The organism is Chelatococcus sp. KU-N122 (assembly GCF_055391085.1).
This window is the reverse complement of the sequence record NZ_AP043981.1, coordinates 6463784-6578018: the sequence shown is the minus strand read 5'-3', so window position 1 is coordinate 6578018 and position 114235 is coordinate 6463784. Positions and strand designations below refer to the sequence as shown.

Annotated in this window: 94 protein-coding genes and 2 tRNA genes (2 of these 96 cut by a window edge); 53 read left to right on the top strand and 43 right to left on the bottom strand. The window is 68.3% G+C overall.

Features of this window, described 5'->3' with window-relative positions:
* Positions 1–1752, top strand: the 3' portion of a protein-coding gene (locus ACZ5PO_RS29835) for an alpha/beta hydrolase fold domain-containing protein (protein ID WP_464185943.1). The gene continues 405 nt to the left of window position 1, outside the view; only the last 1752 of its 2157 coding nucleotides appear in the window; its start codon lies beyond the left edge, outside the window; it ends in the stop codon at positions 1750–1752.
* Between the two features lie 148 nt (positions 1753–1900).
* Here the strand turns inward: ACZ5PO_RS29835 and ACZ5PO_RS29830 are convergent, their stop codons facing one another.
* The 8 genes from ACZ5PO_RS29830 to ACZ5PO_RS29795 all read right to left on the bottom strand — a co-directional run bounded on the left by ACZ5PO_RS29830 (position 1901) and on the right by ACZ5PO_RS29795 (position 13906).
* Entirely contained in the window at positions 1901–3076 is a 1176-nt protein-coding gene (locus ACZ5PO_RS29830) for an ABC transporter permease (protein WP_464197110.1), read from the bottom strand.
* 15 nt (positions 3077–3091) lie between these two features.
* On the bottom strand, positions 3092–4108 hold the full coding sequence (locus tag ACZ5PO_RS29825) for an ABC transporter permease (protein WP_464185942.1): 1017 nt from the start codon (positions 4106–4108) through the stop codon (positions 3092–3094).
* The gene (locus tag ACZ5PO_RS29820) at positions 4105–6051 is read right to left on the bottom strand and encodes an ABC transporter substrate-binding protein (protein ID WP_464185941.1); all 1947 of its coding nucleotides are present in this window, start codon (positions 6049–6051) and stop codon (positions 4105–4107) included. Before ACZ5PO_RS29820 ends, ACZ5PO_RS29825 begins: the two co-directional genes overlap by 4 nt.
* Entirely contained in the window at positions 6048–7922 is a 1875-nt protein-coding gene (locus ACZ5PO_RS29815; RefSeq protein WP_464185939.1) for an ABC transporter ATP-binding protein, read from the bottom strand. The genes ACZ5PO_RS29820 and ACZ5PO_RS29815 overlap by 4 nt, the downstream gene beginning before the upstream one ends.
* 202 nt (positions 7923–8124) lie before the next feature.
* Positions 8125–10113, bottom strand: coding sequence for a glycosyltransferase (locus ACZ5PO_RS29810; RefSeq protein ID WP_464185937.1), 1989 nt, complete (start codon positions 10111–10113; stop codon positions 8125–8127).
* On the bottom strand, positions 10110–11237 hold the full coding sequence (locus tag ACZ5PO_RS29805; protein WP_464185936.1) for a glycosyltransferase family 4 protein: 1128 nt from the start codon (positions 11235–11237) through the stop codon (positions 10110–10112). The genes ACZ5PO_RS29810 and ACZ5PO_RS29805 overlap by 4 nt, the downstream gene beginning before the upstream one ends.
* The gene (locus ACZ5PO_RS29800; RefSeq protein WP_464185934.1) at positions 11234–12532 is read right to left on the bottom strand and encodes a glycosyltransferase; all 1299 of its coding nucleotides are present in this window, start codon (positions 12530–12532) and stop codon (positions 11234–11236) included. Before ACZ5PO_RS29800 ends, ACZ5PO_RS29805 begins: the two co-directional genes overlap by 4 nt.
* 153 nt (positions 12533–12685) lie before the next feature.
* A complete protein-coding gene (locus tag ACZ5PO_RS29795; protein ID WP_464185932.1) occupies positions 12686–13906 on the bottom strand; it encodes a glycosyltransferase family protein in 1221 nt (406 codons plus the stop codon).
* Positions 13907–14312: 406 nt separating this feature from the next.
* On the opposite strand from ACZ5PO_RS29795, the gene ACZ5PO_RS29790 reads away from it, so the two are divergent.
* Both ACZ5PO_RS29790 and ACZ5PO_RS29785 read left to right on the top strand, forming a co-directional pair.
* The gene (locus tag ACZ5PO_RS29790; protein WP_464185931.1) at positions 14313–17081 is read left to right on the top strand and encodes an ABC transporter transmembrane domain-containing protein; all 2769 of its coding nucleotides are present in this window, start codon (positions 14313–14315) and stop codon (positions 17079–17081) included.
* Positions 17078–17515: a Crp/Fnr family transcriptional regulator gene (locus ACZ5PO_RS29785; RefSeq protein WP_464185930.1), complete on the top strand. Its 438-nt coding sequence runs from the start codon at positions 17078–17080 to the stop codon at positions 17513–17515. Before ACZ5PO_RS29790 ends, ACZ5PO_RS29785 begins: the two co-directional genes overlap by 4 nt.
* A gap of 96 nt (positions 17516–17611) precedes the next feature.
* Here the strand turns inward: ACZ5PO_RS29785 and ACZ5PO_RS29780 are convergent, their stop codons facing one another.
* Together ACZ5PO_RS29780 and ACZ5PO_RS29775 are read right to left on the bottom strand one after the other, a co-directional pair.
* Positions 17612–18409 (bottom strand): hypothetical protein, encoded by a 798-nt coding sequence (locus ACZ5PO_RS29780; RefSeq protein WP_464185928.1) that lies wholly within the window; start codon positions 18407–18409, stop codon positions 17612–17614.
* 227 nt (positions 18410–18636) lie between these two features.
* Positions 18637–18849 (bottom strand): DUF2842 domain-containing protein, encoded by a 213-nt coding sequence (locus tag ACZ5PO_RS29775; protein ID WP_464185927.1) that lies wholly within the window; start codon positions 18847–18849, stop codon positions 18637–18639.
* Between the two features lie 104 nt (positions 18850–18953).
* Here ACZ5PO_RS29775 and ACZ5PO_RS29770 point away from each other — a divergent pair, with 104 nt between their 5' ends.
* Positions 18954–20072 (top strand): COX15/CtaA family protein, encoded by a 1119-nt coding sequence (locus ACZ5PO_RS29770; RefSeq protein WP_464185925.1) that lies wholly within the window; start codon positions 18954–18956, stop codon positions 20070–20072.
* 8 nt (positions 20073–20080) lie between these two features.
* Here ACZ5PO_RS29770 and ACZ5PO_RS29765 read toward each other — a convergent pair whose 3' ends face one another.
* Positions 20081–20302, bottom strand: coding sequence for a hypothetical protein (locus ACZ5PO_RS29765; RefSeq protein ID WP_464185923.1), 222 nt, complete (start codon positions 20300–20302; stop codon positions 20081–20083).
* Positions 20303–20638: 336 nt separating this feature from the next.
* Between ACZ5PO_RS29765 and ACZ5PO_RS29760 the strand changes: the two genes are divergently transcribed.
* Positions 20639–20806 (top strand): hypothetical protein, encoded by a 168-nt coding sequence (locus tag ACZ5PO_RS29760; RefSeq protein WP_464185921.1) that lies wholly within the window; start codon positions 20639–20641, stop codon positions 20804–20806.
* A gap of 83 nt (positions 20807–20889) precedes the next feature.
* On the opposite strand, the gene ACZ5PO_RS29755 is transcribed toward ACZ5PO_RS29760, so the two are convergent.
* The 4 genes from ACZ5PO_RS29755 to ACZ5PO_RS29740 form a co-directional block, all read right to left on the bottom strand.
* A complete protein-coding gene (locus ACZ5PO_RS29755; RefSeq protein ID WP_464185919.1) occupies positions 20890–22173 on the bottom strand; it encodes an O-acetylhomoserine aminocarboxypropyltransferase in 1284 nt (427 codons plus the stop codon).
* A 192-nt stretch (positions 22174–22365) separates the two neighbouring features.
* Positions 22366–22632 carry a DUF2277 domain-containing protein gene (locus ACZ5PO_RS29750; protein WP_464185918.1) on the bottom strand — a complete coding sequence of 89 codons (267 nt, stop codon included), beginning with the start codon at positions 22630–22632 and terminating at the stop codon, positions 22366–22368.
* Between the two features lie 49 nt (positions 22633–22681).
* Positions 22682–27442 carry a DUF3320 domain-containing protein gene (locus tag ACZ5PO_RS29745; RefSeq protein WP_464185915.1) on the bottom strand — a complete coding sequence of 1587 codons (4761 nt, stop codon included), beginning with the start codon at positions 27440–27442 and terminating at the stop codon, positions 22682–22684.
* A gap of 83 nt (positions 27443–27525) precedes the next feature.
* Positions 27526–28305, bottom strand: coding sequence for an SDR family NAD(P)-dependent oxidoreductase (locus tag ACZ5PO_RS29740; RefSeq protein ID WP_464185913.1), 780 nt, complete (start codon positions 28303–28305; stop codon positions 27526–27528).
* A gap of 172 nt (positions 28306–28477) precedes the next feature.
* Between ACZ5PO_RS29740 and ACZ5PO_RS29735 the strand changes: the two genes are divergently transcribed.
* On the top strand, positions 28478–29371 hold the full coding sequence (locus ACZ5PO_RS29735; RefSeq protein WP_464185912.1) for an AraC family transcriptional regulator: 894 nt from the start codon (positions 28478–28480) through the stop codon (positions 29369–29371).
* Between the two features lie 35 nt (positions 29372–29406).
* The gene (locus ACZ5PO_RS29730) at positions 29407–29967 is read left to right on the top strand and encodes an NADPH-dependent FMN reductase (RefSeq protein ID WP_464185911.1); all 561 of its coding nucleotides are present in this window, start codon (positions 29407–29409) and stop codon (positions 29965–29967) included.
* 21 nt (positions 29968–29988) lie between these two features.
* Here the strand turns inward: ACZ5PO_RS29730 and ACZ5PO_RS29725 are convergent, their stop codons facing one another.
* Positions 29989–30600 (bottom strand): TetR/AcrR family transcriptional regulator, encoded by a 612-nt coding sequence (locus tag ACZ5PO_RS29725; protein WP_464185909.1) that lies wholly within the window; start codon positions 30598–30600, stop codon positions 29989–29991.
* A 224-nt stretch (positions 30601–30824) separates the two neighbouring features.
* On the opposite strand from ACZ5PO_RS29725, the gene ACZ5PO_RS29720 reads away from it, so the two are divergent.
* From ACZ5PO_RS29720 to ACZ5PO_RS29685, 8 genes are read left to right on the top strand one after another with little or no spacing between them, the layout of a single operon-like run.
* The gene (locus ACZ5PO_RS29720; protein WP_464185907.1) at positions 30825–32075 is read left to right on the top strand and encodes an NAD(P)/FAD-dependent oxidoreductase; all 1251 of its coding nucleotides are present in this window, start codon (positions 30825–30827) and stop codon (positions 32073–32075) included.
* 45 nt (positions 32076–32120) lie between these two features.
* A complete protein-coding gene (locus ACZ5PO_RS29715; RefSeq protein ID WP_464185905.1) occupies positions 32121–33200 on the top strand; it encodes an ABC transporter substrate-binding protein in 1080 nt (359 codons plus the stop codon).
* Positions 33200–34408 (top strand): oxamate carbamoyltransferase subunit AllG family protein, encoded by a 1209-nt coding sequence (locus ACZ5PO_RS29710; protein ID WP_464185902.1) that lies wholly within the window; start codon positions 33200–33202, stop codon positions 34406–34408. The genes ACZ5PO_RS29715 and ACZ5PO_RS29710 overlap by 1 nt, the downstream gene beginning before the upstream one ends.
* Positions 34395–35183 (top strand): ABC transporter permease, encoded by a 789-nt coding sequence (locus ACZ5PO_RS29705; RefSeq protein WP_464185900.1) that lies wholly within the window; start codon positions 34395–34397, stop codon positions 35181–35183. The genes ACZ5PO_RS29710 and ACZ5PO_RS29705 overlap by 14 nt, the downstream gene beginning before the upstream one ends.
* Before the next feature lie 26 nt (positions 35184–35209).
* A complete protein-coding gene (locus ACZ5PO_RS29700) occupies positions 35210–35341 on the top strand; it encodes a hypothetical protein (protein WP_464185898.1) in 132 nt (43 codons plus the stop codon).
* Entirely contained in the window at positions 35338–36126 is a 789-nt protein-coding gene (locus ACZ5PO_RS29695; RefSeq protein ID WP_464185896.1) for an ABC transporter ATP-binding protein, read from the top strand. Before ACZ5PO_RS29700 ends, ACZ5PO_RS29695 begins: the two co-directional genes overlap by 4 nt.
* Before the next feature lie 6 nt (positions 36127–36132).
* Positions 36133–36735 (top strand): DUF1989 domain-containing protein, encoded by a 603-nt coding sequence (locus ACZ5PO_RS29690; protein WP_464185894.1) that lies wholly within the window; start codon positions 36133–36135, stop codon positions 36733–36735.
* Positions 36735–37307 carry a DUF1989 domain-containing protein gene (locus ACZ5PO_RS29685; RefSeq protein ID WP_464185892.1) on the top strand — a complete coding sequence of 191 codons (573 nt, stop codon included), beginning with the start codon at positions 36735–36737 and terminating at the stop codon, positions 37305–37307. Before ACZ5PO_RS29690 ends, ACZ5PO_RS29685 begins: the two co-directional genes overlap by 1 nt.
* Positions 37308–37322: 15 nt before the next feature.
* Here the strand turns inward: ACZ5PO_RS29685 and ACZ5PO_RS29680 are convergent, their stop codons facing one another.
* Positions 37323–38363 carry a zinc-dependent alcohol dehydrogenase family protein gene (locus ACZ5PO_RS29680; RefSeq protein WP_464185890.1) on the bottom strand — a complete coding sequence of 347 codons (1041 nt, stop codon included), beginning with the start codon at positions 38361–38363 and terminating at the stop codon, positions 37323–37325.
* 49 nt (positions 38364–38412) lie between these two features.
* Positions 38413–39135 (bottom strand): acetoacetyl-CoA reductase, encoded by a 723-nt coding sequence (gene phbB / locus ACZ5PO_RS29675; RefSeq protein WP_464185888.1) that lies wholly within the window; start codon positions 39133–39135, stop codon positions 38413–38415.
* Between the two features lie 224 nt (positions 39136–39359).
* On the opposite strand from phbB, the gene atpD reads away from it, so the two are divergent.
* From atpD to ACZ5PO_RS29620, 11 genes are all read left to right on the top strand, one after another.
* On the top strand, positions 39360–40820 hold the full coding sequence (atpD, locus tag ACZ5PO_RS29670) for a F0F1 ATP synthase subunit beta (RefSeq protein ID WP_464185886.1): 1461 nt from the start codon (positions 39360–39362) through the stop codon (positions 40818–40820).
* Entirely contained in the window at positions 40817–41260 is a 444-nt protein-coding gene (locus ACZ5PO_RS29665) for a F0F1 ATP synthase subunit epsilon (RefSeq protein WP_464185884.1), read from the top strand. Before atpD ends, ACZ5PO_RS29665 begins: the two co-directional genes overlap by 4 nt.
* A complete protein-coding gene (locus tag ACZ5PO_RS29660; RefSeq protein WP_464185882.1) occupies positions 41257–41547 on the top strand; it encodes an AtpZ/AtpI family protein in 291 nt (96 codons plus the stop codon). Before ACZ5PO_RS29665 ends, ACZ5PO_RS29660 begins: the two co-directional genes overlap by 4 nt.
* Positions 41544–41849 carry an N-ATPase subunit AtpR gene (locus ACZ5PO_RS29655; protein WP_464185880.1) on the top strand — a complete coding sequence of 102 codons (306 nt, stop codon included), beginning with the start codon at positions 41544–41546 and terminating at the stop codon, positions 41847–41849. The genes ACZ5PO_RS29660 and ACZ5PO_RS29655 overlap by 4 nt, the downstream gene beginning before the upstream one ends.
* Positions 41846–42553, top strand: coding sequence for a F0F1 ATP synthase subunit A (locus ACZ5PO_RS29650; RefSeq protein WP_464185878.1), 708 nt, complete (start codon positions 41846–41848; stop codon positions 42551–42553). The genes ACZ5PO_RS29655 and ACZ5PO_RS29650 overlap by 4 nt, the downstream gene beginning before the upstream one ends.
* Positions 42550–42795: a F0F1 ATP synthase subunit C gene (locus tag ACZ5PO_RS29645; RefSeq protein ID WP_464185876.1), complete on the top strand. Its 246-nt coding sequence runs from the start codon at positions 42550–42552 to the stop codon at positions 42793–42795. Before ACZ5PO_RS29650 ends, ACZ5PO_RS29645 begins: the two co-directional genes overlap by 4 nt.
* A gap of 12 nt (positions 42796–42807) precedes the next feature.
* Positions 42808–43557: a F0F1 ATP synthase subunit B family protein gene (locus ACZ5PO_RS29640; protein WP_464185875.1), complete on the top strand. Its 750-nt coding sequence runs from the start codon at positions 42808–42810 to the stop codon at positions 43555–43557.
* The gene (locus ACZ5PO_RS29635) at positions 43538–45076 is read left to right on the top strand and encodes a F0F1 ATP synthase subunit alpha (RefSeq protein ID WP_464185873.1); all 1539 of its coding nucleotides are present in this window, start codon (positions 43538–43540) and stop codon (positions 45074–45076) included. The genes ACZ5PO_RS29640 and ACZ5PO_RS29635 overlap by 20 nt, the downstream gene beginning before the upstream one ends.
* Entirely contained in the window at positions 45073–45927 is an 855-nt protein-coding gene (locus ACZ5PO_RS29630; protein ID WP_464185871.1) for a F0F1 ATP synthase subunit gamma, read from the top strand. The genes ACZ5PO_RS29635 and ACZ5PO_RS29630 overlap by 4 nt, the downstream gene beginning before the upstream one ends.
* A gap of 255 nt (positions 45928–46182) precedes the next feature.
* Positions 46183–47238 (top strand): hypothetical protein, encoded by a 1056-nt coding sequence (locus ACZ5PO_RS29625; RefSeq protein WP_464185869.1) that lies wholly within the window; start codon positions 46183–46185, stop codon positions 47236–47238.
* 76 nt (positions 47239–47314) lie between these two features.
* Positions 47315–48508, top strand: coding sequence for a hypothetical protein (locus ACZ5PO_RS29620; protein WP_464185867.1), 1194 nt, complete (start codon positions 47315–47317; stop codon positions 48506–48508).
* Positions 48509–48592: 84 nt separating this feature from the next.
* Here the strand turns inward: ACZ5PO_RS29620 and ACZ5PO_RS29615 are convergent, their stop codons facing one another.
* Positions 48593–52918 carry an Lhr family helicase gene (locus ACZ5PO_RS29615; protein ID WP_464185865.1) on the bottom strand — a complete coding sequence of 1442 codons (4326 nt, stop codon included), beginning with the start codon at positions 52916–52918 and terminating at the stop codon, positions 48593–48595.
* Positions 52919–53343: 425 nt separating this feature from the next.
* On the opposite strand from ACZ5PO_RS29615, the gene ACZ5PO_RS29610 reads away from it, so the two are divergent.
* The 4 genes from ACZ5PO_RS29610 to ACZ5PO_RS29595 all read left to right on the top strand — a co-directional run bounded on the left by ACZ5PO_RS29610 (position 53344) and on the right by ACZ5PO_RS29595 (position 55886).
* Positions 53344–53766 (top strand): ester cyclase, encoded by a 423-nt coding sequence (locus ACZ5PO_RS29610; RefSeq protein WP_464185864.1) that lies wholly within the window; start codon positions 53344–53346, stop codon positions 53764–53766.
* Between the two features lies 1 nt (position 53767).
* Positions 53768–54388: a TetR/AcrR family transcriptional regulator gene (locus ACZ5PO_RS29605; protein WP_464185863.1), complete on the top strand. Its 621-nt coding sequence runs from the start codon at positions 53768–53770 to the stop codon at positions 54386–54388.
* A gap of 132 nt (positions 54389–54520) precedes the next feature.
* Positions 54521–55267: an oxygen-binding di-iron domain-containing protein gene (locus ACZ5PO_RS29600; protein ID WP_464185861.1), complete on the top strand. Its 747-nt coding sequence runs from the start codon at positions 54521–54523 to the stop codon at positions 55265–55267.
* A gap of 127 nt (positions 55268–55394) precedes the next feature.
* Complete coding sequence (locus ACZ5PO_RS29595) at positions 55395–55886, top strand: c-type cytochrome (RefSeq protein WP_464197108.1); 492 nt, start codon at positions 55395–55397, stop codon at positions 55884–55886.
* A 33-nt stretch (positions 55887–55919) separates the two neighbouring features.
* Here ACZ5PO_RS29595 and ACZ5PO_RS29590 read toward each other — a convergent pair whose 3' ends face one another.
* On the bottom strand, positions 55920–57146 hold the full coding sequence (locus tag ACZ5PO_RS29590) for an adenylate/guanylate cyclase domain-containing protein (protein ID WP_464185859.1): 1227 nt from the start codon (positions 57144–57146) through the stop codon (positions 55920–55922).
* A gap of 338 nt (positions 57147–57484) precedes the next feature.
* Here ACZ5PO_RS29590 and ACZ5PO_RS29585 point away from each other — a divergent pair, with 338 nt between their 5' ends.
* Complete coding sequence (locus ACZ5PO_RS29585) at positions 57485–58462, top strand: ankyrin repeat domain-containing protein (RefSeq protein WP_464185856.1); 978 nt, start codon at positions 57485–57487, stop codon at positions 58460–58462.
* A 24-nt stretch (positions 58463–58486) separates the two neighbouring features.
* Here ACZ5PO_RS29585 and ACZ5PO_RS29580 read toward each other — a convergent pair whose 3' ends face one another.
* Positions 58487–59425 (bottom strand): GlxA family transcriptional regulator, encoded by a 939-nt coding sequence (locus ACZ5PO_RS29580; protein WP_464185854.1) that lies wholly within the window; start codon positions 59423–59425, stop codon positions 58487–58489.
* A 152-nt stretch (positions 59426–59577) separates the two neighbouring features.
* Between ACZ5PO_RS29580 and ACZ5PO_RS29575 the strand changes: the two genes are divergently transcribed.
* Both ACZ5PO_RS29575 and ACZ5PO_RS29570 read left to right on the top strand, forming a co-directional pair.
* On the top strand, positions 59578–59973 hold the full coding sequence (locus ACZ5PO_RS29575; protein WP_464185852.1) for a DUF3817 domain-containing protein: 396 nt from the start codon (positions 59578–59580) through the stop codon (positions 59971–59973).
* Positions 59970–60383: a CopD family protein gene (locus tag ACZ5PO_RS29570; protein WP_464185850.1), complete on the top strand. Its 414-nt coding sequence runs from the start codon at positions 59970–59972 to the stop codon at positions 60381–60383. Before ACZ5PO_RS29575 ends, ACZ5PO_RS29570 begins: the two co-directional genes overlap by 4 nt.
* A gap of 109 nt (positions 60384–60492) precedes the next feature.
* On the opposite strand, the gene ACZ5PO_RS29565 is transcribed toward ACZ5PO_RS29570, so the two are convergent.
* The 5 genes from ACZ5PO_RS29565 to ACZ5PO_RS29545 form a co-directional block, all read right to left on the bottom strand.
* Positions 60493–60774: a type II toxin-antitoxin system RelE family toxin gene (locus ACZ5PO_RS29565; protein ID WP_464185848.1), complete on the bottom strand. Its 282-nt coding sequence runs from the start codon at positions 60772–60774 to the stop codon at positions 60493–60495.
* Positions 60764–61009 (bottom strand): type II toxin-antitoxin system Phd/YefM family antitoxin, encoded by a 246-nt coding sequence (locus ACZ5PO_RS29560; protein WP_464185846.1) that lies wholly within the window; start codon positions 61007–61009, stop codon positions 60764–60766. The genes ACZ5PO_RS29565 and ACZ5PO_RS29560 overlap by 11 nt, the downstream gene beginning before the upstream one ends.
* Before the next feature lie 309 nt (positions 61010–61318).
* Entirely contained in the window at positions 61319–63481 is a 2163-nt protein-coding gene (katG, locus tag ACZ5PO_RS29555) for a catalase/peroxidase HPI (RefSeq protein ID WP_464185844.1), read from the bottom strand.
* Positions 63471–63947: a Fur family transcriptional regulator gene (locus ACZ5PO_RS29550; RefSeq protein WP_464185843.1), complete on the bottom strand. Its 477-nt coding sequence runs from the start codon at positions 63945–63947 to the stop codon at positions 63471–63473. Before ACZ5PO_RS29550 ends, katG begins: the two co-directional genes overlap by 11 nt.
* A gap of 263 nt (positions 63948–64210) precedes the next feature.
* Positions 64211–65104 carry a LysR family transcriptional regulator gene (locus ACZ5PO_RS29545; protein ID WP_464185841.1) on the bottom strand — a complete coding sequence of 298 codons (894 nt, stop codon included), beginning with the start codon at positions 65102–65104 and terminating at the stop codon, positions 64211–64213.
* A 150-nt stretch (positions 65105–65254) separates the two neighbouring features.
* Between ACZ5PO_RS29545 and ACZ5PO_RS29540 the strand changes: the two genes are divergently transcribed.
* The 4 genes from ACZ5PO_RS29540 (at position 65255) to ACZ5PO_RS29525 (ending at position 69882) form a co-directional block, all read left to right on the top strand.
* Positions 65255–66301 carry an NAD(P)-dependent alcohol dehydrogenase gene (locus ACZ5PO_RS29540; RefSeq protein WP_464185839.1) on the top strand — a complete coding sequence of 349 codons (1047 nt, stop codon included), beginning with the start codon at positions 65255–65257 and terminating at the stop codon, positions 66299–66301.
* 108 nt (positions 66302–66409) lie between these two features.
* Positions 66410–67399 (top strand): aldo/keto reductase, encoded by a 990-nt coding sequence (locus tag ACZ5PO_RS29535; protein WP_464185838.1) that lies wholly within the window; start codon positions 66410–66412, stop codon positions 67397–67399.
* 35 nt (positions 67400–67434) lie between these two features.
* Positions 67435–68637 carry a (R)-mandelonitrile lyase gene (locus ACZ5PO_RS29530; RefSeq protein ID WP_464185836.1) on the top strand — a complete coding sequence of 401 codons (1203 nt, stop codon included), beginning with the start codon at positions 67435–67437 and terminating at the stop codon, positions 68635–68637.
* A 192-nt stretch (positions 68638–68829) separates the two neighbouring features.
* On the top strand, positions 68830–69882 hold the full coding sequence (locus ACZ5PO_RS29525; RefSeq protein WP_464185834.1) for an AI-2E family transporter: 1053 nt from the start codon (positions 68830–68832) through the stop codon (positions 69880–69882).
* A 263-nt stretch (positions 69883–70145) separates the two neighbouring features.
* Here ACZ5PO_RS29525 and ACZ5PO_RS29520 read toward each other — a convergent pair whose 3' ends face one another.
* Complete coding sequence (locus tag ACZ5PO_RS29520; RefSeq protein ID WP_464185832.1) at positions 70146–70895, bottom strand: SDR family NAD(P)-dependent oxidoreductase; 750 nt, start codon at positions 70893–70895, stop codon at positions 70146–70148.
* Between the two features lie 240 nt (positions 70896–71135).
* On the opposite strand from ACZ5PO_RS29520, the gene ACZ5PO_RS29515 reads away from it, so the two are divergent.
* On the top strand, positions 71136–71813 hold the full coding sequence (locus ACZ5PO_RS29515) for a glutathione S-transferase N-terminal domain-containing protein (RefSeq protein WP_464185830.1): 678 nt from the start codon (positions 71136–71138) through the stop codon (positions 71811–71813).
* Positions 71814–71970: 157 nt separating this feature from the next.
* Here ACZ5PO_RS29515 and ACZ5PO_RS29510 read toward each other — a convergent pair whose 3' ends face one another.
* Complete coding sequence (locus ACZ5PO_RS29510) at positions 71971–72192, bottom strand: hypothetical protein (protein ID WP_464185828.1); 222 nt, start codon at positions 72190–72192, stop codon at positions 71971–71973.
* Between the two features lie 114 nt (positions 72193–72306).
* Between ACZ5PO_RS29510 and ACZ5PO_RS29505 the strand changes: the two genes are divergently transcribed.
* Positions 72307–73227, top strand: a complete 921-nt coding sequence (locus tag ACZ5PO_RS29505) for a LysR family transcriptional regulator (protein WP_464185826.1) — start codon at positions 72307–72309, stop codon at positions 73225–73227.
* Between the two features lie 156 nt (positions 73228–73383).
* On the opposite strand, the gene ACZ5PO_RS29500 is transcribed toward ACZ5PO_RS29505, so the two are convergent.
* A complete protein-coding gene (locus ACZ5PO_RS29500) occupies positions 73384–74928 on the bottom strand; it encodes an MFS transporter (RefSeq protein WP_464185824.1) in 1545 nt (514 codons plus the stop codon).
* A 314-nt stretch (positions 74929–75242) separates the two neighbouring features.
* On the opposite strand from ACZ5PO_RS29500, the gene ACZ5PO_RS29495 reads away from it, so the two are divergent.
* Complete coding sequence (locus ACZ5PO_RS29495; protein ID WP_464185822.1) at positions 75243–76376, top strand: epoxide hydrolase family protein; 1134 nt, start codon at positions 75243–75245, stop codon at positions 76374–76376.
* A 59-nt stretch (positions 76377–76435) separates the two neighbouring features.
* A complete protein-coding gene (locus ACZ5PO_RS29490) occupies positions 76436–76588 on the top strand; it encodes a hypothetical protein (RefSeq protein ID WP_464185820.1) in 153 nt (50 codons plus the stop codon).
* Positions 76589–76602: 14 nt separating this feature from the next.
* On the opposite strand, the gene ACZ5PO_RS29485 is transcribed toward ACZ5PO_RS29490, so the two are convergent.
* Positions 76603–76677: transfer RNA gene (locus ACZ5PO_RS29485), tRNA-Asn, on the bottom strand.
* 574 nt (positions 76678–77251) lie between these two features.
* Here ACZ5PO_RS29485 and ACZ5PO_RS29480 point away from each other — a divergent pair.
* From ACZ5PO_RS29480 to ACZ5PO_RS29455, 6 genes are all read left to right on the top strand, one after another.
* A tRNA-Cys gene (locus ACZ5PO_RS29480) sits at positions 77252–77325 on the top strand.
* A 50-nt stretch (positions 77326–77375) separates the two neighbouring features.
* Positions 77376–78044, top strand: a complete 669-nt coding sequence (locus tag ACZ5PO_RS29475) for a protein-L-isoaspartate O-methyltransferase family protein (protein WP_464185818.1) — start codon at positions 77376–77378, stop codon at positions 78042–78044.
* A 403-nt stretch (positions 78045–78447) separates the two neighbouring features.
* Entirely contained in the window at positions 78448–79782 is a 1335-nt protein-coding gene (locus ACZ5PO_RS29470) for a TolC family outer membrane protein (RefSeq protein WP_464185815.1), read from the top strand.
* Positions 79783–80017: 235 nt separating this feature from the next.
* On the top strand, positions 80018–80749 hold the full coding sequence (locus ACZ5PO_RS29465; RefSeq protein WP_464185814.1) for a PopZ family protein: 732 nt from the start codon (positions 80018–80020) through the stop codon (positions 80747–80749).
* A gap of 457 nt (positions 80750–81206) precedes the next feature.
* A complete protein-coding gene (locus tag ACZ5PO_RS29460) occupies positions 81207–83969 on the top strand; it encodes a valine--tRNA ligase (RefSeq protein WP_464185812.1) in 2763 nt (920 codons plus the stop codon).
* Positions 83970–83995: 26 nt separating this feature from the next.
* Positions 83996–84697 (top strand): DUF2459 domain-containing protein, encoded by a 702-nt coding sequence (locus ACZ5PO_RS29455; RefSeq protein WP_464185810.1) that lies wholly within the window; start codon positions 83996–83998, stop codon positions 84695–84697.
* Positions 84698–84793: 96 nt separating this feature from the next.
* Here ACZ5PO_RS29455 and ACZ5PO_RS29450 read toward each other — a convergent pair whose 3' ends face one another.
* Positions 84794–86140 (bottom strand): Nramp family divalent metal transporter, encoded by a 1347-nt coding sequence (locus ACZ5PO_RS29450; protein WP_464185807.1) that lies wholly within the window; start codon positions 86138–86140, stop codon positions 84794–84796.
* 664 nt (positions 86141–86804) lie between these two features.
* Here ACZ5PO_RS29450 and ACZ5PO_RS29445 point away from each other — a divergent pair.
* The gene (locus ACZ5PO_RS29445; protein ID WP_464185805.1) at positions 86805–87650 is read left to right on the top strand and encodes a tetratricopeptide repeat protein; all 846 of its coding nucleotides are present in this window, start codon (positions 86805–86807) and stop codon (positions 87648–87650) included.
* A 91-nt stretch (positions 87651–87741) separates the two neighbouring features.
* Here the strand turns inward: ACZ5PO_RS29445 and ACZ5PO_RS29440 are convergent, their stop codons facing one another.
* Entirely contained in the window at positions 87742–89892 is a 2151-nt protein-coding gene (locus tag ACZ5PO_RS29440; protein ID WP_464185804.1) for a CHASE2 domain-containing protein, read from the bottom strand.
* A 155-nt stretch (positions 89893–90047) separates the two neighbouring features.
* The gene (gene xth, locus ACZ5PO_RS29435) at positions 90048–90830 is read right to left on the bottom strand and encodes an exodeoxyribonuclease III (RefSeq protein ID WP_464197106.1); all 783 of its coding nucleotides are present in this window, start codon (positions 90828–90830) and stop codon (positions 90048–90050) included.
* Between the two features lie 96 nt (positions 90831–90926).
* Here xth and ACZ5PO_RS29430 point away from each other — a divergent pair, with 96 nt between their 5' ends.
* The gene (locus tag ACZ5PO_RS29430; RefSeq protein ID WP_464185802.1) at positions 90927–91406 is read left to right on the top strand and encodes a ceramidase domain-containing protein; all 480 of its coding nucleotides are present in this window, start codon (positions 90927–90929) and stop codon (positions 91404–91406) included.
* A complete protein-coding gene (locus ACZ5PO_RS29425; RefSeq protein WP_464185800.1) occupies positions 91382–91681 on the top strand; it encodes a hypothetical protein in 300 nt (99 codons plus the stop codon). Before ACZ5PO_RS29430 ends, ACZ5PO_RS29425 begins: the two co-directional genes overlap by 25 nt.
* A 39-nt stretch (positions 91682–91720) precedes the next feature.
* Here ACZ5PO_RS29425 and ACZ5PO_RS29420 read toward each other — a convergent pair whose 3' ends face one another.
* Positions 91721–92818: an alkene reductase gene (locus tag ACZ5PO_RS29420; protein WP_464185798.1), complete on the bottom strand. Its 1098-nt coding sequence runs from the start codon at positions 92816–92818 to the stop codon at positions 91721–91723.
* A 418-nt stretch (positions 92819–93236) separates the two neighbouring features.
* Here ACZ5PO_RS29420 and ACZ5PO_RS29415 point away from each other — a divergent pair, with 418 nt between their 5' ends.
* Both ACZ5PO_RS29415 and ACZ5PO_RS29410 read left to right on the top strand, forming a co-directional pair.
* Positions 93237–94133: a transglycosylase SLT domain-containing protein gene (locus ACZ5PO_RS29415; protein WP_464185796.1), complete on the top strand. Its 897-nt coding sequence runs from the start codon at positions 93237–93239 to the stop codon at positions 94131–94133.
* A 273-nt stretch (positions 94134–94406) separates the two neighbouring features.
* Positions 94407–105680: an Ig-like domain-containing protein gene (locus ACZ5PO_RS29410; protein ID WP_464185794.1), complete on the top strand. Its 11274-nt coding sequence runs from the start codon at positions 94407–94409 to the stop codon at positions 105678–105680.
* A gap of 101 nt (positions 105681–105781) precedes the next feature.
* Here ACZ5PO_RS29410 and ACZ5PO_RS29405 read toward each other — a convergent pair whose 3' ends face one another.
* The 3 genes from ACZ5PO_RS29405 to ACZ5PO_RS29395 all read right to left on the bottom strand — a co-directional run bounded on the left by ACZ5PO_RS29405 (position 105782) and on the right by ACZ5PO_RS29395 (position 107274).
* Complete coding sequence (locus tag ACZ5PO_RS29405) at positions 105782–106180, bottom strand: hypothetical protein (protein WP_464185792.1); 399 nt, start codon at positions 106178–106180, stop codon at positions 105782–105784.
* Positions 106181–106347: 167 nt separating this feature from the next.
* Positions 106348–106911: an NUDIX domain-containing protein gene (locus tag ACZ5PO_RS29400; protein ID WP_464185790.1), complete on the bottom strand. Its 564-nt coding sequence runs from the start codon at positions 106909–106911 to the stop codon at positions 106348–106350.
* A 114-nt stretch (positions 106912–107025) separates the two neighbouring features.
* The gene (locus ACZ5PO_RS29395; RefSeq protein ID WP_464185788.1) at positions 107026–107274 is read right to left on the bottom strand and encodes a hypothetical protein; all 249 of its coding nucleotides are present in this window, start codon (positions 107272–107274) and stop codon (positions 107026–107028) included.
* A 171-nt stretch (positions 107275–107445) separates the two neighbouring features.
* Here ACZ5PO_RS29395 and ACZ5PO_RS29390 point away from each other — a divergent pair, with 171 nt between their 5' ends.
* Positions 107446–107850 (top strand): hypothetical protein, encoded by a 405-nt coding sequence (locus tag ACZ5PO_RS29390; RefSeq protein ID WP_464185787.1) that lies wholly within the window; start codon positions 107446–107448, stop codon positions 107848–107850.
* Positions 107851–107911: 61 nt separating this feature from the next.
* Here ACZ5PO_RS29390 and ACZ5PO_RS29385 read toward each other — a convergent pair whose 3' ends face one another.
* From ACZ5PO_RS29385 to ACZ5PO_RS29360, 6 genes are all read right to left on the bottom strand, one after another.
* The gene (locus ACZ5PO_RS29385; protein ID WP_464185786.1) at positions 107912–109651 is read right to left on the bottom strand and encodes a cache domain-containing protein; all 1740 of its coding nucleotides are present in this window, start codon (positions 109649–109651) and stop codon (positions 107912–107914) included.
* A gap of 57 nt (positions 109652–109708) precedes the next feature.
* Entirely contained in the window at positions 109709–110689 is a 981-nt protein-coding gene (locus ACZ5PO_RS29380) for an ABC transporter substrate-binding protein (RefSeq protein WP_464197104.1), read from the bottom strand.
* 224 nt (positions 110690–110913) lie between these two features.
* A complete protein-coding gene (locus ACZ5PO_RS29375) occupies positions 110914–112353 on the bottom strand; it encodes an NAD-dependent succinate-semialdehyde dehydrogenase (protein ID WP_464185785.1) in 1440 nt (479 codons plus the stop codon).
* A 17-nt stretch (positions 112354–112370) separates the two neighbouring features.
* Positions 112371–113234: an alpha/beta fold hydrolase gene (locus tag ACZ5PO_RS29370; RefSeq protein ID WP_464197102.1), complete on the bottom strand. Its 864-nt coding sequence runs from the start codon at positions 113232–113234 to the stop codon at positions 112371–112373.
* A gap of 14 nt (positions 113235–113248) precedes the next feature.
* Positions 113249–113617 carry a hypothetical protein gene (locus tag ACZ5PO_RS29365; RefSeq protein WP_464185783.1) on the bottom strand — a complete coding sequence of 123 codons (369 nt, stop codon included), beginning with the start codon at positions 113615–113617 and terminating at the stop codon, positions 113249–113251.
* Positions 113614–114235 carry the 3' end of an acetate--CoA ligase family protein gene (locus tag ACZ5PO_RS29360; protein WP_464185782.1) on the bottom strand. It continues 1529 nt past the right edge of the window, so 622 of the gene's 2151 nt are visible here — the last part of the coding sequence; the start codon falls outside the window, past its right edge; its stop codon occupies positions 113614–113616. Before ACZ5PO_RS29360 ends, ACZ5PO_RS29365 begins: the two co-directional genes overlap by 4 nt.

The following is a 114235-nucleotide window of genomic DNA, read 5'->3' as shown; positions in this document are numbered from 1 at the left end:
GTCGAGGCTCGCCTGCAAACTGGGGAGACGCTGCAGGCGGACGCGCTCGTCGGCTGCGACGGCATTCACTCCGTCGTTCGCGAGCATCTGCGTGGGCCCGAGGAGAAGCATTTTGCCAACATCCTGATGTGGCGCTCGCTGATCCCGGCGGCGCAACTCGACGGTCTCGGGCTCGAGGAGCGGGGCAACTACTGGTTCGGCCCCGGGCGAACCCTGATCACCTATTGGGTGCGCCCGGGGAACCTCTACAGCATCCTGGCGTCCGTTCCCGCCCACGAGGTTCATCGCGAGTCGTGGAGCGAGAGCGGCGATATCGACGAGATGCTGCGCTCCTTCGAGGACGCCGAGCCGCGGGCCCGGGCCATGCTCGAGCAGGCGAAGACCGCGTTCGTCACCGGCATGTACTACCGCGACCCGATCGACGGCTGGACGTCGGGCCGGATCACCTTGCTCGGCGATGCCGCGCATCCGATGGTGCCTTTCTTGGCCGCGGGCGCAGGCCAGAGCATCGAGGACGCCTGGACGCTGGCGCGCGTGCTGGCGCGACGGCAGGGCGACGTGCCGGGCGCGCTGCTGGAGTACGAGCATCGGCGCCTGCCGCGCACCACGCGCATCCAGGCCGGCGCGCGCGCCGTGGTCAAGCTCGTGCATGAGACCGAGCCGCGGCGGCTGCGCGATCGCAACGCCCGATGGAAGGGCATGGCCCGCATCGATCCGCTGGCCGAGACGAGCTGGGGGCTGGCCTGGGCCTACGATGTCGTCCGGGCGACGGAGGGGCCGCCTGGCGAGGTGCTCAACGTCACCGGCCTGCGCGAGGGCAAGCGGTTGCGTCGCCCCGAGAGCCAGCGGGCCTTCGACCTGTGGAAGTATGCGTTCCGGCCGGAGGACGTCGCCCGCGGCCACGACGGCTTGCGCGAGGCCTACGACCGGTTCCTGACCACCAACTTCCCGCTGCCGGAGGGCGTGGCCGCGGTGGAGCAGGAGCTCGGCGACGTGAGGGCCTGGCGGGTGGCTGCACCGGGCGCGGACCCTGCGCACGTGGTGCTCCATTTTCACGGCGGCGGCTATCTGATCGGATCGGCGAAGGGCTCGCTCGAGTATGCAAGTCGCCTGGCGGCGGCGGTCGGCGGCACCTGCTACACGGTCGACTACCGGCTGGCCCCCGAGCATCCCTATCCCGCGGCGATCGACGACGCGGTCAGCGCTTATCGCGCGCTGCTGCGGCAGGGGATTCCGGCCGGATCGATCCTGCTATCTGGAGAGTCGGCCGGTGGCGGTCTCGCGCTGGCGTTGGCGCTCGCGCTCCGCACCGCCGGCGATCCGCTGCCCGCAGGCATCGTCGCCGCAGCCCCGTTCACCGATCTCACACTGTCGGGTGCGAGCGTGCGCGCCTTCAGCGGCGATGATCCGGCCGCCAACCGCGACCTGCTCACCTTCATGGGCGCCTCATACTTCCAGGGGCACGAGCCGACGGATCCCCTGGTCTCGCCGCTGTTCGGCGATCTCGGCGGCCTGCCGCCGCTGTTCCTCACGGCGGCGCAGGGCGAAGTGCTGTTGGACGACACGACGCGGCTGGCGGAGAAGGCGAGCCGGGCTGGCGTCGACGTGACGTTGCGGCTCGTCGAGGATTCCGTCCACGTCTACACGGTCTTCCCGTTCCTGCCGGAGACGCAGAGCACGATGGAGGAGATGGCCGCGTGGGCGAAGCGCCGGTTGGGACGCGACGACGCCGGGTCGCGGGCGGCTGAATAGTTACGCCGCGTTTGATGGCCGGGCCCTGACCCGGCCATCAGCGTTCTCTACAGCGGGATGATTTATCTTCGAATCATCAGCCCGCTCTAAGTCTTTGTTTTGAGCATGATCTTATCCAAAAACCGGGTCCAGTTTTTGGGATCATGCTCTAGTGATACGGGTCCGCCGCGTCGCGCAGGCCGTCACCCATGAAGTTGAAGGCCAGCACCACGATGACCACCGGGGCGATCGGCGCCAATAGCCACGGGTAGAGGTTCACCGACGCCAGGTTCTGCGCCTCGTTGAGCAGCACGCCCCAGCTGGTGATCGGCGGCCGCAGGCCGAGGCCGAGGAACGACAGCGCCGTCTCGCCCAGGATCATCGACGGAATCGACAGGGTCGCCGAGGCGATGAGGTGGCTCATGAAGTTCGGGATCAGGTGCTTGCCGATGATGCGGGCGCGCGAGGCGCCCATCAGCTCCGCTGCCTTGACGAAATCCTCCTCGCGTAGCGCCAGCAGCTTGCTGCGGACGGCGCGCGCCAGCCCGGGCCAGTCGAGCAGCCCCAGGATGATGGTGATGCCGAAGAAGACGAGCAGCGGGCTCCAGTTCGCCGGCAGCGCCGCCGACAACGCGAGCCACAGCGGCAGCTCCGGCAGGGAGCGCAGGATCTCGATGACCCGCTGGATGAGGTTGTCGACCCAGCCGCCCAGGTAGCCGGCGAGGCCGCCGAAGAACAGGCCGAGCGCGAACGAGACGGCGATGCCGAAGAGGCCGACGGTGAGCGAGATGCGCGCGCCGTAGATGATGCGCGACAGCACGTCCCGGCCCAGCCGGTCGGTGCCGAGCAGGAACATGGTACCGCCCTCCGGCGGGCAGATCACGTGGAAGCTGGCGTCGAACATCCCCCAGAAGCTGTAGGTGTCACCCTTGCAGAAGAAGCGGATCGGCTGCGGCTTGGTGCGGTCGACCTCGTAGTCGCGCGTGAAGGTGTCGAGGTTGAACTTGAAGCTGTAGGGATAGACGAAGGGCCCGACGAAGCGGCCTTCGTGCATCAGGTGCACCGGTTGCGGCGGCGCGTACAGGAAGTCGCCGTGGCGCTTGGTGAGCGGGTAGGGCGCGATCACCTCGACGAACGGCAGCATGGCGTAGAAGGCCAGCAGGACGATGGCCGAGGCGAGCGCGATGCGGTGGCGCTTGAACTTCCACCAGATCAGCGTGAGCGCCGAGGCACGCCAATAGCGCTCGTCCTCGTTGGCCATCGGCTCGCTGGCGCCGGGATCGAACGGCCTGGCGTCGACGAAGTGCGGCGTGCCGGGACCGCTCGGAGCCTTGGTTTGGGTGATGAGGTTCATGGCGGTCTACCGTGCCCCGAGCCGGATGCGTGGATCGAGCCAGGCCAGCAGCAGATCGGAGATCAGCATGCCGACCACCGTCAGGATCGCCACGAACATGAGGATGAAGGCGGCCAGGAACTGGTCCTGGCTGCGGAGCGCGCCCAGCAGGATCGGCCCCACGGTGGGCAGGCTCAGCACCAGCGACACCAGGATCGAGCCGGATACGAGATGAGGCAGGATGTTGCCGATGTCGGCGACGAACGGGTTCAGCGCCATCCTGAATGGATATTTGAGCAGCGCCTTGGTCGGCGGCACGCCCTTCGCCTTGGCCGTCACGTAGTACTGTTTGCTGAGCTCGTCCAGCAGGTTGGCGCGCATGCGGCGGATCATGGCCGCGGTGCCGGAGAGCCCGATCACCAGGGTCGGCACGATGAGGTGCTGGCCCAGCGACACCACCTTGCCCCATGACCATGGCGCGTTGGCGTATTGTGGATCGTACAGCCCGCCGATGGAGATGCCGAACCAGCGGTTGGTGTAGTAGAGCAGGATCAGCGCCAGCAGGAAGTTCGGCACGGCAAGGCCGATATAGCCGATGAAGGTCGCCAGATAGTCACCCCACGAGTACTGCCGGACCGCCGAGAAGATGGCGATCGGGATCGACACCACGTGGACGAAGATGAGCACGGCGATGTTGACCAAGAGGGTCAGCCACACCGCATCGCCGACCACCTGATCGACGGGCCGGTCGTATTCGAACGACCAGCCCCAGTCCCCCTGCAGCAGGCCGGAAAAGCCGTTGGGGCCGGGCCAGATGCCGAGCCATACGAGGTATTGCTTCCAGACCGGCAGATCGAGGCCGTACTGCTTGATGAGGAAGGCCGCCTTGGTGGCCGCAGCCTCACCCCCCTGGGCGCGCAGCTCCGCGATCTGGTTGGTCAGGAAGTCGCCCGGCGGCAACTTGATGATGGCGAAGACGAGCGCGCTGATGATCAGCAGCGTGCCGACCATGGTGAGCAACCGGCGAGCGATGTAAGCGATCATGGGGCTTTGGCGATCCGGCGGTCTTGACGGTCCCAGAAGACTTCGTCGATGCGGTAAATGCCGAGCAGCGATGTCGGCGCCCAGCTGTAGAGCGCCTCGGCCGGCAGGTTGGTGAGGCCGTCGCGCAGCACCACCGGCTGGATGGCGCCGGCAACGGTGCCGATGATCCACTGGTTGTCGGCATGCAGCGCCAGCATGGCGTGCCAGGCAGCCGTCTTCTGGGCGGTGTCGGTGGAGCCGAGCCAGGTCCTGTAGTGGTCGAGCAGCTTCTGCGCTTCGGGCAGATCCACCGCTTCGCCGCTGGCGCCCTTCGTCTCGATGTACTGGCCCCACCGCGGCCAGGCGAAATTGTCCTGGTGGACGGGGGCGAGCTCGTCCGGCACCATCTCGGCGGTGGGAATGGCGTTGTCGAGGCCCTGGCTCGCCACCATCACCGTCTGCCCGTCGTAGGCGCGGTTGCGCAGGATGGTGCGATCCTGCGGCTTGATGAACAGCTTGACGCCGACCTCCCGCCAGAACTCGGTGATCAGCTCCAGCGTGTCGACGGCCAAGCCGGTGTCGCTGTCGACCTCGACGACGATCTCCACCGGCCGGCCGTCGGGCAGGTTGCGGATGCCGCCGCGGCCCTTGGCGAGTCCGATGCTGTCGAGCAGCCCGGCCGCGGCAGCGTCGTCGTACTGGGCCCAGCTGCTGCGGTAGTCGGGCTTGAACAGGGCCGAGCCCTCACGCACCGTATTGTTGCCTTCCTGGCCGAGGCCGAAGAGCAGCGCGTTGTTGATGGTGTGGCGGTCGATGGCCAGCGACAGGGCACGGCGGAAGCGCACGTCGCGGTTCAGCTGGCGCCAGAGCGGATCGGTCGCCGTGAGGTTGGGATAGAGCGCCACCTCGGAGCCGCGCGCCAGCCGCCAGAGCAGGGTCTTGTAGCCCTGCGCCTTCTCGCCCTGCTTCAGCACCGGAATGTCGTTCATGGCGAGGCCGCGGGCGAGGAAGTCCACCTCGCCGGCGTTCGATTTGGCTGCGAACAGGCTGGCCGAAGCCACGTCGGCGAACACTTGGTCGACGTAGGGCAGCTGTTGGCCGGCCGTGTCGATGCGATGGAAGTAGGGGTTGCGCTCGAAGACGATCCGCGCGCCCGAGCTCGACGGCATGGCCCGCCACGGGAACAGCGTCGGCAGCTCCGGGTTGGAGTTCTCCAGCATGCTGTCCATGCGGTTATGCAGCGGCGCCCACGAGCGCACCTTGGCCTTGGCAACCGCCTGGTCGAGCTTGTCCTTGTCGGCGTATTTGGCGTGGTAATTCTTGAGGAAGTGGGCCGGCCGATAGATGAACGGGTCCTGCGGGGCCGCCAGCGTCGGCAGGAACAGCGGGTTCGGCGTCGCCCAGGTGTAGCGCACCGTATGGTCGTCGAGCACCTCGAACTTCGGCGGCTTGCCGTCGGCGAGCATGTAGGTCGGCACGCCCGCCGGGCTGAGCTGCTTGTTGTTGACGATGTCTTCCCAGTAGTAGCGAAAATCCTCCGCCGTGAACGGCTGTCCGTCCGACCAGCGATGGCCCTCGCGCAGACGCAGGGTGAACGCCCGGCCGCCCTCGTTGTCGAGGGCGGCGAGAATGTCCGGGCGCAGCACGAGCTTGTCGGTGTACCCCACCAGCCGGGTATAGGCGTTGGCCGAGAGGTAGCGGACATCGCGCAGCCTGGCGATCAGGGTGGTCATCGCGCCGCCCGGCTTGCCGACCGTGCGGCCGTTGGCCGCGAGGTCGGAAATGAAGGGCTGCTTGGGCACGCGCTGGGCGATCGGCGGCAGCTTGCCGCTGGCCACGCGGTCGGCGAAGACCGGCGCCTCCTGCAACCCGATGTCGGCGAGCGCGCGGGTCGCCAGCGGCAGCACCGCCAGGGCGGCGCCCGCCTGGAGCAGCAGGTCGCGCCGGTTGAGCACGTGGGTCATGCGGCGGCCTTTTTGCTGGCGGTGGTGCGGACCCAGTGGCCGGGCTCGATCTCCTCCATCTGGCTGGGGCGGTCGTTCCCGAGCCCGAACGGGTGCGGCCACGCGGTAGGGTCGGAAAAGCGGCCGGTGCGCAGCGTGTCGAAGTCGAGGGGATGGTCGAGGTCCGGATCGGGCACCGCCGCCAGCAGGGCCTGCGTGTACGGGTGCACCGGGTTGCGGAACAGCGCCACCTTCGGCGCCTGCTCGACGATATGGCCGCGGCACATGACGGCAATGGTGTCGGCGATATAGTCGACGACCGCCAAGTTGTGCGAGACGAACAGGTAGGAGAGCCCCAGCGCCGATTGCAGATCCTTGAGCAGATTGAGGATCTGCGCCTGCACCGAGACGTCGAGGGCCGACACCGGCTCGTCGCAGAGCAGCACCTTGGGTGACAGCGCCAGCGCCCGGGCGATGCCGAGGCGTTGGCGCTGGCCGCCGGAGAACGAGTGCGGGTAGCGACGCAGGTGGCGCTTGTCGAGGCCCACCATCTCGATCAGCATCTTGGCCTTGGCGAATTTCTCCGCCTCGCTGCTCTGATCGTGAATGCGCAGCGGCTCGGTCAGCAGCTGATAGACGGTCATGCGCGGATTGAGCGACGAGAACGGGTCCTGGAAGATGAACTGGACGGCGCGCCGGTAGCGCAGCAGGTCGTCGCCGTCGAGGGATTGGATATCGCGCAGGCCGGTGCCGTCGTCGAAGCGGATGCAGCCCGAGTCCGGCTTGAGCGCCCGCATGATCATCTTCGAGACAGTGGTCTTGCCGCAGCCCGATTCGCCGACCAGCCCCAGCGTCGTGCCCGGCATGAGAGTCAGGTTCACGTCGGAGACGGCGCGCACCTGGCGCAGGTTGCCGGAGAACCAGCCGGCGCGCAGCGTGAACACCTTGGAGATGCCGGCCACGTCGAGCACCGCCCCCTTGGGAGGGGGGCCGGCCGCGACGGGGGCGGCGGCGATCATCTCGGCGGTGGCGATCTCGCGCAGCGGCGTCAGCCGTTCTCCCGGCTGCATGTCGAAGCGCGGCACGGCCGCCATCAGCGCCCGCAGATAGGCATGCTGTGGGTCCCGGAAGATGGCCTCCCGATCCCCCGATTCGACGATGCGGCCCCGGTACATCACCACGACCTCGTCGGCCACGTTGGCGACGACGCCCAGGTCGTGGGTGATGAGGAGGACCGACATGCCGGTCTCGACCTGCAGGTTCTTGATCAGCTCGAGGATCTGCGCCTGCGTGGTCACGTCCAGCGCCGTCGTCGGCTCGTCGGCGATGAGCAGCGCCGGCTGGCAGATCAGCGCCATGGCGATCATGGCGCGCTGGCGCATGCCGCCGGAGAGCTCGAACGGATAGGTCACGAAGACGCGCGCCGGGTCGGGCAGGCCGACCCGGGCGAACACAGCCTCGGCCGCCTTGCGCGCTTCGGCCCGCGAGCCGCCTTTGTGCAGCAGGTACGCTTCCGTGACCTGATCGCCCACGGTGTGCAGGGGCGAGAGCGAGCTCATCGGCTCCTGGAAGATCATGGCGATGCGGCCACCGCGCAGGCCCAGCATCTCGCGCCCGGACGCATCGAGGCGCGTGATGTCGACCGCCTCGCCGCCGCGCGGATCCTGGAAGACGATCGAGCCGCCGGCGATGCTGGCGGCCTTGGGCAGGATGCGCAGGATGGCCTGGGCGGTGACCGATTTGCCCGAGCCGGACTCACCCACCAGCGCGACGGTCTTGCCCCTGGGAATGGTGAAGGACACGCCATCGAGGGCACGTGTCGTCGAACCGTGACTCGCGAAATTGACCGCAAGATCGCTGACGGCAAGCAGCACCGGGCCGCTCACACCCATGGGCCTCTCCCTGACCGACCATGCTGCGGACCCGCGCGGCCCACCGCATTTCTTCTCGTTGCCTGTTCATGCAGCCGCGACGGCGGCAGCATCATGGCGACGTTTGGCGATAGCACCGGTCGCGCAGGCCGGCTGTGCTCGGTAGCACCCATCCACGGGGTGCTCGGCCTCATATTACATCGGCTATGCGCAAGATGGGTCATTAAAAAGGTTCACTCCGCCCGTTATCGACGACACCAGTATCGAAGGGAGCCGGTCCGGAAACGGACGCGGCCGCCACAAACACGGACCGCGTCCTAGCAATCCGCGCGCCAGCATGGCCGGCGAGCGTGGCCAGCAGTTGCTCGACGAAGGACCAGATCACATCATCGTGCACCAGATGGTGGGTGAGCAGGCCGATCGGCTCAGGCATGGTGGCGCCGCCGCGGCGCTCCACCGCACGGGTCAGGTCCGCGACGATCCGGTCGGGATCGGCGAGGCTGCGCGTGCCGTGCCAATCGATCGGATCGACGTGGGTGTTGACCTGGCGAAGCCCCGGCACCGGCTCGACGGCGCCGCGATCGTTGGCGGTCGACAGGCCGATGTAGCCGAGGCCTGGCAGACGGTCGACGAGGGCGGGCGCGACGCGGTTCCACGGCGGCACGAACACCGGCAGCAGCGCCGCGCCGAAGCGCCGCCGGGCGAGGGCGAGTGCCTCGGCGGCATCGGCGACCAGCTCGCCGATCGGGCGGTGAGCCCCGAACTCCATCTTCTTTTCGCTCGCTGGGGCGTGATTGGCGTGGGTCAGGCCGTGCACGAGCACGTCGACGAGGGGGGCGCCGGCCAACGCCTCGGCCAGCTCCGCCTGGGCCCGGCCGGGGATCGAGGCGATGGCCAGCGGCGCGTCGAAGCGGCGGGCGATGGCGAGCAGGCGCGTCAGCGCGCGGGTGGTCACGATGGCGTCGTCGTCGCGCCACCAGAACGGCAGCGGGCTCGCGCCGGCATGCCGGTCGAGCGCCGCGGTGAGTGGCGTGAAGTCGAAACGACGCATGGGCGCCGGCGATCCGGGCGCACGGGCGGCGGCCCACTCTTCGACGATCTCGGCAGTGCGCGTCGCGCCCTCGATGGCGATACCGGCTGCGTCGGGGGAGGGGCGCCGCAGCGCTCCATCGATGGCCGCGAGCAGCGTGTCCGGGGTGAGCGCCTCGGCGTCGAGCGTGGTCACCAGCCCGCGCGCGGCGAACAGCAGGGCGCGATCGCTCTGTTCCGTCTCGCCGCCGTCGGCGAAGGGCACGACGACGGCCCGAGCGCGTGTGGCGATCAAGTCCAGGGCGGTGTTGTAGCCCAGCTGGCTCACCGAGACGGCGCAGCGCCCGAGCAGCGCGCGAAAGTCCGGCCGGGCCCGCTCGACGGCGACGTGGGGAGCCTGTGCCTGCCAGGCGGCGAAGAGGTCCGCACCGACGCCCTGGCCCACGAGCAGGCGCCAACGGCGGGCGGTGTCGCGGGCCGCGGCCGCCAGGGCCGTGGCATAGAGCGCCTGTCCCGCAGCGCTGCCGCCGCCCGAGACGATGATCTCGCCGCTCGGCAACGCCTCCGCGGCGATGGCGTCCGGCGGCGGGTCGTCGACATAGCCGGTATAGCGCAGGCGATCGGTCAGGTCGGCGGCGATCGGCCAGGACGCGGTGAGCGGCACCACCGCCGGATCGGCATGGACGAGGACGCCGTCGTAGAAGGTGCGCAGGATCTCGTGTGTCTGCGCCAGCCGAGCGGGCTTGCTCGGTGCCGCCAGGATGTCGCGGACCGAGGCCAGCACCAGCGGCCGCTCCGAGGCGGCACGGGCGGCCTCCAGCAGTACCGTGAACTCGTCGGCGAGCGCGCGGCGACCGAACGGGAACAGCTCGGTGATGACCACGTCCGGCTGCGTCGCCTCGTAGGCCGCCCGCAGCGCTGCCTGCCGACGCTGCGTGGCGTCGGCCGTCAGCGGCTCGCCGGCCTCGTCGAGCAGGGCGGAGAAGGCGGTGCCGCGTACCTGCACCGGCTCGAGCTGCACCAGCCGCAGGCCGTCCATGCGGACGAGCGGCGCCCGGCGGCCGCCGGAGACCAGTGTCACTGCATGGCCGCGACGGGCAAGACCGCGCCCGACGGCGGCAGCCCGGGTCAGGTGCCCGACCCCGAGCAGGTGCGTGACGGCGATCAGGATACGCAGGCTCATGATGGGCTCCTGCCGATGAGACCGAGCAGGCTCTCGCGCAGTATGCGGGCCGAGGCCTCGAGGCTGCGCTCGCGCGCCACGAAGCTGCGGGCGGCTCGGCCCATGGCCCGGCGCTCGTTGGGATCGGCGATGAGCGCCGCCACGGCAGCGGCGAAGGCCGACGTGTCCCCGGGCGGGGTCAACCGGCCGGTGACGCCGTCGCGGACCACGCCGGCGACGCCGCCATAGCCGCCGGCGACGACCGGGCATCCCGCCGCCTGGGCCTCGAGCAGCACCATGCCGAAGGCTTCGTTGACCGCGGGCCAGACCAGCAGGTCGTGGCTCGCGTAGGCCGCGTCGAGCGCCGGCCCCGCCATGGCCCCGAGTAAGGCGACACGGTCGCCGAAGGCCGCGAACAGGCGCTCGACCGTGGGCCGGGCCGGACCGTCGCCGACGATGTCGAGGCTCCAGCTCTCGGGCGCCAGGCGGCCGAGCGCATCGGCCAGCAGCCGATACGAAGCGAGCTTGTCGCCCTCGCGCATCATGGCGACGGCGAGCAGCCGCACCGGCCCTGCCGCGCCCGTCCGGTCCGCGGGCTCGGGGGGCAGGAGGGCGGTGACGAACGGCGGCAGCGCGACGAGCCGCTGCCCCGGCGGCTGCGCCTGCACCAGGCTGTCGCGGTCGGCCTCGTTCAGCACCAGGACCAGTGCGGCCTGGTCGAGTGCCGCCTCCGCGCCGGCGTGGCCCAGTCGCCAGGGACCGTCGGCGCGCTTGCCGGCCCGCGACCCCTCGGCGACGACGTAGGGCAGGGCCATGGCGCGCGCCACGGCCGGACCGATCCAGTCCGGCGCTTTGTAGTAGACGTGGTAGGTGAACCAGAGCCGCGGCCGGCGGTGCGCCGGCGCCGTCCGGCAGCGGGCGACGATGCCGTGCGCCTCGGCCTGGGCCTCGGCCTGGATGGCGTGCTGCCGCCGGCTGTCGCCGACCGGGTCGTGCGACCGGAGGCGCGAAAAGATCTCCGGCGCGAAGCCTGCGGCCTCGAGCCCGCGCAGCAGGTTGCGCGCCACGGTGCGGTCTCCCGACGGCACCGGATGGTCCGGCGCCTTGAGCGGCGCGTAGAAGGCGATCGGGATCGGCGCCGTCACGGCGCGGCGTCCGCGGTGCGGGGCGGGGCCGGCACCGTCGCCGCGGCGGGCTCGCCCAGCGCTGCCCTGAGCTTCGCCTCGATGACGTCGATGCCCTCGGCCATGCCGAATCGGCTTTGCAGGCGGCCGAAGGCCGACCGGCCCAGGGCCTCGCGCCGCTCGGGCTCGCGTGCGAGCAGATTGACGGCGTTGGCGAGCGCTTCCCAGTCTCCGGGCGGCACGAGAACGCCGTCCTCGCCGTCGCGGACGAACTCGGGAATGCCGGCAAAGGTGGTGGCGACGATGGCAAGCCCCTGGCTCGCCGCCTCCATCAGCACGTTGGGCAGGCCGTCCTGGTCGCCGGACCGGGCTCGCTTGGCCGGCAGCACGAAGATGTCGGCCTCACGCAGCAGGCTGATCACGTCCGGCTGGGGGCGCGCGCCGAGGAACACGACCCGGCTTGCGATGCCGAGCTCGGCGGCCTGCGCCTTGAGGTCGTCGAGCAATTCGCCGCCGCCTACGTGGGCGAACTGCCAGTTGAGGTCGGGCGGCAACGCCGCCAGGGCTCGCAGCAGGTCGGCGAAGCCTTTCTTGGCGACGGCCCGGCCCACCGACACGAGCCGCACCGGATCGGCCGGATCCGCGCCGGTGCGGGGCGGGCGCGCCACGGGCGGCTCGGGAAAGCGGGTGAGATCAAGGCCGTGATAGGCGAGGACCACCCGCTCCGGCTGCGGCGCCAGCGCCGCCAGCACGCGATGGCCGGTGGCGGTGCAAGTCACGCCGAAGGCGCAGGCGGCGATCTTCTCCCGCTTCTCCCAGTCCGGCGTGGTCCAGATGTCCTTGGCGTGGGCGGAAAAGCTCCAGCTGAAGCCGCGCAGCAGGGCTGCGTAGCGCACCACGGATGCGGGCGTGTGCAGGTAGTGGACGTGCACGTGGAGTGCCGTCGCCGGCAGCTCACGGGCGAGGACGAAGGCCTGGCCGAGCCGTCGCACCCGGTTGACGGTGAGATCGCGCCTGAGATCGGCGAGAAAGGTGCGCAGCAGCGTGCCGAAGCCGGGGCGGCGCGCGGACCAGGCGGCGCCGCGCAGCACGCGCAGGGGCGCCCGGTGCAGATACTCGGGCAGGTAGGTCACGGGGGCCGATATCTGCCGGTGCATGGGGTGCACGGCCTTGTCGGTCGGTTGCCGCAGAGACCAGATCGCCAGTGTCAGCCCGCGCCGCTCCAGCTCGAGAAGCTCCTGGGCGATGAAGGTCTCGGACAGGCGGGGATAGCCCTTGACGACGACGGCGACGTGCGCCTCAGGCGGTGCGCGCATGCTAGAGCACGATCCCAAAAAGTGGACGCCGGTTTTTGGATAAGACCATGCTCACACCGATAACCTGGAGCGCGATGATTCGAAGACAAATCATCGCGCTCTAGTACGCGGCCCGCACGTGACGCGAATGTCGACTCCACCGCATGGACCCGGTTACTCCGCCGCGTGGCTACGGGCGAGCGGCGGCTGGCGATGGGCGAGCCACCGGGCGAAGTCTCGCTGCACCGCGTCGGTGCCGTCGAGCAGTCCCGGCACGATGGCATCGCCGGGGCGACGCTGGTCCGGCAGGCGCAGCAGCGCCTCCGCCATGCGCAATGGATCGCGGCGGCCGCTTTCCTCGACGATCATGCTGACCAGGCCGAGCCGCTCGGCGGCCACGGCGCGGATGTATTGCTCCAGCCGCGGTTTGCAGCGCGGCACGATCAGGGCCGGCTTGTTGAACGACAGGACCTCGCAGAACGTGTTGTAGCCGCCCATGGCGACCACGGCGGTCGCCTTGTTCATGAGGGTCTCGAGCTTGCTGTCGAACGACAGCGCCTCCAGCTTGGGGTGCCTGGCGACGCGTTCCAGGAACGCTTTGCAGCGCTCGCGCGCCATGAACGGGCCGAAGACGATGAGCGCCGGCACGGTGAGTCGCGGATCGGCTTCGTAGGCGCTGATCACCCAATCCAGCATGTCCTCGCCGTCCCCGCCGCCGCCGCCGGTGACGAGGATGAACGGTCGCCTGGTGATCTTCGGGTGCGGGTTGAGCTCGGGATCGCGCGGCAGGGCGCGGCGCAGGTAGCCCGTATAGGTGATGCGGTCGAGGACGTGCCTGGGCAGATTGAAGGCGGCGAGCGGCTCGTAGATATCCTTGAGGCCGTAGACCCAGATATCGTCGTAGTAGGTCTGCAAGGCCTCGACCGCGCCTTTGCGCTCCCACTCGGGCACCAGCCGCGATGGCTCGTCCATGATGTCGCGAATGCCCAGCACGATGCGGGCGCCGCGGGCCTTGGCCCGGTCCAGCGCGTCCATGACCTCGCCGCGAAAGCCGGTCGGCTCCTTGTCGATGATCACCATGTCGGGCCGGAAGCTCTCGACCGTCTGCCGGATGATGTCGCCGCGGAGCATGGCGGCTTCGTCGATCCCCATGCCGAGATTGAGGGTGCGGTAATCGCCGTTGGCGAGCTTCACCACGCCGGGGATGCGGACATAGTCGACGCCGGAGCGAAACTCGAAATTGCCGATGACCGGCGAGCCGGAAATGATGATGACGGAGACGCTGGGCTGGCTCGCGACCAGCGCGTTGGCGATGGCGCGGGAGCGCCGGAGGTGGCCGAGCCCGAACGTGTCGTGGCTGTAGATCAGAACGCGGGCAAGACTCGTTGCATCCACGGGAAACTCTTCGGGCAAGACGACTCTTCGGGCAAGACGAACGGAGCTCTCCGGTTACGGCGTGCGGTACGGACCAGGCTGGACGCATGGACGCGCGCCGGCCGCCGCACGGCCGCTCGAGGCCGGGCCACGCCTCGTCCCTCCGACGATATCAGCGTTTGCATGGCAGGATAGACGCCATGCCCGATGGCTCGGACACGTCCATCCGAGCGCACGCGCCCCTCGTCCGTCGTCCGTCATCGCGCCCCCCGCGTGCTGTTCGGATCGCGGAAGCATTCGGCTCCCGTAGCTGGCGCTACGTTAGCACGTCTCCCGACCGACGCATCCCCCCTGAAGGGGGCCCTTTGCATTCGTCGATTTTGCCATTAACTCAGCCTGTCGGCTGTCGAAACCCGCGGAGAGGGCTTTGGAGCGAAGCCTGTTCCGGTACATCTGGCGCCACTCTCGCCGCGATCAGCTCGTCATCTTCGCGGTCGTGCTGGCGTCGTTGCCGTTCTATTACTGGTCGCTCGATCTGCCCAAGCGCATCGTCAACGAGGCGATCCAGGGCGGCGCGTTCAAGAGCGGCAAGACCTCCACCACCTTCTTCGAGATCAGCTTCAACCTCCCGGGCTTTCTCGGCGGCCGTCATGTGGAGCTGTTCCACGGCTTCGATGTCGGCCAGCTCGCTCTGCTGTTCGGCTTGTCGAGCCTGTTCTTGTTCTTCGTGCTGATCAACGGTGCGTTCAAGTACTGGATCAACGTCGCCAAGGGCGCCCTGGGCGAGCGCATGCTGCGCCGCCTGCGGTTCGACCTGTTCTCCATCACCCTGCGCTTCCAGCCGGAGACGCTGCGCACCGTCAAGTCGTCGGAAACGGCGACGATGATCAAGGACGAGGTCGAGCCCATCGGCGGCTTCATCGGCGATGCGCTGGTCGCGCCCATGCTGCTGGGCTCGCAGGCGCTGACCGCCATGGCCTTCATCCTGATGCAGAGCTTCTGGCTCGGCGTCATCGCCGGCGGCATGGTCGCCATACAGTTCACGGTCATTCCCAGGATGCGCCGCATCCAGCTGCGCCTTGGCAAGCAGCGTCAGATTCTGTCGCGCCGACTCGCCGGCAGGGTGGGTGAGGTGGTGGACGGGCTGGAGGCCGTCCACGTGCACGACGCCACCGCCTGGGAAAAGGCGGAGATGGGGCAACGCCTCTACGAGCTCTTCGACCTGCGCTTCCGCATCTACAAGTGGAAGTTCATGGTCAAGTTCCTGAACAACCTCCTGGCGCAGATCACGCCGTTCTTCTTCTACGCCGTCGGCGGCTACTTCGCGCTCAAGGGGACGCTCGACATCGGCCAGCTCGTCGCCGTCATCGCCGCCTATCGCGACCTGCCGCCGCCGCTGAAGGAGCTGATTGACTGGGACCAGCAGCGTCTCGACGTGCAGATCAAGTACGATCAGGTGGTCCAGCAATTCTCGCCGGACCGGCTGTTCCCGCCCGAGATGTTCGAGCCGGTCGAGGAGCCGCCGCATCTCGTCGGCCCGGTCAAGGCCGAGGACCTCCGGATCACCGATCCGCACGGTTCGCCCATTCTCGATCATCTGAGCTTCGAGCAGCCGCTGCCGGTGCATCTGGCCCTGGTCGGCGACGCCAGCCAGGCCCCCAGCGCCGTGGCCCGCGTGCTGGCGCGCCGCATCACCGACTACGGCGGCCGCATCCTCTACGGCGGGCAGGACCTGTCCCGCGTATCCGAATCGGTGATCGGGCGGCGCCTCGCCTACGCCGGCCCGGACCCGGTCCTGTTTCCGGGCTCGCTGCGCGACAATCTGATCTACGGGCTGCGCCGGCAGCCGAGGCTCGGGGACGATGTCGAGAGCAATGCGGAGCGCATCCGCCGCAGCGAGGCGCTGCGGACCGGCAATCCGCTGCCGACGCCGAGCGGGAACTGGATCGATTTCGCTGCGCTCGGCGTCGCCAACGAGGGAGAGCTCGACCAGTATCTCATCAAGATCCTGGACATGGTCGGGCTGCACGACACGCTGTTCCGCTTCGGGCTGCTCGGCCGGGTCGATCCGCAGCGCTACCCGGAACTGGCCGAGCGCCTTGTCGAGGCCCGCCATCAGCTGCGCGAGCGCATGGCCGCTGCGGACGTCGCCCATCTGGTCGAGACATTCGACATCGACCGCTACAACACGCAGGCGACGATCGGCGAGAACCTGCTGTTCGGCGTGCCGCTCGGGCAGCCGTTCAAGGGGCGGGGCCTTGCGGCCAATCCGGTGGTCCGCAAGGTGCTCGATGCCGGCCGGCTGACGCCCGACCTGCTGCGCATCGGCGCACGCATCGCCACGACCATGTCGGAAATCTTCCGCGACCTGCCCTCGGGCCATCCGCTGTTCGAGCAGTTCTCCTTCATCGCCGCCGATGAGCTCGACGAATACGACGAGATCGTGCGCCGCTGGACGGCACGGGGCGAGGCGGGCCTCGTCGGCGACGACCGCAGCCGGCTGATCGCCCTGCCGCTCGACTATATCGAGCCGCGCCACCGTCTCGGCATGCTGGACGACGGCTTGCGTGAACGCGTGCTCAAGGCCCGGCATGCCTTCCACAAGGCGCTCGAGGACAGCATCTGGAAGGGCATGGTCGAGTTTTACGACGACGCGGCCGTCTGCGGGGCGGCGCCGCTGCGCGACAACCTGCTGTTCGGCCGCGTCGCCTACAACGTCGCCGACGCGCAGCCGCGGATGACGGCGATGATGACGGCGCTGATCGACGAGCTCGGGCTCAGGCTCGACGTCGAGCGCGTCGGCCTCGACTATCAGATCGGGCCGGCCGGCCGGCTGCTGTCGCAGCAGCAGCGTGCCGCGGTCTACCTCGGCCGCTGTCTCGCCAAGCAGCCCGACGTGCTCATCCTCGACGGCGTCTTCTCGGCCTTCGGCGACACGCAGATCAAGCCGATGCTCGAGGCGATCGTGGAGCGGCTCCGCGACAAGTCGATCGTCGCTGTGCTGCAGCGGGAGGACCTTGCCGATCCACGGCATTTCGAGATGCTCGTGCGCTTCGAAGGAACGCAGCCGCACATCGTTCGCGGAGGCCGCGCCTCCCAGGGCGAGCAGAGCGGACAGGACGAGCCGAGACGGCAGGACGAGCAGGACCGGGGGAGCGCCCCGCGCGAGCCCGCCATTGTGGGGAATGGGACATGACCCTCGAAACGGAAGTGCAGACACTGCGTCTGGTGCCGATGTTCAAGGACATCGATGCCTCGCGCCTCAAGCTGCTCGCCTTCACCAGCGAACGGGTGAATTTCGCGCCCGGCCAGCGGTTCTTTTCGCAGGGGGACGCCGGCGACGCGGCTTACGTGATTCTCGACGGCGTCGCGCACGTGCTCCTCGAGACGCCGAACGGCCAGCTCAAGGTGGCCGAGTTCGGCCGCAACGATCTCGTCGGCGAGATGGCCGTGTTGGCCGAAACGCCGCGCTCGGCGACGGTCACCGCCCAGGGCGAGGTCATCGCGCTGCGCATCGACAAGCACGTCTTCATCGAGCTGCTCAGCCAGTTCCCGCAGATGGCCATCGCCGTGATGCGCGAGCTCGCCAAGCGCCTGGAACGCACCAACGCGCGGCTGGCACGGCAATAGCGTTCGCCCCGCCAGGTCCTCTTCGCGGCCGAGCGGGGTCGGCGAGGCGTTTTAGACCTCACGGGTGCGCAGATAAGACCGAGGTTCTTGTTTCGCTCAGTTGAGCAGCCGGCCGATCAGCCGATCGGACGTCGTGCCGACCTCGCGCAGGGTGGCGATGCCGGAATCGACGAGCGCGCGCGGCGACACCGCGTCGAGGTTCAGCCGGAAACCGCCGTCGCGGCGACGCTCACGATCGGCGAGGGCGACCGGTCCGGGGATCGGGCGCGGCGGCCTGAGGGCGGTGCTCGACCCCTCGAGCGTGAGCCGCGCCGGCGCGGCCGGCTGGCGCGGCGATGGCTTGCCCGGACGGACCTGGTCCTCGATCATGGCCAGGATCCGATCGGTGAAGTCGGTCAGGGTATCGGGCTCGGCAGGCTTGGGCTCGAACATCCGCTGCGGCGGCAGCGGCGCCAAGGTCAACGACGCGGTGGTCAACGACGCAGTGGTCAGCGGCATTGCGGCCGGCGTCCGCGGCGCGGTCGGCGTGGCCTTGGCGCGTGGCGTCGTGGCGGCAACGGGGGCGTCGGCGATCGGCCGCGCCGATGCGATCCGCACAACTTGGACGGGGAAGTCGCGGCCGCCGAGATCGGCTGCGAAGCTGAACGTGCTCGGCGGCTGTGGGATCAGGTTGAGGCCCCGCCCCACGTCGAAGGCCAACGTGCCGTTGGACCGGGCTTCGAACTTGCCGTCGGCCGCCATGGAGGTGAACGACGGCAGCGTCCGCGGCGGCTTGGCGGCGCGCGTGAGATTGTGCTGCACCATCGCAGCCACGAACAGCGCCGACGCTCCGACGAACAGGTGCACGGCAAACCGCGGTGTCTCAACCTGAATACGATGTGCCAGTTCGAGCACGGGAACCTCGCCAGCGGTACCACGTCGGGTTGGGCGCTACTCTGCCGAGCTTTCGGGCAGAAATCAGGCCCGCGCGAGGCGGCAACAGGCCGTGGCGCGGGCCGATTCAGGCGCCGGAGCCGAATTGTTGCTGCAGGCGTGTCAACTCGCAACGCCAGGGCATCCGCAACCGGCACCGCCTCGGGCCCCGTCCAAGGGCGGTGGCTGGCCTTGGGGTGGCGGCCGCATCAGCCGTCGCGGTCGACGCGCTCCATCCAGCGGATCAGGGGCAGCAGCGGGATGATCCAGGCGAGGCCGGCGACGAAGAAGAACGCCGTCTGTGCCAGCTTGGGCGCGTCCTGGATGCGGCCCTGGGCGACCACCATTACGACCAGGGCGTAGACCACCACGAAGATGATCATTCCGATCGAGCCGATGAGTTTGCGCTGGCTGCGGGGCATGGTCTCTCCTGCTTGCGCTCCGGCCGCCGGTACGGACGACTCCTGATCCGGCTGCGGCGGTAGCACGCGTTGCCCTGGATGCGCCACAGACCTAATTCCGGTCCATGACCATGTCCGTCCTGTCCCAGTCGTCCGCGGCGCCGGAGGCCGCAACTCCCGCCGCGGATCGGATGGGAGCCGTGCGGGCGTGGCTCGTCGTCGTGGCGCTGCTCGTCGTTGCGATGGTCGTCCTGGGCGGCGCGACGCGGCTCACCGGCTCGGGCCTCTCGATCACCGAATGGAAGCCGGTGACGGGTGCCATTCCGCCCCTGTCGGACATGGCCTGGGCCGAGGAGTTCGCCAAGTACCAGGCGACGCCGCAGTACAAGCTGCTCAATGCCGGCATGGCGCTCTCGGAGTTCAAGTTCATTTTCCTGTGGGAATGGACGCATCGCCTGCTCGGCCGGCTGATCGGGCTGGTCTACCTCCTGCCGCTCGTCGTCTTCGCCATGCGCGGCACGGTGCGCGGCCGCCTGCTGTGGATCCTGGCCGGCATCGGCGCGCTCGGCGGGCTGCAGGGCGCCATCGGCTGGATCATGGTCCATTCGGGCTTGCAGCCGGGCATGACCGCCGTTGCGCCGGTGAAGCTGATGCTGCATCTGCTCGCCGCCTGCCTGGTGCTCGCCGCCGTGCTGGCTGTCTGGGTCGGGCTCAGGCCGCGGGCCGAGCCGGCGGCTTCCCCGCGCCTGCGCGCCACCGCCTGGCTGCTCGTCGGGCTCGCGTTCGTGCAGATCGGCCTCGGAGCGCTCGTCGCCGGGCTGCATGCTGGCCTGATCTACAATACGTGGCCGTTGATGGATGGCCGCTTGATGCCGGGCCCCGAGGTGCTGCTGCCGCTCACGCCGTGGTGGCTGAACCTCGTCGGCACCGTGGCCACCGTGCAGTTCGACCATCGCGTCGGCGCCTATGTTCTACTCGCGCTCGCGCTGCTGCATGCCGTCGATGCGTGGCGCCAGGCGGCCGGCGGGCCGGCAGCCCACCGGGCAGCGATGCTTGCGCTGATCGTCGGCCTGCAGGCCGGGCTCGGCATCGCCACGCTGCTGCTGCAGGTGCCGCTGTGGGCCGGCCTGCTGCACCAGCTGGGCGCCGTAGCGGTGCTGGCCGCGGCGGTAATCCATGCGCGGCGCACCGGCCTTGCCGGAGCCGGGCTCGCACCACGCACGTCAGTCCTGCCGGCGCACTGATTCGCGCGTCAGCGGTTGTCCGGGCCGGGTTGGCTCAGATTGCCGTTGGCATAGCTGTCGGGGCACACCGTCGTCGGCTCGCCGTAGCCCGCGTACACGACACGCACCGGCTTGGTCGGGCAGGCGCCACCGGCCGCCGTGCGCTGTGCCGTGGCCGGGCCGACGTAGAGCTCGTGCACCGAGGCGACGCGATCGGCCGGCCGGATCGGCTGGCCCAACGCCGGCGTCATCGCGAGTGTCAGCGCTGCGGCCGCAATTGCTCCTCGCGGCCCGGCTCGCCGGCGCCACCCCTGCTCGTTCGTCACGCGATCATCCCCGACCATATTTGCCCGGCGGTGATCCGCTGAGCTTTTCGACCTAATTCTATCAGCACGAGGAACAAAGAGGAACGCCACGGTCTTTCGCGTGCGGTCGGACACCGCGGCGGGCGGTGGCCCGGGGCAATCTTCACGTCGCGCCGGCAGCGGCGTCGGCAAGGTGGGGCAGGCTTCGTCAAGCCGACTGCACCGAGCTGTAACGGCGTGCGGGCGAGCGTTTCGCCCGGGCGCATGTGCTTGGAGCACGTCATGGTAACGATCATCCAGCCGGCTGGCGTTCCGATCGGGGTAGTGGCGACCGCTATCGTGTCCACGACCGTCGCCCAGAAGGCCTCCCCGGCGGTGGTGCTTCGGCGCCTGTTCAAAGCTCCGGCGCAGGAACAGCGTCTGGTTCGACGGAACCCCCGGCGCATCTGATTTGCGTACGATCGCGGGGGGCGGCCAGGCCAGGGCGTGGCCGGGCGGGAGGGACGGGCAAGCTCCGCCCCTCCCTGTCCGTGTCAGCCCTCGCTTAACGCCCGGTCCAAGTCGGCGATGAGATCGGCCGGATCCTCCAGGCCGATCGACAGCCTGACCACGTCCGGGCCTGCGCCCGCCGCGATCTTCTGGGCATCCGCCAGCTGCCGGTGCGTCGTCGACGCCGGGTGGATGACCAGCGAGCGCGTGTCGCCGATGTTGGCGAGGTGGGAGAACAGCTCCAGCGCGCCGACCAGCTTGACGCCTGCCTCGTAACCGCCCTTGAGGCCGAAGGTGAACACGGCGCCGGCGCCCTTGGGCACGTATTTGCGGGCCAGCGCATGATAGGCGTCGCCGGCCAGGCCGGGATAGCTGACCCAGGACACCGCGGGGTGCCGGGCGAGGTGCTCGGCGACGACGAGGGCGGAGTCCGACTGGCGCTGCATGCGCAGCGGCAGGGTCTCGATGCCGGTGAGGATCTGGAAGGCGTTGAACGGTGACAGCGCCGGGCCGAGGTCCCGTAGCGACAGCACGCGCGTGGCGATGGCAAAGGCGAAGTTGCCGAAGGTCTCGCCCAGCACCATGCCGCCGTACTCGGGCCGCGGCTTGGAGAGCATGGGGTAGCGCTCGTCGCCGGCCCAGTCGAAGGTGCCGCCGTCGACGATGACGCCGCCGATCGAATTGCCGTGGCCGCCCAGGAACTTGGTCGCCGAATGGACGATGATGTCGGCGCCGTGCTCGAACGGCCGCCACAGGTAGGGCGTCGCCATCGTATTGTCGACGATGAGCGGCACCTTGGCCTTCTTGGCGATGGCGGCAATCGCCTCGATGTCGACGATGACGCCGCCGGGGTTGGCGATCGACTCGACGAAGATCGCCTTGGTGCGCGGGCTGAGCGCGCGCTCGAAGGCAGCGGGATCGTCGGGATCGGCCCAGACCACGTTCCAGCCGAAATTCTTGTAGGAGTGATTGAACTGGTTGATCGAGCCGCCATAGAGCTTGGTGGCCGAGATGAACTCGTCGCCGGGCTGCATCAGCGCATGCATGGTGAGGAACTCGGCGGCATGGCCGGACGCGACGGCGAGCGCGGCGGTGCCGCCCTCCAGCGCCGCCACGCGCTCCTCGAGCACGGCGTTGGTCGGGTTACCGATGCGCGTGTAGATGTTGCCGAACGCCTGCAGGCCGAAGAGCGAAGCGGCATGGTCCACGTCGTCGAAGACGAACGAGGTGGTCTGGTAGATCGGCGTGGCCCGCGCTCCGGTGGTCGGATCTGGCTGCGCGCCGGCGTGAACGGCGAGCGTGGCGAAGCCCGGGCCTTGTTGCGTCATCGTGTGATCCTCCCCTGATCAGCCGCGGCAGCCGCGTGCCGGAGGCGCCCTCTTAGAGCATCCCACGTGAAGCGGGAACCGGCTTTCGCCTCGCCGTGGCCGGTGCCGGACGCCGGGACGGCGCAGTCGAACGAACGATACCCGGCCGCGTCGAGCGCCATGGGGATGGGCAGCGCAATCGGGGCAGGCGCCTCAGGCGTAGCGCGCTCTGGCTCTGGCGCGCGCTTTGGCCGCTTCCGTCTCACGGTCGCGGGCCGGCTGCCCGGTCTCCAACGACGTCAGCAGGCGGCGAGCCGCCTCCGAGACCTCGTCGACGGCACGATCGAAGGCGGCCTCGTTGACCTTCGAGGGGTGCGCAAAGCCGCTCAGCTTGCGGACGAACTGCAACGCCGAGGCGCGGATCTCGTCCTCCGTCGCGGGCGGCTCGAAGTTGAAGAGCGTGCGGATGTTGCGGCACATGGTGAGCTCCAGAGAGGGGACTGCCGACGTGGTTCCGGCCGAGGCGTCCTCATGCGGCGATCCTGCTGCGCACGAGCAGGTCGCCCTTGCTGGTCAGGACGCCTGTCTCCGTCAGATGTTCCAGTCTCTCCACCAGGACCGTCCGGAGTTGGGCGCTGGTGGCCGAGAAGCCGAACAGGCGCGAGACGGCCTGGACGAGCTCGTCCCGCCGCGCGCCGAAATTCTCGTCGACGACGCGTCCGATCGCGGCATCGATCTCGGCGGGCGGCAGCATGTCCGGCTTCCGCAACGTCTGCGAGGCGACCTGTGAGCGATCGCGAGCGGTAATCTCCTGCCCTGGCGCTTGGTAGAAGGGGCCGCCTTCGATCAGCCGCTGCGCCACGGCCGCGTTCACCGCCTTCTCGACGGCCGCCCGGATGCGTGAGCCGGCGCGGGCAAGGCCCCACAGGATACGGATGCGGGCGACGATCTCGTCCAGGTGGATCGGGCCCTCCGTCTCGACCACCACGACCACATGGGCCGTCATGTCCGCCAGCGATGCCTGATGGGGCTCGATGCTGCGGTCCACGGCAAAGTCGGCTTCGACATAGCCGCGGCGCTCCGCGACGAAGGCCGTCCGCGCGTCGATGACGGCGGTCATGGCCTCGGGCTCATCGGCGGGCTCGATCGCGAACAGCGGCGTCGCGGCGGGGAGGCGCTCGACGCCGGCTTCGTCCCTGGCCGCCCACTCGGCCCGGGCTGCGGCAATGGCATTCTCGAGCTTCGTGAGCTCGGCGCGCGGCCGCAGGTACCAGTCGGCGCTCCACACCCGGTGGATGATCCAGCCATGCGCTTCCAGCACCTGCTGACGCAGCCGATCGCGGTCGCGGGCCGAGCGTGAGGCGTGGAACTGCGCCCCGTCGCATTCGATGCCGAGAACGAACCGGCCGGGCTTGTCCGGATCGCAGATCGCCAGGTCGACACGGAAGCCGGCGGCGCCGATCTGGCGCCGGACGTGGTAGCCCCGTGCCTGGAGGCGCTCGCAGACCTGGATCTCGAACTCGCTGTCGAAGTCCTCGCCCGTCGCCTCGCCCAGACCGAACTGGCCGGTCTCGGCGAAGGTGAGGAACAGCTTGAGCGCGGCGACGCCGCGCGCCCGCGAGCGCTCCAGGTCGATGTCGGCGCCGGTGAAGTTGCAGAACACCTCGCAGCGCAGCTTGGCGCGCGAGATCAGCACGTTCAGGCGTCGCTCGCCGCCTTCGCCGCTGAGCGGGCCAAAGGCGTGGGCGAGGTAGCCGGTCTCGGTCTTGCCGTAGCCGACCGAGATGAAGATCACGTCGCGCTCGTCGCCCTGGATGTTCTCCAGGTTCTTGACGAAGAAGGGCTCGTGGGAGGCGGTGCCGAAGAACTCCTCCACGTCGGGGTGGGCTCGCCGCAGCAGCTCCAGCTCCTTCAGAATCGCCTGGCGCTGGGCGACCGAAAAGGTGGCGACGCCGAGGGTTTGATCGGGATGGGCGCCGGCGTGGCGGATGACGGCCTCCGCGACGGCGCGCGCCTCCTTGGGGTTGGTCCGCGTGCCGCCCCGATCGTAGGCCGTGTCCGTCAGCAGATTGAACTTCAGCCCCAGGCCGGACACGGCATCGAAGGGGCTCGGCACGATGAACAGCTTGTTCTCGTAGAACTCGCGGTTGGAGACGGCGATGAGCGACTGGTGCTTGGAGCGGTAGTGCCAGTTCAGCATCCGATATGGCACGCCCTTGGCTAGGCAGAGCTCGAGGATGCTCTCCGCGTCCTTGGCCTGGATGGTGATGCCCTCATCGGTTTCCTCCGGATCCTCCTCGCCGGTCAGTTTCCTGAAGAAAGTGGTCGGCGGCAGCTGCCGCTCGTCACCCACCACCACGATCTGGTCGGCGCGGGCGATGGCGCCCAGGGAGTCGACGGGCTCGATCTGGCTGGCCTCGTCCATCACCAGGAGATCGAAATGGACGCCGCCCGGCTTCAGGAACTGCGCCACCGACAGTGGGCTCATCATGAAGACCGGCTTCAATTGCTGGACAGCCGGACCGGCCCTGTCCAGCAGCGCGCGGATCGGCAGGTGCCCACGCTTCTTGGCGATCTCGCCGTTGAGGACGCCGAGCGGCCCGATGCCCGCCGCGCCGTGCGGGCGGCTGTCGGCGTGGGCGGCGACGATCTGTTCGCGAGCGAGGCCGATGCGGCTCACGTCGAGCTCGCGGAACGCGGCCACGAGGGTGTTGTGACGGTCGCCGTCGAAGCTGCGAAGCTCAGGCCACGCCTTGAACAAAGCCTGGCGCAGCACCTCGGCGTAGGCGCGCTCGAACGCCGGCGCCAGGGTCTCATGGTCCAGGAGTCCGTCATGCACGCCATCGGCCAGCGCCGCCGCGCCGAGGCTGGCCAGCTCCCGCGTCCGAGCGGCGAAGCCGATGAAGTGGCTGAGCCCTTCGAGGTCGCTCCGCCAGGCCCGCAGCCGCTCCGACAGGGCGGCCAGCGGCACGCCGGCGATGTCGGCGCAGCGGAAGGCGCGGCCGAGATCCAGATCGAGCTCGGAGGCTAGCGCGGTCAGCAACTGGGCGAGCTCCGCCAGGGATCGGGACAAGCCGTCGCGGGCGGTCTCGATCGTGGCAAGCGCGCCGGTGCGCGCCAGTACCGGCCAGACCTCCGCGGGTAGGGCGGCGTGCGCGATACGCCAGGTGGCGACGGCGTCGAGCTGGTCCCAGTCCGAGCGCGCCCCCTTCCAGAGTGCGCCGAAGGCCGCGCCGTCGGGCTCGGCCGCGGCAAAGGCCGCCTTGGCGGCCTGGGCCGCGATCATGCCGTCGATGAGCGCGAGGCGCTCGGCCTGCTGGTTCGGCAATGGCTGGGTGAGGTAGGATCGCAGGAGAGCGATCTGTGCCCGATAGTTGCCGTCCAGGAAGCGAAACAGGCTCCGGCCCTTGGTGACGACGGCGGTGCGGATCGCGGCATAGTCGGCCGTGCGGCCGACCCCGTTGAAGGCGCGCTGGGCGTCGGCGTCGCGCAGCGCATGGGTCCGGCCTGCGTCCACGAGCCTCTTGAGCGCGTCGAGGTCCGCCCAGCCGGGGTGCGTCAGCGCCGTGCGATCGACTCCAGCGGGCAGCGGGACGGTGAGCAGAAAGGCGAGCGCCGTCGCCAGATCACCGACCGTGCGGGCGGGCGGCGCGCCCAGGATCTCGGATGCGATCTGCGCATGAGCCTCCGCCGTCGTTTGGACTTCGCCGAGCTGGGCCATCCGCACGCCGAGCGCGCTTCGCTCGGCCGGATCGAGGGCATCGCAGCGCACGCCGCGCCAGATGTTGTCGGGCACCGAGCCGAGAGCGCGGCGTCGGGCAGACACGTCCGCGACGACGGCGCGCCGCTCGGCAACGGCGATTCGGTCCCAGTTCTCGGCGCCGACCAGCGCGAAGCCGTCCGGGGCGCCGGCGTCCTCGGCCTGCACCAGCTGGCCCAGCACCGCCCGCGGCGTCAGCCCGCTCGGCGTCAGCGGCGTGTTGAGCCGCCGTGCCAGGTCATTGAGCGCAGCGCCGGTGTCGCCCAGTTTCTCGATCACCGCGGGGTCGCCCCGCGGGGCACGCGGCTGCATGTCGCGCGTCCGCCTCAGGTCGTCCAGCACCGCGCGCTTGTTCGCCTTGTTGGAGTGCAGCTCGAGCGTCAGCGGCCCGAGGCCGACCTGGTGCAGACGCCGGTGGACGACGTCGAGCGCCGCGAGCTTTTCCGCGACGAACAGCACCTTCTTGCCGCGCGCCACGGCGGCGGCGATGATGTTGGTGATGGTCTGCGACTTGCCCGTGCCCGGCGGGCCCTTGACCACCAGCGAGCGGCCACCCGCCGCTTCGGCGATGACGACCGTCTGCGAGCTGTCGGCATCGACGACATGGGTGAGATCGATGGGCTTGATGACGTCGTCGATGGCTGCGTCATCGGCGATCAAGGGGGCGCTCTCGGGGAAGCCGTCGCGCAGGAGCGCCGTGACCGTCGCCTGCGTATCGATGCCGGCCCCCGGGGGCCAGTTGTCCGGATCGAGATCGCGGTACATCAGGAATTTCGAGAACGAGAAGAAGCCCAGCACCATGGCGTCGGGCAGCACCTCCCACCGCTTCTGCGTCGCGACCGTCTCGGCCATCTGGGCGCAGTAGGCCGCCAGATCGATTTCGTCCTCGTCCTTGAAACCTTCGATCGTGAGGCCGAACTCGGCCTTCATCTTGGCCTGGAGCGTCAGGTTGGGCGAGGGCGGCTCCTCGCGCCAGCGCAACCTGAACTGGTCGGCGGCGCTCGCCCGCTCCAGCTTGACCGGCAGGAGCACCAGGGGCGCGTGGCGCGCGACGTCGGAGTTGTTGCTGTCGAACCAGCGCAACAGGCCGAGTGCCAGATACAGGATGTTGACGCCCTGTTCCTGCTCCAGCGTCTGGGCATCGTACCAGACATCGAACAGCCGCTTCTGCAGACCCTCCGAGGTGAGCCTGGTCTGCAGGCGCGTGTCGGCATGCCGGGAGGCCACGCCCCGCTCGTCGAGCGCCTCGTCGTCAGGCTGCGGGATGCCGCCGGTGACGTCGTCGTCCGGGTCGAGCTCGGCGCGCTCCTGCTCTGTGAGGGGCACGCCGGGCAGGAAGCTCAAGGCCTTGTTGGCCGTCAGCAGCCGGAAGACCTCCTCGGCCTTCTCGTCGACAATCTCGACGGCGCGATTATTCCTGGTCCGCAGCGGCGTGTTCAACAGGCGGTTGCGCGTCGACAGATCGAGCAGCGCATGACGTTCCTTCAACAGCCGCTCGCGAATCGAGACGACCGCTTCCCCATCGACCATTCCGGCCCCCAAGGGTTGTGCCGGAAGACCCTATCATCCCTCGAGGCCGCGGCGCCAACGCGTCGTTGTCGCCGAGATCGGCCTCAGAGGAACATGCCGCCCGAGGCCTCGATGCGCTGTCCGGTGACCCAGCGGGTTTCGTCGCCGAGCAATGCGGCGATCATCGGGCCGATGTCATCGGGCACGCCGGCGCGGCCCATCGCCGTCACCGAGGCGACGAAGCGATTGGCTTCGGGGTTGTCGCGCACGCCGCCGCCGCCGAAATCGGTCTCGATGGCGCCCGGCGCCACCGTGTTGACGGCGATGCCGCGCGGCCCGAGCTCCTTGGCCAGGTAACGGGTCAGCACCGCGATGGCGCCCTTCATGGAAGCGTAGGCGGAGAAGCCGGGCAGGCTGAAGCGGGCCAGGCCGCTGGAGATGTTGACGATGCGGCCGCCGTCGGCGATCAGCGGCAGCAGCTTCTGCGTGAGGAAGAACACGCCGCGGAAATGAACGTTGAGCAGCCGGTCGAATTCCGCCTCGGTGGTCTCGGCGAACGGCGCCATCACACCGATGCCGGCGTTGTTGACCAGATGGTCGAACCGGTCGCGGCCCCAGGTCGCCAGGATGCCCCTGACGTCGCCCACGAAGCCGTCGAAGCCGCCCACGTCACCGGCGTCGAGCTGAAAGGGCGCGGCCTTGCGGCCGAGTGCCTGGATCTCCGCCACGACCGCATCGGCCTCCGTCCGATTTGCATGATAGGTGATGATGAGATCGACGCCGCGCCGCGCCAGCGCGATGGCGGTGTTGCGCCCCAGCCCGCGGCTGGCGCCGGTGACGATGGCAGTCTTGGTCTTTGATTCGTCTGCGGATTGATGGGCCACGGCGGATCTCCTGGACGGCGTTGGCGTGCGCCCGGTATGCGCGCCGTCCGGCCCGGGCTGAATGCCAAAACTCTCGAATTTCTTGCCTGATTCTCCAGCCGCCTTTTGCGCGATGGGGAGGCGGCCCCTATAATCAGCGTGAGGGGCAGGGCGGCCTGCGGGGAGACCGGCGATGTCGAAGGCGTTGAGGCATGCGGTCCTTCGCTACATGGATGCGAACGGCGGCAAGGACGGCCTCTACACGACGGCCATCGACGGCGTCGGGCTCATGCGCTCGACGAGCGAGACGCTGCCGCATCCGCTGATCTATCGGCCGGCGCTGTGCGTGGTGGCGCAGGGCGCCAAGCAGCTGGTGCTCGGCGACCAGGCGTTCGACTACCGTGAAGGCCAGGCGCTCGTCGTCAGCGTCGAGCTGCCGGCGTTCGGGCGGGTAACGCAGGCCAGCGCGGCCGCGCCGTTCCTCGGCATCACCGTGGAGCTCGACGCCGGCATGATGCGCGAGGTCCTCGAGCAGATCGAGGCTCCGCCCAGGCCGAGCGGCGACCTGGGCGTCGGCGTCTTCGTGGAAGATCTCGCCAGCCCGCTCGTCGACTGCCTGTTGCGGCTGATCCGCCTGCTCCATACCCCGGGGGCCATCGCCGTCCTCTCGCCGGCGGTCCTGCGTGAGATCTGCTTCTGGCTGCTGAGCGGCGCCAACGGCGGCAAGGTGTGCAAATTCGTCCTGCCGAGCGGCCATGCTCAGCGGATCGCCGAGGCGATCTACGTCCTGCGCGACGATTTCAAACGGCCGGTGCGGATCGAGGAGCTGGCGGCCACGGCGCGCATGAGCCCGTCCTCCTTCCACCAGCACTTCAAGTCGCTGACCTCGATGACGCCGCTCCAGTACCAGAAGCAGCTGCGCCTGCTGGAAGCCCGGCGCCTGATGGTGGCGGACGCGGCCAACGTGGAGAACGCCGCCTATCAGGTCGGCTACGAAAGCCCGTCCCAGTTCAGCCGCGAATATGCCCGCATGTTCGGCGCGCCGCCCAAGCGCGACGTGGCGGGGCTGAAGGCGTTATCCGTCTGAGGAGGCCGTAGGCCTCACATCGCGAAGGAACGACCATGGTCCAGATACTCGGCCTGTCCGGCAGCCTCCGGCGCCATTCGTTCAACACCGGCCTGCTGCGGGCCGCCGTGCCGCTGATGCCGGCCGACGCAAGCCTCACGGTCGTCACGCCCGAGGGCATTCCGCTCTACAATGCCGACATCGAGGCGGCCGAGGGCCTGCCGCCGGCGGTCGTGGCGTTGAAAGACGCGATCGTCGCCGCGGACGGCCTGCTGCTGGCGACGCCGGAATACAACAATGGCCTGCCCGGCGTCTTCAAGAACATGATCGACTGGGCTTCGCGCCCCGCCGACGACATCGGCCACATCTTCGGTGGCAAGCCCGTGGCGCTCATCGGCGCCTCGCCGGGCGGTTTCGGCACCATATTGGCCCAGGACGCCTGGCTCGGGGTGCTCAGGACGCTCGGCACCCGGCCGTGGTTCGAGGGCCGGCTCCTGGCCTCGCGGGCCGGCGGCTTGTTCGACCACGACGGGCAACTGACGGACGAGCCGACACGGGAACGGCTGCGCGCCTTCCTGGCGGGCTTCGTGCGCTTCATCGAAAGTGCGCCGGCCTGAGCGACCAGCGGCCGCGCGCGGTCAGCAAGGCCGCCGATCGGCCGCGTCCATGAGGGTGAGCGCTGCGGCAGCGGCGGTGTCGGCCATGGCCTGATCGCCGGTGACCATCGCCGTCACCGTCGCGCCGTCCGCGAGAACGGCGATCTGGTTGGCCAGCGTGTCGGGATCGGCCACGCTGCTCCCCTGCAGCAGCCGCCTGATGTAGTCGACGTTGGCTTGACGGTGAGCCTTGGCGATCGGCCGCACGCAATTGTCGAGCGGGTGCTCGCCGACGGCGTTGATGAACGAGCAGCCTTTGAAGTCGCTGCGGGAAAACCAGGTGCCCAGCAGCGCGAAGAAGGCGACGAGGCGCTGGCGCGGCTCGCGGTCCTCGACCCTGGCGAGCTCACAGTCCAGCCACTCGAACCACGCCTTGCTCTCGCGCTCCATGACGGCGCGCACCAGCCCTTCCTTCGAGCCGAAGTGCTTGTAGAGGGTCATGCGCGCCACGCCGGCTTCGGCAATGACCCGATCGATGCCGGTGGCGTGAATGCCGTTCTCGTTGAACAGCCGCGTCGCGGCCAGCACCAGGCGCATGGCCGGGCTCTCCGCATCGCGCGGAAGGCCCGCGGGCGTCGCGCTGCCACTGCGCATCGAGGCGCTCGTGCGGCGCGCCTGCACCTTTCCGTTCATCGCATGACCCGCAGCTGCATAGACCGGTATGTATCGTCCGGAACGCCAGCCCAATCAAGACGATAGGGCGCGAAGTGGGGCGCCGGCCGTGGTCGATATTCAGGCAGCGCCTGCGCCAAGTTTAATCTTGTATAGACCGATCTGTCTATCTAGCGTCGTTGCTGCGGGTGCGAGATGGAGTGGTCATGCGCACGAAGTACGACGTGGTGGTGGTCGGCGGCCGTGTGGCGGGGCTCAGCCTGGCCATCCAGCTGGTCCGCCGGGGGATGTCGGTTGCGGTCTTCGATCGCGCCGAGCTTCCGAGCGACACGATGTCGACCCACGTCATCTACCCGAACACGATCGCGCGGCTCGATCGTCTCGGCGCGCTCGATCGGATCATGGCGCACCGGCCGCCGCCGCTCTACACGGCCTGGTATCACCAGAACCGGATGTTCGTGGCGCCACACACGCCCGAGGAGGGGCGCGACTGGGCGCTCTGCATCCGCCGCTCCACGCTCGACCGCCATCTGCTCGAGGTCGCGCGCGAAGCGGGCATCGACGTCTTCGACCGCACGCCGGTGAAAGCCCTGCTGGGCGTCGGCCGCGAAGGCGATCCCGTCAACGGGATCGTGGCGACGGCGGACGGCCAGGACGTCTTGATCGAAGCGGGCCTCGTCGTCGGCGCCGATGGCGTGGCCTCGACGGTCGCCAACCTGGTCGGGGCTGGGCGCGAGCGGGTGATGCCGACCCGCACCATGCTCTACTATGCCTATTGGGTCGACGCGGACTCCCGCAACACGCAGGATTTCTTCTTCGAGCCGCCGTGGATCTGCGCGCACTTTCCCGCTGACGACGGTCACCACGTGGTGACCATGAACGGGCCCGTGGAGGCGCGGCAGGGGATCGCCGACCTCGAGGCCTTCTATCTCGATCGGGTCCGCGCGATCCCCCAATTGTGGGGCCGCCTGTCGAAGGCGCGCAAGGTCTCGAGGGTCCGCGGCACGCCGCGGCTCGAGGGCTTCTATCGGCGCCAGGCCGGGCCGGGCTGGCTGCTGTCGGGGGACGCCGCCCACTTCAAGCATCCAGCCTCGGCGCAAGGGATCGGCGATGCCCTTCACGCAGCCGAGGCGCTGGCGCCGATGATCGCCGACGGCACGTACGGGGAGGCGTACCCGCGGTGGCGCGAGGACGCGTCGCGCGATCTCTACGCCTTCTGCGAGTTTCTGGCTGACGTGCCCACGGACGACGGCATGAGGCAGGCCATGGACGTGCTGATCCACGATCCCGCGGCGGCGCGGGCGGTGGTCGACATCTGGAGCCGCAGCATACGTCCCTGGGATGCCCTGCGCCTGGTGCCGCCGATGCTGGCGGCGGCGGGCGGCTCGCCCGAGGCCGTGCTCGCCAAATATGAGGAGCGGCCGCAGGCCCTCGTCCACAGCAGTTCAGCGGCCTGACGTGCGGCCGAGCGCGGCCCCTCGCGTCAAATAAGGAGCAATGCGATGCAAGCCGATTTGGTGCAAGCCGATCTGGTGAACGACAAGCCCGGCCGCGGCGCAGCGTCGTCGCCGACAGCTCCCGCGCCGTCCCGGCGCAGCTTCATGAGGTCGTTCTGCGCCTGCTGCGCCGGCCTCGCCATTGCCCCCGGCGGCCTGTCGCTGCTCGCTGCGGCGGATCGGGCCGAGGCGGCGACGGCGCAGGGCACCATCCGCGTCGGCCATCTGCCCGCCGGCTGCGTCTCCCATCTCCTGCTCGCCAAGGCGCGGGGCATGTTCGAGAAGGCCGGCATCAATGCGCAGCTGATGCAGTTCAACGGCCCGGACAAGAACATTCTGGCGCTTCAGTCCGGCAACGTCGACGTCGCCCACAATCCCTGGACGACGACCATTGCGGCCTATGCCGACAATTCGAAGAACCTGCGCATCGTCGGCGGCTCCGGGCTCGCCGGCATCGAGCTGGTGGCCCGCGCCGGCTCGGTCAAGAACGTCAACGAATTCATCGCCGGTGCCGGCAAGGGCTTGCGCGTCGGCACGCTGCGGCTCGATACGCTCGAGCTCGTCACCTACGGCACCATGGCGATGCGCGGCAAGAAATACGACGACTATTCCATGCAATTCTTCCCGAGCATGGTCGGCATGGGAGAGGCGATCGCCAGCGGCGCCGTCGACGTCTGCTCGCTGGCCCAGCCCTACGCCGAATCCGTCGTTGCCCAGAACAACGCGGTCTATATCGCCAACTCGAACGACGTGTGGGGACCGGCGGCACCGGACTGCGTCATCAACTCGACCGATGACTATATCGGCAAGAACGCCGAATTACTGACCGCGTATCAGAAGGTGCTTGTGGCTTCCGCCAGGGATTTTTACAACGACTTCGACGCGGCCATCAAGGATCTGCAGCCGATCTACGGCGCGCCCAAGGAGATCCTGGCGGTGGCGCTGCGCCGGCAGGCGCCCAATCCGGTCATCGGCGACGCCGGTGCCGCTGGCATTCGCAACGGCGTGAAATACCTCATCGATCTCGGCTATCTGAAGACCAATGTCGCCGATGAGGTTCTCGACCTGACGTATCAGCCCGCCTGATGATGCTGGAACGAGCTGCATCGTGCGAGCCCATCGTCACGGGCCTGGTCAGGGCTCGCGATTGCGGGCTTGCGGACCACACCCTGTCCCATGCCGGGGCGCCGTTCGCCGATCGGGCGTCAATTCCCAAGCCGGTGCTGCATGCGCTCGCCGGCGCTGCGATGATCGAGGGCTGGGTGAGGCGCTTCGACGACGGTGTCGCTGCCGTCCAGGCAGGTGATATCGCGCTCGTCGCCAACCACTCGCTGGCGATCGTGTCGCCGATGGCTGGCGTGGTGCGGCCGTCGCAGCCGCTGTTCGCCGTTCGCGATAGAGGCGGCTCGGGGCGCGTGGCCTATGCGACCCTGGCCGAGAAGGGGCGCCGAACGTTGCGGTTCGGCTGCTGCGACGACCAGGCGCTTCGCAGCCTGGCCGCCTTGGAGAACGACGTCGCCCCGGCGGTCGCGGAGGCGCTGCCGTCCGGCGGCCTGCCGATCCTGCCCATCCTGGCCGAGGCGGTTGCGCTCGGCGACGATGTGCACCAGCGCAATGTCGGCGGCCACCTGGTGCTCCTGCGGTCGCTGCCGCAACTGGACGTCGCGACGAGGCTCTTCCTCGCCGATCATCCGCAGTTCTTCCTGAACTTCGCCATGGCGTCCGCCAAGCTGACGCTCGACGGCTGGCGGGGCATCGCCGGCTCGTCGCTGGTGACCGCGATCAGCCGCAATGGCTTCACCTGCGCGATCCAGCTGGCGGGAACCGGTGATACCTGGTTCGAGGCGCCCAGCGTGGTGCCGGTGGGCGGCATTTTCGCGCCTTACACGCAGGAGGACGCGCAGGCCGATCTCGGCGACAGCGCCATCATGGAGGCGTTCGGCCTGGGCGGCTGCATCGCGCATCTGGCGCCGGAGCTCACCCGCGCTTTGGCGGTCGATCCGGCGGAGGCGGTCGCGGCCGGGCGTCGGCAGCGCCGGTTCTTCGCTTTCCGCAACGACCGCCTCAGCCCGGTCGCGTCGGGTGAAGCCGGAATAGGTCTCGGGCTCGACGCGCGGCGCGCGCTCGCGTCGGACGACGAGGTCCGCATCCACACCGGCATCGCGCACAAGGATGGCCACTCCGGCTGGATTGGCATCGGAGTTGCGAAGGTTCCGCGCAGCTGCTTCGAGCAGGCCGTTGCGGCCCTCGAAGCTGAGGCAAGTGCGACGGAGACCGCAGTTGAGCGCGCCTAGATGGCCGGCTGCCGCACCTCTTCCATTCACCACCGCGCCGGGCCGCGGTGACGACGTCCGCATCGCCAGCGTGCCTCCGGACGTCACGCCGGCAGGCGCTGCGCCCATGGCGGCCGCGCGCCCGCGCGGCGGCTCGGCGCGGCTCGCCGCCATCGTGTCCTTTCTCATGGCATGGCTCGCCGTCGGCCTGCTGTGGGAGCTGCTCGCCGCGCGAGGCATCCTCAACGGCCGCGTCCTGGTGCCGCCGTCGAGCTTCATGCCGTACCTGATCGAAGGGCAGGGGGCGGCCGGCATCGGCTACAACAAGGTCACCTTCGACGCCGCCATCCTGGCGACGCTCACGCGGGTGACCGCCGGCTTCGTCTTGGCGCTCGCCGCTTCGCTCATCGGCGCCATCCTGATCTGCGCCGTCCGTCCGCTCAGGCTGGCGCTGCTGCCGCTGGCGCAGACCATCGCCCCCATCGCGCCGGTCGCCTGGATTCCGCTGGCCATCACCGTGGTCGGCCTCGGCTCGGGCGCAGCCGTCTTCGTCGTCTTCATGGGGATCATCGGATCGGTGACGGTGGCTGCCGTCGCCGCGCTCGACGACGTGCCCGACGAGTACCGCAAGGTTGCCCGGCTGCTCGGCGCCCGCGGCGCCAGCTACTGGCTGCGGGTGATCGTGCCGGCCGCGGCGCCCGCCCTGGTCACCACCATGCGCATGAGCTTCTTCGGCGCCTGGATGGCCGTGCTCGCCGGCGAGATGGCGGGCATCAGCTCCGGCCTGGGGCATTGATCATCCTTGGCCAGCAGCAGTTCAACATGAAGCTGGTGATGGCTGGCATCGTGGTGATCGGCGTTCTCGGCTTCGCCGTCGATCAGCTGCTCGCTTGGCTGGGGCGGAGGCTGGTGTGGTGGGAGGGCCGTCAGCGACGGTGGAGCGTGCCGCGATGACGGACCTGCAGTTCCAGCATGTCAGCAAGGCCTTCGGCCCGACGCTGGCGGCTCGCGACGTCTGCTTCCGGATCCCGTCGCAGTCCTTCGGTGTCGTGATCGGACCATCCGGGTGCGGAAAGTCGTCGCTGCTGTCGCTGGCCGCTGGCCTCGATGAGCCGTCGAGTGGCTACGTCTTCCTCGGCGGACGCGAGGTCCGCGGCATCCGCGACGACGTCGCGCTGCTGTTTCAGAACTACAATCTGTTTCCCTGGATGACGGCGCAAGCCAATGTCGCTTTCGGCCTGATGATGCGCGGCATGGAGCGGAGCAGGGCGAAGGCATTGGCGCTTGCCTACCTCGACGATGTCGGGCTCGGTGCCTGCGCCGGCAAGATACCGGTGGAGCTGTCCGGCGGCATGAAGCAGCGGGTGGCGCTGGCGCGCGCCCTGGCGTTGAAGCCGGGCCTGCTGTTGATGGACGAGCCGTTCGCGGCGCTCGACTACCAGACGCGGAAGATCATGCAGCGCTATGTGCTGTCCACGCGGGAGCGGACCGGCGCGACGGTGCTGCTGGTGACCCATGATCTGGCCGAGGCGCTGACCCTGGCGGATCGGCTGGTACTCATGTCCGGGGCGCCCGGCACGGTGCAGGAGGTGATCGACATCGTTGCCCCCCATCCGCGCGATCTCGCGCACCCGACGCTCGCCGCCCTGATGCGAAAGCTCGAAGCACACCTGGAGGCCGAAGCCGCGGCGAGCGAGCTCACCGCCGACGAGCGCAGCCGGACATGGGCCCACGGGTAGCCGCGCATGGGCATGCTCCACATCCGCGTTCCCGCCCGGGAGGGCGTCGCCGTCGACCTCCGCCAGGGCGACCGTGTCAGTGTCATCGACCTGGCCGGGCACCAGGGCGCAGATTGCGTCGCGGTTGCCCGGCAAGGCGCGATCTCGTGCACCCGCACCACGCGTGCCGCCAACCGGCGGCTCTTTCCCGCCGTCGGCCAGTGCATCTACGGCGACGACGAGGCGGCCATGCTGACGCTCGTGGACGACACCAGCCCTGGCCCGCACGGGCTGCTGGTGCCGCCGTGCGACCCGACGATGTATCGCCTGCGCGGCGCCGGCTGCGCCCATCCCTCGTGTCACGACAATATCCACCGGGCGCTCGCCCAGAAGGGCATCCGCCTCGGCCGCACGCCGCCGTCGATCTGCCTGTTCCAGAACCTCGCGGTCGACGACGCGGGCGCCATCGCCATCGCGATCAACCGCAGCCGGCCCGGCGACCGGGTCACCTTTCGGGCCGAGCGCGACCTGGTTTTCGTGGTCTCGGCCTGTCCGAACGACATCTTCAAGCAGCCGCCGCTGCAGCCGACCGATCTCGAAGTGATGCTCGACGCAGCGGAGGCAACCTGATGCCCTCCGCTCCCCCGTCGCCCGTCCGCACGCTGTTGTTCCCGGCCCAGACCTGGCTGGACGCGGTGCCGGCCGGCGCGCGCCTCGGCTTCACCGCCGGCGGCCTCGGGGCAGGGGCCGCGCTCTTCGCCTGGTCGCTGGCCGACCCCTACGAGCAGCTCAGCGATGCCTACACGTTCATGGAGCTCAGGCGCATCCAGCCTGGCGTCGGCGACGACCTCTACTCGACGCTGCGCCGGCCGATGCTTCTGGTCGTGAGGGACGATCCAGGCCGCAGCGTCGATCTGTTGCGGCACGACTGCTGGCTGGCGCGGGCGCGCTGCCTGGACGGGCTGGTGGACCTGACCCGGGCCAGGTCCGTGCGCGCGCCGCTGCGGCCGGACTGGCCTTATGCGGTGAACGTCTTTGCCCGCACGCGCGTGACCGGCTACGGCGATCTGCTCGATGAGCCGGTCGCCGTCGAGGCGGGCCAGCGCATCGAGCTCGTCGCCCGGTTCGACATGGTCGTCGCGGTCATGGCCGCCGCGACGTCAGCGTCGGTCGAGGTCTGCGTCGACCCGCGCATCGGATAGCGCTGCGCTGCGGGCTCACGCGGCGGAGATGATGACCTTGAGCGCTTGCGTGTCCGCCGCACGGCCGAAGGTGTCGTAGGCGTCGAGGATCCGATCGAGGCTGAAGCGATGCGTGATCAGGCGGCTCGGATCGAGCTTCCTGGACTGTACGGTCTTCAGCAGCATGGGCGTGGAGACGGTGTCGACGAGCCGCGTGGTGATCGCGACGTTCTGGGACCACAGCCGTTCGAGGTGAAGGTCGGCCTTATGGCCATGCACGCCGACGTTGGCGATGATGCCGCCCGGCGCCACGATGTCCTGGCAGAGCTCGAACGTCGCCGGAATGCCCACGGCTTCGATGGCCGCGTCGACGCCGCGCCCCTCGGTCAGGGCCTTCACCGCCTCCGCTGCTCCGCCGTCGGCGCTGTTGATCGTCTGCGTCGCGCCGAACTGCCGGGCCATGGCGAGGCGGCTGTCGTCGAGATCGATCATGATGAGCTCGGCCGGCGAATAGAATTGCGCGGTGAGCAGGGCGGCGAGGCCGATCGGCCCCGAGCCGACGATCGCCACCGTGGACCCCGGGGCGACCTTGCCGTTGAGCACGCCGCATTCGAAGCCCGTGGGCAGGATGTCGCTCAGCATCACCAGCGCCTCCTCGTCGGCGCCGGCCGGAATGGGATAGAGGCTGGTATCGGCATGGGGCGTGCGGACGTACTCGGCCTGGGTGCCGTCGATCTCGTTGCCGAGGATCCAGCCGCCGGTGGTGCAGTGCGAATACATGCCTCGCCTGCAGTATTCGCACTTGCCGCACGACGATATGCACGAGATCAACACGTGGTCGCCCGGCCGGAAGGCGGTCACGCCGGCGCCCACCGCGTCGACGACGCCGACGCCCTCGTGGCCGAGGATGCGCCCGGGGGTGCAGGTCGGCACGTCGCCCTTGAGGATGTGGAGGTCGGTGCCGCAGATGGTGGTCTTCAGAATCCTGACAATGGCATCGCCCGGCGCCTGGATTTCGGGCTTGGGACGGTCCTCGACGGCCTTCAGGCCGGGCCCGCGATAGACAAGAGCTTTCATGGTATCGCTTCCTGATGGATGGTGTTCCGAGCGTCGGTCTCCCGTGCGCTCAGGCCATGTACTTGCCGCCGTTGATGGACAGCGTTTCGCCGGTGATGAAGCCCGCGTCGTCGGAGGCGAAGAAGACCACGCCCCGCGCGATCTCCTGGGGCGTGGCGAGCCGCTTGGCCGGAATACCGTCGACGATCTTCGCCAGGATGTCGGGCCGGACCGCGGCGACCATGGCGGTATCGGTGTAGCCCGGCGCGATCACGTTGACGGTGATGCCGCGCGAGGCCCCCTCCAGCGCCAGGGCCTTGCTGAACCCGATCATGCCCGCCTTGGCCGCAGCGTAGTTGGTCTGGCCCGCCTGGCCCGAGAGGCCGTTGACCGAGCTGATGTTGACGATGCGGCCGAAGCGCCGTTCGCGCATGCTGTCGATGACGGCCCGGCACATGTTGAAGCAGCCGCCGAGGTCCACGTCGATGACCGAGCGCCACTGGTCGGCGGTCATCTTGTGCAGCATCGCATCCTGGGTGATGCCGGCGTTGTTCACGAGGATGTCGACCGGGCCGTGCGTGGCCGTGATCTCGGCCACCGCGCGCATGCAGGCGTCGAGATCGGCCACGTTCCAACTGTAGACGGGCAGCCCGCTCGAGCTGCGGAAGGCCTCCGCTTCGGCGTCGTTGCCGAAGTAGTTCGCGACGGCACGATAACCCGCCGCCTTGAGGGCGAGGCACGTGGCCGCGCCGATGCCCGTGGCGCCGCCGGTGACGAGCGCGATCCGTTCCATGTGAAGCTCCGAATCCTGCAATCGATGTCCTGCAATCGATGGCGGCGCCATATTGCACTGCGAAAGCACGGCCGATTTGGCCTGGATCAATCCGGCGGCGTCGATACGCCAGCGCCTGTCGGTGGGGACGTGATCGAGATCAATGAAGGTCGAGGCGATCGGGGCTTGGCTCCCACGCCGCGGGTGCGCCTCCGATCTCGGGACGCCGACGGAGCTGCTGGTTGATGGATGCCGGAACAGACGGCGACGGGCGGGTGATCGCAGTCCGCGGAGCAGTTCTCGATATCGCCTTCGCGACCGGCGGTGCGTTGCCGCCGCTCGACGATGCGCTCGCGATCGAGGACGTGCAGGGCGGCACGGTGATCGCCGAAGTGCAGGCGCATGTCGACGAGCAGACGGTTCGCGCCATCGCGCTCGCGGCGACCACGGGCCTGCGGCGCGGCGCCCGCGCCAGCCGGGTCGGCGGACCGATCAGCATGCCGGTCGGCGACCAGGTGCTCGGTCGCCTCCTCGATGTCACCGGGCAAATCGGCGACCATGGCGAGGCGCTGGCGGCCGACGTGCCCCGGCGACCGATCCACCGTCGGCCACCGCCGCTGGCGCTGCAGACCGGCGCGTCGAGCCTGTTTGCAACCGGCATCAAGGCTATCGATCTCCTGGCGCCCCTGGCGCAGGGCGGCAAGGCCGCCATGTTCGGCGGCGCCGGCGTCGGCAAGACCGTCCTGGTGATGGAGCTCATCCACGCCATGGTCGCCACCTATGAGGGCATCTCGGTCTTTGCCGGCGTCGGCGAGCGCTCGCGCGAGGGCCACGAGATGCTGCTGGACATGGCGAGCTCGGGCGTGCTCGACCGCACGGTCCTGGTCTACGGGCAGATGAGCGAGCCGCCCGGCGCCCGCTGGCGCGTGCCCATGTCGGCGCTCACCATCGCCGAGTACTTCCGCGACGAGCGCCATCAGAACGTGTTGCTGCTCATGGACAACATCTTCCGTTTCGTTCAGGCCGGCGCGGAGGTGTCGGGGCTGCTCGGGCGGCTGCCGTCGCGGGTCGGCTACCAGCCCACGCTGGCAAGCGAAGTCGCCGCCTTGCAGGAGCGGATCGCCTCGGTCGGTTCCGCCTCGGTGACCGCGATCGAAGCCGTCTACGTGCCGGCGGACGACTTCACCGATCCGGCGGTCACCACCATCGCGACCCACGTGGACAGCATGGTGGTGCTGTCCCGCGCCATGGCGGCCGAGGGCATGTACCCGGCCGTCGATCCCATCGCCTCGTCCTCCATTCTGCTCGACCCCCTGATCGTCGGCGACCGGCATGCCCAGGTCGCCATCGAGGTCCGCGCCGCCATCGAGCACTATCGCGAATTGCAGGACGTGATCTCGCTGCTGGGCATGGAGGAGCTGAGCACGGAGGACCGCCGCCTGGTCGAGCGGGCCCGCCGGCTGCAGCGCTTCCTGACCCAGCCGTTCACCGTGACCGACGCCTTCACCGGGGTGCCGGGCCGCTCGGTCGCCATCGCCGATACCATCGCCGGCTGCCGCGCCATCCTCGACGGCGCCTGCGACCAGTGGAGCGAGAGCTCGCTCTACATGGTGGGCACGCTCGACGAAGCGCGCCAGAAGGAAGAGGCTGCCCGCAGCGGCGCTGGCGGTTCGCAGGCAGCGACCGCAGGAGCGCCGCGTCCATGAGCCGGATGCTGCATCTCACCATCACCACGCCGGACGCGATCCTGGTCGATGCGGACGACGTGCTTTCGGTGCGCGCCGAGGACGAGAGCGGCGGCTTCGGGATCCTGCCGGGCCACACCGACCTCCTGACCGTGCTGCCCGCGTCGGTGGTGCGCTGGCGCGGTGCCGGGCACACCCGGTATTGCGCCTTGAGCGGCGGCGTCATGACGGTGACCGGGGGGTCGACGGTCGCCATCGCCTGCCGTCAGGGCACGGTGGGCGACGATCTGTCGGCCCTGGAAGCCGCCGTGCGCGCGCTGCGCGCCGCCGAGGTCGACGCCGGGCGCAAGGCGCGGGTGGAGCAGACGCAGCTCCATGCGCGTGCCGTCCGCCAGCTGATGCGCTATCTGCGGTCCGACTTGGCCAGCGCGCCGCGGCGCGCCGAGGGCGAGCCGCCGTGACCGCGCCCGGCGCCGACGAGGAGGGCAACGGGCTCGCCGCCGCGGCCCGGCGCGCCGCCGAGCGGGCTCGGGAGGGCGAAGCGACGCCCGAGCCGTCGCTCGGAGCGCGGTTGGGCCAGATCGGCGCGCTCGGCTGGGCGATCGTGGTTCCGATCCTGCTCGGCATCGTCGTCGGGCGCTGGTTGGACCGGACCTTCGGCACCGGCATCTTCTTCTCTGCGCCGCTGATCATGATCGGCGCCGCCTTCGGCTTCTGGTCCGCCTGGAAATGGATGCACCGCGCATGACAGGCCTGCCCTTCACCGAGACGATCATGGCCGTCGGCGGCTTGGCGGGGCGCGTCGTCCCCAGCTTCGTGGCCGGGGTGCTGCTCGGCTTCGCGCATTTCGGCTCGCTGTGGTGGAATGCCAGGCTCTATGCCCGTGGCGGCAGCGTGGGCGCGCTGGCCTTGCAGGCCCTGCGCTTTGTCCTGTTGCTGGTCGTCTTCGGCGTGCTGGCGCGGATCGGCGCCGTGGCCTTGCTTGCCGGCGCGGTCGGCCTGCTGGTGGCCCGCGCCGTGACGCTCCGGCTGGCGGCGAGGATGTCATGAACGCCTCTCCGCTGACCCTGGCGCCGCTCTTCTTCGTCGGGCCGGTTCCCATCACCGCGCCGGTGCTCGTGACGTGGGCGATCGTGATCCTCGTCGCGGGCGTCTCGATCGTGGCAAGCCGGCGCCTCTCGCTCACCCCATCGAAGCTGCAGGCCGTCCTGGAGCTCGTGGTCGGCAGCATCGACGATCAGGTGCGCGACACCATGCAGGTCGAGCCCGCACCCTACCGGGCGTTGATCGGCACCATCTTCATCTACGTGCTGATCGCCAACTGGTCGTCTTTGGTGCCGGGCGTCGAGCCGCCCACGGCGCATCTCGAGACCGACGCGGCGCTGGCGCTCATCGTGCTTGCCGCCACCGTCTACTACGGCGTCGTGTCGCGTGGGGTCGGCGGCTACCTGAAGACCTTCGCCGAGCCCACCTGGGTGATGATCCCGCTCAACATCGTGGAGCAGGTGACGCGCACTTTCTCGCTGATCGTGCGGTTGTTCGGCAACGTCATGAGCGGCGTGTTCGTCGTCGGCATCGTGCTGTCGCTGGCGGGCCTGCTGGTGCCCATCCCGCTGATGGCGCTCGATCTGCTGACCGGCACCGTGCAGGCCTACATCTTCGCCGTGCTGGCGACCGTGTTCATCGGCGCGGCCGTCGGCGAGGGCAGCAAAGCGTCCGTGCCGTCAGCGCTCAAGGAGCAGAGAAAACAATGAACTGGATCGAGATCGTCAGCATTGCGGCGGCGGCGCTCGCCGTGTCCTTCGGAGCCATCGGCCCGGCCCTTGCCGAAGGGCGCGCCGTCGCCGCAGCCATGGATGCCATCGCCCGCCAGCCGGAGGCGGCGGGGACCCTGTCGCGGACGCTCTTCGTCGGCCTCGCCATGATCGAGACCATGGCCATCTACTGCCTGGTGATCGCGCTGCTGGTGCTGTTTGCCAACCCATTCATCAAGTGAGCGCGACCGGCGATGCGGATCGACTGGTGGACCCTGGGGCTGCAGGCGATCAACGTCCTCGTCCTCATCTGGATCCTGGCACGCTTCCTGTTCAGGCCGGTGGCGGCCATGGTCGCCGCGCGCCAGGCGCAGGCGGCCCAGCTGCTGAGCGATGCGGCGTCCGCCAAGGCGGATGCCGCGGCGGAGCGGCAGCAGACCGCCGACGAGGCCGCCCGCCAGGCCGCCGAACGGGGCAAGGTGCTGGAGGCGGCGGCCCAGGACGCGGCAGGACAAAAGGCGTCGCTGCTCGCTGCCGCCCGCACCGAGGCGGACCAGTTGCGCGCCGCCGCCCAGGCCGACATCGCCCGCCTCAGGGCCGGCGAGGCGGAGGAGCTGAACGATCGGGCCGGGCGGCTCGCCGTCGATATCGCGGCCAGGGTTCTCGCCGGCCTGCCGGATGAGGTGCGCATCGCCCCGTTCGTCGACGGCCTCGCCGCGGCCGTCGCGTCGCTGCCGGAGACGACGCGGGCCGAGGTCGGCGCCGACGGCGCGCCGCTCCGGCTGAAGGTCGCCCGTGCGCTGAGCCCGGCGGAAGCCGACAGCTGCCGCACCAGGCTCGCCGGCGCCCTCGGCCGGCCGGTGTCCATCGATCCCGAGCCGGACCCGGGCCTGATCGCTGGCCTGGAGCTGGAGACCCCCCATGCGGTGGTGCGCAACAGCCTTCGCGCCAACCTGGACCGCATCACAGCGGAGCTGACGCGCCATGACCCCGCCGGACGATGAGCGGGCCGTCTGGCTCGCGCGCAGCCGGGCGGCAGTCGCCCGGGCCGATCTTGCGCCGGAGGCGCAGGCCGTGGGGCGGGTCGAGCAGATTGCCGACGGCATCGCCCGCGTCTCCGGATTGCCGGACGTGCGGCTCAACGAGCTGCTGCGCTTCGAGGGCGGTCGCCTGGGCTTCGCCCTCGCCCTCGACGCGGCGGACATCAGCGTCGTGCTTCTCGACGAGGCGACGACGATCGAGGCAGGATCGCGCGTCCTGGGGACCGGCGAGGTGGTGCAGGTGCCGGTCGGCCCCGGGTTGCTCGGCCGCGTCGTCGATCCCCTCGGCCGGCCGCTGGACGGCGGGCCGATCGTGGCGGCGGCGAGCCATCCCGTGGAGCGCCCGGCCCCGGCCATCATCGAGCGCGATCTGGTGTCCGAGCCGGTTCAGACGGGCATTCTCGTCGTCGACGCGCTGTTCGCTCTGGGGCGCGGCCAGCGCGAGCTGATCATCGGCGACCGGGCGACGGGCAAGACCGCCGTCGCCGTCGACGCGATCATCAATCAGAAGCACTCGGACGTGGTCTGCGTCTATGTGGCCGTGGGGCAGCGGGCCAGCGCGGTGGAGCGGGTGATCGAGGCCGTGCGCCAGCGCGGCGCGCCGGAGCGGTGCATCTTCGTCGTCGCTTCGGCAGCCTTCGCGCCCGGCCTGCAATGGATCGCGCCCTTCGCCGGCTTCACCATGGCGGAGTACTTTCGCGATACGGGCGGAAACGCGCTCATCGTCATCGATGATCTGAGCAAGCATGCGGCGACCCACCGCGAGCTGGCGCTGCTGACGCGCGAGCCGCCGGGCCGGGAGGCCTATCCCGGGGACATCTTCTATCTCCACGCCCGCATGCTGGAGCGGGCCGCCAAGCTCTCGGCGGAGCGCGGCGGCGGCTCGCTGACCGCGCTGCCGGTGGCGGAGACCGATGCCGGCAACCTCTCCGCCTACATTCCCACCAACCTGATCTCGATCACCGACGGCCAGATCGTGCTCGACTCGCGCCTGTTCGCCGCAAACCAGCGCCCGGCCGTGGACGTCGGCCTCAGTGTCAGCCGCGTCGGCGGCAAGGCGCAGAAGCCGGCGCTGCGCCAGGTCTCGGGCCGCGTCAGGCTCGACTACGCGCAATTCCTGGAGCTCGAGATGTTCACCCGCTTCGGCGGCATGTCCGATACGCGCGTCAGGGGGCAGATCACGCGCGGCGAGCGCATCCGCGCGCTGCTGACGCAGCCCCGCTATGCCACGCTTCGGCTCGTCGACCAGGTCGCGCTGCTGGCGGCGCTGGGGGAGGGGGTCTTCGACCAGGTGCCGGTCGATCTGCTTGCGGCCCTGCGGGCCCGCCTGCCGGCGTTTCTCGACGCCCAGGAGCGCGAGACGGTGGATGCCGTCGAGGCGAGCGGTGCGCTCGACGCCACGGCGCGCACGCGCCTCATCGCCGCGGTGCGCGCCCTCGTCGCCGACCTTGCCGCCGATGCGCCGACGGAGCCGGCCGGATGACGGAGCGGCTCAGCGACGTCGAGGCGCGCATCGGCACCGTCCGCCAGCTCTCGGCCGTCATCACCGCCATGCGCGGCATCGCCGCATCCCGCTCGCGCGAGGCCCGCGCCAAGGTGGACGGCATTCGCGCCTACGCCGGCACGATCGCCAACGCCATCGGCGAGGCCCTCGTCGTCCTGCCGGAAGGCGGCCGTCCCGGTGAGGGCAGGGAGCCCGGCGGCACCCATGCCGTCATCGCGCTCTGTGCCGAGCAGGGCTTTGCGGGTGCCTTCAGCGCGCGAATCCTGGACGCCGCGCGGCGCCACGCCGATGCCGCTGCAAGCGGCACGATGCTGCTTCTGGTCGGCGACCGCGGGCTCGCGACTGCGGCGGAGCGCGGCGACCGGGTGGCATGGTCGGCCCCGATGGCGGCCCATGCCGGCGAGGTTGCGGCGCTCGCCGACCGGCTCGCCGACGCGCTCTATCAGCGGATCGACAGCGGGCACGTCGCGCAGGTCAGCATCGTTCATGCCCTACCCGGCCCTTCGGCGACGCTCCAGATCGCCGAGAGGCAGCTCATTCCGTTCGATTTCGACCGCTTTCCGCCGCTCCGCGGCGCCGCCCCGTTGCTCACCCTGCCGCCACAGGTGCTGTTGCGGCGTCTGGCGGAAGAATACGTGTTCGCCGAGCTGTGCGAGGCGCTGATGCTCTCCTTCGCCGCCGAGAACGAAGCGCGCATGCGGGCCATGATCGCGGCACACGCCAACGTGACCGACACCTTCGACCGGTTGGTGGCCCGCTCGCGGCAGCTGCGGCAGGAGGAGATCACCAGCGAGATCCTGGAGCTCGCCGGCGGCGCCGGCGCCCGGTAGAGCAGCAGACTCAAAAGCGCGTCTTTTTGAAAAAAATGTGCAAAAACAAATAGATATATTGATATCTCGGATTCCGTCGGAGCGTCTGCTGTTCCAGAGGTCCCGCGAAGAAGGATTGACATTCTGGTTTGTTCATGTTTTGTTCTTTTCGCTGCTCCTGCCATCGGGGGTATCAAAGATTGCAATTTCCAGCACTGCCTCTTTAGATGTGGCACGGCTCGGCTCTAGCCTTGCGTCGCACCCAGGGAGGGGGGAATGGGGTTTCTGACAGATGAGGAGTCCGCTGCGCTGCGGCTGGCGCGGTTAAGCTTACATATCGTGGGAGGCGAGGACGAATTTGAGCCACAGCCAGAGCTACCGTTAGAGCACGACGACTTTCTGCTGCAGATCATCCGAGATATCGCCTCGGACAGCGTCTATCGATTTATGGAGATATCCACCGCCCGGAGCACGATCGAGTCCATGGCCGCCCGAAGCGTCGGCTTTCAAGAAGGTGCACAAGCCCTGGCTGCTGACTTTTGCAGGTTGCACCGTGGCGGCACGAAGGACGGCGCATTCTTTGTCTTTGAACTTGCCGTGGCCGAAGACGATATCAATATTTATGCACTCGTGAAGTATGACTACAGTCAGGCCTTGGAGATCGTGCACCAGCATGGCGCGACCGGTCTTCGGCGGATCGTGGAGGCCTTCGTTGGCAACAAATCCGCCATACAGAAGTCGGCTATTATCCGCACTCGCAACGGTGTCGCCGACTCGGCCTTGTCGACGCGTGATCGGATGGGGCGGCCTGCGCCGACGGTCACAGACTTTTTCCGAGACTATCTACAGATCACGCGCGAGCGGGGCGATCAAGAGCTGACTAGCGACGCTAAGGAGGTTGTTCGCGCTGCGTTGATCGACAATAGGGAGTTCCTTCCTAAGGGCGGAGTCGCGACGTGCGTGTCCCGGGCGAATGGCGTTCTGCGTAATGCTGCGGAGATTAGCGAAGCAGTAATCCAGCAGGCCGTCTGGGTTGGAGCGGGCCAACCCACAGATGAGGGGATCAAGAGTCGGTTCGCCAATTCTGTGAGCCGGCTCGTGCGCAAAAGGAAGTTAACGGGACTGACATTCGCTCCCGCCGCCTCGGTATTGCCGCGCTCGGTGAGACGGACCATTACGACCGAGGAAGGCGTGAAGCTCGAGTACAACACCGCCCTCGAAGGCCAGACCGTTGTCGAGGAAAAGCTCTCGGACGGACAAATCAGGTTCTTGGTCACCACTAGGGGCTATACGGATGCCGTTGACTCCGATCGAACTAGGCGCACTTCTTGATGGTTGGGCGACATCCGGCCGCGTCGGCATAGTCGAGACGGCTCCAGCTGTCACCGTGAGTCGTCTAGATGCTGCAATGGCGCGCGAACTCATCGAGGCCGTCATGCAGCTAGCATGGACCGTTGACGTGCAAGACCACGCTGGGGAGCCGACGGGGGCCGATGAGGTCCATGAAGATCTTGGGCCCTTCGTGGCTACAATTACGAAGGTTACCAACGGAGCGGACCGCCGTGTATTGACCCGGGTTGGCTTCAGTCAGGCCCTCGGGGAAACCAGCGGCGGTGGCGTTTGGCAAATTGCTTGTGCTCACGTGACGTTTGCCACGGGAGCGGCGTCGTTCAATCCCTGGGGCAGGGGAGATGTATTTTCGCCAGCAGCTCCCACGAAGAGTCCGCTTGATATCGTCAGGGAGGCGAGCGAAGCGCGGCTGGTACCTATCGATATCAGAAAGTGGCTGCTACGCGTCGATGTGACGGAGACGCTTTGGCGCGACGCGGCTTTTCAAACATTCGCGATTGTGAGCGCGCCAGCCCTCATCCGCAGCATTGCGTCGGAGGTGGTGGGCCGAGAAGTGGTTGTTTTCAGCGGCCCTCCCAGGCTGAACGTCCCTTTGTCTGACGAATTGGTCCGGGAGCTCGAGCTCGAGGGTTACCGAAATCTCCGATCTGCGGCGGCTTGGGTCTACGAGGACACCCGCTCAACAGAGCAGCGTCATGCTCTCTTCGCAGCCGAGTTCGCACGTTCCGTCATCCGGGACGAGCCGATTGGGCGGGCGTTCCGGGCGGCGGGGCGCGACATACTTGAGGGTTCCAGGTTGGCATTTCAGTTAAGCCAATCGGATCTGAGTCGCGAAGCAATTAAGGCGCAGGGTGACCTTCGCAAAGCCATTGCGGAGGACACATCGAAGGCGGCTGAAGGGACGCGAGCCCTGTCGGGAGCGATCGCCGTTGCAATCGCGACAGGAATTACGCTGGTCGCAGCCAAGTCAACAGGCACGGCGGAGCCATGGGTATTGTCTCTCGTTGCATGCGTCGCTGCTGCCTACCTCGTCGCGGTGGCGGTGAGCGGCTGGGCGCATCTGTCGCTTCAGAGACAGCTGCGCGATCAATGGCGGCGTCGATTCTACCGCTTTATCCCAGCTGATGACTACGAGGCAATGGTCACGAAACCTGCACGATCCGCAGAGAGACCTTATCACATCGTTGGCGCAATTGCGATTATTGTGGCCATCGTTCTTGCCTGCACAGCGTACGCCATCTGGCGGTCGTAGCCGTTACCGAAGTTGATGTTCAGTGCGCTTCGTTCCGGGCCGTGGTGGCCTCGGAATCATTTGGCCGTCGCGGCGCCGGCAGGGTCAGACGAGGTCCGCCATCGCACCCCGCGCGGCGGAGCGCAGCAGCCGCTTCTCGGCCTCCCACCGGTCCGCGCCGTCGAGCGGGGTGAGGAACTCCACCTTGTCGCCCGCGACGGTGGCGACCGGCAGGCCGTCCCGGTAGACCAAGCGGTTCGCGGCCAGCGCCGGCAACCTCGCGCCCGGCGTCAGGATGCCGACGAGGTTGAGCGGGTCGGCGGCGGACAGCGACACCCACTCGTCGGCGCCGGCCCGGCGCCGCGTCTCGCGCAGCAGGCCGACGGCGTCGGGGAGCGCATATTGCTCGCCTGAGAAGCCGGCCACGAAGCGGCCGCCGCGGATCTCGCCGCGCGCCTCCAGCCGGCGATAGACGCGCAGCAGCTCGCGCCATGGCGGCAGCCAGGCGGCCTCACGGGCGAGGAGGCGCCAGAAGACCACCCCGTAGCGGCGCAGCAGGGCGCGGGCCACGTGCTCGACGGCCGCGGCCCTGGCTTGCTCGTCGTCCTGCGGGGTGCCGCGCCGCAACAGCGCCCAGCGGCCGCCGCTCGCGATGTCGAAGGCGATGATGCGTCCGCGCCGCTTCACCCCGGCGATGGGCGTGCGCTGGCTCGACGGCACCAGCAGCGCGCGCAGGCCCGCGAAGCTGTCCGCGGTCACGAGGCCGAGTGCTGCGAGCTCGGCCAGTGCCTCTTCGGCCTGCGGCCGCAGCAGGCGGGTGGCCTCGGCCAGCTCGTCGAAGAACAGGGCGCCCTGTGCTGCGAGGACCTCGAGCACCGCCTGGGCCCGCGAGCTCGGCGACGCCGCCTGTCCCGGCGGCTGAAGCGAGGTCCAGAGCGGAAGGTGCCGGCGCTCGACGAGGGCGATCGGCGTCGAGCGCACCGGCGCCGCGACGCGGCTGCGGCCGTTGGCGGGCGAGGCCGGCGTCAGCCGCGCCCAGGCGGACCGCCCGGCGAGGCATTGGGCGTCGAGCCAGGCGGGCTCGTAATCAGCAAGCCGGGCCGGCAGGATCTCCGTTTCCCATGCCTTGGCCGGCGCCTCGAAGCCCTCTAGCGCGGCAAGGACGGCGGCAAGCGCATCCGGCCCCTGCGGGCACGTTGCCTCCGTGAGGCCCTGCCATGCGAACAGGAAGCGCAGAAAGTCGCGCGCCGCGACCGGCTCGATCTCCGAGCGCAGGCGCCGGAGCGTGTAGCCGTGGACGCGCGCCAGAAGCCTGCGGTCGCACCATTGCTCGTCGTTGGCGCCGGGGACGAACTGGCCGCGCAGGATCGTGCCTTCCGCCTCCAGCGCCACGAGCGCTGCACCGATCGCCTCCGGCTCGAGCCCCAGCGAGGCCGCCAGCGCGGTCCGCGTCACCGGGCCGAGGCCCTCCAGCCGGCCGCGCAGGATCTCGACCAGCGCCTGGTCTTCGGGCCACGTTGCCGGGCCGCGGCCGGCGGGCTGTGCTATCTCGGGCCGAAGGCGCGCCTGCGGCCAGATGGCCAGGAACTGGTTCAGCCTTTCGGCCGGCACCCACAGCACGGCGTCGGGCGCCGCCAGGCGCGTCACGCGCCCGTGGCGGGCCAGCCCGTCAAGCCAAGCGCTCCAGGCCGGCGCCGCTTCGGCCTCGCGGTCGGTCAGGCAGCCGAGCCAGAGCAGCGCATCGTGCAGCTCTTCCGCGTCTGTCGGATCGGGCCACGCCTCGGCGCGCACCCGGGCGATCGCCTGGGGATCGAGGCGGCCGAGGTCGGAGGCGCTCTGCGGATCGTGCCAGCGTCGGGCCATGACGGCCTGAGTCCGCCGTTCCTCCAGGGGGGCGTCGTCGAGGAAGGCATAGGGGCGCGCCGCCAGTACCTCCAGGGCGAGCGGCGAGGGCTGGGTCAGGTCGCAGGCGACGACGCGGATGTCGCCGGCCTCGATGCGGGTGAGCAGGTGCTCCAGCCCGTCGATGTCCATGGCCTCGTGCAGGCAATCGGCGATGGCCTGCTCGGTCAGCGGGTGGTCGGGGATCTCCCGCTCGCCCGCAAGGTTCTCGGCGCAGGCGATCTGGTCGGGGAACACGGCCGCGATCAGGTCCTCCGCCTGCATGCGCATGAACTGCGGCGGCACCTTGCGGCCGCCGCGGAAGCGCGGCAGGGCGAGCGAGGTTCCCGCCACCCAGCGCCAGCGCGTGATGAACATGGGTGAGTCGAGGAGAGCCTGGACGAGGACGGGCCGCACGCTCGCGGCGTTGAGATAGCGCACCACCTCGGCGAGCTCGAAGCTGTGCGCCGTCGTCAGCGACAGCACGATGTTGTCTTCCGTCGCCGCCGCCTGCAGCTCGAAATTGAACTTGCGGCAGAAGCGCTTGCGCAGCGCCAGCCCCCAGGCGCGATTGATGCGGCTGCCGAACGGGGCATGGATCACGAGCTGCATGCCGCCCGCTTCGTCGAAGAAGCGCTCCAGCACGACCGTGTCCTGCGTTGGCATGGCGCCGAACGCGGCGGCGGCGGCGGCGAGATAGGCGACGAGCTGGTCGGCCGCCGCGGCATCGATGCCGACGTCCTGCGTCAGCCAGCGTCGGGTGCCGGCGCCGGTCGGGTCGAGGCGCAGCCGCCGGGCGATCTCGCCGCGCAGGCGCGACACCGATGCCGACAGCTCGTCGGTGCGGCCGGGCGCCTCGCCCAGCCAGAAGGGAATGTTGGGCGGCTGTCCGTGGGCATCCTCGACGCGGACGGTGCCGCGTTCGACCCGCTGGATGCGATAGGAGGCGTTGCCGAGCTGGAAGATGTCGCCCGACATGCTCTCGACGGCGAAGTCCTCGTTGACGCTGCCGATGATGTGGTTCTCGGGCTCGAGCACCACCTGGTAGTCGGCGGTATCCGGGATCGTGCCGCCGGAGGTCAGCGCCGTGGTCCGCGCTCCGCGGCGGCCGCGGAGCATGCCGTGCACCGCGTCGTGGTGGATGAGCGTGCCGCGGCGGCCGTGGCGGCCGGCGAAGCCTTCGGCCAGCATCTGCACCACCGCATCGAACGCCTCGCGCGGCAGGTCCCGAAACGGCCACGCCCGGCGCAGCCGCTCATAGAGGGCGGCCTCCGGCCAGTCCTGCGCCGCCACCTCCGCCGCAATCTGCTGCGCCAGCACGTCGAGTGGCTTGTCCGGAATGCTGAGACGGTCGAGCTCGCTGCGGCGGACGCTGTCGAGCAGGGCCGTGCACTCCACGAGATCGTCGCGCGACAGCGGGAAGAGGCGCCCCTTTGGGGTGCCGCCGACCGCGTGGCCGGAGCGGCCGACCCGCTGCAGGAAGCTCGCGATCGACCGTGGCGAGCCCAGCTGGCAGACCAGATCGACATCGCCAATGTCGATGCCGAGCTCGAGCGAAGCGGTCGCGACCAGCGCCTTGAGCTCGCCCCGCTTCAGCTGTTGCTCGGCGGACAGGCGCTGCTCCTTCGCCATGCTGCCGTGGTGCGCCGTGACGGCGCCTTCGGGCAGGCGGTCCGACAATGCGCGCGCAACGCGCTCGGCCATGCGGCGCGTGTTGACGAAGACCAGGGTGGTGCGGTGCGCCTCCACGAGCGCGGCGAGCCGGTCGTAGACCTGCTGCCACACCTCGCCCGACATCACCGGCTCGAGCGGAGCATCGCTGAGCCCCAGCGCGAGATCGCGCGGGCGCCGATGGCCCGTGTCGATGATCGCCACCTCGCTGTCGCGCGCGGCATCGGGCGCCGCGCCGACCAGGAAGCGGGCCACGGTGCCGATCGGGTTCTGCGTGGCCGAGAGGCCGATGCGCAGCAGGCGGTCGCCGCACAGGGCCGCGAGCCGCTCCAGGGACAGCGCGAGGTGGGCGCCGCGCTTGTTGGGCGCCACCGCATGGATCTCGTCGACGATGACGGTGCGCGTGGTCGCGAGCATGCGGCGGCCGGACTCCGAGCCGAGCAGGACGTAGAGGGACTCGGGTGTCGTCACCAGGATATGCGGCGGCCGGCGCCGCATCTGCGCCCGTTCCGTGGGCGGCGTATCGCCGGTGCGGACCCAGGTGCGGATGTCGACGTCGGGAAGGCCGCTGCGCCGGAGCTCGTCGCGAATGCCGGCGAGCGGCGCCTCCAGGTTGCGGTGGATGTCGTTCGAGAGCGCCTTGAGCGGCGACACGTAGACGATCTGGGTCTCGTTCGCGAGCCGGCCGTCGAGCCCCTGGCGCACCAGATCGTCAATCGCCGCGAGGAAGGCGGCAAGCGTCTTGCCGGAGCCCGTGGGGGCGGCGATCAGGGTGTGGCGCCCCGCCTTGATCGCCGGCCAGGCCTCGGCCTGCGCGGGGGTCGGCGCCGCGAAGCGGTCCCGGAACCACGCCGCGACCGCGGGATGGAATAGATCCACGGGCGTGGCCGCAGCAGGGGACCGCTCCGAGCCCGCAGGAGACACCAGCCTCGCCCGGCGCGACGCCCCAGGCGACCGCCGCTCCGGCGGCGCGTCCGCGGACGATGAGCTCGAATGGCGCACGGTCGTTTTAATCCCCTGTCGTCGGCACCGAACCGCCGGCCTGTTGTCAGAACGCCGAGATGGGCCGGCGCATCGGCTGCTTGCGTGGCGCATCGGCTGGCCGCCCCGCCGGCATATGGGGATCGGGCGGCCTCGTTGCGAATGGCGAGGTGCGGCCGCTGCTGCCCGCCGCACCCCGCCATACGTGGACGTCGGCCGCGGGAGCCGAGGGACGACACCTCGGATTTTGGACGCGAGCATTGACATGAGACATGCGTCTCATTAAAAGATCATTATCTAATATGGCATCGCGAGGATGCGTGATGGCGCTGACCCGGGAGCAGATGGACAGGAAGATGGATGAGCACTTCGCCTTCGAGCGTCGCGATGACGTCGAAGGCGTGCTCGCCACCCTCACGGATCATGTGGAGCACGATATCGTCGGCTGGCCGCTCGGCCTTTCGCGGGGCCGCGAGGGCGCCCGCGCGTTCTATGAGACGTTGTTCGCGGATCTGACGGACAGCCAGGTGCGATGCGTGAAGCGCCTCTACGGCCACGATTTCATGGTTGACGAGTCGATCTGGACGGGGCGCGCGCCGGGCACACCGTTCGGACTGGACGGCCGCAACCGTCCCCTCGCGTTCCGGCTGCTGCATGTCGTGGAGTTTGCAGACAGCGGCGACATCAAGCGCGAGAACGTATGGATCGATCTCGCTGCCATCATGCGACAGCTGCCACAGGACTGACGTGACGGGACAAGCACGGATCGGGCGCTCGAACCAGAAGACGCGGACCCGGAAGGACCTGCTCCAGGCCGCGTCCCGGCTCATCGAGCAAGGGCGCACCCCGACTTTGGAGCAGGTCGCCGAGGAAGCGCTGGTGTCGCGGGCAACGGCGTATCGGTACTTTCCGAGCATCGAAGCCCTCGTGGTCGAAGCGGCGGTGGATGTGGCCGTGCCCGAGGCGAGCGAGTTCTTCCGCGATGACGCTTCGCGCGATCCCGTGGCGCGTCTGCAGCGCGTCGAGACCGCGCTCCACGACATGGTCCTCGCCAACGAGGCCCTGCTGCGCACCATGCTCGCCTATACCATCCAGCAGGGCATCCAGGCCGACGAGCGGGGCGGGCTGCCCAGGCGCCAGAACCGGCGCACGCCGCTCATCGAAGCCGCCCTCGAGCCGGCCCGCGATCAGTTCAAGCCCGGTGCCTTGAAGATGCTGACGGGCGCCCTCGCATTGATGATGGGGCCGGAAGCTGCCATCGTCGTGAAGGACGTCCTGCGGCTCGGTGATGCCGACGCGCGAAAAGTGAAGCGCTGGGCGATCCGCGCGCTGGTCGAGGCAGCGAGAGCGTCCGCGATACACGACTGACGACGCCGACAAGTGGCCGCGCGGCAGCATTTGGGATGTGCGCGTGCGTGTATTCATAAGACGAGGTGCACGTTGCTTCACTAGATACGTATGTGCCGCCACGTTGGCTCGCAAACCGTGCGGGAGGCAGTGATGGAGACCAGTATCGACGAAATCGCCGACGGCATCTTCCGGCTATCGACCTTCGTGCCGAATATTGCGCCGCCGGCCGGCTTTACCTTCAATCAGTTCCTCGTTCTCGGGGACGAGCCGCTCCTGTTCCACACCGGCTTGCGCAAGATGTTTCCGCTCACCCGCGATGCGGTGGCCCGGCTCGTCCCGGTCGAACGCCTGCGCTGGATCGCCTTCGGCCACTTCGAGGCGGACGAGTGCGGCGCGCTGAACGAGTGGCTCGCGGTTGCCCCGCAGGCCGAGCCTGCGCACGGCCACACCGGCTGCATGGTGTCGCTGAACGATGCGGCCGACCGCGAACCCCGCATGCTCGATGACGGCGAGATCATCGAGCTCGGCCGGGGCAGGAGGGTCCGCTACGTCGACACGCCGCACACCCCCCACGGCTGGGACGCTGGCGTGATGTATGAGGAATCGACCGGGACGCTGCTGTGCGGCGACCTCTTCACCCAGCTCGGCAATGGCCCGGCGCTGACCGCAAGCGACGTTGTCGGGCCCGCGATCGAGGCCGAGGACCTGTTCGCCTACTCCTGCCTGAGCCCGAACATGGGATCGACGATCCGCGCGCTGGCCAAGCTCTCGCCGCGCACGCTGGCTTTGATGCATGGCCCATCCTTCTCGGGCGACTGCGGAGCCGCCTTGCGCGCGCTAGGCGATGACTACGACCGGCGCGCGGCCAGGCGCAGGCTCGAGGCGGCATCGGCTTAGCAGGAGCAGCGCCCCGGCGAGAATTGCCTGCGCAGCGGAGGGGGATATGAGCGTCCGGTCCAGGGCCTGCGCCGGGAAGCGGCGCGCATCGTCGGCGGTCCGGCGGGCTTCTCGGACTGCCGTCGTGATGGCGGTCCTGTCGGCGGCGTCGACGCCGATCGACTTGCGCGCCGCTGAAGCGGCCGACCGGCGGCTGCTGGAGCGTGGACGCTATCTGGTGGCGATCGGCGGGTGCGGCGATTGCCATACGCCGGGGTACTTCTTCGGCAAGCCCGACACGACGCGTACGCTCGGTGGCTCGGAGGTCGGGTTCGAGATCCCGGGTCTCGGCGTGTTCCACGGACCCAACCTCACACCGGATCACGCGACCGGGCTCGGGAGCTGGAACGAGGCCGAGATCGTCACGGCGCTTCGAACCGGCACGCGTCCCGACGGGCGCGAGCTCGCGCCGATCATGCCGTGGCGGGCGTTCGCGAGCCTTACCGATGCGGATGCCCGTGCGATCGCGGCCTATCTGAAAAGTCTGCCACCGGTCAGCAACAGGGTGCCGGGTCCGTTCGGGCCAAGCGAGACGCCGACCTCGTTCGTGATGAGGATCGTGGCGCCGCAAGCGCAGTGAGCGCAGAGCCCCGACGACGCGTCCATGGGCATCTCAGCTTCGCAGAGCATAGGCTTCGAGCCCGTCGTCGAAGCCCGCGACCGGATGCATGCCAACGAAGTCGAAGCGGTTGGGAACGGGCGCTGCGAACGACGCCGAAGCCAGCACGGGGCGCCCCAGTTGCTTGGTCAGCCCCTGCAGCCGCGCCGCCTCGTTGACGGCGCGGCCGATGACCGTGAAGTCCAGCCGCTCGTCGGTTCCGACGTTGCCGTACATGACTTCCCCCACATTCAGCGCGATGCCCACCTCCAGGGGCCGGCCGAGCGCATCGAGGGTGCGCACGTCGCGCAACGTCCTGACCGAGGCCGCCAGAGCGCGCTCTCGCAGGTCGACGTCGCTGTCCGGGCGGTCCGACCGGAAGATGCCCATGACGGCGTCGCCGATGAACTTCAAGACTTCGCCACCCGCGTCCATGACAGCGCCGACGGTCACGTCGAAGTATCGGTTGAGAAGAGCGATGTAGTCGTCCAGGGGCAGATGCGAGACCAGCTGTGACGAGCGCCGCAGGTCGCAGAGCCATATGCCGCAGGAAATGCGGTCGGAATCGCCGCGCGTGATGTGCCCGTTGATGACTTGGGAGCCGCATGAACGGCCCAGATAGATGTCGAGGAGGCGGGCGCCGGTCTCGAAATTCGTTCGCGCCTTCGCTGCCAGGGCCAATGTCGGGGAGATCGACCTGAAGCAATCGATGTCCGCGTCGGCAAAGCCGCCTGCCCGGCACGTCGCGAACGAGCCGACGACGCAGGGAACGAGACCGATGCGGCGGGCGAACGGCGAGATCGCCCCCGCCCCGTCGGTGGCATGGAAGAAGGCGAAGTACTCGGTGTAGCCCTCGGCGGCGAGCCGCGCGAGCAGCGGCCTGTCCGTCTCGACCGCCGGGTCGCCAAGAGGGAAACGCTTGTACGGGAGCCTGCTCAGAGCGAGCTCGGTATAGGGACCGCGCCGATTGTCCGGATCTTCCATGAGCTGCGGCGTGTAGTAGGTGCTGGTGATGCCGTCGTCGTCCGCGCGCCAGGTGACCTCCCGGGAAACGATCTGCGGATGCAACGTCAGAATTGCGCATCCCGCCCGGTCCACCGCGACACCGCCGGCTTTGAGGCGGCGGCACAGGCCTGCGACGAGCTCCGGCACGTCGCTGCCGCCGAGCCCGCTCTCGACCAGCCAGTCGATCGCCGCGGCGGCCGACGCCGGCGCCTCAGAAGCCGAAAGCGCGTCCTTCAAGCCCGGCTCCTCCTTCGCAGTCCCCTGGAGCATTTCACAAGTCGATGACATCATCCAATTGCGAAGACAGGTCGTTGCTCCTTGAATCGGGAGCGCAGCTCTCTCGGCGATCCGGTGTGCCTCGCCGATCGCAAAGCTCTCGCTGGCAACCATGCCGTGGAAGCTTCGTGCGGGGAGGGGAATGATGGCGAATGCGGGCGATGGCACAAGGAAGGACGAGAGGCCTGCCCTGCCGACGAAGCGGCTTCCATCGGACACCCAGCTGGACCATCTGAAACAGCAGGCGCGGGACCCTCTTGGCTGGTTGCGGCGCCGGCGAGCCCGCGGCCTGCCAACGGGTGCGCACCTTCCATCCACGGTTCGCGAGCGACGCGGGCAGCGCTATTGCCGGCGCCCGTCTGATGTGGAGCGACGCACAGTTTGTCATTGCACGCGAGTACGGCTTCGCGAGCTGGGCACGCCTGAGGGCCAATGTCGGACCGGATAATCCGGGCCCTGCCGAGCCTCCGCTCCGGGACCGGATCGAGGATCCGATTCTCCGAGAGGCGGTAACGGCCGTGGACGACGGCGACGTCGAGGCGCTGCGGCGGCTTGTGACGGCCCACCCCGATCTCGCGACCCGCAGGGCACTGTTCGAGGGCGAGAGCTATTTCCGGACACCGAGCCTCCTGGCCTTCGTGGCGGAGAACCCCGTTCGCAACGATTGCCTGCCGCCGAACGTCACCGATATTGCGGCACTGATCCTCGATTGCGGACCAAGCCGCGCCGATGTCGAGGAGACCCTCACGCTGGTGGCCTCCGGCCGGGTCGCCCGCGAAGCCGGGCTGCAGCCCGATCTGATCGCGTTGCTCGTCACCTCTGGCGCCGAGCCGCGCCAAGCCCTGCTGGCAGCGCTGGCGCATGGTGAGATCGCCGCCGCTGACGTGCTGTTGCGGCTGGGCGCACCCGTCACGCTTCCGGTCGCCGCGGCCCTCGGCGATATGCCGGGCGCCGCCCGCCTGTTGGCTGGATCGGACGCAGACGATCGTCACCTGGCGCTCGCCTTCGCCGCGCAGCACGGCCACGCGAGCGTCCTGCGTCTCCTGCTCGGCGCCGGCGAGAACCCGAACCGGTTCAATCCGCACGGCGCCCACGCCCATTCGACGCCGCTGCACCAGGCGGCCTTGCAGGGCCACGACGAGGCGGTCCGCGCCCTTCTCGCCCATGGCGCGCGATGCGATCTCCACGACAAGGTGTGGAACGGAACCGCCATCGACTGGGCACGCCATGCGGGCAGGGCATCGGTGCTCGCGCTGCTGACGGAGCACCGGGACTGACGCGCCTGCCGGCAACGCCTACTCTCAGGCAGCTTGGAAGCGCCGCCGGTAGGCGCTCGGGCTCACGCCGACGAACCGGTGAAACCGGGCGCGGAAGGTGACGGCGGCCTCGAAGCCCGCGGTCACGGCGATCTCGTCGATGGAGCTCGAGGTCGTCTCCAGCAACTCCTGCGCCAGCAGCACGCGCGTGCGCAGCAGCCATTGCAGGGGCGTCGTGCCGGTTTGCTGCCGGAAGCGGCGCGCGAATGTCCGGGGGCTGAGGCCGGCGCGCGCGGCGAGCGTGGTCACGTCGAGGGACCGATGCGCATTCTCGCGCATCCAGTCGAGCAGGGGTGCAAGGCTCGCGCTCGAGCCCGGCGGCTCGCGACGGATGTACTGCGCCTGGCCGCCCTCGCGGTCGAGGGGCGCGACCGCCAGGCGCGCCGCATGCGCAGCGGCCGCCTGGCCGTGATCGAGGCGGACGAGGTGCAGGCACATGTCGAGGCCGGCCGACGCGCCGGCGGACGTGATGATGCGGCCCTCGTCCACGAACAGCACGTCGGGATCGACCTCCACGAGCGGAAAACGTTGGGCGAGTGCCGCGGCGCCCAGCCAGTGCGTCGTGGCGCGGTGGCCGTCGAGCAGCCCCGTCGCGGCCAGGATGAACGCGCCAGAGCAGATGGATGCGACCCGTGCCCCGTTCGCCCAGGCGGCCCGGATCGCCGCCAGCACGGCCGGCGGCACCGGCTGCGACGCATCTTCGATGCCGGGAATGATCACGGTCTCCGCCCGGACCAGCCGGTCGAGCCCGGCCGCGGCGCGCAGGGTGAAGGCGCTGGCGCGCACGTCCTCGGCTTCGCCGCAGACGCTCACCCGGTAGGCGGCCGCCCCTTCAGGCGTCTGAACGCGGCCGAACACCTCGCAGGGAATCGCGAGGTCGAACGGCACGAAGCCGTGCATGGCCAGAACGGCGACGTGATGCATCGCGCACCTCAGGACGTGTGCCGGCAGATGCGGCGCCGATGCCTTCTACCTTGCCGCGGGGTGGCGGTAAACGAGCGCTGATTGTCATTTCTGCCACTCACGGCTTCGCAGCCGTCTCGATAGACGGGGCGCGCCGGACATGGAGAGCAGGAATGATCGAACCACGGGGCCGCGATGCGCGAGGCGGTCTGCCTCGAGCAGAGGGCCGGCCGGTTGCCGACGCGGCCGCCGAGCGCGCGCAGCTGCGGCGTCTGGAGATTGCCTCCGTCGCCGAGGCCATGACGCTGCTCGTCCTGGTCGTCCTCGCCGTCCCGCTCAAGCATCTCGGTGGCTGGGAGCTCGGCGTCAAGGTGATGGGGCCGGTCCACGGCCTGGCTTTTGTCGCCTATGCGTGGACCGCGGCGCAGACCGTGGCGGGCGGCGGCTGGAGCCGCGGCGAGATCGTCCGTCTGTTCGGGCTCGCCTTCGTGCCGCTCGGTGGCTTCCTCAATCTCGGGCTGCTGTCGCGCCGGGCCGCGGACCTGGGGCGCGAGGGCGCCGGACGATGAGCCTCGCCGAGCTCTACCCGTGGCTGAAGGGGCTGCACGTGGCGTCTGCCATCACCTTCACCGGCGGTCTCCTGGCCCTGTCCGTGTTCCTCGCGGCCGCCTCTCCCGCCCGCGAGGGTCCCTCTGCCATGGCGCAGGCGATGCGCCGCTGGGATCGGGTGGTGACCACGCCGGCGATGCTGCTGGTGTGGGCTCTGGGCCTCTGGCTGGCCACGACCGGGCATTGGCTGGCCGACCTCTGGCTTCAGATCAAGCTCGCGATCGTCGTCGCCTTGTCCGGCATTCACGGCATGCAGTCCGGCCGGCTGCGGCGGCTTGCCGGCGGAGCGACGGTGTCGACGTGGCGCGTGGCTCCCGTCATCGTGCTTGGCATCCTGGCGATTGCCGTACTGGCCGTCGTCAAGCCCTGAAGACAACGCCTCGCCGTCAGCCGCGAGGAGCTGCCGCCTGCCTCAGCCAGTCGTCGAGGTGCGTGGGGCCGCTCTCGGGAGCGTCCGCCGCTCCAGCGAACGGCATCGATCAGCGCTTCTTCGCGATCTCGTAGACCCGCGAACGCTCGCGCTTCCCAACGGCCACGACGACGACAGTTATTCTCTCGTCCTCGACCCGATAGACCAACCGGTAGCCAGCGGAACGCAGCTTGATCTTGTAATGGTCGGGCAAGCCGCGCAACGCATCCGCCCGCACGTGCGGATGTGATAATCTCTCGGCCAGTTTCTTCTTGAACTGCTCGCGTAGCGTTGCGCCGAGCCTGTCCCACTCCTTCCGAGCCGAAGGCAGGAACTCGAGCCTATAGATCATCGAGGTTGACCGGCACGCCCTTTTCGGTGGCGCGCGACCTTGCGATCTCGATGAGCACCTCGTCATCGAGGGCATCGATCATTGCTTCATAGGTCGCCGCCGGCACCACGTACGCCATGACCCGGTTGTGATTCAGGATCGCAACCGCACCGCCGTGCGCTCCGTCGACAATGGCAGTCGGGTTCTTCTTCAGGTCGGACACGCTGACCGCGATCTCGGCTTCAACGCGCTGCATGGCTTGTCCCTTCGAACGGCGGCACTCAAATCGGAGCCGATTTCAGTACGAAATTTCGAGCTATATAGCGCGTTGTCTCGACGCATGCGAGCGTTGCTTTCGCCCCGGCGGCGACGGGCGGCCTCGACATCACCTCACCGGCTGCTGCCGCGGTTCTCCGGGATGCCTCGACCAGGCGTTCGGCGCAGCCGATGGTTTCCCGACAAAGAAAAGCCCCCGTGCGGGGGCTTTTCTCCGAAGCGCTTCCTGACGGCTTCTGTCGCCGCAGGATGGACGACGTTCTGTGTGCTGCTCGACCTGCCAGGCCGATCAGGCCTGCAGATCGAAGCGATCGAGGTTGGTCACCTTGGTCCAGGCGGCGACGAAGTCGTTGATGAACTTCTCCTTCGCATCCGAGCTGGCGTAGACCTCGGCCAAGGCGCGCAGCACCGAGTTCGAGCCGAACACGAGATCGACGCGGGTGCCGGTCCACTTGGGCTCGCCGGTCTTGCGGTCGCGGCCCTCGAACACGTCGTTCGCCTCGGAGACCGGCTTCCACTCCGTGCTCATGTCGAGCAGGTTGACGAAGAAGTCGTTGGTCAGCGTGCCGGGGCGATCGGTGAGCACGCCGTGGCTGGACCCGTCGGCGTTGATGTTGATCGCGCGCAGGCCGCCGATCAGCACGGTCAGCTCCGGCGCGGTCAGCGTCAGCAGTTGCGCCTTGTCGATCAGGAACACCTCGGCGGGCGCCGTAAGCCCGGCCTTCTGGTAGTTGCGGAAGCCGTCCGAGACCGGCTCCATCCCGGCAAAGGATGCGACATCGGTCTGATCCTGCGAGGCGTCCGTGCGGCCGGGCGTGAAGGGCACCGTCACGTCGTAGCTGGCAGCCTTCGCCGCCTGCTCGATGCCGGCGTTGCCGGCCAGCACGATCAGGTCGGCCAGCGAGACCTTCTTGCCGCCGCTTGCCTTGTAGTTGAAGTCCCGCTGGATGCGCTCCAGCTCCGCGAGCACCTTGCCCAGCTGCTCCGGCTGGTTGGCTTCCCAGTCCTTCTGCGGGGCAAGACGGATGCGCGCCCCGTTGGCGCCACCGCGCTTGTCGCCGCCGCGGAAGGTGGAGGCGGAGGCCCAGGCGGTGCCGACCAGTTCGGACACGCTGAGACCCGTGGCCAGGATCGTGGCCTTGAGGGCGGCGGTGTCCGCGGCGTCGATCAGCGGATGATCGACGGCCGGCACCGGATCCTGCCAGATCAGCACTTCCTTGGGCACTTCCGGGCCCAGATAGCGCGAGCGCGGGCCCACGTCCCGATGGGTCAGCTTGAACCAGGCACGGGCGAACGCCTCGGCGAAGGCCTGCGGGTTCTCCAGGAAGCGGCGCGAGATCTTCTCGTAGATCGGGTCGAAGCGCAGCGACAGGTCGGTCGTCAGCATGGTCGGCTTGCGCTTCTTCGACGGGTCGTGCGCGTCAGGGATGACGGCCTCGGCGTCCTTGGCCTCCCACTGGATGGCGCCGGCCGGGCTGCGGGTCTGCACCCATTCGTACTTGAACAGGTTCTCGAAGAAGAAGTTGCTCCACTGCGCCGGCGTCTGCGTCCAGGTCACCTCCAGGCCGCTGCCGATGGCGTCGGCGCCACTGCCGGTGCCGTAGTTGCTGACCCAGCCCAGGCCCTGCGCTTCCAGGCCGGCGGCTTCGGGGTCCGGCCCCTTGTGGGACTCGGCCGAGGCGCCGTGGGTCTTGCCGAAGGTGTGGCCGCCGCCGATCAGCGCGACGGTTTCCTCGTCGTTCATCGCCATGCGGGCGAAGGTTTCACGGATGAACTTGGCGGCGGACAGCGGGTCGCCGTTGGCGCCGGGGCCTTCCGGATTGACGTAGATCAGGCCCATCTCGGTGGCGCTCAGCGGAGCGTCGAAATTCTCGAGCGTGCGGTGGGTCAGCCAGGCGGTCTCTGAACCCCAGTTGACGTCCTGATCCGGCTCCCAGGTGTCCTCGCGGCCGGCGGCGAAGCCGAAGGTGCGGAAGCCCATGGTCTCCAGCGCCACGTTGCCGGTGAGGATCAGCAGGTCCGCCCAGGAGATCTTCTGGCCATACTTCTGCTTGATCGGCCACAGCAGGCGGCGTGACTTGTCGATGTTGACGTTGTCCGGCCAGCTGTTGAGCGGAGCGAAACGCTGCTGGCCGCGACCGCCGCCGCCACGACCATCGGCCAGGCGGTAGGTGCCCGCGGCGTGCCAGGACATGCGGATGAACTGCGGCCCGTAATGGCCGAAGTCGGCAGGCCACCAGTCCTGCGAGTCGGTCATCAGCTTGCGCAGGTCGTTCTTCAGCGCCTCGTAGTCGAGCTTCTTGAACTCTTCACGGTAGTCGAAGGCCTTGTCCAGCGGATCGGACTTGGACGAGTGCTGGTTCAGCAGGTCGACACGCAGCTGCTTGGGCCACCAGCCGCTGTTCTGAGTGCCTCCGGCGATAGAAAATGGGCATTTGGCTTCAGTCGTCATGGCTTTTCATCCCTTGTTCGGATTGAGTGTCGCATTCTTGGCAAATGCCGCGAAAGACAATGCTGGCTTCGACAATGCGCATGCCATGCGTATCGCCGGGATCAAGGCAGGGGGCGTGACCGACGATACAATCCACATCTTCGATGCGCCCGCATTGAATGCATTGGATGTGGTGGTGATTATCTTCGATACGCGTTTCGTACCGTGCGCTGGCCGAATCCGGCAGGCTGATCCGTCGGATCAGGCCTTTGCCCGACAGATCCTGGACGATCAGGTGGACGGCTTGCAGGGAGATCGTCGGCAGAAAGCACCGCACCGCCTGAAAGATGGCCTCGGCATCGGTATGCGGATGATGGTGCAGAAAATCCAGAAGCGTGACGCGCTGTGCGGTGGCGCGAAGCCCTCTGCCCCTCAGGGTTTGAGCCCAGTCATGGGGAGATGACGGACGGACAGGCGGCTGATGCATGGCCGCAGCATAGCTTCTGTTTTGACTAATTCAAGATAGCTAGCGACTAAAATTTCCGGGCTCGGAGGCTGTAGAACGGCTGGCGCGGCTGGCGTGATTCACGTGCGTGGAGGTGGACGGCGAGCCATCCCGGCAGCCCGCTGAACGGCCTGTTCGTCGGTGCCATAGCCGAGAGTCTGACACTGACCAACGACGCCTTCATGAACCCGCGCAGGACAGGAGCATGACCGGGGGCGGGCGAGGGCGGCTATGCGAGAGCCCGCTCATGCCCGATAGCGCAGGGCGTCGACCAGGAGCCTGAACGCCGCGGAGGCCTGCCGGCGACTTGGATAGTAGAGGTGGTATCCGGGAAAGGGCGGGCACCAGCCTTCGAGGACGCGGACGAGCCGGCCGTCGGAGACCAGCGAGCCGAGCTGATCCTCTGGCAGGCAGGTCAGACCCAGGCCGTTCAACGCCGCATCGATGATCATCGGGACGTCGTTGCAGATGAACTGGCCTTCGACGCGGACGTTCACCGGACGGCCCTTCTTCTCGAATTCCCAGGCATAGAGCCCGCCGAGCGTGGGCAGGCGCAGATTGATGCAGACATGGTCGGTGAGGTCATGGGGCGTCATCGGCTTGGGATGGCGCGCGAAATAGTCGGGCGCACCCGCCACGGCCATGCGCAGGTCGGGGCCGATCCTGACCGCGACCATGTCTTTTTCGACCTGTTCGCCGAGGCGAATGCCCGCATCGTAGCGCTCCGCGACGATGTCCGTCAGCCTGTGATCGACGGAGATCTCGACCTTGATGTCGGGGTAGTCCGCCATCAGCCGGGTGACGGCCGGCATCAGGATGGTGACGGCGGGCTGGCGGCTCGAGGTCAGCCGGATGGTGCCCGCCGGCTTCTGGCGAAGCGCGCGGATCGCGTCGAGCCTCGCTTCGATGTCGTTGAACGCTGGACGGAGCGTGCCGAGCAGCTGATCGCCCGCCTCGGTCGGCGCGACGTTGCGGGTGGTGCGCGTCAGCAGACGCACGCCCATGCGTTCTTCCAGCCGCCGGATCGTGTGGCTGAGGGACGACTGCGATGTCCCGAGCCGCGCGGCGGCGCGCGTGAAGCTGCGCTCGTCGGCAACGGCCAGGAAGGCAGTCAGATCACCGAGCTCGTCGCGCCTCATTTATGAACTCGGAATATAGGTTCATGCCGAACTGGCACCATAAATCACGGGAAACGCGAGGGGTAGAGTGACGTCAACGGCGCGATCCGGCCCCCGCCGCCTCGCCCGTGCATGACCCTGAAAAATAAGATCACGACGGACACCAAACTCATGAAGACCACTGGCTTTGCCTGCACGTCGGCCGACGTGCCGCTCGAACCGTATCGGTTCGAACGCCGCGCGCCGCGGCGGAACGACATCGTGATGGAGATCCTTTATTGCGGCGTCTGCCACTCGGATCTGCACTGGGCGCGCAACGACTGGGGCTGGACCGTCTTCCCGGCCATTCCGGGCCATGAGATCGTCGGCCGCGTCATCGACATCGGCAGTGCGGTCACCCGCTACAAGGTCGGCGATCATGTCGCCGTCGGATGCATGGTCGACAGCTGCCAGCAGTGCGACCAGTGCCGGAAGGGCGAGGAGCAGCTCTGCCGCGAGGGCAACACCGGCACCTATGGCGGCTTCGACCGCTTCACCAAGGAGCACACGCTCGGCGGCTATTCCAAGCACCTCGTGGTCCGAGAGGAATTCGCCCTTCGCATGCCGGACGGGCTCGATCTGGCCCGCGCCGCACCGCTGCTCTGCGCGGGCATCACCACCTATTCGCCGCTGCGCACCTGGAACGTCGGCCCCGGCAGCCGCGTCGGCGTGATCGGGCTCGGCGGCCTCGGCCACATGGCCGTCAAGCTCGCCGCGGGCATGGGGGCGCATGTGACCGTGCTCAGCCGGACGCCCGACAAGGCCGCGGATGCCCGCGCGCTCGGCGCCGATGCGCTGCTCGTCTCGACCGACGAGGATGCGATGGCCAGGGCTGCCAGCAGCTTCGACCTCATCATCGACACGGTTCCGGTCAAGCACGATCTCAATCCCTACATGCCGCTCCTGGATGTCGACGGCACGCTGGTGATCGTGGGGCAGATCGGACCCGTGGCCGAGCCGAGCACCGTGCCCATGGTGCTCGGGCGCCGCAGGATTGCGGGCTCGCCCATCGGAGGCATTCGGCAGACCCAGGAAATGCTGGATTTCTGCGCCGCCAAGACCATCCTGCCGGACGTCGAGATGATCCGGATGGACGAGATCAACCGTGCCTTCGAGCGCATGGAGAGGTCCGACGTACGCTACCGCTTCGTTATCGACATGGCTTCGCTTGCGGCGTGAGCGGACGCTGCGCCACCGGGCCTGTCCACGCGCCCCGTTATTGAGGCACCCCTGCGCACCGGCATCGGCTGTGCGCCCGGCGCGCGCCGCTCATCAAGGAGAGAACACATGCAAAAGCGCAAGCTTGGAAACAGCGGCCTCGAGGTGTCCGCCCTCGGCTTCGGCTGCATGGGATTGAACTTCAGCTATGGCCATTCGCTCAGCAAGGACGACGGCATCAGGCTGATCCGCCAGGCGGTGGAGCTCGGCGTCACCTTTTTCGACACGGCCGAGGTCTACGGCCCCTTCACCAACGAGGAGATCGTCGGCGAGGCGCTTCGTCCGGTGCGCGATCACGTCGTGATCGCCACCAAGTTCGGCTTCTCCATCGAAGGCGGCAAGATGGCCGGGCTGAACAGCCGGCCCGCCCATATCCGGGAGGTCTGCGACGCCTCCCTGAAGCGTCTCGGCGTGGATGCGATCGATCTTCTCTATCAGCATCGGGTCGATCCGGATGTACCGATCGAGGATGTCGCGGGCACGGTCAAGGACCTCATCGCGGACGGCAAGGTGAAGCACTTCGGGCTGTCCGAGCCCGGCGCGCAGACCGTTCGCCGCGCCCATGCGGTGCAGCCGGTCGCCGCGCTGCAAAACGAATATTCGCTGTGGACGCGCGGCCCGGAGACCAACGGCATCCTGGCGGCGTGCGAGGAGCTGGGCATCGGCCTCGTGCCTTACAGCCCGCTCGGCAAGGGCTTCCTGACCGGAGCGATCAACAAGGACACGAAGCTCGGCGACAACGACTTCCGCCGGATCCTGCCGCGCTTCACCTCGGAGGCGATCGAGAAGAACCAGGCGCTGGTCGATCTTCTGAAGCGCATCGCCGACGGCAAGAAGGCGACGCCGGCTCAGATCGCGCTGGCGTGGCTGCTGGCGCAGAAGCCTTGGATCGTGCCGATTCCCGGCACCACGAAGCCGCATCGGCTGGCAGAGAATCTCGGAGCCGCCGATGTCGAGCTGACGGCCGGTGATCTCGCCGACATCCAGCGTGCCGCCGCCGAGATCCGGATCGAGGGCGAACGCTATCCCGAGCAGCTCCTCGCCACCACCGGCCGCTGACGCGGCCGCATCGCGATCGAAGCAGGAGACACCCCGTGAAGACCATAGCAGCCGGTCTCGCGATCTCGGCGCTTGCCGCGGCGGGCGCCGACGCCCAGGAGAGCAGGCGCGGGCGTGTGGCGCCGCCCGCGGTCTACGACGTAGCGCCCGGGCTCGGTCATTTCACCGATGATGTGCTCTTCGGCGAGGTGTGGGAACGCAAGGAGCTCGTCCCGCGCGATCGCAGCCTCGTCACCGTCGCGGCGCTCGTGTCCACCGGAAGGACGGCACAGATCGGCGCGCATGTCGGCAGGGCGCTCGACAATGGCGTGAAGCCCGGCGAGCTCGGTGAGCTGATCACCCAGCTCGCCTTCTACTCCGGCTGGCCGAACGCGATTTCGGCCGTAGTCGAGACGAAGAAGGTCTTCGACGCACGTGGCATCGGCCCGGTGACGCAGAGCGAGGCCCCACGCGTCGAGCTGGAGGCGGCCGCCGAAGCTGCGCGCACCGCCACCGTCGATACCACCGTGGCGCCGACATCCCCTGCGCTCGCCGAGCTCACCAACCGCGTCCTGTTCGGGGAGCTCTGGCGACGGCCGGACCTCGCGCCGCGCGATCGCAGCCTCATCACCATGGCCGCGCTGATCGCCATCGGCCAGCCGGAGCAACTGCCCTTCCATGCCAATCGGGCGATGGACAATGGGCTGACCCCGGTCGAGGCGGCCGAGGTGCCGGCGCATCTGGGCTTCTACGCCGGATGGCCGCGGGCCATGTCTGCCGTTCCCGTCCTCGAGCGCGTTCTTGCATCGCGGCGCGAGGCGGCGGCATCGGAAGAGCGGCAGGGCAGCGCCGGCCTTCGGATCATCCGCGCCAGCCCGGGCGCTGATACGCGAGGGCCCGAGGCGACCTTTACCGGCGAGGTGCGCATCTCCACCCGTTACCAGGGAGACGCCCCGGCGCGGATCGGCGGCGCAACGGTTTCCTTTGCGGCCGGCGCCCGCACCGCCTGGCACACGCATCCGCTCGGCCAGACGCTCTTCATCGTCTCCGGCCGGGGATGGGTTCGCAAGGAGGGCAGCCCGATCGAGCAAGTCGGCCCCGGCGACGTCGTCTGGATCCCGCCGCACGTGCGCCACTGGCACGGCGCGGCGGCGGACACGCCGATGGTGCATTTCGCTGTCGCCGAGGCGCTCGACGGCCGCGCCGTGACGTGGATGGAAAAGGTCTCCGACCAGGAGTACCGCGCCGGCGGGCCATGACCTCGGCGGCACGGCACACCGCTTCGGCCGAGGCGCGGTAGGCGCTTCGGGCCCGGGCGACCGCAAGATCTCGCGAGGTCGTCCGGGCACCGAATGCCTATGTGATGTTGGACGAGGCATTGTCGTCGGCACCGACGCTGCTATTCCTGCCGGGGCGCCCCATGGCGCCTCGTTCGGGGGATGGGCGGCCTGATGCAGACAACGACCATTCAGAAGGCGAGCTTCGTCGCGCTGATCGTCCTGGTGACGGCGGCCTTCGTCTGGCTGCTGCTGCCCTTCTACGGCGCCATCCTGTGGGCGGTCATTCTTGCGATCCTGTTCAACCCGCTGCAGTGCAGGCTCGAAAAAATCCTCGGCGGCCGCGGCAACTTCGCGGCCGCGCTCAGCGTGCTGGCCTGCATCTGCATCGTGGTCATTCCCGGCGCGCTGGTGCTCGGCTCGCTTGCCCAGGAGGCGACCAGCCTCTACGGGCGTATCAGCTCGAGAGAGTTCGACCCCGCCGCGATGGTGGGACAGATCCGTGGCGCCATGCCGTCGTTCGTGATCGACGCGCTATCCGCCCTCGATCTGGGCAGCTTCGAGGAGATTCAGCGCCGGCTGACGTCGTTTCTCGGGCAGGCCGCCCAGGCGATCGCCACGCGGGCCGTGACCATCGGACAGAACACGGCCCAGTTCGTCGTCAGCCTCGGCGTGATGCTCTACGTGCTGTTCTTCCTGTTCCGCGACGGAGCAGGGCTGGCCACGACGATCCGCAATGCCAGCCCGCTCAGCGGGGACCATACGGACCACATATTGAGCAAGTTTGCGGACGTGGTGAAGGCGACGGTCAAGGGCAACGTCATCATTGCGGTGATCCAGGGCGCCATCGGCGGGGTGACGTTCTGGCTGCTCGGCATCGACGCCGCACTGCTTTGGGGGGTGCTCATGGCGCTGCTGTCGTTGCTGCCGGCGGTCGGGGCCTTTCTCGTCTGGGGGCCGGTCGCCGCCTACCTTCTGCTGTCGGGAGCCTATCTCAAGGGCGGGATCCTGCTTGCGGTCGGCCTCCTCGTCATCAGCACGATCGACAACATCCTGAGGCCGCCGCTGGTCGGCAGGGGCACCCGACTGCCTGACTATGTGGTGCTCGTCTCCACGCTCGGAGGCATCGCGTTGTTCGGCATGAACGGCTTCGTCATCGGCCCGCTCATCGCCGCCCTGTTCATTGCCGTCTGGTCATTGTTCGCCGCCGACCGCATGGACTCCTGAGAAAGCACCACAGGCCTTGCGACGTCGCCGGTGCCGAAGCAGGCCCGCATCGTGCCGGCGAGGCGTTGTAAGCAACATCCTCGCCCGACGCGGCGCTGCACGACATCGATGACCTCATTCCATTCGGGCGACGTGTCCGAGCGGGACGATGCCGCCGGGCGCGGCATGTGCTGTCCGCCGGGATGCTCGGAGCGTGGCACCGGCCGAGCCCGGAATCCGCCCCCTCGAAAGCGCGTGGATGTGTAAATCTGGCGGGTTGGGCCTCAGGGGAGGCCGCCAGACACAAAGATATTCTCTCCGCTGATCCATTGCGAATCATCCGAGGCGAGAAACAATGCGACCGGAGCGATGTCGGTTGTCCGGCCAAATCGGCCGAGCGGTGTCTGACGGATCATCTCCGCTTCGAATTCATTGCCGATCATGTCTGCCGCGTGCGTGCCCTCGGTTTCGACACCGCCAGGGCTTATGGTATTCACGCGGATCTTGCGCGGACCCAGTTCCTTCGAAAGCGAGCGGCTGATCGTTTCGACGGCAGATTTCGTCGCCGCGTAGATCGCTCCAGTAGCAGGTGCTTGGCGACTGGCGACAGAGCCAAGGTTGATGATGCTGCCGCCAGCCTCGCCAAAGGAAGCCACCGCCTCTTTTGTTGCGAGCAACACGCCCAGAACATTGATATCGAACTGTTCGCGGTATTTCCCTTCGGAAAACTCGTCGATAGGTCCAAATTTATAGATCCCGGCGTTGTTTACGAGGATATCGAGCCTGCCAAATGCTTGCCTGGCCGACTGAAAAAGGTTTGCAACGTCTTCAGGGGAAGCGATATTCGCCTTGGCTGCGCTAGCCTTTCCGCCTGCGCGCTCGATCTGCGCTACCACCTTGTCTGCGCCAGCCTGATCCCGTCCATAATGGACGATGACAGAGGCACCTTCCGCGGCGAACAGACGGGCTATTTCGGCGCCAATGCCCTTGGACGCGCCCGTCACCACAGCGACCTTGCCGGTCAGCAATCCCATAATAAGTTCTCACGTTTTTTTGGAACTGCGGGCAATGTCGGACGCCACATCATACCGTTAAAGGCGATCTGAAGCGACAGACTGTCGCTCGTCCGGCTACAATTCCGACGCATCTGCCGTTGCGGCATTTCCGGGAGCATGCTGGACCGCCGCCAGTCGCATTCGACGCTTCAATTGTCGCCCCGGCGTCGACGCTGAGGCGCTTGCCGGCATATTTATCGCTTCGAGCGCAAGGAATAGATGGCCGGCGTGATCACATTCAGCCGAAGGATATTCCCCATGAAACTCTACATCGCCGACAAGACCTGCTCCGAAGCGGTGCAGATCATCACCAATGAACTCGGTCTCGAGCCGGAGCTCGTTCACTTCGACGTTTTCGGTAAGTCGACATCGAACGGAGATGACTTCGCGGCCGTCAATCCGTTGCTCTACGTGCCGGTGTTGGCGCTGGGCAACGAGGACGGCGATCTGTTGAGCGAGACGATCAACATCATCTCCTATCTCGCCGACCAGAATCCAGAGGCGGACCTGATCCCGGCGCAGGGCACGATGGAACGCGTCAAGTTCAACCAGCTGCTGACCTTCCTCGCCACCGAGATCGCGCAGAAGCATATTCCGCTCATGCGCAAGCTGATGACGGAAGAAGGCCAGGTCTGGACGCGCGCCAAGATCGTCGCGGCCTACAAGACGCTCGACGACAAGCTTGCGACCCAGGAATTCATCGCCGGCGACACGTTCAGTGTGGCGGATGCCTATGTCTGGGCGACCTGGTGGAGCCCCCGCAGCGGTGCCGAGATCGGTCATCTCGAGCATCTCAACGCCTGGAAGGCGCGCATGGACGCTCGCGCGTCGGTCGTGAAGGCCGTCGCCGAGGAAGATGCGATTGCCAACGCGCACCGCCGGAAAATCGCCGCCTGACACGGATGCCGAGGGCCGCGGCGCGACGGCGTGGCCCTTGCTCCCCGGTCTGCGTCGCCTGCAGTTGAGGGGGCATGGGGCGACGCTTCCACGTGCGATCATCGCCCTCATGGTCGGCTCCGCGTCACTCGCGGGGAGACATTCGCGGCCGGTTTGATCATAGCTCTGCGGAATTCGGGCCGCGCGCGATCTCGAACTCCACGTCGATCAGCAGATGGTCGAGCTGCGGAACGACGATCCCCGTCGCGGGCAGGCTGGCGATGGTGCGGCGGAGATACTCGGCCGAGGTTTCGAGCACGCCTGCGCCAGTCCGCATTTCGCGCCGCCAGAGCATGGCCAGTTCGCTCTCCATATCTTCCTCGGCGACGCGCAACGCCATGCCTTCACAACCGCCGCCATCTGTCCCTCCAGCGGCGACGCTCCGCTGATCGACTTCCCCCGCTTGCGTGATAATATTGCAATAATAAAATCGATCGTCGCTAAGGGCGAAACAATGAGCGTCCGATCCATTCCCGGCATCCAGGACATCGAGGTGTTCGTGGCGGTGGCCGAGAGCGCGAGCTTCACGCGCGCGGCCGAGCGCTTGGGCACCGTAAAATCCAATGCCGGAAAGGCCGTGCAGCGTCTCGAGGCGCGCCTTGGCGCGAAGCTGTTTCAGCGCACGACGCGCGCGGTGCGTCTGACCGAGGACGGCGAAATCTACCTCCAGGCCGCGCGCGCGGCGCTGGAAGGGCTTCATGATGCCGAGAACGCGCTCGCCGCGCGCCGTGACGAAGCGGTTGGTCGGGTGCGGCTCGACGTTCCGGCGGGGCTTGGGCGCCTCTTCCTCCCGACGCTGAAACAGGTGCGTCGCGAGCATCCTCTGGTCAGCCTGGAGCTTTCGCTCACTGATCGCCAGTCCGATGCGGTCGGCGAAGGCTGGGATCTCGTTGTGCGCATCGGCGCGCTTCCCGACCAGGGCGATATGACGGTGCGCAAGCTGTGCGACCTGCGTCTCGGTCTCTATGCCGCGCCCATCTACCTCGAAGCGCGTGGTGTTCCCGCGTCGCGCGCCGACCTTGAAGCCCATGATGCGGTGATCTTCCGCCAGGCGGCGGGCAATCTGCGGCCCTGGAGCCTCAACGAAAGCGGACGCGTCAAGGAGTTCATCCCGCCTTCCACCGCCATTGTCGCCTCCGACGGACAGGCGCTGATCGACTCTGTCATCGCGGGCATGGGTCTGGCGCAGATCTTCGATCGTGCGGCCCAGCCCCATCTCTGCTCCGGCCGCCTGGTGCGGGTTCTGCCCGAGTTCGACATGGACGGACCGCCGGTCCATGCGCTTGTGCCGCTCGGCCGGCGCATGCCCCGCAAGACGCGGGTCGTGCTCGAGGCGCTGGCCGAGCTCCTCAAGCGACCTGTTCCGATGGATTGACGGAAGGCCAGCGAAGCGCCGCCAGTCGGGATTGTCACAGCCGCATCACTGCGTCGAGGCGATGCATCTTCGCCGAGGCCATCGTCTCGCGCCCCGCCGGTTGAATCTGGCAACGAGCGCCGGGACGGCATGAGCGACCTTCCCGGCGCGGCCACGTCAGGAAGCCGCGACTTGCGGCTCGGCTGCAACCGGCGTCGGTCGGATGCGGCCCAGGAAGAACCAGACCGCGAATGCCGCCGCGAGGGTGAGGCCGGCGAGCAGCCAGGTGAGATGCTGAAACGCATCGACATAGCTTTGCACCAGCATCGGATGAATCTGTGCCGGTGAGATTGCCGCCGCGCCGGCGATGTCGCCGGTTGCGATCCGCTGGGCGACCTCGCGCTGATTCCCAAGGCGCTCCAGTCCGGCCAGCTTGACGATATGACTGATGCTCCCGGCCGAAAGCGCGGCAAGGATGGCGCTGACGATGGCCAGCGACACGCCCTCTCCCGCGACGCGGGTCGTGCTGAAGATGCCGGTGGCCATGCCCGCGCGCTCCTTGGGAACGACGCTGACCGAGAGACCATCCATCAGGCCCCAGGGAAGGCCGGCCCCGAGGCCGATCATCAACATGGGCAGGATCGCCGCCGTGCCCGTCTTTTCGCCGAGCGTGCCGAGCCACGCTAGGCCAGCGGAGGCGAGCAACAGGCCGAGCGTGGAGATCAGGCCCGCCGACAGCCAGTGGGTGAGCGTGACGGCGATGGTAGGAACGATCAGCATCGGCGCCGACAGCGCGATCATCAGCATGCCCGCTTCGACCTCCGACAGGCCCTCGACCCCTATGAAGCGCAGCGGCAAGAGGATGAGCATGACGACGTAGCAGAAGCAGGTCGCGATCGGCAGTGCCTGCACGCCGATGAAGCGGTGATACTTGAAGAGGCTGATGTCGAGCATCGGCCGACGAACGCGGGTTTCTGCATAGATGAAGGCGGCGAGCAGAGCTGCGGCGGCGACCAGCATGGCGATGACGATCGGGCTGTTCCATCCGCTTTCTGGGGCCTGGATGACGCCGAAGGTGAAGCTGGTCAACATGCCGGTGAAGGTGAGGACACCGGGCCAGTCGAGCCCGGTCGCGTCGGGGTCGCGGGTCTCGCGCATGCGCGGGACGCCGAAGAGCAGCGCCAAGCTGCCGATCACGGTGGTGGTGACGTAGATCGAGCGCCAGCCAAAGGCTTCGATGAGATAGCCCGAGATGATCGGCCCGAAGGCGAGACCGACGCCGAAGGTCGTGCCGAGCATGCTGAAGGCGCGCGCCTGTGCCTTGCCGTGGAATTCCTGGGCGAGCGAGGCCGTTCCACCGGACAGCGCCGCGGCGGCGCCGACGCCCTGGGCGGCACGCAACAGATCAATCGCCAGCACCGACGGCGCGAAGCTCAACGCCAGCGAGAAGATGACGAACAGCGAGACACCGATGGTGAAGATGCGCTTGCGCCCGTATTCGTCGGCAAGTGCGCCTGCCGCCATCAGCAGGCTGCCGAAGGACAGCATGAAGGCGTTGGTGATCCAGGTGAGCGCGGTGGGACTGCCGCCGAGATCGCGGCCGATGGCCGGCGTCGCGATCGCGCCGCCGGAAAAGCTCAGGGGAAGGATGAGGGCAGCAAGACAGACGGCGCCGAGCACGGCGAGGTTGCCGCCACCCTCGTTGGAGGGTGTCGCATTCATGTTGGTTCCAATCTTCGACTGGTCGGGGTGCAGGCGAAAATAGGCCCGAGAAACTGGGCGGTAAGCGCCGCCAAAGGCGACGATCTGTGCCCTGTAATGCGACAGTGTGAGCGCGCTGGCGCGTCGGCGCTACCTTATTGGCGCTCTTGGAGCGACAGTCTGTCCCTTGTGTAGGCCTTTATCGAAGGTCGGCGGAGCGTCACCTGCTTCCGCGAAGCCGCTGCTCCATAGACTGCTTCCTTTTTCTGACCGGCGTCCCCACTGGCCGGCGGAGAGTCGGGCTGCGGCTTCACCAACTGACAGCGAGACGACACATGGACATCACCCCTTTCCGAATAGAGGTTCCCCAGGCTGACCTCGATGACCTCGAGGCTCGCCTCGAGAAGAGCCGCCTGCCCGAACGGGAGACGGTCGATGACATGACTCAGGGCGCCCAGCTTTCGAAAGTCGAGGCGTTGCTGGCCTATTGGCGGGACCGCTATGATTGGCGCCGCCTTGAGGAGCGCCTGAACGCCCTGCCTCAGTTCAAGACCGAGATCGACGGCTTGGGGATCCATTTCATCCACGTGCGTTCGAAGCATGAGGATGCAATGCCCATGGTCATGACCCATGGCTGGCCGGGATCGATCGTCGAGTTCCTCGACACCATCGATCCGCTAGTGAACCCGACGGCCCATGGCGGCGAGGCGAGGGACGCCTTTCACCTCGTTCTGCCCTCGATTCCGGGCTTCGGCTTCAGCGACAAGCCGCGCCGCAAGGGATGGGAACGCGGCCGTATCGCCCGGGCCTGGGACGCGCTGATGAAGCGCCTTGGCTACCGGGAGTATGTCGCGCAGGGCGGCGACTGGGGCAGTGTGATCACGACCGAGATGGGCATCCAGAAGCTGGAAGGCTTGAAAGCCATCCACACCAATCTTCCGTTCGTGGTGCAGGACGCGTTCCCAGATGATCCGACGGCCGAAGAGCAGATCGCGATTGATCAATGCGCGCTGTTCGCCACCGACGGCTCCTCCTACCACCACCTGCAGGTCACGCGTCCCCAGACAATCGGCTACGCGCTGGCGGACAGTCCGATCGGCCAGGCGGCCTGGATTTACGAGAAGCTTGGCGCCTGGAGCGACAGCGGCGGCGAACCCGCAACCGTCTTCACCTATGACCAGATGCTCGACAACATCATGCTTTATTGGTTGACGAACAGCGGCGCGTCTTCGGCGCGCATGTACGCTGAGCACCCCACCATGTCGTTCGCTGCGCGCAAGGTCGACATTCCGGTCGCGGTCAGCGTGTTCCCGGGCGAGATCTACACCCCGCCGCGTGAATGGTGCGAAGCGACCTACAGCAATATGATCTACTTCAACCGGCCCGAAAGAGGCGGCCATTTTGCCGCATTCGAACAACCGAGGATTTTCGTCGAGGAGGTCCGTAGGGCTTTCGCCTCGGTTCGTTGAGCCCAACCTCTCAGGCTGTTTCCGAAGGGGGGAGCCTGGTGCCCAATCCGAGACACGCCATGGCGAAACTCGAAATTCTCGACCTTGCCATTCCATTCCGGGCAACGGACGGCTGCACTTGGCGCAAGGCCACAGCGAAAATCGAGAAAAGCCGCCTGGACGTCTATCGCCTCGCACTTTCCGCAGGACTCGGCGGCTCTAGCGCGCCGTAGCGTACGGAAAGTGGTGGCTCCTCGGGCCGGATTCGAACCAGCGACCAACCGGTTAACAGCCGGTTGCTCTACCACTGAGCTACCGAGGAACAGCGGAGGCCGCGTGTTAGCCCAACCGGCTGCGGCACGCAAGGCCCTAAAGCGCGGCGTGACCGCGCGGCTGTGGATGGCCGAGAGCGCGGCAGGGTCGGGCGGAAGCACCGGATCGTGACAGAAGCGCTCCAGATTCACAACGTGATGAGCCTTTCTCGACCGCCGGATGATCTCATCCCATGGCGAAATGCGCGGAGGGTCGCTACGCGGCCGGCGCCTGGCCGGCCGCGGCAGGCGACGCGCCGAGGCTGGTCATGGCCGCGCGGCGGTAGCCGGCGACTCAGGCGAGGATCTCGCCGTCCAGGGCGCTTCGCGATCGGGCGGAATCACGCAATCGCGAAGCGCTCCGGAATCAAAGAGTTGGAGCATGTCTGTGCAATCGGATGATCTCATTCGATGGCGACATGCTCTAGCTGCCGAAGGGCCCCGGCGGCGCAGCGGCGCGAGCTTGTGCGCGGCCGGTGAGGCGCTCGCTGGCCCAGCTCTGCGCCCCGTCCCCGCACGGCGCGCAAGAATGTCGCGGCGCATGAGTTGCCCGGTGGCCCCAGCCTGGGCTAAGAACCCGGCCGAGGCCTCGTGGCGGAGTGGTTACGCAGAGGACTGCAAATCCTTGTACGGGGGTTCGATTCCCTCCGAGGCCTCCAGTTCGCCGGGCTGGTTCCGGCGCCACGTCGCCAGAATCGCCGAGGGGTTCATGCTCGATTTCGCCGCGGCCCGCCGCACCATGGTTGATCGCCAGGTGCGCACGTTCGACGTGACCAACCTCGCCATCATCGCAGCCTTCGACGAGGCGCCGCGCGAGAAGTTCGTGCCGCCGGGCCGCGAGGCGCTGGCCTACAGCGACGTCGCCGTGCCGCTCGATGGCGCCGGCCCGGTCGCCAAGCGCTGCCTGCTGCCCCCGATGATCGTGGCGCGCATGCTGCAGGCCCTCGACGTCAAGGAGGGCGAGGCCGTCCTCGATGCGGGCTGCGCCACCGGCTACACCACCTGCCTGCTGCATCGGCTCGGCGCCCGCGTCATCGGGCTTGAGCCGGACGAAGCGCTGGCCGAGGCGGCGCGCAAGGCGCTCGCCGAATCGGCCGCCGGCGGCGTCGAGATCGTCGCCGGGCCGGTCGCCGCAGGCTATGCCAAGGGCGCGCCCTACGACGCCATCCTGCTCAACGGCGCCTTCCAGGTGCAGCCGCAGGCCCTGCTCGATCAACTGGTCGACGGCGGCCGCCTGGTCGGGATCGACGCGACCGAGGCGGTGGCGCGGGCTGCGCTCTACGTGAAGCGCGGCAGCGCGCTCAGCCGGCAGCCGCTGTTCGGGGCGTCGGCCCCGGTGATCGACGGGCTCAAGGCGCCGGCCCAGTTCGTATTCTGAACGCCGCGGCCGGCTCGCGGAGCCGGCGGCGATCGAGTTCCGACGACTCGCGCGAGCGCCGCGCGCGTGATTCCCCGCCTTCGAGCCCGCTCGTCGGGCACGCCACCGGCCCGCGGCTGCTGCCCCGAGCCCCCCTTCCTTCCCGGATCAGCACCGGAATCAACCGTTTGGGGGCGTTTAGGACGATCGGCCTGTCGCATTTTTACGGCACCTGTGCCGAGAAACGGGTTCAGGGCCGCCGCAACCGTTTTCGCATCCGCCCTCGATCGCTATCGTGGCGGCAGCGGGGGCCGCTTAACAAGAACAATCGGGTCGGCCCGTGGGGCTCGATCCGGCAGATAGGTGGATGGTGACTCGATTGTGCAGTTCGCGCCGCGCCAAGCTGCTCGGTACGGCTGGGGCCATGAGTTTGGCACTTCTGTGCCCGACCGGGCTTTCGGCCGAGACGATGAATGGAGCCCTTTCAAAAGCTTATCTTGGCAATCCCACCCTCAATGCGCAGCGCGCCGGTGTGCGCGCCACCGATGAAACCGTCCCGATCGCCAAGGCCGGGATGCGGCCGCAGGTCAACGCCACGTCCACCTTCGGGCACCAGTATACCAACCAGCAGGGCAACGGCGGCGGCAGCACCGACCTGTGGCCCGGCAGCATCGGCATCAGCGTCACGCAGCAGATCTACGATGGGCAGCGCACGGTGAACTCGGTGCGCCAGGCCGAATCGAACGTGTTCGGCGCCCGGGAGAATTTGCGCAACCAGGAGCAGAACACCCTGCTCAACGGCGCCACCGCCTACATGAACGTGCTGCGCGATACCGCGACCGTCAATTTGCAGCGCAACAACGTCGAGGTGCTCCAGGAGCAGCTTCGCCAGACGCAGGATCGCTTCAACGTCGGCGAGGTGACGCGCACCGACGTGGCGCAGGCGGAGGCGGCGCTCGCCAGCGGCCGCTCGCAGCTCAGCGTGGCCGAGGCCAACCTCAAGACCAGCATCGCCCAATACCGGCAGGTGATCGGCGTCGAGCCCAAGCAACTGGCGCCGGGCCGCTCGATCGAGAACCTGCTGCCCAAGACGCTCGATCGCAGCGTCACTGTCGCGCTGGTCGAACATCCGGCCATCAACGCGGCGATGCATGGCGTCGACGCGGCGGAGCTGCAGGTCAAGGTGGCGGAGAGCGCGCTGTATCCCCAGCTCGGCCTCACCTCCAGCCTGACCCGCGCCTGGAATAACCTGACGCCCAACGATGCCCGCACCTCGGCCAGCGTCGTGGCACAGCTCACGGTGCCGATCTACGAGGGCGGACAGGTCTACGCCCAGACCCGCCAGGCGAAGGAGAGCGCCGGGCAGGCGCGCATGAACGTCGACGTCGCCCGCGATCAGGTGCGCCAGGCCCTGGTCTCGTCCTGGAGCGCCCTCGAAGCCGCCAAGGCGCAGATCGACGCGGCGACCGCCCAGGTTCAGGCCAACGAGATCGCGCTCGCCGGCGTGCGCGAGGAGGCGAAGGTGGGCCAGCGCACCACGCTGGACGTGTTGAACGCGCAGCAGCTGTTGCTCAACTCGCGCGTGCAGCTGGTCTCGGCGCAACGCGACCGGGTGGTGAACTCCTATTCCGTGCTGTCGTCGATCGGCAAGCTGTCGGCCCGCACGCTGGCACTCAGCGTCAACGAGTACGATTCCAAGACCCACTACAAGCAGGTCAAGGACAAGTGGATCGGCCTGAGCACGCCCGGTGGCCGGTAGCGGCTGCCGCCGGCGCACCGGCGTGAGGCGATTTGCGGGGCCGCCGGCCCGTCGGCGGATCTACATGCGGCGGACGCGCGACCTCGCCGCGTTAACCTTGATTCCACATTGGCCGAATGGACTTGGGACAACGTCGTAGAGCGATTGCCCGCGCGGCCCGACATGAAATACTAACGCGCGTGCACGTTCTTGATTCGGGCGGTCCGGGATCGAAGGAGCCGCATCGGGGGTTGTGATGAGCGCTGGCGGCTCCAGGGCCTATCAGGCGAGCGGTGCGGCGGAAGCGCAGCCTGCGCGCGATCCGGCCATGGAAGACATCCTAGCCTCGATCCGCCGCATCATCTCGGACGATCAGCGTGCCTTGGGCCTGGGCGAGATCCAGCCGTCACGCACCGCAAGCCGCCGCCCGAGCGAGGACGCGGGCCGCACGCGTCCATCCATCGATCGCGATCTGCAGCGGCTGACGGCGATTCGTCCGCGCCTCGCCGAGGCGGACGAGCCGGCGGAGCCGTATGGCCCGGCGCGGCCGGTGCTGCCGCCGCGCGAGCATGAGCGCGTTTCCCGCGAGCTTGATCTGGACGACGAGCGCACGACGCGCGGCGCCGACCATGGGGGGCGCGATGACGAGCTCGGCTTGCGGGAGGCAGGCCGCCCGCCGCGCGACACGGGGCGCCACAATGGGGAGCCGCGGCTTCGCTACCCCGAGCAGCCGTCCCCGGCCGACTATCGGCCGCAGAACCCGGCCGGCGATCGCCTCACCTCGCGCAGCGTCGACGCCTCGGTCGGCAGCGCCTTCGACGCCCTGACCGCCAGCATCGCCCATCGCGCCCGCACGATGGAGGAGGTGGTGGCGGAGATGCTGCGGCCGATGCTGCGCGAATGGCTCGACGACAACCTGCCCGATCTGGTCGAGCAGCTCGTGCGCAGCGAGATCGAGCGTGTGGTCCGCGGCGGCCGCCGCGAGTAGCACTGCCGCACGGGGTTGTTCCGGAGGCGCCGAGGTCGCCGGAGCGGAGCCCCTACGATCTCCGCGTCCAAGACATTCGCCCGCTTGGCGTGCCGCGGGGCCTACGCTTGTCGGCCCCACAAGGGGGAGGCGTGTCGGCCCACCGATTCTCCGCGCGTTGCCAAACGAAGGGCCCCGCTCCCCATCACGTGGTGGGAGAGGGCATGAGCGCTCCAGCGTCTTTCCCATTAGTTGGAGGGGCTTGGCGGCTACGGCTCGTCTTGTCCGCGAGCTCAGGTAGCCCGTCTCGTCTCGGTCCGGCGGGTGCCGAGCTTGGGCGCCGGCGAGGCCGTGACGGGTTTCCTGAGTCCGATCAGATGATTACATCCGGCCGGGAAATGCTCTAAGCGAACTCAGCGCATCCCTGCATCCTGCGCGGGCCGATGCCACGATTTCCCAGCCGACGGTAAGCAAGCCCATGGACAAGACCTTCGAGCCCTCCGCGGTGGAGGGACGCATCTCCGACCTTTGGGAGAGCGCAGGCGCTTTTCGCGCCGGCCGGCCCGAGCGGGCGGCAGCCGAACCCTATTGCATCGTCATTCCGCCGCCCAACGTCACCGGCTCCCTGCATATGGGCCACGCGCTCAACAACACGCTGCAGGACATCCTGTGCCGCTTCGAGCGCATGCGCGGCCGGGACGTGCTGTGGCAGCCCGGCATGGACCACGCCGGCATCGCCACGCAGATGGTGGTCGAGCGGCAGCTGGCCGAGCGCCAGCAGCCGGGCCGGCGCGAGATGGGCCGTGCCGCCTTCCTGGAGCGGGTGTGGGCGTGGAAGGCGGAGTCCGGCTCCACCATCGGCACGCAGCTGCGGCGCCTCGGCGCCTCCTGCGACTGGTCGCGCGAGCGCTTCACCATGGACGAGGGCCTGTCCCGCGCCGTGCTCAAGGTGTTCGTCCAGCTCTACCGCGACGGCCTGATCTACCGCGACAAGCGGCTGGTGAACTGGGACCCGCGGTTCCAGACGGCGATCTCCGACATCGAGGTCCAGCAGATTGAGACCAAGGGCAACCTCTGGCACATCCGCTACCCGCTGGCGGCGGAGCCCGATCGCTTCATCACCGTCGCCACGACCCGTCCGGAGACAATGCTCGGCGACGTCGCCGTCGCCGTGAATCCGGACGACGAGCGCTACCGCGACCTCATCGGCCGTCTGGTGCAGATCCCGCTCGTCGGCCGGCTCATCCCCGTGGTCGCGGATTCCTATTCCGATCCCGAGAAAGGGACGGGCGCCGTCAAGATCACGCCGGCGCACGATTTCAACGATTTCGAGGTCGGCAAGCGCCACGGGCTCGGCCTGATCAACATCTTCGATGCGGAGGCGCGGCTCGACCTCGCGAACAATGCCGCCTTCCTGGCGGATGCGGATGGCCCGGATCTGGCGGCCGTCCTGGCGCTCCACGGCGAGGATCGGTTCGCCGCGCGCAAGGCGATCGTCGGCATGCTGGAAGACCATGGCGCGCTGGTCGCCGTCGAGCCGCATACGCACATGGTGCCGCACGGCGACCGCTCCGGCGTCGTCATCGAGCCCTGGCTGACCGACCAGTGGTACGTCAACGTCAAGCCCCTGGCCGAGCGGGCGCTGGAGGCGGTGCGGGACGGCCGCACCCGCTTCGTTCCGGAGAACTGGGAGAAGACGTTTTTCCAGTGGCTGGAGAATATCGAGCCCTGGTGCATCTCGCGGCAGCTGTGGTGGGGCCACCAGATCCCGGCTTGGTATACGCCGGACGGTGCTGTCTTCGTCGGCGAGAGCCTCGACGAGGTGCTGCCGCAGGCGCTGGCCCATGCGGTCGAGAACGACGTGCTGAGCGAGGCCGAAGCGGAAGCGCTCGCCACCGCGCCGGAGAAGGCCGAAGGCTTCCTGGTGCGGGACGACGACGTTCTCGACACCTGGTTCTCGTCCGGGCTCTGGCCGTTCTCGACGCTCGGCTGGCCGGATGAAACGCCGGAGCTGAAGCGCTTCTATCCCACCAGCACGCTCGTCACCGGCTTCGACATCATCTTCTTCTGGGTGGCCCGCATGATGATGCTGGGCATGCACGTGACCGGCGAGGTGCCGTTCCGCGACGTCTACATGCACGCGCTCGTCCGCGACGAGAAGGGCGCCAAGATGTCGAAGTCGAAGGGCAACGTCATCGATCCCCTGGAGCTGATGGACCGCTACGGCACCGACGCGCTGCGCTTCACGCTCGCGGCCATGGCGGCGCAGGGGCGCGACATCAAGCTGTCGACACAGCGTGTGGAGGGCTACCGCAACTTCGCCAGCAAGCTGTGGAACGCGGCGCGCTTCGCCGAGATGAACGAGTGCGCCCTGCCGCCGGGCTTCACGCCCGGCAGCGTGCGCGAGACGCTGAACCTGTGGGTGCTGGGCGAGACCGAGCGCACCGTGGCCGAGGTCACCCGCGCCATCGAGACCTATCGCTTCAACGACGCCGCCGGCGCGGCCTACCGCTTCGTCTGGAATCTGTTCTGCGACTGGTACGTCGAGCTGACCAAGCCGGTGCTGCAGGGGCCCGACGGCCCGGCCAAGGACGAGACGCGCGCCACGGTCGCCTTCGTGCTCGACGAGATCTGCAAGATCCTGCATCCGTTCATGCCCTTCCTCACCGAGGAGCTGTGGCGGACCACCGGGCCGATGCGGGGAGGGCGCTGGACCTTGCTGGCGCTGGCGCCCTGGCCGGCGCCGCTCGGCGTCGCGGCGGCCGCGGCGGAGACGGAAATCGGCTGGGTCGTCGATCTCATCTCCGAGATCCGCTCGGCGCGGTCGGAAACCAACGTGCCGGCCGGCGCCCTGGTGCCGCTGGTGCTGGTGAAGCCGTCCGCCACGGTGCGTGCGCACGCGGCGCGCTGGGGCGATACGATCAAGCGCCTGGCCCGGGTGGCGGAGATCAGCGAGGCGGAGGCGGTCGATCGCGGCTCGATCCAGCTCATGGTGCGGGGTGAGCTGGCCGCGCTGCCGCTGGCGGGCGTGATCGATTTCGAGGCCGAGCGCACCCGCCTGCGCAAGGAGATGGACAAGCTCGGCGTCGACATCGGCAAGGTCGAAGCCAAGCTCGGCAATCCCGACTTCCTGGCGCGGGCGCCGGAGGAGGTGGTCGAGGAACAGAAGGAGCGGCTCGACGAGGCGCGCTCGCGCGTCGCCAAGATCGAGGAGGCCCTGGACCGTCTGCGCGCGCCTTGACGCTCGTCCGCAGGCTGGCGTCAGCCGTGGCCGTCGCCTGCGCCGGCCTGGTGGTTCTCGTCTGGCTCACCAGCACGCCCGCCGACCCGGCGCTCTATCCGCCCTCGGACGGTGCGGCCGTGACCATCTATGTCGTCGGCCGCGCCTATCACTCGGGCCTGCTGCTGCCGCGGGCCGCCCTGCTCGACGCCGCGGCCCGCGGCGCCTTTCCCGCCGTGACCGCAGTGGCGTCGCGGTTCGGCGCCTATCCGTGGATCGAGGTCGGTTGGGGCGAGGAGCGCTTCTACCGGCAAGTGCCGAGCATCGACCGCCTCGATTGGGCGCTGGCGATGAGCGCGCTGTTGCGGCCGGGCAATGCCGCCGTTCTGCACGTGGTCGGGGTCGGCGACGACCCTCGTGCGACCTTTCCCGACGATCGTCTCGGTCAGCTCGCCCTCTCGGCCGCCGGTTTCCTCGGCCTCATCAGCGAGCTGGAGCGCTCGTTCGCGCGTGACCCCCAGGGGCAGCCCATTGCGCTCGGCCGCGGCGTCTATGGTCCGAGCCTGTTCTTCCGCGCCACCGGAACATTCAACCTGCTCAGCGTGTGCAACCACTGGACCGCCCGCCTCGTCGCCGCCGCGGGGGTGCCGACGGCGCCGCTGCTGGCCACCTTGCCGGCCGGCCTGCTGCTCTACCTGGAGCTTCGGGCCGGCATGCGGCTTCTGCCCGCCGCCCGGTCAGACACTTAGAGCGGGATGATTTTTCTTCGAATCACCATCCCGCTCTAAGCCATTGATTTGAGCATGACCCTTTCCAAAAACCGGCGTTCACTTTTTGGGGGCATGCTATAGCGCCACATCGGCGAGCAGCTTCACGTTGAGCCCGACGATGACGATGGTGATGGCCCAGGCGGCAACCTTGAGCCAGGGGGGGATGGCAAGCGCGCCCATCCGGCGCCGGTCGGAAACGAAGGTCACCAGCGGGATGATGGCGAACGGCAACTGCATCGACAGGATCACCTGGCTCAGGATCAGCAGCTTTGCCGTGCCGGTCTCGCCGTAGAGCGCGGTGACGACGACGACCGGGACGATGGCGATGGCGCGCGTGATCAGCCGTCGCGCCCAGCCCGGCAGCCTCAGATTGAGGAAGCCTTCCATGACGATCTGGCCCGCCAGGGTCGCGGTGACGGTCGAGTTCAGCCCCGAGGCGAGCAGGGCGACCGCGAACAGGGTCGAGGCGATGCCGACGCCCAGCATCGGCGACAGCAGCGCGTAGGCCTGCTCGATCTCCTCCACGTCGGTCCGGCCGTTGTCGTGGAAGACGGCGGCGGCGGTGATGAGGATGGCGGCGTTGACGAACAGCGCCAGCATCAGGGCGATGGTGCTGTCGGTCACCGCCCATTTGACCGCGTGGCGGCGCCCCTCGTCGGTGCGCGGATAGGCGCGCGTCTGCACGATCGACGAGTGGAGATAGAGGTTGTGCGGCATCACCGTCGCGCCGATGATGCCGATGGCGATGTACAGCGCCTGCGGATCGGTGACGATCGTGGCGGAGGGAATGAAGCCCTTGAAGACCGCGGCCACCGGCGGCGCCGACATGGCGATCTGGACGGCGAAGCAGACGAAGATGGTGAACAGCAGCGCCATCACGAAGGCCTCCAGGTAGCGGAAGCCGCGCTGCATCAGAAACAGTATCAGGAAGGCGTCGAGGGCGGTGAGCAGCGCTCCCCACAGCAGCGGGATGCCGAACAGCAGCTTGAGCGCGATCGCCGTGCCGATCACTTCAGCCAGGTCGCAGGCAATGATGGCCGCCTCGCACGCCAGCCAGAGCGCCAGGCTGACCGGACGCGAATAATAGTCGCGGCACGCCTGCGCCAGGTCCTTGTCGGTGGCGATGCCGAGGCGCGCCGCCAGCGCCTGCAGGACGATGGCCATCACGTTGGAGATCAGGATGACCGCGAGCAGCGTGTAGCCGAACTTGGAGCCGCCACTGATGTCGGTCGCCCAATTGCCCGGGTCCATGTAGCCGACGGACACCATGTAGCCCGGCCCGACGAAGGCCAGGAAGCGGCGCAGCCAGAAGCCGCCGTGGGGAACGTGGATGCTGGCGTTCAGCGGACCCAGACTGCGGCGATCGGCGACCCCGAGCGGCTTGGCGGGACCGTCGGCCGCGTCCGCGTGAACCATATCCATGATCGAGCACCCGTGGGGTTCGTGGCGCGCCCGCGGGCGCCGTTCTCGCAAATGAGAACGATTTGCATTTAAGTTTGCCCTTGCTGCGGTGCAAGGTCAAGACGCAAAGAAGGATGCTCTGGGAGTTTCCGCATCAGCCAGGTTGTCGCCGCCGCTCCAAAAGTGTGGCCTGAGGGTCACAGCAAATAAGAACAAGTATAAGCCTCAGCGCCGGCCACGATGTGCCCCGAAGCCGCCATAAACCGGGATCAGTCAATGAGACTGAAGGCAAGCCTTTGAGACCGCTGGTTTTTGCGCATCCTTCGTGCACGGACGAAGGCGTATTGATGCGCGGTCTCGTACCCCGAAAGGCGATTGCTTCTTAACCCGTGCGTGGCATGTCGGATGGACAACCTGGCATGCCGCTGGGGAGCTGGTGGATGGACGCGCGCACGATCGATACGGCCACGCTGCCGAGCCGTCGGACGACGGAGGGGCCTGATCGTGCACCTTGACCGTCCCGCCAGCCATGCCACGGCTTTGACGCGCGGCGGAACGGCGTCGCGGCTGGTGGCTGCGCGACATCGTCTTCAGTTCAGGGACCGCCGGGTCCGTGTGCGGACGGCCGGTTCGGCGAAGGACGGGGTGATGGCCCGTCCCTGCGGTCCAGGTGAAAAACGATCCGATGCGGACATTTAGTCTCCTCGCATACGGACTGTGCGCCGGGCTGGCGGGCGGCGGTCCCGCGCTCGCGCTCGACGCGTCGCGGCCGCAGAGCGGGTCGGCGGCTGTCGCCATTCCAGTCCCCGGCGCGGGCCCCGGCCCCGGCCCGAGTTTCAAGTCGGAGGGGGATGCGTTCCGCAGCGGCATCCGCAACTACAATTCGGGCGACAAGGCCGGCGCCGTGCGGGCGCTCGAATATGCCGCGACCAAAGGCCATTCGCCGGCGCTGTGGAAGCTCGGCCGCATGTACGCGGACGGCGACGGCGTCGCCCACGACGACCTCAAGGCGTTCGAGTACTTTTCCCGCATCGCCGACGCCCATGCGGACGACGGCCCGGATTCGCCCAACGCTCGCTTCGTTTCGAATGCCTTCGTCGCGCTCGGCGGCTACTTCGTGGACGGCATTCCCAATAGCTACGTGAAGCCCAACCTCGGCCGTGCGCGCGAGATGTTCCAGTACGCGGCGTCGTTCTACGGCGACGCCGACGCGCAATACAACCTGGCGCGGCTTTACCTCGACGGCCAGGGCGGCACCAAGGACGCCAGGATGGCGGCCCGCTGGCTCAATCTCGCCGCCGAGAAGGGCCACGTGCCGTCCCAGGCGCTGCTGGGTCACCTGCTGGTGAACGGGCAGGGCGTGCCGCGCCAGGCCGCCCGCGGCTTGATGTGGCTGACGCTCGCCCGTGACGCCGCCGACCCGCAGAAAGAGGCCTGGATCATCGAGATGCACGACAAGGCCTTCGCGTCGGCGAGCGACAACGACCGCCAGGTCGCCTTGATCTACCTCGAACAGCACATGCAGCGCTGACGCGTCGAGAGACGCGGAGCCGCCGCTCTCGCGCATGTCCGGGTCAGATGGCTCATCTGATCGGAGAGAAGTGCTCCAATGGGCCGCCGCCCTAAAGCGCGTCCACGATCGTGTCGACCACGAGCCGTTTAGCGGCGAGCCTGTCCCGCAAGAGCCGGTAGACGGCCGCGAGCTGGGCGCCCATCGCATGGCGCTCGCACATCGCGAGGCGGAGCTCGGCGTCGGCCGAGCCGTCCTGGCAGGCCGCCAGAGCCTGCTGATGCAGCGCCCGAAAGGCGGTGAATTCCTCGGTGACGGCTGTCTCGTCGCCCAGCAGGGCGTAGAGGTGCGACGCTCTTTGCCGGCCGCGCAGCTGAACTTCGTCGACGGGGAGATAGGCGAAGCCGGGCGCCGCGTCGGTCACCTCTTCCGAAACGAGGATCGGCATGCCGTAGGTCTTGCACATCGGCTCGATCCGCGCGGCGGTGTTCACCGTGTCGCCGATGGCGGAATAGTCGAAGCGGCGGGTCGACCCGACGTTGCCGACGCAGGCCGGGCCGGTGTGCAATCCGATGCCGATGGCGATGGGATGATGCTCCCGCCCGGCCGCCTCGCTCTCCTTGCGGTATTCACGCTCGATGAGGACGAGGGCCTTCTGCATGGCGAGGGCGCAGCGCAGCGCAGCGCGCGTATGGCCCGGCACATCGATGGGCGCGTTCCAGAACGCCATGAGGCCGTCGCCGATGAACTTGTCGAGGGTGCCGCCGGACTTCAGCACCTCTTCGGTCATCGGCGCGTGCACCGAGTTCAGGAACCGCAGCACGTCCTCGGCGCTCAGCTGCTCCGAGCGCGCGGTAAAGCCGCGGATATCCGAGAACAGCACCGTCAACGGCCTGATCTCGCCGCCGAGCTTCAGCTTGGTCGGGTCGTTGGCGAGGGCTTCGACGATGCTGGGCGAGAGATAGCGGCCGAAGGCCTCACGGATCTGCCGCTTGTCGAGGTCGGAGCGCCTGAGCGCGCCGACCGCGGCGGCGGCGAACGTGCCGACCATGGCGATCGTCGGCAGCGCCGGGTCGATGAGAAGCTCGCGCTCGGAAAACGCAAACCAGCTCGCGCCGACCGTGCCCGAGAGCAGCAGGATCGTCGCCGCCGCGGCCGGGAAGGGGCCCAGCAGCACGGCCGCGATGCCGACCGCCAGGCAGCCCACCAAGGTCAGCAGCGATTCCAGCCCCGGTCCAAAGTCCGGGCGGCTGAGCCGGGCACCAGTCAGCACGTGCTCGACCAGTTCGGCGTGCACATCGACGCCCGCGACCACCGCATCGATCGGCGTGGCGCGGATGTCGGCCAGCGCCGCCGCTGCCGCACCGACGAAGACGATCGTGCCCTCGAGCGCGCTCAGGTCGACCGATTCGTCGAGCACGCGCCACGCTGGGATATACCGCTCCGCGTGCGTGCCGGCGTAGCGCACGCGCACCGAGCCGTCGCTCTCGGTGGGGATCTCGAACGCTCCGACCTTGATGGCGTTGATGCCGGTGTGCTGCCCGAGGCTGGTCTCGCCGCTGGCGTTCGATGCCTTGATGACCACGCCGGAGGCTCGCTGCGCGACCCGCAGTGCCTCGATGGCCAATGAGGGCGCGAGCTGCCCGCCGACGTTGAAGAACGTCGCCACGCGGCGCACGATCAGGTCGCGGTCGGGCACCCAGTTCAGGGCTCCGACGCCCTGCGCGGCCTCCGCGAGCGCCGGCAGCGGCACGATCGCGCCGGCAAACGGCGGCACGAAGCGAAGCGGATCGTCGCCCGCGAAGGCGATCCCCGCCTTGACCACCGGCGCCGTGCCCGAGTTCGCGAGCGCCTGGCCGATGACCACGGGGTAGCGGCCGATGGCCTCGGCCAGCGCCTTGTCGCCGTCGGCGGCGCCGGCCTCCTCGGAGCGCCGCTCCGCTTCCGAGAAGATCATGTCGAGCGCGACCGTCGCCGCGCCGGCCTCGCCCAGGCGGCCCACCAGCTTGGCCACGGTCTTCCGCGGCCACGGCCACTGCCCGATTTTGGCGAGGGATTCCTCGTCGATCGCGACGACACGCACTGGCGTCGCCGGGTCGTACGGCCGCGGCGACAGGCGCTGATAATTGTCGAACACCAGGTTGCGGAGCGCCCGCACCTGCGGCGAGTCGGTCAGGATCAGCGTGATCGCCAGCGTCGCCGCCACGAGCGCCGTGGCCACGCCGGTGATCAGCTTCCGTCCGAGCCTCCAGGTCCTCGCCATCGGCGGCCTCACCTGCCCAAGCTCGCGCATGCTAGAGCATGATCCCAGAAAGTGGACACCGGTTTTTGGACAAGATCATGCTCAAAACAAAGACTTAGAGCGGGATGATTCGAAGAGAAAACATCCCGCTCTAGCACGCCGACCGATCGCCTCGGTCAAAGATCGAGGTCGGCGGCAACCGGCACGTGGTCCGAGGGCTTGGGCAGGGCCCTCAGCGATTTGTGGATGTCGACGCCGCGCAAGCGGTCGGTGGCACGGGGCGTCAGCAGCAGATGGTCGATGCGGATGCCGAAATCGCGCTGCCAGGCGCCCGCCTGATAATCCCAGAAGGTGTAGAGCCCGCCCTCGTCGCGGCAGGCGCGCAGCGCGTCGGTGAGGCCGAGGTTGAGGAAGGCGCGGTAGAACGCCCGGCTCTCGGGCTGGAACAGCGCGTCGCCGGTCCAGGCAGCCGGGTCCTTGGCGTCGCGCGCATCGGGGATCACGTTGTAGTCGCCGCCGAAGACGGCGGCCTCCTCCAGCGCCAGGACCGACCGCATGTGCTCGCCGAGCCGTTCCATCCAGGCGAGCTTGTAGGCGAACTTCTCCGTTCCCACCGGATTGCCGTTGGGCAGGTAGATGGAGGCGACGCGCACCGCCCCGGACGGCACCGAGACGACCGCTTCGATGTAGCGCGACTGGGCATCGCTCTCATCGCCCGGAAGCCCGCGCCGGACATCCTCGAGCGGGAGGCGGGACAGGATGGCGACGCCGTTGAAGCCCTTTTGGCCGTGCACCGCGGCATTGTAGCCGAGCTCCGCCACCTCGGCCGCGGGGAAGGCCTCATCGACGCATTTGATCTCCTGGAGACAGAGCACGTCCGGCTTAACGTCCTTCAGGAAGCCGGTCAGGTGCTCCAGCCGCTGCTTGACTGAATTGACGTTCCAGGTGGCGATGCGCATCAAGGCTTGGGGCTCCGGCCGGCGAGCTGACGTTTCCGCGAGCGGCCGCATAGCACCTCATGGAGCGAATACGAAGCGCTGCGGCAGAGAGGGGCCATGGACCAGGGCTGGTGGACGCCGATCGACGCCTATTGCGAGCGCTGCAGTCCCGACTTCTGGGCCGAGCCGTTCAATGCGGTTTCCAACGGGGCCTTTCTGATCGCCGCCGCCTTTGCCGCGCGCCGCGCCGCCGCCACGGGGTCGGCAGGGCCGGGCGCGGTCGTCCTCGTCGGCCTGCTGGTGGTCATCGGCGTCGGCAGCTTCCTGTTCCACACCTTCGCCAACCGCTGGTCACTGCTGGCCGACGTCATTCCGATCGCCCTGTTCATCCTCGTCTATTTCGCTTTCGCCATGCGCACGTTCTTCGGCCTCGGCTGGGGGGCGCGGTCGCGGCGACGGTGCTGTACGAGGCGGCGTCGGTGGGGGCAGGGATGCTGTGGAGCGGCTGGGCGCGGGCGCGGGGCGGCGATCCGCTCAACGGCTCGTTCGACTATCTGCCGGCCGCGCTCGCCATGCTGGTCATCGGCTGCCTGCTGATCGCCAGGCCTGCGGCGGCTGCCAGCGGCTACCGCCTGCTGGCAGCCGCCGCAGTCTTCGGCATGTCGCTCATATTCCGCACCATCGACCAGGCGGTATGCGCCACGGTTCCCGTCGGCACCCACTTCCTGTGGCACAGCCTCAACGCGCTGCTGCTCTACCTGCTCTGTGACGCGCTGTTCCGCCACGCGTCCGCCCGGGCCGGGCCCGGAGCGCTTGCCGATCGGGCGGGAGCGCTCGATCGGAGAGAGGCGCCTCGGATTGTCGAGAGCTGAGGCCTGCCTGTCTGCAACGCCCCAGCGGAGCGGCTCGGCTCAGGCGGCGCGGTCGAGCGTCGGATAGTCGGTGTAGCCTTCCGCGCTGCCGCCATAGAAGGTCGACTTGTCCGGCTCGTTGAGCGGCGCGCCGACGCGCAGGCGCTCGACCAGGTCGGGATTGGAGATGAAGGCCTTGCCGAAGGCCACCAAATCGGCCTTGCCCGAGGACACCGCCTCGGCCGCGAGCTCGCGGGTGTAGCCGTTGTTGGCCATGTAGGCGCCGCCGAAGGCCTTGCGCAGGGCGCCGTAGTCGAACGGCTTGTTGTCGCGCGGGCCGCCTGTCGCCCCTTCGACGACGTGCAGGTAGCCGAGCTCGAAACGGCCGAGCTCCCGCGCCAGATGGGTGAACAAGCGCTGCGGATCGGAATCGTCGACGTCGTTGGCCGGCGATACCGGCGCGATACGGATACCGACGCGAGACTTCGGCAGCACGCTGGTGACCGCCTCGACCACCTCGAGCGTCAGGCGCACGCGGTTCTCGATCGAGCCGCCGTATGCGTCGGTGCGTCGGTTGGTCGCGTCCTTCAGGAACTGATCGAGCAGATAGCCGTTGGCGCCGTGGATCTCGACGCCGTCGAAGCCCGCCCGCCTGGCGTTCTCAGCGGCCGCCTTGAAGTCGGCGACGATGCCCGCGATCTCGCTCGTCTCGAGCGCGCGAGGCTCGGACACCGGTGCGAATCCGCTCTCCAGGAAGGTCTTGGTGTTGGCCGCGATGGCGGAGGGGGCGACGGGCTTGCCGTGTCCCGGCTGGAGGGATGTGTGTGAGATCCGGCCCACGTGCCAGAGCTGGATGAAGATGCGTCCGCCCGCTGCGTGCACCCGCTCCGTGACGGTGCGCCAGCCCGCCACCTGGGCGTCGCTGTAGATCCCCGGCGTCCAGATATAGCCTTGTCCCTGTTGGGAAATCTGCGACGCCTCAGTGATCAGCAGGCCCGCCGAGGCGCGCTGCGCGTAGTAGCGCGCCGTCAACTCGTGCGCTGCGCTGGTGTCCTTGGTGGCGCGATTGCGCGTCAGCGGCGCCATCACGATCCGGTTCGGCAGCGTCAGGTCGCCGAGCTGAAACGGCGTAAACAGGGACGTGGCATCTGCGCTCATGGCAATTTCCCAGACTTGTTGTGGGGAAACGGGAAAATCCCCGCCGCGGGTGCAGATATTTGTGCCGCGGCCGACTTCGAAGAGCGTGGCGACGTGCGCCGGTCCGGCTTGTGCGGCAGCGCACACGGCTAAGCTGGGGACAAGCCCTGCGGCCATTGTGACGGTATGGTTAATGCGGCCCATTCTCGCCACATCGCTCCTCCAAGGGGCCTTGCAACAAAGCGCGCCGTGAACGAGCGCGGCGCAGCAACGGGCGGGGTTCTACGGATTGACGCGTAAGCAGAGTGATGCGGTTCTCGCCGCGATCGCCCTCGATGACGACCACATCATCTGGCTCGAGCCCAGCACGGGCAAACGTTCCACCTCACGACATCGGCGTGCATCGCGGCGACGGGGGCGACGCTCGCCGCTGAGCCTGTTGGCGCTCCCCTTGGTCGCCGTCGGCCTGGCCGCTGCGGTCGGGCCCAGCGCACAGCCTTCGCCCGCCAGCGCCCATGGCGCCTACGATGACGCCGAGGCGGGCTTCGACGTGGTCAAGCTCGCCGCCATCATCAGGTCGTCGTTGCCGCCGTCGGTGCAGGCGATGCTGCCGCTGCCCGCGGCCGTCGCCGAACAACCGCTGCTCGCGCTGCAACCGGAGCCCGATCCCAACGAGACGCTACGGTTCGGTTCGGTCCAGGTCCGGCGCGACGTGGTCGAGACCGTCTGGCGCGCCGGAGCCCGGACGAAGGTCGATCCGGTCTACCTGATGGCGCTGGCCGACAAGGAGTCGAGCTTTTCCGCGCACGCCAAGGCGCCGACCTCCAGCGCCGAGGGCATGTTCCAGTTCATCGACAAGACCTGGCTGAAGGCGGTCAAGGAGTTCGGCCCGATCCACGGCCTCGGCGAAGAGGCGGCGAAGATCGAGTTCGCTGCCGACAAGGTCAAGGTCGAGCCGGCGGAGCGCGAGCGGATCCTGGCGATCCGCCGCGACCCCTATCTATCCGCCGTAATGGCCGCCGAGATGCTCAAGCGCGACCGGGCCGACGTGTCGGCCCGGATCGGGCGCGACCTGAGCAAGCCGGAGTATTATCTGTGCCACTTCCTGGGTTTCGACGCCGCTGCTCGTTTCATGCAGCTGCTGAACGACAGTCCTGACGAACGCGCTGCGAAGATATTCCCGAAGGCGGCGAGGGCGAACATCAACCTGTTCTACACGCGCCACCGCCGCAAGCTTCAGGCCAAGACGGTCGCCGAGGTTTATCAGAAGCTCATCGAGATGATGGACCGCCGCATCGACCGCTATGCCAGCGTGACCTCCCTGGTGAGCCGGTAGAGCCTTTCGCCATTGGACGAGGTCATCCAATGGCGGAGAAATGCTCAAAACCTTTTTCATCTGGAGCGCTGCTCTTGCGATTGAGGGATCCCACCCGATCGCGAAGCGCTCGGGCGCCAGCCACGATCGGCGGGTCACGCGCGCAGCAGTGGCCGCGGGCCTCCAGCAAAGCGCGAAGAAAGCCTGACCGGCTCCACCGTTTGGTGGACGCCGGTTCGACCGCGCCCGTTAGACTGGGGCTCGTTCGAGCCGATGCTCGCAAGGGCCCCAGCCATGGCGATCACCGCTGCGTCCACCAAGGACCAGATCGAGGCGTTCTTTCAGAATCTTGGCGCGACCATCGACGCCGAGGTCGCGCAACAGGACCTGCCTCTGATCGGGGCGGTGTCCGCCAATGGCGCGGGCGCGGCGCTGTTCGGGGAGTTGCGGGATGCGATGGTCTCGGCCTTGGCCGGCCTCGCGGCCCAGAATCCCAACGCCTCGCCCGATGACATCGTGGCGGCGCTCGCCGGGATCGGCGGCGTCACGGCGGCCGTATCGGGCGGCGACATCAGCATCGGCTTGACGGCCCAGGGCAGCCAGGGGCTCGGCTCGGCCGCCGTCGACCTCGGCAGCGTGGTCGTCGGCACCGGTCTCGATCTCAACCTGGCGCTGGGCGCGACGCTGGCCTCCGAGCTCGATGTCGCCCTGGAAATCGATGGAGCGACGGGCGCACTGGAGCTGGTCGAGACGGGCACGGACGAGCTGAAGGTCAGCCTGGCCGCCTCCCTTCCGTCCGGCAGCATCGACGCCAGGCTCGGGGCCCTCGACATTATCGTGGAGGACAAGGATCCGGCCAGGCCCGAGATCGAGCTGAACCTGTCGCTCGATCTACCCAATGGAGCCGCCGCCGCCCTGGCCGGCGCCGACCTGGTGCCGACCAGCGCCGCCGGGCAGGCGAACGTCGCGCTCAAGGTCGTGACCGATGTGCCGGACGATGCAGGCGTTTTTGCCGATCTGTTCCCGGAGATCTCTTTCGACCTCGTGGTGGACTACTCGTCCCTCGCGGCAGATCCATCCATCGCCTTCAACGACATCACCATCGACGTGGGCTCGTTCTTCGGGATCTTCGCCGGGACCTTGGGCGAGATCTCCGAGATCCTCGACACCGAGCCGCTCGGCACCATCCTGGACGTCACCACCGGGCCGGTCCCGTTGATCGACGGCCTGGCCCGCGCCGTGCCGTCGATCTTCGACGCCCTGGACAAGGTGCCGCGGCTCACCGGCGGGGACGGAGTCATCAGCCTCGTGGACCTGGCCGCGCTGAACGGCGATGTCCCGCTCTACGACGCGCTTGCCATGATCGCCCTGATCCGCAGCCTCGGCGAGGATGTCGGCGAGGTGGGCGCCATCAACCTGGGCGACATCGCCCTCGCCGCCGACCCGTTCGATCCGGCCGGCTCGCTCAAGAACTTCACCGGGCTGAGCGCCGGCGAGGCGCAAGATGCGCTCGATGAGCTGATCGCCGGCAACGGATTTTTCGACGCGCTCGGGGCCGATCTCAAGAACAACTTCCTCGCCGAGAGCGGCCTCGAGATCCCGATCCTCGACAACCCCAGCCTCATCATCGATCTGCTGTTCAACAACGAAGCTGGCGTCACGCTCGTCAGCTACGATCTGCCGGCGCTCGAGCTCGAAAAGCACTGGCAGCAGGATTTCCCCATCCTCGGGCCGATCGCGCTGACGCTCGAGGGCGATATCAAGGCCCAGATCGACTTCGACATCGGCTACGATACCCGGGGCCTCGCCACCGGCAACTTTGCGGACGGCATCTTCTTCACCACCGACGCCCGATCCGGCGCGCTCGATCCAAAGGTCAACCCGACGGGGTTCGAGCCGGTCGGCGACCTCGATACCCGGGTTGGAGCGGGTGTGGCGCTCAACGCCGTGGTGGTGCGGGCCTCGGTGACCGGCGGCATCGGCTTCGGCCTCGAGGGGTACTTCAACCCGGACTACTTTGACGGTCAGGACGGCAAGATCCGCGGCACGGACCTCGCCGGTTGCTTCCTCGATCCGCTCACGGGGAAGGTCACCGCCGATGTGCAGGTCAAGCTCAAGTTCGGCTTCGGCCCGTTCTCGTTCTCGAAAACGATCCCGCTGGCCAGCACCACGCTCGCCGACTTCGATCTCATCGATTGCCCGCCGAAGTCCGACCAGCCGTCCAGCCCGCCGGGCCAGGGCCTCGCCACCCTTGCGGCTCCCGGCTTCGCCGTCACCGACCTGGTGCTCAACACCGGCGGCCGCGCCGGCGAGCGATTGCTGAACGACAACGTAGGCGGGCCCGTCGCCGGCAACGACGCCACGACGCCGGAATACTACGAGATCCGCCTGGCGCGCGACGTGACCAACACCGGCCTGTTCCCCGACACGGCGGTGGTCGGGCCTGTCGTGCCCGGGCTCGACATCACGGCATTCGGGGTCACCCAGCGCTTCGGCGCCGCGGCCGAGCCGATCCATCTCATCAAGGGCGATCTCGGTGCGCTCGACGATACCCTGGTCATCGCCCGCGACGTGACGGTGGACTCCTCCGTCACCGGCGGCGTCGGCAACGACCTGATGGCAGGCGGCGGCGGCGGGGACACCTTCGACGGCGGCGTCGGCGACGACTACCTCGTCGGCAACGGCGGGAACGACGTGCTCAGCGGCGGCAGCGGCGACGACGTGCTCGAGGGCGGAGCCGGCGCCGACACGCTCGACGGCGGCGAGGGGACCGACCAGGTGAGCTACGAGACCTCGTCGGCCGGCGTGGTGTTCGAAGCCGTCAAGGTTGGGTCCGGCTACGAGTTCCACGGCAGGACCGGCGACGCCGCGGGCGATGTGCTGAGGAATATCGAGTACATCATCGGCTCCAGGGGGCATGACACCCTCATCGCCAATCCCGAGCAAGCCTCGACCCTGGAGGGACGCGAGGGCAACGACACCCTGATCGGCGGCAAGAGCAACGATTTTCTTCTCGGCGGCGCCGGCGCCGATTACATCGACGGCCGCGGCGAGGAGGACGACGGGAAGGGCAATGTCGGCGACGGGACGAGCTATCTCAGCTCTTGGGGCGCCGTGCACATCGATCTCGGTCGAGGCATCGCCTGGGGCGGCGATGCGCAGGGCGACATCCTCGTCAGCATCGAGCACGTGCAGGGCTCCGGCAACGACGACGAGATCTTCGGCGACGCCAAGAACAACCGGATCGACGGCTTCCTCGGCAACGATCGCCTGACCGGCTACCTGGGCACGGACACCGTCACAGGCGGGGAGGGCGACGACGTCATCTTTGCCTATGCCGACGGGGATACGCTCAACGGCGGAGGGTACATCCACGATCCGGGCCGGGACCTGCTCTCCTACGAGTACTATGCGGGAGGCGGGATTGCGGTCGATCTGGGCGCCGGAACCGGTCCCGACACGCTGGAGCGGGCGCGCCGTCTCGTGTCCACCGACGACGACGGCAACGCGGTCGAGAGTGATCCGGTCGACGGCTTCAGCACCTTCGAGGATCTCAAGGGCACCAACCTCGTGGGCTTCGGCGACAACCTCACGGGCGACAACCGCAACAACACGATCTGGGGCCTCGACGGGGCGGACACCGTCAACGGTGGAGGCGGCGACGACACGCTGATCGGCGGCGCCGGTGCCGACCGTCTGGTCGGCGGCATCGGAAACGACGTGGCCGACTACAGCAGCTCTCCGGGGGGCGTGGTCGCGGATCTGGCCGGGACGGGGCGCCAGTTCGACGCGGAGGGCGATACGTTCGAGACGGTCGAGAACCTCCGCGGCTCGGATTTCACCGACAGGCTCCTTGGCGACGCTGGCGCCAACGAGATCGACCCCGGCCTGAGCGGGACCGCGGAGGCGGATGTCGTCGACGGCCGCGGCGGCGTCGACCGCCTCGTGGTCGATTATTCGCGCGACGATTTCGGCGGCGGCGTCAAGGGTGGCTTCAACTTGGGCGGTGCTCCGGGACTCGGGAGCCTCTCCCGTGCCGACGCGGCGATGCTCACGACCCTCGACAAGGTGGAGTTCAGCAACATCGAGGCCCTGACGGTCACCGGCACCATCAAGGCCGACGAGATCCGTGGCGGCGGCGGCGACGACATCATCGACACCGGCGACGGCGACGACATCGTCGTGAGCGGCCAGGGGGCCGACGTGGTGCGCGCCGGTGCCGGCAACGACCAGGTGACCTATGGGGCCAACACGTTCGGGGCGCTGGCCGCCACGGCTGGCGCGGGGACCTTCTTCCTCTATGGCGGCAGCGGCATCGATACCTTGTCCGTGTCGGTCGCCGCGCTCACGCAGAACATCACGCTGGACAGTACGCTCTGGCAGGGAGAGTTCCGCGGCACGAACTTTGAGACCGCGAACGCGCGCATCATGGAGTTCGAGGTCCTCAAGAACGTCTACACGGGAAGCGGCAACGACACGCTGAAGCAGCTCGGCCGGCTCGACAATTATTTCAACGCCGGCGACGGCAGCGACCGCATGACGCCCGGCCTGGGCAAGGACACGGTCGTGGGCGGGCGTGACATGAACGGCCTCGTCCAGGCCGCGGGCACCGGCTTCTTCGAGGTCGCCGACGAGGCGGCCTACTACGGCGCCGAGGGGGACGTCCTCGTGCTCGACTATTCGTCCCTCGAGCCTGGCTCTCACGTCGAAGGCACGTCCGAAAGCATCTATACTGGAATCACTCTTCGGAAAGACGTCGCGCCTGGAGAAATTATAAGTTACGCCTATGCCGACGTCAGTACTACCAATGGCGTCTATGTCTCCGTCAGCAGCGATCCCAGCCTGAATGGCCTCGACAAGGTCATCTTCAGCGATATCGAGCGGCTGGACGTCACCGGCACCAATGAAGGTGACTCGCTCACCGGCACGTTTGCGGCACTCGATCCGCCGCAAGGGTTCAACATTCTCCCGATGCGGCGCGGCGACGATATCCTGCGAGGAGGCGGGGGCAACGATGTCCTCCGCGGATATTCGGGCGATGACGAACTCTATGGTGGCGACGGAAACGACTACCTCATCGGCGACTACTTGGAGAACAACACCGACGTCGACCTGCTGACCGGGGGCGCCGGCGCCGACGTGTTCGTGCTGGGTGACGGCCTCGGGCCCGACTACAGCGATGGCGACCCCGGCAAGAGCTCGCTCAATCGCGGCGTCGTCATGGATTTCAATCCGGCCGAGGGCGACGTCATCCAGCTGTATGGCTTTGCCAGCGAGTATCGCACCGTCGTATTCTCCAACTCCGCCTTCATCTATCGTATCGACGGTACGAACCCGAGCAACGACGAGCTTGTTGGCCAGGTCGTTAATTTTGCCGGCTTCAATCTTAGCGCCGGCTATGTCACCTACGAGTATTTCGACTTCGGCGGCGGAGGTTTCGCCGCCCTGGCCGATACGGGGGGCACGGCTGCCGCCGGGGCCGCCAATCTGCCCGTCGATGCCGCAACGCCTGCGAAAGCGGCAGGGGCGATATCGGCCGCCACGACAGCCACCGCTCAGGTGACGGACGCACCGGCGACGGCGGCCGTGTCCTGGGTGAGCCAGCAGAGCGATCCCTCGCAATTGCTCGCCACGCTCGCCATGGGATCGGGGGTCGTCGCGGGCAGCACGAGCCTGACGATCGAAGGCAACGGCAATGCCTTCGGCGTCGTGGACGGCGACGATCCCTTCGGCATCGGCTCCGGTATCGTGCTCTCCACGGGCAAGGTCGACGACTTGTTCGGCCCGAATACGAGCGACGTCAGCGAGGCACCCGGCACATCCATTCCGCTCCGCTTCGAGGCGATCGGAACATTCAATGACAACAGCATCTACCGTGCCGATTTGTCGGGCCTCGGCATCGACATCAGGTCTTTGACGCTACGGGACAGCAACAGCCAGGAGGGTGGCAGCTCCGGTGCATTCAGCGGGTTTGATCTCAACGCTCTGATGTTCAGCGCGACGAAGATCGAAGGAACACCGGGCGCCGCGCTTGCCGTGAACCTCAACGATCCGGCGCTGCGGCTGGATGTCTTCGACTTCGGCAATACGCCGGGCGGCAGTGTACCGGGCGCCATTCTCGTCCCGGGTACATGGCGCGATCTTCACGATGCCGCGAACTTTCATGGGCAGGTGAATGGGTTGCTCGACAATGGCTATGCCAGGCTCGGCGAGTTTGACGACCGGCCCGGTGCAGACGGGATCGACGACGGCTTTCTCACGCTCGGCGACGGGGGCTCGCTCGCGCTGAATCTGAAAGCGGCGGTCAACTCGGACGGTCCTTTGTATCTTTACGTCGCCGAGACGCCCGCCGGTACCGACGAGCAACTGGCCGGCGACATCTCGGTGTCGTCCTCTCTCGTCAGACCCGAAGCCGACCTCAGCACCGATCTGGGCGCTGCGGGAATCGAAGGCGATACCACCAAGCTCACCTACAGGTTCACTCCGGAAGCCGGCGTCGACACGCTGCAGTTCGAGTTCGCTTTGTTCTCAGAGGAGTTGCCGCAGTTCGCCGGCGCGGCGCTCGGCGATGCCGTCTCGATCTCGATCAACGGCGTGAACATGGCGGCCCTGTCCGACGGCGCTGCGGCCAGTCTCTACGCGCTGATGCCCGCCAACGGCCTGACCCATCCCGACCTGATCCTCAACGCGCCCGGTTCGGGCGGCGCGAGCGATCTCACCCGCGCCGACGCCTTCACCAAGGTGCTCACCTTCGCCGCCCCGGTCACGCCGGGCGTCGAGAACGTGCTCGAGGTCGAGGTGAAGGATGTCCGCGACGCGCTTCTCGACAGCGGCATTCTCATCAAGGCCGGGTCCCTCAGGGTGGTCGACGGCGACGGCGGCGGCGGCGGAGCCGGTGCCGAGGCGCCGTGGGTGACGTGGCAGGGGCAGGGCACGATCGAGGGCCCAAGAGTCGTGGAAGGGGGGCAGGCCGTACTGTGGCCCGTCACGCTCCACGCCGGCTCGGCAGGGGGCCTGGCCAAGCCCGTCACGCTGACCTTCCGCACCGACGACGACCTCGACCTGGGCAACGGGCCGGGCGTCGCGCTGGTAAGAACCCTCAAGCCGGGCGATCCGCTCACCTTCAACCTGGCCATCCAGGCGCCGAACGACGGCATCCTGGAGGGGATCGAGTTCAACCCCATCGACATCCTCGTCGAGAGCGAGGATCCGCGCTTCGACGGCCTGCCCGTGCCGCCGCTCGTGGTGGAGATTGCAGATACGGGGGCGCCGATCGCGGTGGCCGATAGCTATGCGGCCAAGGAGGACGAGGCGCTCACGGTCGCCGCCGCCGGGGGCGTACTCGCCAATGATCTCGATCCGAACGGCGCATCGCTGACCGTCGCCCTCGTCGCGGGCGCGGCCCACGGCGATGTCACGCTGAATGCCGACGGCTCGTTCACCTACACGCCCGATGCGAACTATGCCGGTGCGGACAGCTTCGCCTACGCCGCGAGCAACGGCAGCGAGGCGGCGGCGCCCGTCACCGTGAACCTGGCCGTCGCCGCGGTCAACGACGTGCCGGACGCGGCGGGGGACAGCTACGCCGCGGTGTCCGGCAAGCTGCTCGCCGTATCGCCGGCGAACGGCGTGCTCGCCAACGACACCGACGTGGACGGCGATGAGCTGACGGCCGCGCTGGTGGAGAAGCCGGAGCACGGCACGCTGACGCTGAGCGACGACGGCTCGTTCACCTACACGCCGGATGCCGGCTACAGTGGGACGGACAGCTTCACCTACAAGGCGAGCGACGGCGCGGCCGACAGCGAGGCCGCCACCGTTTCCCTCACCATCACGCCCGATACATCCGGGAATCACGCGCCGGCATTCGAGGACGAGAAGCCCGGGACGGGCGGCGGCATCGTGCGGGTTTCGACGGACACGGCCGGGGTCCAGGGCGCCGGCAATAGCGGGGATCCCGTCTTCTCGCCCGACGGGACCAAGGTCGCGTTCTCGTCCAACGCCTTCACCGGCAACAGCGGCGATGTTTTCTTGAAGGATCTCGTCACCGGCACCCTGACTCTCGTCAACGCCGATTCCGCCGGGGTGCCGGGAAACATCGGCAGCTCCGACCCCGCCTTCTCCCGGGACGGCAGCAAGATCGCGTTCTCCTCCGCGGCCTACAACCTCGTCGCCGGCGACACCAACAGCGTCGCCGACATCTTCGTGAAGGACCTTGCCACCGGCGCCTTGACGCGCGTGTCGACCGGTGCTGCGGGCGAGCAGGGGAACGCCGGCAGCTACAACCCCATCTTCTCGGCCGACGGCACCAAGGTGGCCTTCGAGTCCGACGCCGGCAACCTGGTTGCCGACGACACCAACAGCGCGTCCGACATCTTCGTGAAGGACCTCGTCACAGGCGTGGTGAGCCGCGTGTCGACGGGCGCTGCCGGCGAGCAGGGTGATCTCGCGAGCCGGAGGCCGGTGTTCTCGCCTGACGGAACCAAGGTGGCGTTCCAGTCCGGGGCGCGTACGCTCGTTTCGGGCGACGACAAGAGCGTTCAGGATATCTTCGTCAAGGACCTCGTGACCGGCGCGGTGACGTTGATCTCCAGCAACGCCGCTCACGTATCGGGAAACAACTACAGCTCCAATGTCGCCTTCTCTCCGGACGGCACCAAGGTGGTGTTCGTATCCGGTGCCACAAATCTCGTGGCCGACGATACTAACGCCGTTGACGACGTCTTCGTGAAGGACCTCATCACCGGGTTGGTGACGCGCGTGTCGACGAGCGCCACCGGAGCACAGAGCCACTCCGGTCTCGCAGCCGCGAGCTTCGATCCCACCTTCTCGGCGAACGGGACCAAAGTGGTCTTTGCTTCGCTGGCTTACGATCTGGTTCCCGATGACACCAACGGGGCGCAGGACGTCTTCGTCAAGGACCTCACGACCGGCGCGGTGACACGCGTGTCCACGACCGCCGACGGCGGCGAGGTGAGCGCCGGCAGCTTCCAGCCCGGCTTCTCGCCGGATGGCACCAGGGTCGTGTTCGCGTCCTCGGCCTTCAACCTCGTGTCCGGCGACACCAACCTCGGCGCGGACATCTTTGTGAAGGACCTCGGCGCGCCGGCGATGCCATCGATCACGACGGCGACGCTGACCGATACCTCGGAGCAGACATCCCAATCAGCTTCGGGCAGGGTCTACTTCTCGGACGAGGACACGACCGACACCCACACCGTCACGGCGGCCCCGCAGGGCTTGGCGCGTGGCATGCTGACGCCCCTGCTCGTCACGGATTCCACCGGCGCTGTCACCGGCGAGGTCGACTGGACCTATACGGTCGCCGAGAGCCTGCTGAAGCCGCTGGGGGCGGGCGAGGCCTACGTGGACATCTTCGCGTTGACACTCGACGACGGTAGGGGCGGCACCGATACGCAGGACGTCACCATCACCCTCGTCGGCGTCAACGACAAGCCGGTCGCGGCTGCCGACGCCTACACGGCCCCGGCGGGCACCGCGCTGACCCTATCGGCGGCGGACGGCCTCCTCGACAACGATACGGACGCGGACGGCGATGCGCTGGCGGCCGTCTTGGCGCAGGCGCCCGAGCACGGCGCGCTGACGCTGAACGCGGACGGCTCGTTCACCTATACGCCTGACGCGGGCTATAGCGGGACGGACAGCTTCACCTACAGGGCTGATGACGGCACCGACACGAGTGACGTCGCCACCGTGACATTGAGCGTCGGCGGCGGTGACGTGACCGCGCCGTCGGTAACTATCAACCAGGCGGCGGGCCAGGCCGATCCGGCAGATGGCGGCGCGATCCGGTTCGACGTGGTGTTCAGCGAGACGGTGACGGGCTTCGACGCGAGCGATATCTCGTTTGCCGGCTCGACGGCCGGTGGCCCCCTCGTCGGGGAGGTCGCGGGCAGCGGCGGCGCCTACACCGTGTCGGTCACGGGCATGGCCTCGAGTGGCAGCGTGGTGGCGTCAATCGGCGCCGGGGCGGCGGCCGACGCGGCGGGCAACGTGAGCCTCGCCTCAACCAGCGCCGACAACACCGTGGCGTACGCGCCGGGAGGCGACGTGACGTCGCCGTCGGTCACGATCAACCAAGCGGCGGCGCAGGGCGATCCGACCAAGGGAAGCCCCATCGTGTTCGACGTGGTGTTCAGCGAGACGGTGACAGGCTTCGACGCCGGCGACATCTCGTTGGCCGGATCGACGGCCGGCGGCAGCCTCGTGGCGAAGGTCGCGGGTAGCGGCGCCGCCTACACCGTGTCGGTCACGGGCATGGCCTCGAGCGGCAGCGTCGTGGCGTCAATCGGCGCCGGGGCGGCGGCCGACGCGGCCGGCAACGTGAGCCTTGCCTCCACCAGCACCGACAACACGGTGCGCTATGAGCCTTCGGGCCACACATGCTTCGTCGTGGGCAGCGCCGGGCCGGATGTGCTGTTCGGGTGCGAGAGGCCGGACGAGGTTCGTGCCGGCGCCGGCAACGACATCGTGCTTTCCGGGGACGGCGACGACATAGCCCGGGGCGAGGACGGGGCCGACCTGCTCTTCGGCGGCCGCGGGAACGACCGGTTGTACGGCGGCCTCGGCAATGATCGGATCGAAGGTGGAGAGGGCGACGATATCGCCGACGGCGGCGATGGCGCCGACAGCCTTCGGGGTGATGCCGGCAACGACCATCTGCTCGGCGGGGCCGGGGACGACGGGCTCGACGGCGGTGCGGGCGACGATGTCATCGACGGGGGCGATGGCGCCGACACGCTCAACGGCGGCATTGGCGACGACCTGCTGAGCGGCGGCGCCGGCGCCGACCGGATCGACGGCGGGGCCGGCAACGACCGGATCGACGGTGGCGACGGAGATGACGGGATCGATGGCGGTGATGGCAGCGACCGCATCACCGGGGGGCTCGGCAACGACCGCGTGTCCGGCGGGGCGGGAGCAGACTACATCGACGGCGGTGCCGGGGATGACCGCATCTTCGGTGGCGCCGGCAACGACACCATTCTGTCGGGGCCCGGTCGCGACATCGTCTACGGCGGGGAAGGCGACGACGTCGTCTATTTGACCGGCGCCGACGGCTCCGTTGCCTTTGGCGATGCGGGCAACGATCAGCTTCATGCGATCGGAAGCGCGGCGTTCACGCTGCGCGGTGGGGAGGGCGACGATGCGCTCGTGAGCTCCTCCGGCGACGACCTGCTCTTCGGCGGCAGTGGTGACGACCTGCTGTTCGGCGCGGCAGGCAACGATGTGCTCTACGGCGGCAGCGGCACGGACCGGCTGATCGGCGGCCACGACGATGACACGCTCTATGGCGGTCTTGGGCTCGACTATTTTATGATGAACGACGGGTTCGGTCCGGGGCAGCTGGACACGATCGGGGATTTCGAGGATGGGATCGATCTCGTCGGCCTGCCCGTCGCCGTGGAGGGCCGCATGAAGCTGATCGACACCCAGGAGGGAGCCTACCTCTACTACACCTATGCCGCGGAAGCCGGCGAGTACGGCATCCTGTTCAAGGGCGCGACTGCCGCTCAGGTCAGCGATCAGCTGTATTACACCGGCTGATCGCGTGAGCCCGCTGTTTCACCTGCCGCCTCACCTCGTGGCGAAGAACAGGTCACCTGACCGGGTGGTTCTACCCGGTCAGGAAGCGCTCCAGGTGGTGATCAATACCACCAGCCGGGGCCCCATACGCCGTAGTCCCAGCTTGCGTCGGCGTTCATCTGGGCTGCGAGGAGATCCTGCGAGCTGATGCGTTGCTCGAACGACAGGCCCTGGTAGGTCTGATAGGCTTGCTGGCTGCCGTAGTAGAGGCACTTGCAGACGACCGGGTCGGCATAGACGAAGACGGTCTGGCCATTGACCGTGCGCGGCACGAACGTATTCGGCGGCAGCTGCTGCAGGTTGGCCAGCTTCGCCGGCGTGTCGGCCAGCCGGATCTTGAAGCCCGCCGCCGCCAGCATGTCCTCCTTGCGCGTCGACGTGGACTGGCAGGCCCCCACGGCCAGGGCCGCGACCAGACCGGCTGCAAGGGGGATGGACCTCAAGGAGAACGCAGTTCGCATGACAGTTGCCTCGCTGTTGCCTCGTGCCCGCGAACCGCGATGATGCCCAGATACGCAGTCCTTTTGGGCACCGACGCCTAACGTCTTTTCGGGGCCGTCACAAGCGAGGGATCGGCGCGGAAAATGGCGGTGCGGCCGCCTCCACGCAGGGGCCGGTCAGCGTGGCCTCAGGCAAACAGTTCCGGCTCGCGACGCAGCAGCGCCTGCAGCAAAAAGGCCGTCTTCATGTCGTCGAGCTCGCCCGTGTCGAGCTCGCGCAGCAGTTGCTTGAGCGGCACCTCGATCACGGTGATGTTCTCGTGCTCGTCGGCCAGGCCACCGCCCGCCGCCACCCGATCCGCCGCGGTCACTGGCGCCAGGTAGAGATGCAGCCGCTCCGTCGAGATGCCGGGCATGGTCCACAGCGTCGAGACGTGGACGAGTTCGCCGATCCGCAAGCCTGCTTCTTCCAGGCCCTCCCGGCGGGCGCATTCCTCCGGCGACGTGCTTTCGATGCGGCCGGCCGGCGCCTCCAGCAGCTCCGCCCGGCCGCTGCTGTGCAGCACCGGCGTCCTGAGCTGCCGGACCATGATGGCCACGCGCCGCTGCCGGTCGTAGGGCAGAACGACCGCTGCGGTGCCGTGATCCTCGATTTCCCGGTTGATCAGCGTGCCGTCGGCGAGGCGGACGCTCGCAAGAAAGAGCCGGCCCCAGCCCTGATAGACGGTCTTGATGTCTTCGATTCGGGTCAAACGTCCGCTCCGTCCGGATGCCCGTGGACCTATGGCACCGAAACGGCCGAACGACCAGCGCTCACGCGGACGGCGCCGGCCGCGCATCCGCGGTCAGGCTCACGCACGCCAAGGTCAGCCGACCTGCAGGCGCACCAGATCGCGCCTGGCGAAGGGCGCGCATGAACCGAAAGAGGTTTGATTGTCCCAGGTGGCGAAGACCACGTCGCCCACCACCTTTAGCACGACCATCTCCTGGCTGCCGCTCCGCAGCATCACCACATCGCCGGTGCGCAGGTCGGTCTCAGGGGCGGCCAAGTGCCCATCCTCGGCAGCCGCTGCTTTGGTTGCCATCACAAGATCGGGAGTGGAAGAAGCCATCATCGTCAAGCCCTCAGTGCGTTAGAACTTTTTTAAGGATTTATTGTTCCGCCTGAGGTGCTCGACCGCACATGAATGATTCGCTGCGCTGCGATGGGTGGCCCCGCTGCATCTTGCGGCCGAGGGCAAAGGGCACTACCCGTTGCCGCCATTGGCCTTGCTCAGGAGCCCCGCATGACGCTCAACCGGTGCCTCGCCCTTGCCACGACGCTGGTTTTCGCCATGGGGGCGACCACGGCCTCGGCCGATCCGGTCTACAGGATCGCCATCGGCAAGAGCGGGCAGAGCGCGATCTACGTCCGCAATCCGGACCCGGTCGGCTATCGCAACTGCACCCTCAAGGTGCAGTTCATCACCGATTACTGGACGCCGCAGATGACGACCTACCGCTTCGGCTTGCCGGCCGGCTCGGGCGAGCGCCGCATCACCGATTTCAATCTGCGGCACTACAACACGCGGGTCGAGCCGGATGTCGATCTGGCCTGCACCAATTGCGACAGTCAGCTCGAAGCCGTCTTTCGGGGCGCCAGGGACTGCCCCATCGTAGCTTCCGAGCAACGCCACCGCGTCTACAAATAGCGCCAGCCTGGTCGCCGTAGCGGCGCCCGATGACGGGCGTCGCCACCGAACCTGTGGCGGCTCAAGACCGCCGGTCGGCTCCGACAACGGCGAATACGGGCACGGGCTGGTCGAATCCCTTCAAGGCCCGCGCGTCCAGTTCGACGAGCGGGATGCGCGAGCCGACGGCGCAGGCTGCGGCACGGTCGATGAGGACGTCGGAATCGTCCGCGCTCGAACATAAGCGCGATGCGAGGTTCACGACGTTGCCGATCGCCGTATAGTCGAGGCGTCCTTCGGAGCCGATCCGCCCGACCGTGGCGGGCCCCATCGCCAGCCCCACGCCGAAGCCGAGCCGGTGGTCCAGCATGCGCCAAACGACCAGAAGCTTCTGCACGCTCGCCTGCATGTCGCGGGCCATGTTGACGGCACGCAATGCCGGATCCGAGCAGGACACCGGGGCGTTGACCAGCACCATCGCGCCGTCGCCGGAGAAATTGAGCAGTGTCGCCTCGTGGGCGGCGACGACCTTTTCGAGCGCGTCGTAGTATTGGCGCAGCACGCCCATGATGGTCTCGGGCTCGGCGCGAGCCGAGAAGGCGGTGAAGCCTCGCAGGTCGCAGAAGACCACGACCACGTCGACCCGCCGTCCGTCGAGAACGCTGTCGTCACCCGTGCGGTCCACCAGCTCCGCCACTTGCGGCGCGAGAAAGCGCCTGAGCCGGCCAATGCGTTCCGAGCGCTCCTGTGAGACCGACAGCTCGACGGCCATCTCGTTGAATCGGGTTGCAAGCCGCTCGAATTCGTCGCCCGTCGCAAGGCTGATGCGGTGGTCGAACTGTCCTGCGCCGATGCGGGCGACCCCGTCCTCCAGGAGGCGTATGGGTCCGATCATGCGCTGGGTCAGCCAGTAGGCGAGCCCCGCGGCGAGGACCGTGCCGCCGATGAGCAAGATCCCCGTGCGCCGAAGAGCGGCGTAGATCGGCTCGAATGCTTCGGCACGGGGCTGGCTGACGATGACGCTCCAGTCGACGCCCGGGATCTGCGCCATCGCCGCCAGCACCATCTTGCCCGCAACGTCCTGACCGGCTGCCGCCTGTCCGGGCCGCGCCAGGATGGCTTCCCGCAACGTCTGAAGGGGGCGCTGCTCGGCTTCGTCCGCCCGCAGCACCAGACTGATGTTCGGATGGGCAACGAGGCGTCCCGGCCGGTCGAGCGCGAACGCCTCGCCGCTGCGCCCGACCCGGATCCCCGAGATCACCTCCCAAATGAACTTGAGATTGATTTCGGCGACGGCCAGCCCGACCGCTGAGCGGTTGCCCGCGACCGCGATGGTCATGAAGGGCTCAGAGCCGCCCTGAAACGTGACCGGGCCGTACCAGACCCGATCTCGACGGGCCCCCATCACGGCGGGCGTCGAGGACTGGTCGTCGCGGCCTTCGATCCTGTTCAGGCCGATGCGCGACACGAACAGGCGTTCACGGCCGGCAGCGTCGACCAGGCTGAGGCTGACGACGGCCGGCACCTGGCGCAGCAGGCGCAGGGCGTCTACCCTGTGCCTGTCGCCGCTCTCCTCCGACCACGGCAATTGCACGGTCCAGCCGAGCTGATCCCGGATTCCCTCGATGAAATCTTGGATTTTCACCGCCGCCAACCGAGCTTCCGCGTTCAGCAGGTCGTTCAGCCGGGCGCGCTGATCGTCGTAGCCGAACCACGCCTCGCTGCCACCGGCGATCAGCAGCGGCACGACGACGGCCGCGAACAAGGCACTAAAGTACTTCTTGAACAGCGAGGTGCGTCGCGTGACGAGCGGATCGACCACCGCCTCAGCTCGCGCGACGGCAAGCCAGCCAAATCATCAGCCAGATCACCAGCGAAGTCATTCCACCACCTCATCGGCGCTGCTCAGCAGCGAGGGCGGAAAGGAGATGCCGAGGGTGTCGGCGGCCTTCAGATTAATGAACAGCTCGACTTTGGTGACCCGCTGCACCGGCAGATCGGAGGGCTTCTCGCCCTTGAGAATACGGCCGGCGTAGAGTCCGCTGTGACGGTGGGACTGGCTGAAATCACCGCCGTAGCTCATCAGGCCGCCGGCGAGCGGGAAGTCCCGGGACTGGGTGATCGCAGGCACCGCATGGCGAACCGCGAGCGCCGCAAGCTCCTTGCTCCGGTAGGTGAAGTAGGGATCGGAGCTGAACACGAGGCCGCCCGCCTGCATGTCGCGCGCGGCGACGAACAGGCTCCCGAACTGCTGCTCATGGCTGGCCTCGAGCACGGAAATCGTCAAGCTCAAACTGGCCGCCGCCACGTGAAGGTTCTTCAACTGCATGGTGGCGGTGGGGCTCGTGGGATTGACGGCCACGGCGAATACGTTGGTGCTCGGGCGGACATCGTGCATGAACTCGAGGCGTTTGCGCGACACCTCCACGCTCAGGCTCGACACGCCGGTGAGATTGCCTCCCGGCCGTGACAGGCTGTCCACCACGCCGAGCGCGACCGGGTCGCCGCCCATCTCGAAGACGATCGGGATCGTCGTCGTCGCCCATTTTGCGGCGAGCGCAACCTCGGCGCCTCCCGGGGCGACGATCACGGAGACCTGACGGCTGGCGAGATCACGCGCGAGCGTCGGCAGCCGATCGTAATTTCCCTCCGCCCAGCGGAACTCGATCGCGACATTGCGCCCTTCGGCGTAGCCGGCCTCTGCCAGGCCTTCGCGGAAGGCTTGGAGGCGACTGTCGTAGCGTCGTGGCGATTCGGAGCCGAGATATCCGATGACCGGCATAGGCGGCCCCTGCGCGCGGGCTGGGCCCACCCACGCTGCCGCACCACCCACAAGTGCGATAAAATCGCGGCGCCGCATTCGATCAGCGGCTTCGGCAAAGACGGAGGGCACGAGACGCATGGCCGTTTCTCCCTCCATGCATCGTTCGATGGCTTTACCGCAGCATAGCTCGGCAAGAAGCGGACGCCCAGCTGTCTGCAACAACAGCCGCGGCCCACGCCTTGAAACCCCGACGGCGGTGCCCATGACATGGACGTCCCGACCAGATGATCACATCCGATCGGGACGGCCGCCGCGCCGCGTCAGCCCTGGCTGCTCACGTACTTGACCTGCTGGAAGGCCTCCAGTCCTTCGCTGCCGCCCTCGCGGCCCATGCCGCTGTCGCGGACTCCGCCGAACGGCGTTTCGGGCAGCGAGGCCTGCCAATGGTTGAGGATGACATTGCCGGCATCGATGCCGGACGCGGCCCGCTCGGCCAGGCGGCCGTCATGGGTCATGGCGTAGGCGGCCAGGCCCACCGGCAGGCGGTTGGCCAGCGCCAGCGCCTCGTCGACGTGATCGAACGGCTTGAGCAGGGCGAGGGGGCCGAAGGGCTCCTCGTTGGCGGCCAGGCAATCGTCGGGCGCATCGCGCAGCACGGTCGGCGCATAGAAGAAGCCGCGGTTGCCGCGCCGCTCACCGCCGGCGGCGATGGTCACGCCGCGGGCGCGGGCGTCGGCGACCAGGCGCGCCATGGCGTCGAGCCGGCGACCGGTGGCGAGCGGCCCCATGCGCGTCGCCGGATCGAAGCCGTCGCCCACCGTGATCGCAGCCGTGGCGGCGGTGAACGACTCCGCGAAGCGGTCGTAGATCGACCGCTGCACGTAGAAGCGCGTCGGCGAGGTGCAGACCTGGCCGGCGTTGCGGAACTTGGCGGCAACGGCCGCTTTCGCTGTCGCCTCCGGGTCGACGTCGCCGAAGACGAGCACCGGCGCGTGGCCGCCGAGCTCCATGGTCACGGGCTTGAGGCCGAGCGCCGCCTTCGCGGCAAGCTGGCGCCCGACGGCGGTCGAGCCGGTGAAGGTGACGCCGCGGACGACGGGCGAGGCGAGCAACGTCTCGGAGATGAAGGCGGGGTCGCCGAAGACGACGCTCAGGGCGCCCGACGGCAGCCCGGCCTCGTGCAGGGCGCGGGCGAGGGCGAGCGTCGTTGCCGGCGTCTCCTCGGCCGGTTTGATGATCACCGAGCAGCCGGCTGCCAGCGCGCTGCTGATCTTGCGCGCCGGAGTGATCGCGGGCGCGTTCCAGGGCGCAAAGGCGGCGATCGGGCCCAGCGGCTCGCGCACCGCCAGCTGGCGGATGCCGGCCTGCCGCGCCGGAATGACCCGGCCGTAGGTGCGCCGCCCTTCCTCGGCGTTCCACTCGAACAGGCCGGCCGCGGTCTCGACCTCGAGCCGCGCTTCGCCGATCGGCTTGCCGAGCTCCAGGGTGATCAGGGTGGCGATGGCCTCCGCCCGTTCGCGCATCAGCTCCGCGGCGCGACGCAGCACGCGGCCGCGCTCCAACGCGGATGTCCCGCGCCAGATACGGAAGCCCTCGGCGGATGCGGTGATCGCCTCGCCGATGTCGTCGATGCTGGCGTGCGGCAGCTCGCCGAGCACGGCCTCGGTCGCCGGGTTCAGCACCGGCGTCGTCGGCCGGCCCTCGGCGGCGACGAAGCGGCCGGCGATGAACAGCTCGAGCTCGGGATAGGCGCGCGTCATGGCAGCTCCAGCCGGGGTCACGCGCCCACCCGCGCGTCCGCCTCGATGCGCGCGAGGACGGGCCGCAGGTAGTCGAGGAAGGCGGCCGGATCCTCGCTCATCGGGAAATGGCCGAGGCCCTTCATGATGGTGGCGTCGGCGCCCTTGATGCGCGCCACCAGGTCGAGCGTGTCGGCCGGCGTGCAGGAATAGTCGTACTCGCCGGTCAGCAGGTAGAGCGGGCAGCGGCTGGTATCGATGGCGCCGACCCGATGGCGGATGTCGCCGTCGATCTTGTAGAAGTGCAGGTCGCCTTTGAAGATGCCCGGGCCGCCCTGCATGTAGTGCCACAGGGTCTCCCAGCGTTCGGCCTCCGGCGACGTCGGCCCCATCAGCCCGGAGACGATCGAGGCGCAGACCTCGCCGCCGTGCACGTCCGGCCGGTGCGCCCAGGTGACGTCGTAGTAGGGGTCGACGTGGGCGCCCGACTGCAGGCCGATGATGGCGCGGAAGCGCTCGGGATGATCGAGGGCGAGGTTGAGCACGACGCGGCCGCCGATGGAGCAGCCCATCACCACCGGCCGTTCCAGCCCCAGCGCATCGGCCATGGTGAGGATCATCTCGACGTAGGCTTTGGTGGTGAGCTGGTACTCTTCCTCGTGCCAGCCGGCCGGCGGTGACGACTTGCCATGCCAGGGCATGTCGAAGCAGATGACGCGGAAGCGGCCCAGGAGCTCGTCGTTGGTCATCAGGCCGCGGTACTGGCGGCCGTCGGAGCCGGCCGTGTGCAGGCAGAGCAGGGGGATGCCCTGGCCGGCCTCCTCCACATAGATGCGGTGCGGCCGCCCGAGCAGATCCAGGTTGAGGTAACGTCCGACGATCGGATCGAAGCGTGGCGTCATGGCTTGATGCGTGGTCATGGCTTGGCCTCCACCGGCCGCAGCGAGGCAAACGCCTCCTTGATGTAGCGCAGGTTGGCCATCAGCGGCTGCAGGTCGCCCTCGATGCGCAGCAGCCGCTGCTTCAGCAGCCCGAACAGGTCGTGGTAGCCGGGCGGCGGCACTGGCTGGAAGAACTGCTCCCAGGCCTCCTTCGGCGCGCGGAGCGCAAAGCTCCAGCTCGGCATGACGAAGGGCCCCCGCGTCACGGCGGCGATGCGCCCCTGGACGACATCGACCAGGTAGGCGTCGGGCCCGACCTCGACCAGGAAGCGCGTCGTCAGGTAGCGCCCGCGATGCACCAGGTTCGCCTTGCTGTTCACCGTCTCGACCATTCTGTCGATCATCGGTCTCCCTCCTCCTCCCGCCCGGCGGTGGTGTTCGCCCGCAGGCGCACCACCGCGTCGACTGCCTCGACGCCGAGACCCGCCGCGCCGATCAGCAGCGGATTGATCTCGGCCTCGCAGATGCCCGGATCGGCTAGGCCCGCCAGATGCGACATGGCGACGAGCACCTGCGCAAGGGCTTCCATGTCCCCGGCCGGGCGACCGCGATACCCCTCCAGGGCGCGCAGGCCTTTCACCTCGGCGATCATCGCCCAGGCGGTGTCGCTGTCGATGGGGGCGGCGCGCAGCGACCGGTCACGGTAGAGCTCCGTCAGCACGCCGCCGGCCGCCAGCATGATGAGCGGGCCGACCTGCGGATCGACCCGGTAGCCGACCAGCGCCTCGCCCAGGGCGGCCCGCATGGGCTGCACCAGCACCCGTTCGGCCTTCAGCCCGTGGCTAGCCGCCGCCTCGGCGATACGCCGGATGGCCTGATCCAGCTCGGCGCGGCTGGCGATGCCGAGGACGACGCCGCCGACGTCCGACTTGTGGGTCACCGCCCGCGACAGCAGCTTGGCGGCGACCGGGAAGGGGAACGGCAGCTCGGCCGGGACGGCCTCGCCGACTGCCAGCGCGATC

What these genes read in the sequence shown, in the direction of transcription:
- ACZ5PO_RS29825 (WP_464185942.1), bottom strand. Translation starts at nt 4,108, where the DNA reads ATGATCGCTTACATCGCTCGCCGGTTGCTCACCATGGTCGGCACGCTG.
- ACZ5PO_RS29820 (WP_464185941.1), bottom strand. Translation starts at nt 6,051, where the DNA reads ATGACCCACGTGCTCAACCGGCGCGACCTGCTGCTCCAGGCGGGCGCC.
- ACZ5PO_RS29815 (WP_464185939.1), bottom strand. Translation starts at nt 7,922, where the DNA reads ATGGGTGTGAGCGGCCCGGTGCTGCTTGCCGTCAGCGATCTTGCGGTC.
- ACZ5PO_RS29810 (WP_464185937.1), bottom strand. Translation starts at nt 10,113, where the DNA reads ATGAGCCTGCGTATCCTGATCGCCGTCACGCACCTGCTCGGGGTCGGG.
- ACZ5PO_RS29800 (WP_464185934.1), bottom strand. Translation starts at nt 12,532, where the DNA reads ATGCGCGCACCGCCTGAGGCGCACGTCGCCGTCGTCGTCAAGGGCTAT.
- ACZ5PO_RS29785 (WP_464185930.1), top strand. Translation starts at nt 17,078, where the DNA reads ATGACCCTCGAAACGGAAGTGCAGACACTGCGTCTGGTGCCGATGTTC.
- ACZ5PO_RS29775 (WP_464185927.1), bottom strand. Translation starts at nt 18,849, where the DNA reads ATGCCCCGCAGCCAGCGCAAACTCATCGGCTCGATCGGAATGATCATC.
- ACZ5PO_RS29770 (WP_464185925.1), top strand. Translation starts at nt 18,954, where the DNA reads ATGACCATGTCCGTCCTGTCCCAGTCGTCCGCGGCGCCGGAGGCCGCA.
- ACZ5PO_RS29765 (WP_464185923.1), bottom strand. Translation starts at nt 20,302, where the DNA reads ATGACGCCGGCGTTGGGCCAGCCGATCCGGCCGGCCGATCGCGTCGCC.
- ACZ5PO_RS29760 (WP_464185921.1), top strand. Translation starts at nt 20,639, where the DNA reads ATGGTAACGATCATCCAGCCGGCTGGCGTTCCGATCGGGGTAGTGGCG.
- ACZ5PO_RS29755 (WP_464185919.1), bottom strand. Translation starts at nt 22,173, where the DNA reads ATGACGCAACAAGGCCCGGGCTTCGCCACGCTCGCCGTTCACGCCGGC.
- ACZ5PO_RS29750 (WP_464185918.1), bottom strand. Translation starts at nt 22,632, where the DNA reads ATGTGCCGCAACATCCGCACGCTCTTCAACTTCGAGCCGCCCGCGACG.
- ACZ5PO_RS29745 (WP_464185915.1), bottom strand. Translation starts at nt 27,442, where the DNA reads ATGGTCGATGGGGAAGCGGTCGTCTCGATTCGCGAGCGGCTGTTGAAG.
- ACZ5PO_RS29735 (WP_464185912.1), top strand. Translation starts at nt 28,478, where the DNA reads ATGTCGAAGGCGTTGAGGCATGCGGTCCTTCGCTACATGGATGCGAAC.
- ACZ5PO_RS29730 (WP_464185911.1), top strand. Translation starts at nt 29,407, where the DNA reads ATGGTCCAGATACTCGGCCTGTCCGGCAGCCTCCGGCGCCATTCGTTC.
- ACZ5PO_RS29725 (WP_464185909.1), bottom strand. Translation starts at nt 30,600, where the DNA reads ATGCGCAGTGGCAGCGCGACGCCCGCGGGCCTTCCGCGCGATGCGGAG.
- ACZ5PO_RS29720 (WP_464185907.1), top strand. Translation starts at nt 30,825, where the DNA reads ATGCGCACGAAGTACGACGTGGTGGTGGTCGGCGGCCGTGTGGCGGGG.
- ACZ5PO_RS29715 (WP_464185905.1), top strand. Translation starts at nt 32,121, where the DNA reads ATGCAAGCCGATTTGGTGCAAGCCGATCTGGTGAACGACAAGCCCGGC.
- ACZ5PO_RS29710 (WP_464185902.1), top strand. Translation starts at nt 33,200, where the DNA reads ATGATGCTGGAACGAGCTGCATCGTGCGAGCCCATCGTCACGGGCCTG.
- ACZ5PO_RS29700 (WP_464185898.1), top strand. Translation starts at nt 35,210, where the DNA reads ATGAAGCTGGTGATGGCTGGCATCGTGGTGATCGGCGTTCTCGGCTTC.
- ACZ5PO_RS29695 (WP_464185896.1), top strand. Translation starts at nt 35,338, where the DNA reads ATGACGGACCTGCAGTTCCAGCATGTCAGCAAGGCCTTCGGCCCGACG.
- ACZ5PO_RS29690 (WP_464185894.1), top strand. Translation starts at nt 36,133, where the DNA reads ATGGGCATGCTCCACATCCGCGTTCCCGCCCGGGAGGGCGTCGCCGTC.
- ACZ5PO_RS29685 (WP_464185892.1), top strand. Translation starts at nt 36,735, where the DNA reads ATGCCCTCCGCTCCCCCGTCGCCCGTCCGCACGCTGTTGTTCCCGGCC.
- ACZ5PO_RS29680 (WP_464185890.1), bottom strand. Translation starts at nt 38,363, where the DNA reads ATGAAAGCTCTTGTCTATCGCGGGCCCGGCCTGAAGGCCGTCGAGGAC.
- phbB (WP_464185888.1), bottom strand. Translation starts at nt 39,135, where the DNA reads ATGGAACGGATCGCGCTCGTCACCGGCGGCGCCACGGGCATCGGCGCG.
- atpD (WP_464185886.1), top strand. Translation starts at nt 39,360, where the DNA reads ATGGATGCCGGAACAGACGGCGACGGGCGGGTGATCGCAGTCCGCGGA.
- ACZ5PO_RS29665 (WP_464185884.1), top strand. Translation starts at nt 40,817, where the DNA reads ATGAGCCGGATGCTGCATCTCACCATCACCACGCCGGACGCGATCCTG.
- ACZ5PO_RS29655 (WP_464185880.1), top strand. Translation starts at nt 41,544, where the DNA reads ATGACAGGCCTGCCCTTCACCGAGACGATCATGGCCGTCGGCGGCTTG.
- ACZ5PO_RS29650 (WP_464185878.1), top strand. Translation starts at nt 41,846, where the DNA reads ATGAACGCCTCTCCGCTGACCCTGGCGCCGCTCTTCTTCGTCGGGCCG.
- ACZ5PO_RS29645 (WP_464185876.1), top strand. Translation starts at nt 42,550, where the DNA reads ATGAACTGGATCGAGATCGTCAGCATTGCGGCGGCGGCGCTCGCCGTG.
- ACZ5PO_RS29640 (WP_464185875.1), top strand. Translation starts at nt 42,808, where the DNA reads ATGCGGATCGACTGGTGGACCCTGGGGCTGCAGGCGATCAACGTCCTC.
- ACZ5PO_RS29635 (WP_464185873.1), top strand. Translation starts at nt 43,538, where the DNA reads ATGACCCCGCCGGACGATGAGCGGGCCGTCTGGCTCGCGCGCAGCCGG.
- ACZ5PO_RS29630 (WP_464185871.1), top strand. Translation starts at nt 45,073, where the DNA reads ATGACGGAGCGGCTCAGCGACGTCGAGGCGCGCATCGGCACCGTCCGC.
- ACZ5PO_RS29625 (WP_464185869.1), top strand. Translation starts at nt 46,183, where the DNA reads ATGGGGTTTCTGACAGATGAGGAGTCCGCTGCGCTGCGGCTGGCGCGG.
- ACZ5PO_RS29620 (WP_464185867.1), top strand. Translation starts at nt 47,315, where the DNA reads ATGGCGCGCGAACTCATCGAGGCCGTCATGCAGCTAGCATGGACCGTT.
- ACZ5PO_RS29610 (WP_464185864.1), top strand. Translation starts at nt 53,344, where the DNA reads ATGGCGCTGACCCGGGAGCAGATGGACAGGAAGATGGATGAGCACTTC.
- ACZ5PO_RS29600 (WP_464185861.1), top strand. Translation starts at nt 54,521, where the DNA reads ATGGAGACCAGTATCGACGAAATCGCCGACGGCATCTTCCGGCTATCG.
- ACZ5PO_RS29595 (WP_464197108.1), top strand. Translation starts at nt 55,395, where the DNA reads ATGGCGGTCCTGTCGGCGGCGTCGACGCCGATCGACTTGCGCGCCGCT.
- ACZ5PO_RS29580 (WP_464185854.1), bottom strand. Translation starts at nt 59,425, where the DNA reads ATGCATCACGTCGCCGTTCTGGCCATGCACGGCTTCGTGCCGTTCGAC.
- ACZ5PO_RS29575 (WP_464185852.1), top strand. Translation starts at nt 59,578, where the DNA reads ATGATCGAACCACGGGGCCGCGATGCGCGAGGCGGTCTGCCTCGAGCA.
- ACZ5PO_RS29570 (WP_464185850.1), top strand. Translation starts at nt 59,970, where the DNA reads ATGAGCCTCGCCGAGCTCTACCCGTGGCTGAAGGGGCTGCACGTGGCG.
- ACZ5PO_RS29565 (WP_464185848.1), bottom strand. Translation starts at nt 60,774, where the DNA reads ATGATCTATAGGCTCGAGTTCCTGCCTTCGGCTCGGAAGGAGTGGGAC.
- ACZ5PO_RS29560 (WP_464185846.1), bottom strand. Translation starts at nt 61,009, where the DNA reads ATGCAGCGCGTTGAAGCCGAGATCGCGGTCAGCGTGTCCGACCTGAAG.
- katG (WP_464185844.1), bottom strand. Translation starts at nt 63,481, where the DNA reads ATGACGACTGAAGCCAAATGCCCATTTTCTATCGCCGGAGGCACTCAG.
- ACZ5PO_RS29550 (WP_464185843.1), bottom strand. Translation starts at nt 63,947, where the DNA reads ATGCATCAGCCGCCTGTCCGTCCGTCATCTCCCCATGACTGGGCTCAA.
- ACZ5PO_RS29545 (WP_464185841.1), bottom strand. Translation starts at nt 65,104, where the DNA reads ATGAGGCGCGACGAGCTCGGTGATCTGACTGCCTTCCTGGCCGTTGCC.
- ACZ5PO_RS29540 (WP_464185839.1), top strand. Translation starts at nt 65,255, where the DNA reads ATGAAGACCACTGGCTTTGCCTGCACGTCGGCCGACGTGCCGCTCGAA.
- ACZ5PO_RS29535 (WP_464185838.1), top strand. Translation starts at nt 66,410, where the DNA reads ATGCAAAAGCGCAAGCTTGGAAACAGCGGCCTCGAGGTGTCCGCCCTC.
- ACZ5PO_RS29525 (WP_464185834.1), top strand. Translation starts at nt 68,830, where the DNA reads ATGCAGACAACGACCATTCAGAAGGCGAGCTTCGTCGCGCTGATCGTC.
- ACZ5PO_RS29520 (WP_464185832.1), bottom strand. Translation starts at nt 70,895, where the DNA reads ATGGGATTGCTGACCGGCAAGGTCGCTGTGGTGACGGGCGCGTCCAAG.
- ACZ5PO_RS29515 (WP_464185830.1), top strand. Translation starts at nt 71,136, where the DNA reads ATGGCCGGCGTGATCACATTCAGCCGAAGGATATTCCCCATGAAACTC.
- ACZ5PO_RS29510 (WP_464185828.1), bottom strand. Translation starts at nt 72,192, where the DNA reads ATGGCGTTGCGCGTCGCCGAGGAAGATATGGAGAGCGAACTGGCCATG.
- ACZ5PO_RS29505 (WP_464185826.1), top strand. Translation starts at nt 72,307, where the DNA reads ATGAGCGTCCGATCCATTCCCGGCATCCAGGACATCGAGGTGTTCGTG.
- ACZ5PO_RS29500 (WP_464185824.1), bottom strand. Translation starts at nt 74,928, where the DNA reads ATGAATGCGACACCCTCCAACGAGGGTGGCGGCAACCTCGCCGTGCTC.
- ACZ5PO_RS29495 (WP_464185822.1), top strand. Translation starts at nt 75,243, where the DNA reads ATGGACATCACCCCTTTCCGAATAGAGGTTCCCCAGGCTGACCTCGAT.
- ACZ5PO_RS29490 (WP_464185820.1), top strand. Translation starts at nt 76,436, where the DNA reads ATGGCGAAACTCGAAATTCTCGACCTTGCCATTCCATTCCGGGCAACG.
- ACZ5PO_RS29475 (WP_464185818.1), top strand. Translation starts at nt 77,376, where the DNA reads ATGCTCGATTTCGCCGCGGCCCGCCGCACCATGGTTGATCGCCAGGTG.
- ACZ5PO_RS29470 (WP_464185815.1), top strand. Translation starts at nt 78,448, where the DNA reads ATGAGTTTGGCACTTCTGTGCCCGACCGGGCTTTCGGCCGAGACGATG.
- ACZ5PO_RS29465 (WP_464185814.1), top strand. Translation starts at nt 80,018, where the DNA reads ATGAGCGCTGGCGGCTCCAGGGCCTATCAGGCGAGCGGTGCGGCGGAA.
- ACZ5PO_RS29460 (WP_464185812.1), top strand. Translation starts at nt 81,207, where the DNA reads ATGGACAAGACCTTCGAGCCCTCCGCGGTGGAGGGACGCATCTCCGAC.
- ACZ5PO_RS29450 (WP_464185807.1), bottom strand. Translation starts at nt 86,140, where the DNA reads ATGGATATGGTTCACGCGGACGCGGCCGACGGTCCCGCCAAGCCGCTC.
- ACZ5PO_RS29445 (WP_464185805.1), top strand. Translation starts at nt 86,805, where the DNA reads ATGCGGACATTTAGTCTCCTCGCATACGGACTGTGCGCCGGGCTGGCG.
- ACZ5PO_RS29440 (WP_464185804.1), bottom strand. Translation starts at nt 89,892, where the DNA reads ATGGCGAGGACCTGGAGGCTCGGACGGAAGCTGATCACCGGCGTGGCC.
- xth (WP_464197106.1), bottom strand. Translation starts at nt 90,830, where the DNA reads ATGCGCATCGCCACCTGGAACGTCAATTCAGTCAAGCAGCGGCTGGAG.
- ACZ5PO_RS29430 (WP_464185802.1), top strand. Translation starts at nt 90,927, where the DNA reads ATGGACCAGGGCTGGTGGACGCCGATCGACGCCTATTGCGAGCGCTGC.
- ACZ5PO_RS29425 (WP_464185800.1), top strand. Translation starts at nt 91,382, where the DNA reads ATGCTGGTCATCGGCTGCCTGCTGATCGCCAGGCCTGCGGCGGCTGCC.
- ACZ5PO_RS29420 (WP_464185798.1), bottom strand. Translation starts at nt 92,818, where the DNA reads ATGAGCGCAGATGCCACGTCCCTGTTTACGCCGTTTCAGCTCGGCGAC.
- ACZ5PO_RS29410 (WP_464185794.1), top strand. Translation starts at nt 94,407, where the DNA reads ATGGCGATCACCGCTGCGTCCACCAAGGACCAGATCGAGGCGTTCTTT.
- ACZ5PO_RS29405 (WP_464185792.1), bottom strand. Translation starts at nt 106,180, where the DNA reads ATGCGAACTGCGTTCTCCTTGAGGTCCATCCCCCTTGCAGCCGGTCTG.
- ACZ5PO_RS29395 (WP_464185788.1), bottom strand. Translation starts at nt 107,274, where the DNA reads ATGATGGCTTCTTCCACTCCCGATCTTGTGATGGCAACCAAAGCAGCG.
- ACZ5PO_RS29390 (WP_464185787.1), top strand. Translation starts at nt 107,446, where the DNA reads ATGACGCTCAACCGGTGCCTCGCCCTTGCCACGACGCTGGTTTTCGCC.
- ACZ5PO_RS29380 (WP_464197104.1), bottom strand. Translation starts at nt 110,689, where the DNA reads ATGCGGCGCCGCGATTTTATCGCACTTGTGGGTGGTGCGGCAGCGTGG.
- ACZ5PO_RS29375 (WP_464185785.1), bottom strand. Translation starts at nt 112,353, where the DNA reads ATGACGCGCGCCTATCCCGAGCTCGAGCTGTTCATCGCCGGCCGCTTC.
- ACZ5PO_RS29370 (WP_464197102.1), bottom strand. Translation starts at nt 113,234, where the DNA reads ATGACGCCACGCTTCGATCCGATCGTCGGACGTTACCTCAACCTGGAT.
- ACZ5PO_RS29365 (WP_464185783.1), bottom strand. Translation starts at nt 113,617, where the DNA reads ATGATCGACAGAATGGTCGAGACGGTGAACAGCAAGGCGAACCTGGTG.